We start from the raw sequence: 115,343 nt of genomic DNA on the forward strand, positions 1-115,343 counted from the left end.
GACAACACGGCAATCGCTGCACTTCGGCTCAAGCAACTGCTGGCGCAGGCCGAGCAGAGCCGCCGATCCGATAGCGATATTGACGCCGAACTTGCTGCGCTCGGCGAAAAGGTCGATTCGGACGATCTCGAACGAACTGTCGAGGAGGCACGTGAGGAGCCCTTCGAGCAGGTGTACGGATCGGATGGGTGAGGATCCTCGAACACGAATGTGAAGGTGTACGAATCGTTCGCCCAGTTGGGCCAACCGCACTCTCACTCCCTGAGGCCTCCATCGGACTCGGTCTCTGAAGATGAGCTGTCTTGCTACGACAGTCCTCTCGACATCGTGTGAGTAAATGGTACTGACGCTACATATTGAAAGCGACAGCGGTACTCGGTATCGGTATGGAGTGCCCAGCGTGTGGCGGCCTCGTCACGATGGAAGTAGGGCCGGACCAGTTGCTCTCAGCATCAGTGGCGGATGCACTGCTCGCCAGCGACGAAGGCAAGCAAATCATCGTCGCCCGAAATTGCTGGGCGTGTGGCTGGACTAAGGAGCGGTCAGTGGTCATCGACTCGATCGAGACAACCGAGGGTGATACCGACGCTGTCGAGCGAGCGCGCTTCTCGACGACATTATAGGTGAGGCAACGGCGATTGACGACCTCGCGACGCTCAAGGACGCTCTCGCGGAGATTCGCCGTCAGTGCCGTCTCGAAGGGGCGGCGTCTGACTCACTGACGGCTTCAACGGTGACTAGGTGTTCCTCGTGACCGATACCGACGCCCTCTACGATGTTCGAGAACGTACGGGGGATCCAGCACACGCATCGGTCGACGGCGTAATCGAACTCGTCCTTGAACGAGCCCGGGAGCCGCGTGAAGACCACCAAGACGCACATTTCGACGAGGGCATGGCTGCTATCCTTGATCGATATGGGGCAGACGCTGTCCGCACTGTTATCCACCGTGTGCTCGTCGAGCACTACCCGTTTCGGACAGCCACGGTCGACCTGGATATGCGCAACATCGATGGCGTCCGAATCGGAACGACGGCCGGATGGTTCTTGCGAGAGTTGAACGCGGAGCAAACCAGCTGAGACCTCACACCTGAAAGCCCTCGGCCGTTCGGCACCCCGCGACCATGGAAGACAGTCCTGCTCACTTCGTTGCACGGATTGCGACGTTCCTGCCTTCGTTCGCTGCGCTCACGAAGACTACGCTGCGCGCCTCGCTACACTCAGTGAAAGCGGGGTCGGAGAATGTTCACGGCGCGAAGTGCAGTGCGCATGGGAGAGCATGCTCTCCCGGTTACCGAGGCAGCCTGACCCTTTCTGAGCCCGTCAGGGATGCAGCCGATTGGTCGAGCGGCGACTCTAACTGACTGAGTAGTTCGTAGGGCCCTACGGCACGCGCTACCGCCGATGGCATCACAGACATTATCGTGATGATGTTGCAATCCCGCGAGCTACAGGTAGAAATTCTAACAGCGATGTTCAACTAAAGAGTTAAATATACGTCCAGCATCTATTCAACTGGATGGTTGAACGGCTGCCGGACGACCTCGATCTCGACCTTGATGCGGTCTTCCAAGCACTGGCCCACCCCATCCGTCGGGACATCCTTGAACAGGTAGCCGACGGACCAGCGAGCGTCAGCAACCTGGCCGAACCGCACGACGTCTCTCTCGCCGCTGTCTCGAAGCACCTTCACGTACTGGAAGATGCCGGCCTGATCGACATCGAGAGGGACGGCCGCGTTCGCCGCTGCCACCTCAACGCTGCGCCTCTGAGCGCCGCGTTTGGATGGCTCACCCGGTACCGCGTTTTCTGGGAGGACCGACTCGACGCGCTGGCCATCCATCTGGAGGATGAAAACCAATGACAACCAACGGTAACGACGACGGACAACAGACCGACAACCAGACCGGCGAGCGGAGCATTACGGTGAGCCGCGTTATCGAGACCTCTCCCGAGCGGGTCTACGAGGCCTTCGTTGATCCCGACGAGCTTGCCCAGTGGTTTCCGCCGACCGGCTTCTCCGCCGAGGTCCACCACCTCGAACCCGAAGTGGGCGGGACGTACCGTGCTACGTTCACGGGCGAGACGGAGGAGCTCGCGGACTACGACCACTCTTTTGGTGGCACGTATCAGGAACTTGAGCCGGGAGAGCGAATCGTCTACACCGATTCGTTCGAGACCGACGACCCGGCGATGGCCGGAGAGATGACGGTGACGGTCACCTTCGAGGAGGTTCCTGAGGGGGCCGAAGTCACCGTCCGTCAAGAGGGGATTCCCGAGGCTATCCCTCCGAGAGACGCCACCGAAGGGTGGACCGACTCGTTGTCGAACCTCGCGGAACTGGTGGAGGGGACGTCGTGACAGTCGAACTAGTCGCCCTAGAACTGGCTCGCTCGTAATCGACGTCCCAAGGGCTACTGTGCGACATGTGGCGAGCTCATCGACCGATTGATGGTTGTGCTGAGACAGTTCGTGGGGAATGATCACGGAGAAGCAGCGATCGGACCCACGTCTGTATCTTCACCGTATCGCCAGAAGCACGTAAACGACCAGCGCTCTCGATGGCGTCGAAGCGAATCCCAATTGGCTATCGGAATGGGCAGGTCTGTCGTTTAGCAGAGCGGCGAGAGACTCAGCCACGTATACCGAAGCGCTAGCCGAGCACAAAGAACGTGAGGCCTGTCTCGAGGAGTCGACCACGTACTCGATATCCTGTCCCGGGTGGACAGCGAGGTCTTGATCGCGAGCCTGTTTCAAGGCCGCCGCGTTCTGAGTATTCTGCGTATAGCCTTCCAACAGCTTGGAGACGCGATTCCGCTCGACGAGCTCCCCACTCCTACAGCGCCTGAGTGCAGTTCCGTTAGGAAGAGGACTCTGCGCTACCGCACTGATGTGTTCGAAAATACCGAGAAGGTGAATTTCATCAGTCTCACAGGGAATATCGACCTGACGACGGTCCAAGAGACGTGCATTCACCATAGTATCCGCATGTTCACCGAGCGAGGAAGCACTGCTTATCGGGACGAGGCCAGTAATGACTGCCTGGGTGGCAGCGAGGAGTACGCTGCTCCTTTAGGTGATTCTGGCGATACGGTGAAGATATAGACGAGGTTCTGTGCGTGTTTTCCGTACCGTGTCTTGTTCGAACAAGCTGAGTGACTGCTGGTACGGAGACAGGGCAGTATCCAGTCGGGCTGTTCCATCGGATACGTCTCCTCCATCGGGACCGTCGGCATCACGACTCGTTTTTTCGAGGCGCAGCAGTCCTGGCGTTCCCTGCGAAAGAGGACGTGCCAGCCGTGCAACGAACAGGGTCCAAACGGCTGTCCCCGATGGCACTGATGGCAAGCGACCGGACAGTTATAGTCACGCGCCCGGATCTAACGAGTATGGTTAGTCGGCGAACACGAGCACGTATCGCGTTCCTCACTGAACTGCTTTCTATTCCTCTTCAGGTGTATCAGTGGCGGCATGCTACCGAGACAACCAAGTCGATTGCAGTCGTTCCGCGGTGGTTGGTGGTGGGGGGACTGCTTCAGGCAATCCTTTGTTGGGCGTACGATCACGATCACGGGGGCTTTCGAACGAAGTGGTGGCGTCCTGTCTCACTCGCAATCGGTGTGGGTATTGGTGGTTTCCGAGTGCTCCCCCGAGCAGAGGCCGTATGGAGGAATCTCTCGATCGGAGGCAGTCTCGGCCGCATCGGCTACCGACTCTGGTATGGAGTGCTTCGGCCACTGCCTGATACTACGGAGTGATACCCTTTCTGAGTGGATCGAGACGCTCGCTCACGTGCACTTCAGTAACTCACGTCCTGAGTGGTTGATTCACATCGTCCCTCGTGGATACTGGTACTTGAAGACGAGCGTATACGTCCTCTCTTAGGTGACAGTGTTTCTTTGGCTCTATTGAGTCGTCAGACGCCTCAGGGTGAGGGATACGAGCAGTCGCACGTCGGACGCCCCCCTCCGATCCCTCTGGCAAGTCTCGAAAACTGCTGGCAGATGCTGTTGAGGCGAGCCAGCTGGGAGATTCCCCAGACGACTACTGTTCGTACTGGCCGATCTCGATGACCGCGAGCAATTTCGAGAATTGCTCGCGATCAGGATCGGAGCCGGAGTGTCCGAGATCTGCGTAGTGATCGACAGCCGCGGCATCAACATCGCGTTCGTTGGGTCACTCGCCGATCGCCGTACGTTGATGGCAATCTCTTGATAGTCGGTCGAGGCGAGAATATAAGTAGCAACGTCGGCCATCTGAGTACTCACTGCTGACAGGATGAGAGAACCGTGAGTACCACACAGGACAGCTGGATCAGGAGACACTCAGGGAAGGTGATGGGAATCCAGAGAAACTGCTTCCCACACGAGCGTCTGGACGGAGTAGAGTAGAGTAGAAGGTCAGAAATCAGTCCGACGCCACGCAGATACACATCGTCCCTGTACCCAGTAGCGGAGGGGTCATCATTATCACAGCCATGAAGACAGGCTGATTCGAGTCAAGAAGTCCCGTTCCCCGTTTGTGCGTTTTTCTTGAGAGTTTCATGAAATTGAGAGATATCGGTTGCTCGATTATCTTCGTGAGTCAGTCGATAGCGGAGAGTTGAGTGCGGTGGTGAGTGTTGAGTTACGTACGAATGGACGAACACACAATCAGGTCTGTTGCGGAGAGTACCGAGGAGAAATCCGTGTGCTCACCAACAGAGATTTCCTCGGCACACCCAATTCCATAAGTAAGTGAGTAATACCATTATGTTGTAATAATATGTCTCAAAATCGCCATACGGCGTAGCTGGTCAGGGGTTGGCAAATTTCACATTTTTATTCATATATTTATTATAGGAAACAATCATACGGCGGCAGGGGTCAGGGGTTCATCGCCAGACGGAATTGGATCTGGTCTAGGGTCCTCCCGAAAAACCAACTGATATAGAGGGGGGGCAACGCCGTTGGTTTTCGAGCGTGGATATTCCCCATAGAGTAATTAATACATTAGATATCTGACTGTGATCAGCAGGGTGGCTGAAGGATACCCACCAGGGGGGTGTGTCAGTATCAGCCGGCCACTGCCAGAGTGGCCGGCCAGCGATCGAGTGATGTGTCACTGGCGCTAGCGCGCCCTGCCAGCGAAGCATGCCGTATGCCGGGATGGATTTCCCAGTAGTGGTCAGGACTGAACCGCTAAGAGCATCGGGGCAATTGACGACGACGGTGGTGCTGGACAGCACCCACTGCTCACAGGACAACCCCAGTCAAGTCGGGCCTTGGGCCCGATCGTCTGACGAGAACACTAGCTCAACAGCGGATTGCTCTGGGACGACCACCAGTCCCTCTGTCCGATCGATCCCACGCCCAGTTTGGGTCTCAGTTGCGGGCCACGAGTGCCCGGACAGCCAGCCGGCACCGACGGCGGGATACCTCACCGAGTATCACACCGTGTTTCCGATGAAACCCGCATACCGGTACAGGTCCAACACTGCACCACAGTAGTGGGGTAGTGAAACCGTGCACTCCGCTGGGGTCCCTCGAACACACATCGGTTTGCATGAGAAAAACCGCAACGCTGCATGGGCGCCCATCAGCTGCAACTACCTGGGGGTGCCTAGCTGCGTCACTCCGGTGAGGGTGCCAGCCTGAGTGACGATCTTCTCGAGCACAATGACGACGATCGTCAGGGATGCCACTATATGCAATAGTTGAGGTGCGTCCGGCAAGCAACCCCATCTAACCCAGTGACGATGGCGCGCCCTGTAAATAGGACTGATGCAACTCTCCCAGCAGCACCAAGCGATAGCTGCCCGACTGTCCACCAGCTGCATCCCCCAGCTGACCGCTCTGTCTCCCATGGGACTGTCACTCTAGCGTCCAATTCCGCGACTGTCCGCCTGTTGGAAGTCCTCACTGTCCACCGCGTTCCAATCCTCATCAGACAGTGTCGACCGGCTCTCCGACTGTCCCAGCACCACCAAACACTAACCCAACCACTACCGTCCGAATCTTCGACTGTCAGGCCCAGATGGAGACGAGTACAGACACGAACAACAACGACAACGAGGGGCACCCAGGCCGGTTGCAATTCACCGGTTCACAGAGACTGACGATTGCTGGCCGCACCCCTGCCAATCGACAGACGTTCAAACGCGACAACCGCCCCTGAGCAGCACAATCGCCATCCAGCATTCAAGAACAGCAAAGAATGACTGCTCGGAGAGGGAACATTCGGATAAATACCAATTATCTATCGTATCTACCGCCCAAGAAGAAAATACTTGCTGTCGCTAGAAATGTCGATCGTCGATCGAAGATCCGATCAGACAAACAAATCCTCTGACGATCAGTCGACCCCATTGATTTCTCCACTGACGACCCGATTACGAACACCACTGGTGAAGCGAAGATGGAAGGGACAGCCCACCTCACGGGACAGAGGAGGCAGTTGTCGACCCCCAGTTAGTCAGGGGCTCAGGAAGGTCCATTGAACGGCGGCCACGTAATCAACAGATACAAAGCTGATACCCACACATATTCACATGGTTACAGACGAACCTGTGAATGTATAGAAACATATAATTCTTCTCAAACCACCGTTCTGAAACCCGATTTCGATACTCTCACACCATCGATTGATCGAATAATGAATCGATATTGCATGTTATCCATGGGAAAATCATGCAACATACAAATAGAATACAATCAGGACGGACCCTACAACGGGTAGCTGAATCTCGAGAAGACGAAATCCTTCCCTGTGAGACAAATCATCTGTCTCAAGGCCTACCAACTGAGAACACGCACGAGACCTCGTCTATATCTTCACCGTATCGCCAGAACGACTTAAAGGAGTAGCGCACCCCTCGCTGCCCAGTCGAACATTCAGTGAGTGACGAGCAGCGGACCCACGAATGGCCACGATCTCGACCGCCTTTGGGTGGGCAAAAGAGTCCGAGTAAACATCGCAGCGAATTGTGCACAATAATGCGCCTCACAGCACTCGTTGACGTTGAAACGCTGTATACACCAAGGTTTAGAGTGGTTTAAAATCTACCTGCAGACCCGTCGCAGAGCTATCGAGGTGAATAGCTACGTATTTAATATAACCACCAGCCACGTAATTATCACTCCACCCCGCGCTAACAGTGCCATAAGCCGTATCCGTGCCAACTGTATCATTCGACTCAGCTCCGTTCCCCTTCTGTATTTCATTACTGAGTTTGAGGGTGTAATTATACTTTTTACCGCTAGCCGAGACCTTAATCATCGATGCTCCCACCGTTTCTCGTGAAATTGTTAAGGACGAATCCCCTCCGTCCGGAGTTACTGTGAAGTGCCGAGGAGATTCGGGGAACCAGTAATTATCTTCGTAGCCTGGACTAATATTCCCCCGGACCCCTGGACCAGAAATCTCGTCATTATCATCAGCCTTAGCCCATTTTCTGGGATCCTCCTGTCGATTGGCCGCGTCTGTTGTAGAAATACGATAGAACCAACTATTATTACCCTCAGCGGATACAAGCAATTCACCGACAGGGTCTGCTGCTGCTACCGTTTCAGTAGCGGCTATTCCACTGACGGTTCCGATGACACCGGTGGCCATTGATCGTAAGAAGCGCCGTCGTCCAAGTATGTTCTTATCCATACTCATTACTTTCTTTTAGACTACTCTTTATAATTCTTTTGATACTATAATATTATAATATACATATAACTATATAATAAATAATCGCTTTAGTTGGCCGTTTCAGGCTGATTTAAGGCCATCAGAGAAATTCAAATCTACAAATTATTATAAACTATTCTAAATGTCATTATTTAATTGAGGAATCGTAGAATAATTATTGTTTACTATTATATCCCAGAAAGATATTGGCCTCAATCGTGGTCATTGATTCGCGGTTGCCCTCCTACCCGGTCTCTGTCTTGGTCTGTTGTCAACGAACACCATGTTGTCGACTGGCTCCACCACGCCCATCGATGGCGTACCCATTGGTGAGTTAGCGCTAATGAAAGAGGTCCTATTCGGCTATCGATACTCAACAATAGAGTGTAGTTGTTTCGCCCATTTGTCCTATTTTGTTCGCCCATACAATTATCTTAAAGTTACCCGCTTCTCTCCAGGCTGGCGAGAAACTATACCTTCTCGCCATGGTGCGATGTGACATTGACCATGACCGAGTCGTACTCGTTGCATCGACCGAGATAAATATCACCGAATCGATGGACAAAGTAGCTCTATGAGCCGATTTAATCGCCATCCGAGCGCGGAGTATCGAGCGTTTGTGGAGAGCGTCAGAGAATATGCCAACGCCGGTCAGAAGTCTAGCGAGAAGTAATGTTATCGACGATCTTGTACACGTCTGCAAGCTTCGAGTCTCTCCTGCATTTTATCATGAAAGTATAATATACAATATTTTACATAAAAATATTATGAGGGTATACTGTAACATGGGAAAGAAAGTTGTCTGCTCCAAATATGGTAACGAATTCGATCCAAAAGAGGCCAAAAACGAGAACACAAAATGCGCTGGCTGCCAGATGTTTGGCTGATCACGAGATGGGTTTTTACGTTTTATTCGGTCGAGTAAATAGTCCCGGTGGGCCTTGAGGAGCGTTTGTAGTTCAGGGAAATCCCACTTCTCGGCCAGTTGTTCGAGGCGACGACGGACACGTCGGCCGTCTTGAATCGCCATTTCGTAGCCCTCCTGGGTGTTTTCGCACCGATGGCCGAGAAGTCCAACATCTGCCATCTCCTCAGCTGAAAACTGTCCATCATGGACGCGCTCACGCGCTGCCATCCAGTCTTCCGACCGAGCAACAAATGATTCCACCGCTTTAGGAGGGTATCCGAACACAACGCCAAGCCTGCGTTCCCATGCCTGTGATCGCTCCGAACGGTTACTCGTTGGCAAGAGATCAAGCCGTCCATGAACAGGAGCAACGACCCAAAACAGCGTTGCGAGACGGGTTTCGAGCGCGAGATCGAACGTCTCACACAGATCTCGGACACCTTGGCGAGCTGCGAACGGATATTCAGGGAACGCTTCGTTGCGGGGATCAAATGCTATCGCTGGTTTCTCCCCAGCCAGCATGAGAACAAACAACAACGGTTGAGGATCGCCGAAGAGTTCGTTATCGACACAGTTCCCGAGATACTCCCGCAGCGCCTGACGTTCAGCGGTGGTAATCGTCGTGATAGGGGGATCAGGGGCTGTGGGTTCGAACATATATATTACCAATATAGTACTCGATATTTACGCTTGCGCCCCTGCCAAATAGACGAATTTGTATTTCTCAGTGCCACTATTGATCGATTTCTCACTCAGTACGAGGGGAGAGGTCGCGTCTTACCCAGAGTAGTGGTCGTCAGGCGGCTCGGTTCTTTGGTAAGATCCAGTCCTCTTCACCGACAGCTTCGGACAGTGTGGCGTGTTGGGTCTTCTCTCGATCGATGACACTACGATCCAGCGAGTCTTTGTCAACAGTACCTTGGTGGGAGCGTGTTGAACTCAGTGAGGCATTGATGTCAGACGACTAACTAGTGGATGAGTACTGAAGTGTCGATTCATGTCAGGAATTGCAGGGATATACGACATTGTTCTTCGAATCGCCTATTCTTGACTGCTCAAAGCGGTCAATTTTGGTATGCACTCAGTCTCGTTACAGCCCTGCCTATCGGCTTTGTGCGCAAGGTCAACATCGTTGAGATCCCTAGATGGCAGAAACTGTTCTCGAGACTATCCAGTAAGCAGCAGCCAGTTGTCGGAATACGACAGGATAGCTGATGAGCAGTCTGAATCGCATCTGCGATCTCGAAGGACGTGATTGTTATCCCTAAGGATATAAATTTTTCTAAAATTATTTTTGATTAATAGTTATAAAGTGACCGCAAATTATAATATGGTAGCTTAGTAAGTTCTTATTGCGATGAAGAAAAAAGGTGAAAAATTCCATTTGATGAGTCGTCGTCGAATGATGAAGTCGCTAGCAACCTTGGGTATTTCTGGCTCCGCGCTAGAGTATATGTCCCACGAGGCCCTAGCAAAGACCACGGATAACCCCGGAGATGAAATCCCTCGCCTTTATGGGGTTCGCACGACGAATCGTGAAGAATTTCTAAATGGTAATGCCTCTCTCAAGAGAGAGCCAAAATATTATACGATCCCTCGCGATCAGTGGATTCGAACCGAAACGGCCTTCGATGCAGCTAAGCGTATCAGGAAGAAATTTGAAGACATTGACGGGATCAGGGTAGGTGTTCAAGCAAATCAATCAAGGAGAGGCAATCCAGACCTGGAAGTTTCAGTTTCTCATAGAACGGTAGAAGGTCAATCAGAGACGAGAATCACGCCAGATATTGACTTCAACGAATTGGAAGACCGGATTCCCCCTAAAGCAAAGGGAGCCGTTGGCCAGGGTAAGCATAAAACCACAAGAGAGCAGATCCCTGTGGTCGCTAAGAAAAAAACACTGAAAGAACAGGCCCACTACGATAGCACATACAGACCAGTCCCAGGGGGTTGTGAGGTTGTAGCGGGTAACGCTTATGGAACAATTGGAACGCCTGCAGTTGATAGGACTCATAACCAACAGACTCTCGTCACTGCAGGACATGTCGTGAATGGTGGCTCGGTATCATCCGTATACCAACCCCAGGGTGGTAGCAAAATCGGAAGTGGTGGTCGCGGAATTGCTAACGGGACAAAAGATTGTGGGACCATTGATTTAGCATCTGGTACCTCTAACAGGTACAAATTAGCAGATTATTACGGTGATTACAAACCTGAAATAGTGGTAGGGACTCTTGGTCGCGATCGTATTAATGATATGGCATCTACGGCAGACTATTTGAATCTCCAAGGACGGACATCAGGTCCAGCAAGCTCATATATTACTGCAGTAGATTATTATGATATAGAAGTAAGCTATAACCTGGATGGCGGTGATTCTGGTGGTCCTTACTATGACTTTGACGGCGATTATATATATATCGCCGGTATTCATGCGTGGGGAGTTGGTAACAATTCAAGAGGTAATCGAATGAGTGTTGTTGAGAGTACCCTAGATGTAGGAGTTTGAAGACAAAGAACGATTAGTTTTTTATGGCCATGAGTTTAAGGTTATAATACCATCAGAAATGAGTGAGCAAAATAAATTGATATTAGTAGTAGTATTAGTTTCAGCGATAATTACGGCTGGTTGTTTTGCTAATACTCCCTCCACCTCTGAAGATCATAAAACAACGAGTTTAAATGACAGTCAACCGAACAACTCCATGAGTAACGACAGTGGACCCATTCAGGCGAAAGAAGTAGAATCACCCCCTTCAAGCGCAAAAGTCATCCCTTCAAACGATAATCGAATTGCTGATGTAAAGCCGATACAGAAAGTGGTCAGACGAGCAGTTGAGAAAGACGGTACACCTCGAAAAGTAGGTCAAAGACTTGAGGGAGAACAATATAGAAAAGTTTCACAGATATTGAAAAAGTTACCGAAGTATAACGAATCCCCGGCGGACAATGGGTATTATATAAAGTACAAAGGTAAGGTAATTCGTCTAAATATATTATTAGAAGAATAGATAATAATTTAAAATATATACAATAAAAATTTCAACTAACTGCTTGGAACGATCTCGTAGTCCTGGAACAGTTGATCGATATAGTCTCCGTCGAGAAGCGATTCGATTCTTGGTTCGGACAATTCGTGCTAAGAAAGTACCCTCCAGGCAATCTGGTTCTTTGACGGAGCGTGTCCGAGTGGGAATACAGACCACTCAATGATTCTCCAAGCACGCACCGAGTGAACAGTCACTCACCGAGATTAAATCAGCTACTCTGAACACTACCGTACTCTACCCGCAAAAGCTACTTGTGTCTGTATACAGTCTGTATACATATGAGTACGTCAATCCGCGTCTCCGACGGCACCAAGCGGATGCTTCAGACCCTCAAGAAGGAGGATGAAACGTTTGATGAACTCCTCGCCCGCCTCGCCCAGAGTGAACGGCCCATCGCCATCGGTGCGTGGAGTGAGGACGATGCCGACCGCGCGCGGGCAGCCGTGAAACGCTCCCGGGAGAGCTTCGAACGGTGACGTTTCTCGACAGTTCTGTCATTATCGATATGTTGGAGGGCCTCCCTGACACCGTTGAGACTGTTGAGGAACGCCCTCAACCGTACCTGACGTCCTCCTTGTGTGTGTTCGAGGTCGTGAATGGGGTGGTTGGAAGCGGGCAGACTGACGTTATGGAAGTGCGCCAGCAGTTCGGAGGCGTGCAAGCGCTGGACCTGAACGAGCAGATCGCGCTGGAAGCGGGACGGATGCAGGATATGTTGCTGGCTGATGGCGAACGGATGGCTCCCCGTGACCTGCTGATCGCGGCGACCGCACGGTCGACTGGAGATGAACTCATCGTCGCAGACGGCGATTTCGAAACTCGCCTCCTCACCGATATGATGGATATCACGAACCTTCGTACCGAACAATGACGCCCGGAGAGACGCATGGCACGGCTCCTCGACGCGCGTAGTTGCTCTCGAAGCGGCCTCCTTGGACTGTGATATGTCGTCTCCAGCACAGCCCTGGCTCCGACTACCCCGACGGTCCCTCTGTCCGATCGATCCTACGCCCAGTTTGGATCTCGGGGGGCCACGAGCGCCCGGACAGCCAGCCGGCACCGACGGCGGGATACCTCACCGAGTATCACACCGTGTTTCCGATGAAATCCGCATACCAGCATGGATCCAACACTGCACCATAGGGGTGTGGGGTGGGGTAGTGAAACTGGGCACTCCGCTGGGGCCTCGAACACACACCGGTTTGCATGAGAAAAACCGCGAGCCTGCCGGGGGGACTGACCGGCAACGACGAGCTCATGAACCCACCGTGTGTCCCCTAGGTGTCCATGCACCACGACCGGCTGAGGGGGTCCCGCTATGCACTGGTAAGGGTGCAGGGTGACAACTACGAGGCCGACCGATCGGTGTTTGGGGACCGGGACATCACCTGTGACCGACATCTCTGGCTGGCACACGGCAACCAGAGTACCACCGGACTCCAGTCTAGTACTCCGAGTCGCCGCCGAGCGGACACCACTGATAGCACCGGTAGCTCCTGAGCTACCGGTACCGGCCGCACCGTCGACGAGCTAAAGCACCAGCTACCCAAAGGCCAACTGCCGACTGCTCGGGACACAGGTCGTTCTGAGACAGCGACGGCCCCTTACGACAGTCAACAGCTCCCTCTCAGCTGAGTTACAGACGGACCCTAGTGAGATCGAAGCTTGGCGAACGTCATCAGGACTGTCACTCAGATGAGTCGCTCTCGTCTGCTGAGAGAGCCGCTGGGACGACTGGTCGAAGCGATCGCGGACCTGTTCGGTGTGCCACTCGGTTTCCGTCTCCTCATACGACGCGTCGCGCAGGTCCGCGCTGAACCGTTCGTTCCACGCGCGCCAGAACGTCGGTTGGGGCGGAAGCGTCTCGAAGCCGAGTCCACGACGAACATCCCGTGACTGAGTCATCATCGGTTCGGATTCCACCGAAGTCCTCGCGCTTAATCGACAGTTTCCCCTGTTTCAATTTCTTTGAACATCCAGCTCGATCCGACGCCGTCTAGTGATTCACTTGAGCCGAATCGACCCGATATTGTGTCACCAGTGCGTGTCAACCTCCGGTCGAAGGAACGCTTGAGCGAACTGGCCCAGTCTGTGGGCAATGCCATTGGACAGATACAGGGAGATGAGTACCAGTACGACTCCACCGATTGAGAAGAGCAGGGCGATCCCTGGCGTATGGACCTCTGTGGCACTCGCTCCAATTGATAGATCAATGAAGCTCCCGATGATTGCTCCTGCTGTCTCGGCGATCCAGACGTCACCCTCGATGGTAATGACTGTCCACCGTGCATACATGTCTGACGTACTGGTGACACCAAGGAGTGTCATCACTTCTGGGGCAAACAGGGGGGTGGCCACATACGCCAGTCCCTGTAGCAGCAGGTATCCCCCGGTTGCCAGCCAGAGAAACCCAGTGGTGGCGATCACCCACAGAAAGAGAACGCTTCGCCGTGGCTCGGAAGCGGTGAGCGGGCCCACGAGTCGGTCTCTGACGCTCGTCGCCGGGCTGGCGGACAGCGTATCAGGGGCTGCTGGCGTGAGGTCAATCCCGAGCAGCCGGGTCGTGAGCCATCGTTGGACGCACGCCAGTGGACCGAAAGCCGTGAGTATGACGAGCAAAGGTGGTACTCCGAGCAGGACGATCAGCAACTCATTCTCGACGATCCCGGTGTACGCATACGCAAGGACGGAGAGATAATACAGCCCAGGCGAGGATGCGACCACGAGATAAGCGAGGTTCCGGTAGGTCTGTTTACGAACGATGACGCTGACGAAGGATCTGCTCATACTCGTTACTCCCGAGACGGTCAGTGCGAGGAGCCACATCATGTAGCAACTCCATGAATGCTGGTCGATAGAGCGGTGTTTCTCATTGCTCTGGTCCACGGTAAAGGCGGCCGAGATCGAGCACTCCGGGATGATAATGAAGCCCGGGAGTGACCAGTCATCTGGATGGTGTCGTTATCGGTTCGCATTTGAGTGTCTTTCTTGTGGTTGTTCGTCATGCGGTTGTGTCTGGTCGTGATCGCCGTACAGTGCATACGTGATACACGCAAGTCCGGCGAATTCGAGCAGACGCTCGACGAGAAGTGTAATGAACGGATTCTGTCCCCCGATCGAGGCCAGCAGAACCGACCCGATGAACGGCACCGTCGTCAGCAGTACGATTCCACTGGCGATGTACAGCATCGGCTTGCTTCGATTGCGACGGTAGCCTCGAAATGCCTGGTAGCCAATGAGAAGACCGAACGCTGCGGCGAGAACCCCGCTCACAACCAGAATCAACACTTTCACCTGAGACATCTCTGGTGAGACAACTTGGAGGAGTAGCTGATCGAAGCCGGTGGTGGATGGATGTCTCATCTGAGATTCTCCACGTATTGAGTGAACCGGTCTGCGACATCAGGCTCCGTCCGGGTGACTTCGACAGTGAACGTCCCATCATCCAATCGGACGGTGACCGCATCGAGGCGAGCCATGTAGACCGCGTAGTGATTACCATCCGGGTCGACCTGAAGCCGCTCGGTGAGTAACTCGTGGCGTTTCAGGTCGTCAACACGGCGATAGATCGTTTGAGGTGACGCGTCGCAGGTTTCACTGAGGGTCGTCGCTGACATTGGTTCCATACTGGTCGCGGCGAGGATCTCCCGAGCGTACTCGTCATCGAGGATGGCGGCGATTGCCGCCGTGTCCGTCTCGGTTTCCTCGTCCACAGGGCAGTGTTCGCAGCCGCACTATATAAAACAAGAACAGCAGTTCCCAAGCCAGGAACTCCGCTACTAGAGTTATACTCCCTGTCAGCGTCCCTCGGGATGAACTGAACCATGTCTGAGACACCCTCTCACCGATCGTCAGATACGATATCCGATGGACACAATCTTGTCCGTCGATTGATTGACCGCTATCCGCTTGCGACGTTTACTGTACTGGTATATACCATTTCATGGTCATGCTGGGGACTACATGCTTGGACTGATGTGTTCATACTGACCACCATCGGCGGATTTGGTCCGTTCATCAGTGGAGCGCTACTGATCAAAACGAGTGGTCAGAGCCTCCGAACATGGCTGTCGGATATATTCCGAATCCGCGTCGCTGCGCGCTACTATCTCGCAGCCCTCCTGATTCCCATTATTGTGATTGTTCTTGCTGGAGCAGCTCATGTCTGGCTGTTTGATGGGACGGTAACTCTCTCTACCATCCCATCCGTGGTAGTATTTCCCTTCTACATCGGAATTGTTCTGTTGTTCAACGGGATAGCCGAGGAGCCAGGGTGGCGCGGATTTCTACTTCCGCATCTGCAGGCGACCCAAAGTGCACTCACCGCAAGTCTTCTGGTCGGTATTGTGTGGGGGGTGTGGCATCTGCCACTGTTGATACTTCCAGGCCACAGTTTAACCGGCGTTAATCCGTGGATCTATCTACCGGGTGTGATAGCTCTCTCGATCATTTTGACGTGGCTTACGAACGCTGTCAAAGGCAGTATTCTCCCAGCGATCTTCTTTCACGCTAGCTATAACGTGAGTACATCATACTACCTGGTCGGCGGGAGTGAGGGCGCAACAATGTCACTGACGGGTGGTAGTCTGCTGCTTGCCATCTTCGGCACCGTTGCACTTGTCTTACTCATCCACTACGGGCCTGCACAGCTGGCTCCTGTCTCCCAGTCAATTATAGATGGCTCCATTGCCGATCGAACAGAGCACGAGCGAGAGAGGTTCCAAAAATGATCACTCTTGATCGGCACACCGAACAGGGGGCCTCACCGTGATCATCTTAGAAGTCGGTCGGATTTGTCATGCACAGCCATCTGCGACATTTAGATGTCCGGTATAGATTTCGAGTCCAGTTGTGCATGAGTAGTCTACCCAGCCGATCTCAGACATGGAGAATATTGGCGGCGCGGATCCCGTAGAGGGAACGGACGTCGAATTTGATATCGAACAGGCCCCGAAAGGTCCGAGCGCGACGAACGTCGTCCGCGCCGGAGACACTACTAGTCACTGGACGGTGACGAGCATTTGATTCATTTTTATATTTCAGATATGCTTTTCCCTGAGCGACGTCCACATCTGGACGTACACGTATACTGAGGACAGGAGCTTAGAAACCCCATACGGCCTGCTGACGGTCACTACTGTCCTACGGAAAGGCGTGAGTGCTCCATCGAAAATCGTTCACCCATCATATTATGTATGTGGCTCCCCACCACTATTTCATGGCAACGATTGTCTATCAGGGTCCGGATGACATTGTCTCAGATGACGTTGATGATGAGGATCTGAACTATCGTGAGGATCACTGGCAGATTCATCATGGTGATGATGAGTACACCTATCTTCCCCGAGACCGCGTCTACACTGTGAAAATGACAGATCCACACACCTTGTTTGAGAGAGAGTAGTACCTCATCTGCGACATCAACTGTGCGGCAGATGTCCACGACACAATTGATGATAATGAATGGCTGGAAGACAGGGAAGTTCCAAGAAAGCAGCTATTATAATATTTATGAAATTATATGTATTGATATACTATACACTCAGCTAAAAGTGAGTGTATAATCTATCAGGAATGAGTTACTGAGGGCCGCCGCTCTGGCGTTTCTCATAGGACGGGTTCGCCGCTCGACGAGCGAATGGTGTTCCCATGTTCACATTCCCCAGTCAGGAGAGACATCCGATAGCTATCGGTCTTCTACGCATACACGCGCGTAAGCTATCACAGCGTTCTCGCTTTCATGGAGAGCTACAAAAAATGGTTCTGACCGAATTCCGCAAACATTATTTCATATTACATCAGGCAGAACGCGCGGATATATTGGGGGAGACCGGGGAAGAGAAACAAAGAGCCCCAGCGTTATCCGTTTCACTCTTCTACAGTCTATGATGGTCGATTCAACCGACGATCAAGACAAGCACGCTCGTGATGAAGAGGGCCACCAACGAGAGCGGAAAGGCACCGAGCCGCGTAAGCGTTCCGACGAAACCGAGCCGCCACATGACCAGGATGACCAGCTTGGTGATCTCGATGCGGCTCTCGACGACCACGACTATCCAACGACTGTAGACGAGTTGGTCACGGCGTATGGGGACCGCGAGGTCGAATCCAAGCGCGACTGGAAATCAATCGAAGAAGTATTTGCTCCGATCGACAACGAGACATACGACTCCGCTGATGAGGTTCGACAGCGGATACTGCGGCTGTTATATCGGGAATGAGGGTCGTCTCCATCCACCAGGGACAACCCTCTCATATCTGAGGTTGACTTATCGGGACACCTGCTCTCCTCACAGCGCGTGATAGAACATAGTAGAGCGCAAGCAACCGAGATCCCAACTAGCGAGGAATATTGACTGGTCCGAGTGGAAACAGGGCTGAGTAACCGGACACGCTATACAGCCCGCTCATCCCCGCGAGCAGCACATCATAGCGGGACATCTGCGCACTGCACTCGATGTCGCGACCGACACTGGGCCCACGACGCTCCGCTCGCGCGATCACGTCGAAATGGGCTCACACTGGAGGAAGGCGGGCGTTTATGCGGTTTCACGTCCACAGATATAGAGAGAGATTCGACCGCTTGATACAACAGAGATAGATTCAGTACGACGAATCGCTCGCAAGTCGTTAGCGGCGTCGTATGCTGTCCTTAGCGATGAGACGATCGAGACAGCTGTTGAGGAGTGGTATGCAGCGGACGCGTTCGACGAATACCTCGCGAGTGATGAAATGGTATTTCTTGTCGCGGCCGGCGAGGACGATGTTGCCGACTTTTCTCAGAGCCACATTGTCGAAACGGACGACAAAGGACGGATCCTGTGGCTACATGTTGCCCCGGGGACGGATCTGTCATGTGGTGGTTCGTCGTCGGGCGTCGCATCACCTGTCTATCGAAGACGAATGAATGCGATGTAACCGTCTTGGGGGACAGTGAGAGTGTAGTCACTCACATCAAAGTAGTTATCGTATCACCGTCTGAAAGTGGCTAATAATGAGCGAGACTCGTCCGGAGAGGATACATCACTTATTTCATCGATACTGTCGTACTTTCTGCCGATGGTCGAAACTCTTCTACTGGTAGGTATCATTGCGTCGATATTCGTTGGGTTCAATATCGGTGGTTCGTCGACGGGGATCACGTGGGGGCCGTCCGTCGGTGCCGGTATCGTAAAGAAGACGACTGCTGCGGCCGTCATGACCGTCTTCGTCTTTCTCGGCGGCATTACCGTCGGGCAAAACGTGATGGCGACGCTCAGTGAAGGCATTATTACAACCAATCTCACACTATCGGCGGGCGTTGCCGTCCTCTTTTTCATCGGATTGGGAATTCTCGTCGCCAATATCTTTGGCGTCCCCGTTCCGACATCGATGACGACCGTGGGTGCAATCGCTGGACTCGGGTTAGCGACCGACACCCTCAACTACGCGACGATTGCAGAGATCATTTCGTGGTGGATCGTCACCCCGATCATCGGCTTTTGGATCGGCGCTGTCATCGGGCGATACGTCTATCCGGAAGTCAATCGACGAGTGAAGATCGAGAAATCCGATGGGCCGTTGCTGACTCTCGATCGACAGGGAACGGTTTTGAAGCCTACGTTCGGTCCGAACACGAGTTGGCGGGAACTCGGTAGCACGACGTTCGTCCTCGCTATCGGCTGTTACATGGCGTTCAGCGCTGGCGCGAGTAACGTTCCGAACGCCGCTGCGCCGCTCGTCGGCGAAGCCGGACTGGAGGTTAATACCGCGGTCATCATCGCCACTTTCGCTATCGGTTTCGGTGGGTTCACCATTGCCCGCCGCACGATGGAGTCGGTCGGCGGCGAATTGAGCGATATCCCGCTGCTAGCGGCCCTATTCGTCATGGTGACCGCAGCCACGATCACGACTGCTCTCTCTTATATCGGAATCCCGATCAGCCTCGTGATGGCGACCGTGATGACGATCGTTGGCATCGGATGGGGTCGGGCAACCCGGCCGATCACTTTCCGTGAGGCTGTCACCCGCGCTCCTGAGGTGAAGGACCGCGAGATCCAACTGGGCGCCATCGTCGCCGAAGAAATAGAAGACGAGCCGACACCCCCAATCGGCGAGGAAGAGGCCGAAGAAGTGCTTCACGGCAGCGACCTCTTCAACCCTCGGGCAGTGATCAAGTACGTCTCGATGTGGATCATCGGCCCGTCGATGTCGACACTCCTGGCCTACGGGTTCTTTATTATTTTCCCGGGAGTCACCTGACGGAGGGGATACTTACGTCCCTGACTGCTGTATCTCAGTGCATGCTCTCGCGAATCCTCGTTCCGATGGACGACTCTGGTCAGGCACATCCCTGAGTACGCGCTCGATAACCATCCCGACGCCGAGGTCACGTCCTCCACGTCGTTGGTGTCCCATCGATGATGATGGACGATGCGGTGAGCCTTACGCTCGAGGACGACATCAACGAGGCGGCCGCCGAACGCGCCGAACCGGTTTTCGACCGTGCCCACACGAGGGCCGACGAGTGGGACCGCGAGATCGAGATGATCGTCGGCATCGGACACCCGGTTCGGAACATCATCGACCGTGTCGGCGACTACGACGTGACCGTGATCGGTATGGCGCAGATCGAGAGCATGCAGTGGGCCGGTTTCTAGCTGGGAGTCGCTGAGACGGTGTCGAAGCGAGTTCAGATACCGGTTCCGATCGTCCACTGATAGTAATCTTCAAAATCCTACTGGTCCGACTCGTTCTCGGTCGAGTCCTCGATGATCTCTTCAACTTCGTCTTCCCGAGGGCGACGATCAACGCGTTCATCGACGGCCTGGACCTGTTCCTGTACTTCTTTGATCTGCTTCTCGACCGTCTCATCGACAGCTTCTTCGACCGTTTCCTCGACCGCTTGTGTCATCCAGTCGGGATCGAAACGGGCCATCTTCCAGACTACGTGAAGGACGTACGCCGAGAAGACCCCCAGGCCGAAGGCGATCCCGATGCCGAACTCCAGCGTCGCGATCAAGACGATCGCGAGGACGATCAACGCACCGTAGGCAAGGTCGACGATTGCGTCGACGTGGATCGGCTTCAGCATCGACGAACCTCATCTACCCCGATCGGCCGGGAGCGTTCTCGGTAGCGACTGACGTGTCCGTCTCGAACGGATCGCTGAGTGGATTCAGTTCGCTGTTGCCCGCTTTGCCACACACGTTCCCGATCAAAACACATAATGTGCGTACATAGGGCACTCTCGATTGAAATTCTTTGGCAAGGATTGCACAGATAGCGGCCATGGGTGTATAGCGTCGTTTCGAGTATTTTGAGGAATATCGTGAAACTGCTTGCCGGGCGAGATGAAGTGCGTACTCGACGAACCGGAGTAACTGCGACTGTGGGCGGGTCTGCATCCACCCGCACTACTAACAACTGGAATCGAGAAGCTAATTTGCTCATGCAGGGCAAGCTCGAAATATACAACACAGTATATATTTCAGAGAGCTATAGACGAGTGGTTCGTACGATCTTCGATTCGGCCTTTCGTAGATGCTCGGCTGCCGTGCTCGGTGCACATCCAATCCGTGCCGCAATATCCTCATAGGTCCCCTGACGAGGGATATCATAGTACCCAATGTCTTTTGCAGCCTCAAGGGCATCGTACTGTCGCTCAGAGAATATCGGTTCCGACAAACCTGGTATCCCCCCTAATCCACTCACTTCATTGACCGTTACCTCGAATAGGGATGGAATCTTTGCGACAGTTGTCTGTACTTCGTCGGTCGGGCCGAACAACGAGATCGTTACCGAACTATCGCCGTAAGTGTACGGGGGAACCATAAGCAGACTTCCGCGAGTAAGGGTTGCGAAGAGCTGCTCTGATATCTTGTTTAATTCAGTCTGAAAGTATGTATAAAAGCTGTTGTCACCGGTTTTCATGATCTCAAAGTCCAGAACTTCTGGCTTCTGCTGTATCTGATTTTGAAAGGCGGTGACATCGCCCTCGATATAGATCAACAGCCCAAGCCGGTCATCCGAGGCATTCAAATGGAGACCGACGGCACGATCGAGATACGATGCACTAGAGAGTTCCTGGAACATCGAAGCGCTCTCATCGTGGTCGCCTCCTGTTTTGATCGTCAGCCGGAGGTGTTTCATGCTGTAGCATCTGCCCCGTCTCAGTTAAACCCCCCGTTGAACTCTTGCAACAGCCCTACTGCGCCACAACGACAAGCATCGATTACAATGCGAGTATTCATCGCAGGATCGACTGGAGTGCTTGGTCGACGACTCGTCTCCGAATTTAGTGAACACGGACACACCGTAATCGGACTCACACGAGATACAAACGGTGATGAGATCGTCGAAGCACGTGGTGGTGAACCTCGGCGCGGTGACCTATTCGATGAAGCTTCGGTAGTTCAAGCTGCGGAAGGAGCTGACACAATCATCCATGCTGCAACGGCGATACCGACCGACTCAGCCACTCCCGAAGCGTGGGAGCTCAATGATCGGGTTCGGACGGAAGGAGCCGAGGCCCTTACCAAAGCGGCGGTTGAGGTTGATGCTGACCAGTATCTCCAGCAAAGCATCGTTTATGTGGCTCGCCAACCCGATGGAAGTGCATACGATGAGAGTTCGGTACCCAATCCAGTATCTTGGACACAGTCTGCGCTCGACGCTGAAAAAATTGCAGTAGAAGCCGGTAAGAAGCATGGCTTCGACGTATCGGTTCTTCGATGCGGTAACTTCTACGGAGCCGATTCCTACTATACGCGCGCTGATGGAAAGGGTCTTATTCGTGATGAGCGACCGATTATCGAGGGAACACAGGAAACACTGGTCTCGTATCTTCATCTGGACGATGCGGCCAAGGCATTCATCGCCGCCGCTGAGGCCACGCAAAGTGATCTGTGGCACGTCGTTGATGATGAACCGATGAGCGATGCCGAGTACATCTCGATCCTTGCAGAGCAGCTTGACACATCCGTTCCCGGACTCATTTCGGAAGAAGCCGCTTGTGAGGCCATGGGTGACATTACAGTAGAGTTGTTTGCGAACGCGTGGCCGACATCGAACGAAAAGATTCGGGCAGATCTCGGCTGGAAACCTATGTATCCAACGTGCCAAGAGGGGCTTATGCAGGTCGTGGACGCCTGGAAATCGGACGGATTCCTCTTCGACACAGAATAACACCACGCCCATACAGTGTAAATTCAGGTATCAATCAGTGATAGGCTAGGTCAATTATGTACGTCTCGCTTCGAAATATAGACTACTGATATTGGATTCCAAGATCGATCGTGAATTAGAAATCCACCTAGCAGACGTCTAGTAGTCGAGCAAGTATGACCACATTACTAATCGGACGCCTCCAGCCACAAACGGGACACTGCCCCGATATCTCCGAGACTGATCCCAGCCAGTCCAACCACCTCGGTGCAGATGGCGGCCAACAGCGTTTTTCCCAGCTCAGCCAACTTGGCTGTCGTTTTCAATTGTAGTTTCGTTTTCAAGTAATGGGATGCTCTCGGCCGATGCGTCATGTGTGTCTGTGATTCTAACGTATGCACGTCTTGTATTTACACATGGGAAAGCCACATGAGCTTAATATGCATGCCCCATCTATAATCTGTCCAGTAGGTGTGGTAGTTTGAAGATGCTCTGTCATAGGAACGAGCGAGAGCCGTACTGGGAGAGTTATATGTCTACGCGACTGCGATCAAAAGTCGTCGACGCACAAACGAGGATAGATCAAGGCAGAGGAAGCGGACGCTCAGTCGTCCGCAGGTGTGGTTACGCGGCTGCCCGTGGTCACGTCACGCTGCACGTGGAGGAACTCCATTTCGGCATCTGGACACGTGCGCTTGATCAGAGTGAATGTTTCACGACACAATGCACGACCATCTGCCTCAGACATGCTTGGATTGCCTGGGACGATCAGCAGGACCTCATCGGTGGACTCGGTGACTTTAAATGCATCTGCATCCCGACTCACAGGGCCCAGAAGCGCAAGGATATCCTCGTCGGATTCCCAGAGCAGATCCCCCTGTGTAGCTGTCTCCGGTTCCTCGTGGAAGATGGGGAGCATCGTCTCGCCACCCTCTGCCCGACGGATCGTGATCGGGGCGCTGATGTCACCCGCATCGTGCATTCCCATGATCGCGCCCGATCGTGCTCCCACAATGTTGTACGCGTCGACAACGTTGTTGTTGCGATTAAAACCTCTCGCCTCAATTAGTTTGACGAGTTGTTCCCCAGCTGGTTCTTGATCGGGTCGTCCAAGCCGACGGAACAACTCCCGTGACCCGTCAACTACATCGGATTCTACCACCTCCGAGGCATCCCCGGTCAGCTGGTTGATTTCGTTGATTTCCGCATCCAATGCGTCTGTTTCTGCCTGAACGTCGAGATTCCGGATGTGACACCCCACGGGATCGATGCCCAGAGCACGAACATCGTCCGTGACGAATACTGTGTTGCTATCCATTACCACATACCTACCTTTATAACCGGAGTTGTTATAATTTTCTATAAATTACCTAATTGCTCAGTGGTTTTGAGATAGGAGCTGAGAAAAATTAAAGATTGATAAATTATCGGCACATTAATAGTTAGGTACGTCTCATCAAGGTCATAACTGATGATCTTGTCTTTTTGCCATCTGATCTGTCCGACACACTCCCTTTCAGAACGTATTCTGCGTCTATCCTCTCGTTCACATCTGCTATTATATCTAAAGGAACATGGGTTTACAGCCTGTAATCGTAAAACTCCTCTATGCCTTATTAAACCTATTGAATATGGTATATTCATATAGGAAGACACGAGAGAGATCGTCGTCAACGATGTCTGAGAGCAAAATCAGTCAGAGCTGATTCATCTATTGTCTTTTGCCATCGGTGTACGATTAGATACCGCTGTAATCTTTGGGGATCGCATTGCCTGCAGTAACGGTCTGCCCGTCGCTTCCAGGGATCGACAAGTGTGTCCGATTTTGTTCGATAGTGAAATGCAGATGGGGGCCCGTCGAGTTGCCCGTATCGCCCATCCCACCGATTTTCTGTCCCCTCGAAACGCTCTGGCCTTGAGAGACAGCAAAGCTGTTCAGATGACAGTACATCGTCTGATAGCCGTTTCCGTGCCCGAGTTTGAGGTAGTTGCCACAGCCTCCTGCTTCGAAGTTTCGAACGTCGACAACGCCATCACGCGCTGCATAGATCGGCGTTCCGATGATCCCATCGTTGCCGAAATCAACCGCGTTGTGACCAGGACGGGCCCCATACGGAGACGTGATGTATCCGTTAATCGGCCACGTGAAGTCCGTCTCGCCCCCACCACCATCGGAAGTGCTCTTCAAGTACGTGTCAACGGACCAGCCCCAGATGTCATCAGCCAACCAGTGGACGCCCCACCAGGTGTAACCGTTTTTGTCGGTCGGCCCGTTCATGATCTCGCCTTCAGTGCCGGGAGCCATCGTGGCGAGCACTTGCGAATCCGTCCCGGGCTGCTTGCGCGTGTTGAGGTTTGTCGTTGGAGTAACGCGATCACCATCGGTAAACGCGCTCACTTTCCCGCTCAATACAGTCGGTACCGCCAGTGCAGTAGCGGCTGTACCGAGTACTTTTCCGAACGTCCGTCGTGAAAGATCACGTGTCATTGGTAACTGTCGCTGTTGGTGTGTCGGATGGTTGTTTACCGTCCGCTACGCGTGTTTGAGATACTGTTCAACGGACCAGCCCCAGATGTCATCAGCCAACCAGTGGACACCCCACCAGGTGTAACCGTTTTTGTCGGTCGGCCCGTTCATGATCTCGCCTTCAGTGCCGGGAGCCATCGTGGCGAGCACCTGCGAACCCGTCCCGGGCTGCTTGCGCGTGTTGAGGTTTGCCGTTGGAGTAACGCGATCACCGTCGCTGAATCCACCACCGCCACCTCCGCCACCACCGTAGCGGTCGCGGTAGACGGCAGCGGTCTCTTTGACATGGTTGACGTAGTCCCAACTGTGGTTATAGGCGTACAGCGCATCGTTCCAGTTTCCGGGTGCACCTGAGGCGGTCAGGTAGTTGGCTGCGGCCGGGATCGCATCCTGGTAGTCGCAGATGTTCTTGTCGCCATCGCCATTGCCATCGACACCGTAGGCATCCCACGTCGCCGGCATGAACTGCATTGGGCCTTTCGCGCCCGCGCCGGATTCGGCACACCCCGTCGTGTACTGACCGTGTTGGGTTTCGACCCATCCGACACCCGCTAGATACGTCCAGTCGATTCCCCATTCACTTCCCGTCTGCCGATACTCGGTGAGATAGTTCGACGGAATATCGCCGGTAGGATTCGCTGCAGCGGTGCCCGACAGTACCGACGTGGCACCAACAGCGGCGACACTTGTACTTCCCAATGCTTGCAGCATCGACCGTCGTGTTAATTGGTCTGTCATTGATTGTCAATTGGTCGCTTTATGGCACTAGGGTTCAATTTCGTTTACCAGACTTATAGAGGCGTACACTCCCTCGTACGTATCATCGGTAACGCACCCGACGGTGCCGAACTGGTCGACTTTAAAGTGAGTCGGTGCTCCTTCTCAACTCGGTGATCCTCGGTCGATTCAAGCGGCCTGATTTCCCGTCTCATACTATTTGTTCCATCTCGTAGCAAGCAGGAGTACAAGCGGGGGGTAAATATAATTATTTGTTGATATTATTCACGAAGTGAGATCCTCTCAAGTCCTGAAATTCTCTCATTATATGAGATTTTCTCGGAAGATGTACAGATGTGAAACGTTATAAGCACCCCATTTGTTATAAAAACAACCATGACAGACCTTGATCAGTTCATCGACTTTATCAGATATTCACCTCTGATCGAAACGTTGCAGGGAGAAGCGCTGGAACGAAAAGAGTTAGAACAGCGACTGGAGATTTCGAGAGCGACTAGTCATCGGTACACGAACGCCCTCGGTGAGAGTGGACTGATAGAGAAATCGGACGGAGCGTTCACTCTCACGGAGCTCGGCGAGATGATTACAGAGACAGTGGTCGAGTTCAAGCAGGAGACACGGACGGCGTTGATACTCGCGCCTGCGCTTGAAGCTCTCCCTCCCACCGCCCCAGCGATTGACATCGCTGCCTTCACTGATGCGACCGTGACGACTGCCGGTCCCGGAAACCCCTACCGGGGCGTGAATCGGTTCATGTCATTGGTGGATGAGACCTCTACACTGCGGGGACTCGATCCAACCTCAATCAACCCGCAGCACATCGATGAACTCCACGCCCAAATCTGCGACGGTATGGAAACCCAGGTCGTCTTTCCGCCAGCGATCGCTGAGAAACTCCTTGTCTCGAACCCCGAGCGGGCGCAAACGATCTTCGAGAGCGGAAACCTCACCTTCTGGATTCATGACGATCTCCCGTTCGGGCTCACCCTCTGTGACGACCGCATCGGGATCGGCATCTACGACGACGAAACCGGCATGCTCAAGACCTATGTTGACACCGATGCAGCCGCAGCCTATGACTGGGCTGAGAGCCTCTACGAGTTCTATCGATCGGACGCTGATCCTCTCGACTGGGATGACAAAGAATCCGAAACGCTATCGCTGTAGCAACACACAGAAGTGCGCAATACGGACTGGGCGATGCACTAATCATCCCTAGATCGTGAAATTCCACACCTCAAATGTCTACACTCAGAGTACATCAACCATTAAAAGAAAATTCGCACGACAGTCGCGAGTAATCGGCCACTGTCTACGCTGTACATGGGTATTGTACGCGATGGAGCGCCCTCACCGGTTTGTCGAGGCGCTGTGATCTCATGGATAAACTTATATTTTTATAAATTATTACTGTAATAGGGTGACCATTGGTTGACAGCGACATCAAGAGCTACCGATATCCACACGAGAAGACGCGTCGTTGACGCTATCACCAACCTACCAACGAGTTCCCTGCTCTTGAATCCCGGTCACCGTCGTATCCTTATCTACGGGAAGCCCTTCGGCGAAGACCGTATCAACACCAAGATCGCCAGCGACGGCACGAACGACATCCTCGGAGCCATTGCTACCGGCGTCTCCTGTCTTCGGTTTCCATGAGATCCGAAGTGTACATTAGGTTTCCATATCTGATCTCGGAGCCAACTCAGGGGTGACCGAACCGTTTGAGGATTTCTGTGCATTGGCCGGGACATCCATGGAAAACCCATCCGAGAAGGTCACTGTTCTCGTCGAATCGGAAGCATTGTACGCGATGTAGGTTTTCTCCGTTCCGTCGTCGAAGACAGCGTACATCGGCACGTCGGCCACGACTGAGGGATCAACAGTCCCCATGGCGTCCATATTGTACACCCAATGATACGTAAACGCTGTCGAGGAACCGCTACCACTCGAATCGGCAAGCGGAAGCTCGGACTCCATTAACCCAACCGCATCGCCAGCGTCGTGCAGTGACCGGTAGCCCCAAGCGGCGGTTTTCCACCCATCCAGAAAGTCCGTGTCGGGTGCATCGACGTCCGGTTTACACGTCGTTTCCAGTCCGCGTGTGCGCGTCATATCATCCCAATTTTCCCTAGCGTAGGTTTGATCCCACCCGAGATACAGCGAATGGCCGTTGATGGGGAGCCAGTTGATCCCGAACACCTCGATCGTGTCGAGTGGTCCCCAGAAAACGTGGTGATCGTATCCGGTCGACCAGACGATGGAAGCGTAATCGAACTCCGGTGCTCCCCAGGGCGGCGTCGCATCGTCACAGGCCGTCCCTGAAGACACGTCGTCACCCCAGGACGTGGGGAACGAATCGTGGCTCGGATCGAACCAATACTCCCAGATTGCAGTCACTTCGTGGGTGTACGCGGCGATCGCGGCGTCTCGCATGGCCGTATTGCCGGTCAATTCGGCCCATTTAATCATTCCTGCGTAGGCGTTGACTGCCTCTGACGAGGATTCCTGGTTGTTTCCGTCAGCAGCGGCTGCGTCTCCGCCCGCAAACGAATGTCCACCGTACGGATCGAAGTTTCGCATGAACGGGAATGCGTCCTTTGGGGCGTCCTTGGGCAACGATCCAAACGGATCCGTTCCATCGGGACGCTCCCAGTTGGCGTAGTCGCGGATGAGCAGATTCACCATTCCTTCGTATTCGGAAACCCATTCATCGTCCATGCGCGCGATTTCCGCTGCCGCATTCACGAAATAGCCATAATGGAAGTGGTGATCGTTCAGGATCGATGCTGATCCGAATCCATCGGGGTATCCGATCAACGACCCGACTGCGTCGTGGTAGTAAAACAGCTCTTCTTCTTCGACCGTGTCGTAGCTCGTATCTTCAACCGTCAGCCAACCACTCAACTTGTCCGCGATCCCGTTCAGGAAGTGATCACGGGCTGTGGTGTTGCCGACTTGTTGAGCGATCGGGATCGCTTGCCAGTTGCGATTGTAATCTTTTCCAGCCCAGTAGGTATTCGTTTCACTTCCGCTTCCGTTCTGCCAGAGCGAATTCGATGCGAGACGGTCGAGATAAGCCGAAAGCGTTGCTGTGTCGTAGTTCCCTTCGTCACTCAAAAACGGTAGAATCCCTGGATAGGTCATGGTCGTATCGAACGACGACCCGGCAAACAGCTTGAGCGTCCCTCGTGGAGAAAAGTACGTGTAGTCGGTCAGCGGATCGCTGGAATGTTTCCACTGGTGGGGGAACAGACACGTGAGGACTTCGTTATCGCCGGCGGTGTTCTCCGCTTTGGCCTCGGTTCGAAACGAGAAGGTCGACCGAACCGATGAGATGGGCGTCCGGTCGGCATCCGTCTTCACGTAGTTCCATTCGACCGATGTATCGCGGATGACGTTGTAAGCGTACGTTTCGAAGAGGTCGAGTACATCCGATCCGGCATCAGGCAGCAACGCCACTGTGAGATAGCCATCTCCATCGAGTGATGAGGTCAACGTCGACGTTCCCGTACCCGTCCACGTCGCATCAGCTGGTGCGAAAATACCGTACTGTTTGGTGTAGTCGTCCGCCGTGATGCCGTCGACCGATACACCGAGGACGTTGCCGCGGTCGGCCCACACGGAGATGTTCGCGTCGTCCACCGGCACAACGTTCGATGGCGTGCTATCTTTGGTCTCGAAGGTCAACTCCGCGTCACCCCCGTTGTACTCGACGAAAAACAGCGGACAGCCACGCGCCATCGTCACGTCCATCGCTGTTGCCGTTCCGTCCCCCCACCTCGCTCGGACGTGCCAATCGCCCCAATCGTCGGCTGCCGATTCGGCGTAGTCAGTCGCGGCGTTACCGATCGTTAACTGCGGGGTGTTCAGATAGTCCATCTTGAGAAACCCTTGCTCTGCCGGGTCGCCGAACCAGTCGCTCGGATACTGGACTGTCAGTCCACGCGTATTCGCCTCGGCGTAGTACGGCAGACCGACGACCGCACCACGTCCGTGTGGATCGTCGTTGGTTCCGAGGATGATCGATGTCCACCAGTCGTTCGTCGGAATCGGACCGGATGCGTTCGCGGTGGTGTACACTTCTTCCGACGACGGCGGAGTTGCATAGTCGGCCGTGATATCACCGTCGTCAGGCAATGCCGTGGTGTAACTACCGCTGCCGACCGAAACCACGTCCGAACGTGGAATCGCTCCCTGAGCGGTGTCCGGGGAAACCCCCGCGAGTGCAGCCATACTGGCGAGTCCTTTCATGTATCTCCTTCGTGATACCCGTAACCGTTCCAAAATCGTGTTTTTTGCTGTCATGAATGACGCTCGGACACAGTTAAAGCCGGTCACGACACAGACCCGGTTGCTCTCCAGTCCGATCAGTACATCCGGATGCAAGACTGGCCGGACGATGAAACCGAGATCCCCTGCGCCGATCGTGCTTCTCACATGATTCTGTGCCCACTCAAAAAACATTCGACATGGTTAAAAATACTATCCAATAAGTTTGACATTATGTAGGTCTATGGGTCAATAGGGAAATAACTCTTCACGGTTGAATAGTATACATCAGGTATGAATCGGGATGCACTACGGAGGGCGCTGGAAAACGCTGATTTAACCGCGTACCAGGCGAAGGCGTACCTCACACTGATCGACAACGGTCGTCTTTCGGCGGTCGATGTCGCCGAAAAGGCCACCATTCCCACCTCACAGATCTACAAGACGCTGCGATCGCTCGAGGGGATGGGGTTCATCGAGATCATCGAACAGGACACGCTACACGCCGAACCTCGGGATCTCACGGCTGTCCAGTCCCAACTCCGAAAGCGAGGAGCACTGCTGAGTGACGCGGCAGACGAACTCGAAGAACGCTGGACGCGACCGACTGCCAACGAGCACCGGGTCAGCGTGGTCAAACACGCCGAAACGGTTATCGAACGCGTTCGTGATCGACTGTCCGAGGTGGCTGTCAGCGCTGAACTTTCGGTGACGATGGAGCAGTTGATAACACTCGGTCCCGATCTCATGGCAGCTGCAGAGCGTGGCGTCGTGGTTCACGTATCCGTGTACGATGATGACGACGTCACTCAGAGATGTCGAGATGCCGACCTCCTCGATTCTCCGATCGAAATCCGTGTTGCGTCGATCCCGGGACCGTTTCTCGCAATCCTCGATCGCCGATCGACGTATTTTACTCCGAACGATCGAGCGGACGAAACGTACGGCGTCCTCATCGAGGACGAAATCCTCTCGTTTATCAATCACTGGTACTTCCGGACGTGTCTCTGGGACGTGTCTCCGACCGTCGACGCGGTACCCAGCGGACGGATGACGTATCTCAGTTTAGAGGAGTTCCTCCGTGATATCGGACCGCTGTACCACCAAGGAGCGACGATTTCAGTTACCATCGTGGGGTGTACTGGGAAAAGTGATCGTACGAACACCGTACACGGGGAGATCTCCGGACTGTTCTATCCCGGTGTTCTGGAAGGGATCGAATCACCATCGTTAGGACAGCTCTCGACGTTTTCGACGGTCTTCATCGATACTGACGAAACGAGATATTCGGTCGGGAGCTGGGGTGCCGTGTTCGAAGACATCGAGGCGCTGACGATCAGGATCGATGACATCGTGTTTCCTTCCCAGCCGTCGACCGATGGGACCGAACGCTCCGAAATCGCGGGGACCCGTGCCGACGATTCGTAGCCCCGCCGGTCGAAACCGCGGATACGGTGGCGGTGCCCGTTTACCGAAAATAATCATATAAATATTATATGGCGTAGATGTGTATATATAGGAGTAGAAAACGACTGCCGAGCGCTCGCAGCCGCTATGCCCGGTGGTTATCGAACTATTCGGATTTTCTACTACATAACGTCTACTCTACACTACTTCGTATTGAATGTTTATTATCAATTGAGTCGAGGGATCGTTGACTATCAGGATTCCCGATCCAAGCGTTTCGAGTAAGGTCCCATCGGGCGGTGTCATAGCGGAACCGGTTTCTTCCACCGTCAGCTTCCGTTACACGGGTACGATTGTAATCGACACCGTTCGACGAATGAGACCAACTCACACGATGGGAATTGTGGCAATTGATTCTATATACTTCTGTTTCTATCGGTGGCAGTTGATGATCAGTAGAGTTGTATGATTTCTCGACTATACACAGTACCGCGTGTATACGTCTTAATATCCTATTTTACACTCTCAATTTTATTTTATCAGAATAGAAAATATATTTAAAATATTATGAGGGTGTTCTCCGAGATTCAGACGGAGATACAAACAGAAGTAATTAAATTATTGGGCTGTCCCTTCTCAGGAGGTTCCGCGATATCCAAGAGATGTCAGCTTCACTGTCGTGGGAACACATTAGCCGATGAGCGTCGTAGAGACTACACATGGATCTCGACAGTTATTTCGAGGATTTCACCCGTCGAGATTGGCAGATGCTCGATGAGGCGTCCGTTCGGATTGCCGTAATCGGTCTCGGTCGATTTGCTCGTGAGCGGGCGCTGCCGGCGATCCGAGACGCACAGTTCTGTGAGGCGACTGTTCTCGTCAGCGGCTCGCCCCAGAAAGTCGCCGATCTCCCGGGCACGGTCGCCATCGATCGAGTCATCGACTACGAAGCGTACCACGCTGGTGAAGCAGTAGAAGCATACGACGCCGTTTACATCGCTACACCGCCAGCGTTCCACCTCGAGTACGCAGAAACCGCTGCTGATCTGGGGAAGGACATCCTCTGTGAGAAACCACTGGCGGCGACACTCGAAGACGCCGAACGGATGGTCGATGTCGCGGCGGAGGTTGTCCTCATGACTGCCTACCGGCTACGGACGGAACCCGCAATCAGACGCCTGCGCGAGGCAATCAGAGACGGCGTCATCGGCACACCAATCCAGATTCACAGTGGCTTTTCCACACAGGTGCTTGATTATGCTGGCCCGGACTCGTGGCGACTCGATCCCGATATCGCAGGTGGTGGGGCGCTCATAGATCTTGGGGTGTATCCGTTGAACACGAGCCGGTTCCTGCTCGGCGTTGATCCTGTGGCAGTCAGCGCTGAAACCACTTCATCAGGCCCACCGTTCGACCGGATTGACGAGCACGTCGCAGTCCAGCTCATCTTTCCGGACGGAGCGACAGCTTCCTGTACCGCGAGCTTCAACGCCCACCCCGACAGTCGGCTCCACGTCCTTGGAACGGACGGACAGTTGTGGCTCCGATTTCCGTTCGGTGGCCACGTCTCACAGGAAATCGTCATTGAACGGGGAGAGACCCACGCACGCTACACCGGCCCGCCGGTCGATGAAGTCAGCGAAGAATTCGACTATTTCGCCCATTGCAGTCGCACCGAGACGAAGTGTGAGTGTGATGGTGAAGAGGGGCTAACTGACCTCCGGATCATCGAAGCCGCCTACACCGCTGCCGAAACAGGCACCCGGGTCGATCTATAGCATAGACCACCATATCCTGTTATAAACACCGATTACTGCAGGTGTGTTCGGAACGTCTCTTCCCGCTATCGTGTCGGATGCTTCTTTGTATTTACCTTCAATTCGATCCTCTCGGTCTCCTTGGCGGAAGTAGCAAACATATCTATTATATTGGCTGTCGATCATCTAGATCAGAGGTCTAAACCACATCTCAATAAATATGATTTCTAAAAGCGAAATAAATAGAACAGAATCCATTATATTGTGTTTGATCTAATAACGAAATATGAGTGTGTATTAACGCCCTGCAGCGATTGGACATTAACAAAACGTCACTTAGTGAGCCATAGTACGAGTAATGCGCTCGACTAAGTCGGATGTACGGCTCCGTTGAAGACACTACCACTACTGATACGTTAGTGAGGCCTATTACAGATAGTACACGAATGCTCACCGATAAAAGTTCATAAGTCAGATAGATTTCTTGGTCTACAGCGAAGGCTCATTCCGAATTATACAACTTTAACTTACTGAAGTGGCAATCATTCAATGATGAATAGGTCAAATCAAGACTGGTGGCCGAACCGGCTGAATTTGGATATTCTCGATCAGAACGCGCGACAGATCAGTCCGCGGGACGAGGAGTTCGATTACGCCGAGGAGTTCGAGAAACTCGACTTCGACGAGGTGAAAGCGGACATCGAGGAGGTACTGACGACGTCACAAGACTGGTGGCCGGCGGACTACGGCCACTACGGACCGTTGATGATCCGGATGGCATGGCACAGCGCTGGCACGTACCGTACTAGCGACGGTCGCGGCGGCGCATCCGGCGGTCGACAACGCCTTGCGCCGCTCAACAGCTGGCCTGACAACGCGAACCTCGATAAGGCGCGCCGACTACTCTGGCCGGTCAAACAGAAGTACGGCCGCAAGCTCTCGTGGGGCGACCTGATCGTCCTGGCCGGGAACGTCGCTTTGGAGTCGATGGGCTTCGAAACGTTCGGCTTTGCTGGTGGCCGCGAGGATGACTTCGCACCCGACGAGGCCGTCGATTGGGGTCCCGAAGACGAGATGGAAACGACCTCTCCCGAGCGCTTCGACGAGGATGGCGCTCTCAGGGATCCACTCGGCAACACCGTCATGGGGCTCATCTACGTGAATCCGGAGGGACCATACGGTGAACCGGACCTCGAAGGATCGGCGAAGAACATTCGAGAGGCGTTCGGCGGCATGGCGATGAACGACGAGGAAACGGTCGCGCTCATCGCTGGCGGACACACGTTCGGGAAAGTCCACGGTGCCGATGATCCTGACGACCACGTCGGACTCGAGCCCGAAGCAGCTCCCATCGAGAAGCAGGGCCTCGGGTGGGAGAGCGATTACGGTGAAGGAAAAGGGCCTGACACGATCACTGGTGGCATAGAAGGGCCGTGGAACAGCACGCCGACCAAGTGGGACATGGGGTATGTCCACAATCTGCTCGAATACGAGTGGGAGGCGCACAAGGGTCCCGGCGGTGCATGGCAGTGGAAGCCTAAGGATGGAGTAACGTACGACACCGTGCCGGACGCCCACGATCCGTCGGAAGAGGTAGATCCCATGATGCTGACGACGGACATCGCTCTGAAGCAGGATCCGGACTACCGAGAGGTTCTTGAACGCTTCCAAGAGAACCCAAAAGAGTTCCAGGAAGCCTTCGCGAAGGCGTGGTACAAACTGATCCACCGCGATATGGGTCCGCCAGAACGGTTCCTCGGTCCGGAGGTTCCTGACGAGGAGATGATCTGGCAGGATCCCATCCCCGACGCCGACTACGATCAGATCGGGGACGAGGAAATCGCCGGCCTCAAAACGGAGATTCTCGATTCGAAACTATCCATCTCCCAACTGGTCAAAACTGCGTGGGCGTCGGCGTCGACGTTCCGCGACAGCGACAAGCGCGGTGGAGCGAACGGAGCGCGCATCCGTCTCGAACCCCAGAAGAGCTGGGAAGTGAACGAGCCAGAAGAGTTGACGACTGTACTAGAGACCTTGGAGGGAATTCAAGAGGAGTTCAACAGCTCACAATCCGATGAGACGAAGGTCTCGCTCGCCGATCTGATCGTTCTGGGCGGCTGTGCGGCCGTCGAGCAGGCGGCGACGGATGCCGGATACGCTGTAGATGTGCCGTTCGAACCGGGACGGACGGACGCCACCCAAGAACAGACCGACATCGACTCGTTCGATGCGCTCAAGCCGAAAGCGGACGGGTTCCGTAACTACCGTGAGGATGGGATCGACAGACCAACGGAGGAGCTGTTGGTAGATAAGGCTGAACTGTTGAATCTGACACCGTCCGAGATGACAGTGCTAGTTGGTGGCATGCGGGCGCTGGATGCGAACTACCAGCAGTCCGACTTCGGTGTCTTTACCGACCAGCCGGAGACGTTGACTAATGATTTCTTCGTGAATCTGCTCGACATGGACACGGAGTGGGAACCGACTGCGGAATCCGAGAACGTGTTCGAGGGACGCGACCGCGACACAGGCGAACTCAAGTGGAAGGCTACCCGCGTTGATCTCATCTTTGGGTCGAATGCTCGGCTTCGGGCTATCTCGGAAGTGTATGGAAGTGACGACGCGGAGGAAAAATTCGTGCGTGACTTCGTGGATGCGTGGGGCAAGGTGATGAACCTCGACCGCTTCGACCTCGAGTAACGCGTCTCTGCGTACTCTCACACAGCGGTTTTCCTGAGTTATTCTTCAGTCTGCTGTAGAGCTACTACCGGACTGGTCCGGACTTCCTAGGATAGTATATAAACAACCCTAGTAATATTGAAGATAACTCAGGAAAATCGCTGTGCAACTAGGTACTGTCTCCGACTTTTGGTTGTACTAGTAGTAGTTAGTATTGCCTATACCAATAGATATAATACTATAACACGGGACTCTCATTCGATTTGAAACCATTCGCCTCCCATCACATGAATAACTCGGGAAAACCGCTGTGTGTGAGGACATACGAACCGATTCACCCCCTATTTCGCGTGAATAACTCAGGAAAACCGCTGTGTGAGTGGGAAAGAACTCAGGAAACTCAGGAAACTCGGGAAATTATAAGGCAACTCGATACGTCAGCGCCGATCAGTATGACTGATTTCGATTCGATCTTCGCGGATGAGGTTGATTTGATAGCGGACGCCACGGTTCTTGAAGAGGATTACACTCCAGATCAAATCCTCTGTCGCGATGAGGTGCTGTCCCAGTATACGAGTGTCTTCAAACCGATCTATAAAGGTCGACCACCCCAGAATGCATTTCTCTACGGTGATACGGGGGTAGGGAAGACTGCCGTAACGAAGTACCTCTGCCGGACGCTTGAACATGATATCGAACGAAAAAACGAGCAGCTCTCGGCTCGCGACCGGATCACTCTCACCGCTCTTTGGATCAACTGCGAGAACTTTACTTCGGGAGACCACACGACTTCGTCATACCAGGTCGCCGTCGGGATCGTCAATCGACTCCGGGAGCCAGGGAATCGAATCAATGCGACGGGGTATGCCCCCCAAGATGTTTACGATCTTCTCTATGAGGAGTTGGATTCGCTTGACGGGTCAATACTGATCATCCTCGATGAAATCGACAAGCTCGGGTCCGACGATACGCTCCTGTACGAACTGCCCCGGTCACGAGATATTGGCTATCTTGAATCCGTCCGGGTCGGTGTGATTGGAATCAGCAACGATTACACGTTTCGCAAGAATCTCTCGCCGAAGGTGAAAGACAGTCTCTGTGAGACCGAGATCAAATTCCCTGCCTACGATGCGGACGAACTCGCGGTGATCCTTCGTGCCCGAGCTGAGCAGGCGCTTTATGACAGTGCGTACAGCCAAGAGACGATCTCCCTGTGTTCGGCTCTTGCCTACAAGGAAGCCTCGGGGAGTGCTCGCCGTGCGATTCGCTTACTCCGTCGCTCTGCAGAAGTCGCTGAAGAAAATAGCTCCGAACACATCAACCCGCCCCACATTCGACAAGCGGACGAGGATTTGGAGTACGGGAACATCGTGGAATCGATCGTCGACCAGGATCAAGAGAAACTCTTCGTGTTGGCGGCGATCGCCCATCTCGATGGCGCGGACCTCACCCCAGCACGAACGCGAACGATCCACGCCACCTATTCCCGAGTGGTTCGCGCCTATAATACGGCAAGCGGGAAGGAACCACTTACCCAACGGGGCATGTTCAACCATCTTTCAAAGCTGGTGATGTTCGGTTTCGTACGGACCATCGATCGGAATAAAGGGGCTGGTGGTGGACAGTGGAACGAACACGAGTTTACTGACGACGTTGATCCGCAGAAAGTACGAGAAGCGTTTGCAGAACGCGATCGGGAGTGGCTATCGATCGATCTTCGTGGTGTCACTGGGTAAAAGTCTTGTTTGGATCCGAGAGATAACGATTCGCTCCAGAAAGTAACCCATCTCAAGACCCAAGTAGAACTTCTCGTCTCTTTCGATTCACGGGACGCCTCGTAACCGTTGTGAACGCGCTATCTCTGGCGACCTACCATCGGCTCATTATTGATCTCACCATGTTGATAAAGGGATAGCGCTTGATTCCGCGGCAGTGAAATATCGAACGCATTCCCCGATCGATCAATACTAGCGATTCAGCCATCAGTCAGACCCAGAATGGAATAGATGACGATAATGAGTGGAATGATCCACACGAGTAGAATGGCAATAGTCTCGATAACTACATTAAATACACCACCTCCTTCAGTACTCGTTTGTATAAAAATAATAACAACAAACCAGAGCGTTACCAATTGGATAATCGAATCGGTGTTCATAGTGGATTATTATCTATAGGAATATATAAATTTTTCATTACACGATAGTATGTCGATATACAGCTGATCCCAGTCCTGGGCGGTCTCGACTGGAGTGACCATCGCAAACTTGTAATACGTATAGAAGGCTAGAAATGCCGTGATGGGTTCGCCACGATCAACAGAGCACGCAACCGGAGGCGTCCTGAAAGTCCTTTTTCGCCACCAGCAGCGTGCTTATTGAATGGTCCCCTCGCTGGAATGGTCACGGCTGGTCGTTGGTAGTGAGTCGTCATCGGTGTAGACTATGAGAGATCTTCGAGTGAGGCTGTCGTCAGATCGAAATCTAGGACTGATGGACCTCCCGCATCTAGTTCGCGTAGCACGGCCGTCTTCCCCGTCCACATTGTACCGTCAGTGGCGATGTGGTGACCGCTAGGGTGGTTTCCTTACTCAACCTTCTCTGTTGTGAGGATGAGGACGCCCGCGAGTGTCCCGAGACCGATCGCACCGAGAAGCGGTCCCAATCGGAGCATGACCGCAGCAAGGGGCGGTGTTGGTACGGACCAAGTGATCCAAGTAAGATGGTACTGGCCTCCCTTATGGACATATATCCTGTGGCTCTGTGTGCTCTCTGAGACGAGTGTAGCCCACGAGTTGGGAGCCTCGTCTGTCGGTATGGAAACCGAACTGTGCTCGTTGTTATTTGACTTTTTGAATAGTTGCTGGGCGGATGTCGAGAGATTCTGATACTCCATTTTAGTTATATCCTCGTTTAATTCCTCTTGATCATCCACACTGTTAGACACAGCTATGTCTAGGTGTGGTTCGTACTCAGGGACGGGTGAGACGAGTCCAACGGTAAATAGTGGCACGGCGATGACCAACGCTATCACAGCGAGGTGACGACGGTTCATGCCAAATCACTCCGTTCGAACAGCAGATACGCAAGTCCGAGTGGAATGAGGAGCCACCCAGCCACGATTACGCCACCAAACCACGGTTCTAGATAAAATGGTGCTGTGTCGCCAAGTTCCAATGTATTCGAATCCATGTAGAAGAATTTCGGGTTTAATCGGATGATGAGGTGGAGCCAGTTTGGAGTCGCTGCATCGGGAGGAAGCATGAACGACTGAATAATACTGAAGACCGTATCCCATGCGAATGCGAACACGATCGCGAGCACGATCGCTCCCCACGTTGCCACTGTTGTAGAGCGGTTCGCTGCTGAAAACGCGAGAGCTACTGCGACGAACACCACGCCAGGGATCAGTAGCTTTCCAATTAGGAGAGCATACGCCATCAATGACGGTGAATCGGCCAACACGGCGTAGTGAACACCCACCACGGCGAAGCCGACGACCACTGTGACGACGACAACGGCTGCTCGACCGAGAAATTTCCCAACGACCACGTCGCGACGAGTGTGAGGTGCTCCGAGCAGGAACTTCAGACTTCCTGATTCGCGTTCTCCGACGATCGATTTGTAGCCTAGGAGGGTTCCAATCACGACGACGACGTTGGCCGTTGACTGATACAGATCAGCTGCAGTGGTTGTCGTCATCGGGGACATTGTAAATTGGTAGTAGGTGTAGAAGGCCAGAAACGCCGTGAACCCCCCCACAACAGCCACCAAGGTAAGTGACCGGATCGCATCCTGGAAGTCCTTTTTTGCGACCTGCAGCATACTCATTGGGTGAGCACCTTGGTGAGCTGATCGTGACCAGCTGAGGCTCCCGTCTCATCGTCCGTGTACGCGAGAAATAGATCTTCGAGTGTGGTCTTCGTGAGATCGAAATCTTCGACTGTCGCTCCTGCTGCCTCCAGCTCTCGGAGCACAGCCATTTTCGCATCATCAGCACACTGCACTGTCACGGTGGTTCCGGTCGCGCTCACCGAAGAGACATCGGCCAGTGCGCGGACGGCCGCGAGGGCTTCGTCAGGTGTCCGATCCACCGCTACTGTGAGCGTCGTTTCGGCCTCGATAGCAGTGCGGAGGCCGTCGATGGTGTCTTCGGCGACGAGTTTTCCTGCCTGCAGAATGCCCACCTCGTCACAGACGGCCTCAACCTGACTAAGGATGTGACTCGAAAAGAAGACCGTCGCGCCGCGATCGGCCTCTTCACGAACGATCTCGCGCATTTCGTGGGCCCCCTCTGGATCGAGTCCCGTCGATGGCTCATCGAGAACCAATAAATCCGGCTGGCCGATGAGTGCGGTCCCCAGTACGAGTCGTTGAGTCATTCCTCTCGAATAGCCGCCGACTCGTCTGTCGATCGCATCAGCGATGCCGACCCGATCGGCGATCGTCTCGGGATCATCGGCTGCGTCGTTCGAGTCAATGATGAACTCTAAATGCTGGCGACCAGTGAGCCGATCGTACAGATCAAATCCTTGTGGGAGTATCCCGGTACGTTTGCGTACTGCAAGTGTCTCTGCCTGTGCGTCGTGGCCGAGTACGGAGATCTGTCCTTCTGTCGGTCGAATATAATCGAGCAAACAATTAATGACGGTCGACTTGCCGGCACCGTTCGGGCCTAAAAAGCCGAATATGGTTCCTTCATCGACGACGAGATCGAGAGAATCCACAGCAGTCACGTCGCCGTACTGCTTCGTCAACCCATTCGTCTCTATCGCTCCCATCACACGATCTCTCAACCACATTTGTATTAAAAGTGGTGTGTTCGTTCCAGTAAAAACGATGACTGTTTCTCGATTCTGTACTCTATCACGACTTTTCGAAAAAGATGAGCGCATAACCCTTTTCGCCAGCGAGTGATCGAATGAAACGAGTCGGGAAACCGCCCAATCGACACCCATCGCATCGAGTTCGTCGGCTACTCGTGTTTCGAGTTCGAAGCCATCATCAGAAATCGAAGGACACTCCCTGATACTGAAACGATGAGCGAAACGATACGCTGGGGGAGGTCGTCCGTGGCGGACGTTCTGTGAGCGAACATGTACCAACGACAAATTTTTACAATCCACTTGGGTATTATTGTTCGTGACGATTACACGTTCAAAATCCATTGATCTATTATATCAAGAATGCAAGAGTTTTGATCTCGTGCTCGTCCCCGATGCCCCGATGGCAAGCGCACTGAACCGGCGGCTCGATCAGCCACATTTCGGGCCGTTCGCGATCACCCCCCGTCGTCTCGCTGCTCGGCGTCGAGAAGAAGCTGAAGATCGCCTTGCTTTTCTTGAGACGATTACGACGACAGATCTCGGTTGGAAGGAAGCCTCGCATGCGGTCGGAAACGTCCTTCAGTGTTGGGAACACCAAGGGGCTGCCGACGCCATTCTCAGGTACGAATCGTTCGCGACCGACGCAACACGTACTACCGTCGACTGCATTACCGAGATGGACACGACCTCCCGTCGGCTCTCTGAGTACACTATCGACGCCGAGACATCGGTCGCCGTTGTGGGAATCACGCAGTTCACCACGCTCGAACGCTCGATACTCCCATCAAACTACGAGACGATCGATCCGTTCACCGAGGAGCCGTTCGACCCGACGCCCTTCCGTGTGTTCGATTCCCCTGCCGCAGTCGTCGATGTCGTGATCGATACGGTCACACGAGAGAACGCCGACAACGTGGGTATCGTTCTCGATGGGGACAGTCAGTACTCATCGCCTATCAAATCCGCATTCGAAGCGGCAGACATTCCGTACTACGGCGGTCCCGGTTTCACCGACGATACCCATCACAGGATGTTCTTGGAATTCCTTCGAAGTGTACACGCGGGACGAGATACCCGAATTGGCGACGTCAGGCCGTTGCTTACCCAACTCGGTCTCTCTATCGACGTCAAGCACGACGAGAAGCGCCTCCACGACCTCGATCACCCGGAAGTCGACCGGCTCCGCGGATTCAGAGACGGGATTCGTACCGACACGTTCGAAGCAGCGATCGAGACCTACGAGGCAGTCACGGGCGTCTCTCTCGATGCGTTCCGGGACGAACTCTCGACGCTCAGCGTTCTTGATGACCCTGTTACTGAAGACGCCGTCGATCGTCTTGAATTCTACCTGCAGTCGTATGAGGTTCCCGTGGATCGCGAGAACGAGGGTGTGCTGTTAGCCGATCCGAAATCAGCCGCTCACGTCGATCGTCCCCTCGTGTTTTACCTCGGACTCGATGAAGGATGGTCACACTCATCGCCGCGGCGACCGTGGGTCGATCGGAACCAAGAGTTCGAGCGCAACCTCCGGCAGTTCCAACTGTTGCTTCAAAACGGTGTCGAGCGGTATTATCTCGTGCAGGAGACCGTCGGTGGGACACCTGTAACGCCATGCCTGTACTTCGAGGAACTGTTCGAGGAGGACTTCGAGCGTTTCAGCGGCCTCAACTCGGTACCACACGCACGAACGGCCCGACCGACTTTGGACGGATTCGAGAAAGAACCAGTCGACACTTCTGTCGAGGAGATCACTACGCTCAGCCAGTCGAGTCTAAACACGTACGTCAACTCGCCCCGAGATTACTTTTTCAGCCGACTTCTCGATACTCCTGACAAAGACTACATCAAGGAAGGCAACTTGTTCCACGACTTCGCTGAGTTCTACGCGGCTCATCCGGGTGTCATCACGGCAGAGACACTCGACGAGATTTCGCGGGTTATTCTCTCCGAAGTCGCCCCGTTTCTCCGGGATGTCGACCGGAACGTTCGACGGACGAAATACCGCCTCGGACTCCAGACCATCGTCGAATTCCTTGAGGCAAATCCGCCTCGAACTGATGAGCTGTTGACCGCGAACGGTGGCTGGGGACGGAACTTCTTCGCCGAGTACTACGACCGTCCCATCGACGCGACCCACACGGAACGGTGGTTCGAGAACGCGAAGCTCGGTCTGCAGGGGAAGATCGATCTCGTTCACGATCCGACCCACCTCCTCGACTACAAGAGCGGTTCGAAGAAGTCCGCTCACTCCGTCGTCAAGCACTCGGCGATCGATCCCCCGAGCGACCAGCCGAACTTTCAGGCTCTGTTGTATCTTGCCCACCAACGCACCGAACAGCCCGACGAGGAGCTGCGATTCACGTTCTTTCATTTCCTCGAAACACTCGACGACATCGTGACCGGAGGGGGTTCTCTTGGGGACTGTCTCACGACGGTGACGTACTATCCATGCCCCTTCAAAGAGCACATCGCGAAACCAGCTGTCTTCATCGAACTCCAAGAAGAGGCGGCAAACGACTGTACCAAGACGTTCTCGAAGACGGAGTATGATGTGTACCGGGCTCTGTTCGATGCGTACGAGTTTCCGGCGACACGCGACAGCGATGAGCTCATCAACTCCGAGTTCGGTCGGGCGCTGATAGATCGAATGAAAGCCGAAGTTGGAGACTACAAATACGTGACGAAGGGCTGTAAGCAGGCGCTCAGACATCTGATTCGGATTCAGAACCGGAACTATTTCTCTGGCGATGTCGACGCCTTCGAGCGGTTCGTTCGAGAGCGCCAAGTGGAATTGAATTCTCGCCGTGCCGGTAACGAGCGGTTTCCGGTCGAAGGACTCAGCGGCGACCCGAACTATCGGTACGTGGACAACCGTGACTGCATTCTGAAGGAGGGATCTCGATGACTGCACCGAATGACAATCAACGAACGCTTATCGAGAGCACGGACGGCATCCACATCGTCGACGCTGGGGCAGGGACTGGCAAGACGTTCACCGTCACTCGTCGGTACGCAAGGATCGTCGACCAGAACGGCGTTACACCCGAGGACGTCCTGTTGGTGACGTTCACGAACAACGCAGCCACCGAGATGAGAGATCGAATCGTCGCCCACTGCGAGTACGGAATGCGCGAACTTTCGGACGCTCCGATTCAGACGTTCCATAGCCTCTGCCACGATCTCCTCCTGAAACACGGCTTCGAGGCACCGACGCTCCTCGGCATCGATGATCGCATCACGGGGTCGACGCGCATTCTCGAAGACGAGAACGTCGAGAAGGCGCGGTTCCGTGAATTCATCCGCCGCTTCAGCGACGGCCATCCAGAATACGATGACTTCTTCCGGGCTGTCGAACATCCGATCGAACTCCTCGAACTCCTCAAGCAGCTCGCAGCGAAGGGCGTGTTCCCGACTGCCGATAGCTGGTATCGCAACGGTGAGCGACATCTAGACGGGGATTTCGAGGCGTTCCGTGAACGCTTCGAGGAGTTGAATCAGCCCCGGAACGGAGGCAGCAAGCAGTCACGACTTCGATCTAAGCTCCGTGATTATGGGAAGGGCACGTGCTATCTCCCCGCTGCCCCCGACAAAGCAACGATTCGTGGAGAACGTGGGGCAAAGCAGGTGCCCGCTGCTGCCGCACGGAAAGCGTTTCATGCGGACCGAACGGACCTCAAGGACTTCGTCCACGATGTCTATTATGAGTATCTCGAATTTGCGCTCAGTCGGAACTACCTTAACTTCGATTTTCTCCAGCTGTTTGCGTTCGTCCTGCTCTGTGAGGACCATCACCTCCGCGATGATGTCGCATACGAGCACGTGATGATCGACGAGTTTCAGGATTCGAGTGAGATCCAGTTCAAACTCGCGCTCTTGCTCGCGGACACCAACAATATCTGTGTCGTCGGAGACTGGAAGCAAAGCATCTATTCGTTCCAGTACGCTGCCGTCGAAAACATCACCGAGTTCGAATCTCGCCTAGACCGGTTCGTCGACGAACTCAACGCAGACCACCAACGGGTGGGGTGGGCAACGCGTCCGATTACAAACGTCGAGCTCGTCGAAAACTATCGCTCGACACAGGCTATCCTCGATTTCTCCGAGCACAGTCTCGTGACGCCAGCAACGGGTACGGACGAGATCGACGTTGCGGCAGTACGAGACCGTATCGTCTCGCTTTCTTCGAACGCCGTTCACGAGAACTCACAGATCGAAGCGATTCACCACGAAAACGAACACGAGGCTATCCTGACGAAGCTTCAGGAGATCGTGGGAAACGAGGCCTACCAGATTGAAGAGGACGGTGAGCTTCGGCTACCGGAGTACGGAGATATCGCCGTGCTCACCCGGACACGAGATTTCGGTCGAGAGCTCCTCTCGGTCGCAGAGGAATACGGGCTGCCGATGGCGTACGAGGGAGGGACCGAGCTGTTCCGATCCGATCCCGCGAAGCTTCTTTTGGCGTGGCTGCGGATCCTCGAATCCGACTCGGAGCGAGGCTGGGCCGTCGTACTTGAGGAAGCCTGTTACACGCTCGATGAGGTCAAGCACATCCTCGAAACCGAGAACTACCCCACCAACATGCAAGCGTTCAAAACAGAGCTGGCGGCACTGGAGACGGCCGGTGGAATCGCCCAACGGGTTCTCTCTCGGTACGACTACAACGGGGTGGACGCGGATGTGTTGTTGACGACGCTCCGATCGATCCACAGTGAGACGATGTTGACCCGCGGTGATCTCATCAGGTACATCGAGCGGGGCATCGAGAACGGCAGTACCCACGATGTGCACGCGAGTACAGGGGTGAACTCGGTGACAATCCAGACCATCCACGCAGCAAAGGGACTCGAACATCCCATCGTCATCCTTGCGAACATGAACGACCGGCGCTTCCCACCGTCGGGTGGGACTAGTGACGCGATCACGTTCGACGATCCCATCGGAGTACGGCAGCGCAAGCTCTATGCCGACGACTACGGCTACCCACACATCTACGACAACTGGCGGACTGACGTTCTCAGGAACTGCCTGCCACGTGGGTATGACGAGGAACGACGATTGCTTTATGTGGCGATGACTCGCGCCGAAAACCATCTCGTCTTTTCAGCAGGCGAGACTCCGAACACGTTCCTCGCACGACTGCCCATCGACATCAAGGAACTAGAACCCGATGTTCGACCAGAGCGAGAGAGTGAGACACCACAGTCGCACTTGCAGATTTCGGTCCCGGATCCTGACGGACCGATCGACCACTCGCCGCACACGCTGATGCGCGACGACGTGTTCGAGGATATCGAGGAGGGACGGGGAACCGCGTTCGGAACGCAGACACACGAGTTCGCCGAACGGTACGTATTGGAAGAGGACGTCAAGCCATCGAACGACGACGAACGTCACATCGGGATCTTCATCGACTCGCTCGACGGTGATCTCCGAGTCGAAGAAGACGTGTATCTTCCGCTCGCGGTCGACGGCGAGCAAGTCACCATCTCCGGCATCGTCGATCTCGTCCATATTCGTCCCGAGACCGTCGAGATCGTCGACTTCAAGACCGATCTCGGTCGGCATGCTGAGGACGAATACCGAAAGCAGATCAGCGTGTATTATCACGTTTTGAACAAGTGGTTCCCCGATCGAGATGTGACCGCCGGTATCTTCTACGCCGCCGAGGGCGCCCACGTTGGTATCGATCCGGTGTCGAAAGCAGAGCTGGCCGAGTTAGCAGCACAAAAACAGCATTCCGGGATCAGTATCACCGAGTCATAGGACGACTACACTGCAAGCACAAAGCAGAGATTCTCGATTTCGGGCGCGAGCGAGATCACCTGCGCTTTCCGATGAATGTCCGCTCGCCGACGCTCGATACGTTGCTCGAGTTTGTGTAATCGCTCGCGCTGGCCCCGAATCGCGATATCCATGTTCGTCCCCGTGGCTGCCTTCCGTTCGTATTCGTCGATAAACTGCTCGATGCGTTTTCGCTCCGACCGGGCATACTCCTTCAGATTATCAAGTTCGTGTCGTGTTTCATCCCGTCGACGCTCCTGAAGGTCGGCTCGAAGCGTTGCAATGCGTTGGCTGATGTATCGGTCGGACACGGTCTGCAACTGCTCTCGTTTCTGAAGCAGCGTCCGAACCTGTTCTGTATCCGGCGCCCCTTTTATCGAACTCCCTTCGACAATGCGCTGTCCGAGACGGTGCTGTGGGTCGGCGTGCGTTGCATCGACGAACACAGGGTGCATCTCCTCGTGGATCACTTCCCCCGTCCCATCCTCGAATCGGAGTCGGTAATTGTAGGTGATTCCAGGGGTGTCCACGAACGGAAGGAGCTTGAGGCCGACGCCGCCACGATCACCATCGAGTACCTCCTGCATCAGTCGCTGCACTACCTCGGTATCCGGCGAAACGTATTCGATCTCTTCGTGATCCATTGCGAACTCACGATCGAAGGTGAACGGTCCGTATTCCTCGTCACTAGATCCGGCTCGGAGCGACTGTGGAAGAGTAGCCCGGTAGAGATTACTCCCGGCCTTCTCGATGTCGCCATCTAGCGCAGAAACCCCCCGTTCGAAAAACGTCCGGATATCGGCTTCACTCCCATAGATGTCCTCGGACTCGTCTATGACGTCCTGAATCTTCCGCCGACTCTTTTCGTCGAACGTGCTGGTATCGATGAGGCTTCGATCGTACCACTCCTGAAGCGTGCGTTGGCGCTCATCGATCAGTTCCTCCAGCTCTTCTCTGGTAGCAGTTGGAGGGTCACCGTTCTGAATGGATGTCATGATGAGCGAATCGACGTCAATGTCGTCGAGCATTCCAAGCACATCGGCCGTGTTCCCGAGGGTGCCTCGAATGCTCTCGACCTTGTCCTGAAGCATCTCAAATATCTCTCCCTCCCGGGTATCTTCGAACGAGAAGTTCCACACCTTGACCTCCTTGTCCTGTCCATAGCGGTGAATTCGTCCGATGCGTTGTTCGAGTCGGTTGGGATTCCACGGCAGTTCGTAGTTCACCATGATGTGACAGCTATGCTGGAGATCGATGCCTTCACTCGCGGCGTCAGTTGCGAACAACAGCCGTGACTGGCCGTGATTGAACTCTTCTTCGATACGAGCGCGGTCGTCCTTGCTCACATCACCGTGAATCGTGAGGATCTCATCGGCCCACGGTTCGTCTGTCACCAAGTCGAGGAGATAATCAAGCGTGTCGCGGTATTCAGTGAACAGTAGGAGCTTCTCATCGGGCTGTTCCGCAAGCAGTTGTTGGATGTAGCGACGTACCCGCTGTGCCTTAGAGTCGACCGAAATTCCTTCGGCGAGCGAGACGAGGTCACGGAGTGTCAGGATCTCCTCTTCGAGTTGGGCATCGCTTTCCGTGATCGTGAGTGATGAAAGCTCCTCCTCGGCCTGCTGTTTGTCATCTTCATCCAGATCCTCGCCGTCAAGATATGCCACTGCTTTTTCTGAGAGATTGTTCGTTGACTGTTCGTCGACAAGATCTCCCAAACGACGGCTGAGCGTCGCTTTGATCGCGCCGATACTGCTGACGAGGCGCTTTTGCATGAGTGCCATTGCGAACCCAACAGCAGGTTCGTTGAGTTTCTCGGACCGATTGTAGACGTTCTGAACGTAGTCGGTGACGGCCTGGTAGAACTGCCGTTCTTCGTGAGTCATCTCGACTGGAACAGTGGAGACGTCCCTATCCGGGAATATGCGCTCACCGTCCTCGTCGTAGATCGACTGCTTGCCGCGACGGATCACCGCGCGGTCGACGGTCTCTTTCGACAGATCCTGATCTTCGGAGGCGACAAACGGATCGATATACTCGACCAGCGACCGGAATGCCTCTCCTTTGCCGTCGTGGGGGGTTGCGCTCAACAGGAGCAGTGAATCAGAGTTCCCAGCGACCCGTTCGACCATCTTCGAGGTCTGACTCGGTGACTCACCTCTCTTGGCAGCTTTGTGTGCCTCATCGACGATAACGACGTCCCAGAACGCCTCTGCAAGCGCGGACTGAAACTCGTCCTGTCGGAGAAACGCCATGCTACCGATCATCCGCTGGTGATCTTGCTCCCAGATGTTGGCCTCCTCTCCAAGCCGGCGGTGCTCGCCTTCGACCCACTGTCTCTCAGCTGGAGTGAGATCGATGTCGAAAAAGCGGTTCATATCCCGGATCCACTTCTTCTGGAGGTGCGCCGGTACGACGAACAGGACACGGTCGGCGCGGTTCCGTGCGGTGAGCTCCTTGAGGATGAGGCCAGCCTCGATCGTTTTTCCAAGCCCGACATCGTCGGCAATGAGTGCGCGCTGGCGTAGTTTCTGCATCACCCTGTTAACGGCGGCGAGCTGATAGGGTTCGAGTCGAACCAGCGAGTTCGAAATGCTCAACAGCTGTCCCTGTTCGTGAGCGATTTGAAGTTGAAGCGCTTGACAACGCAGATCGAACCACTCAGCCGAAACTATCTCGTGATCGGGATGGAGCTGGTCGGCTACTGGCAGCGTCAGTTCATCGAGTTGGTTGGTCTTTTCTTTGATTTCGACATCGTCGATACAGACGGTCTTCACACCTGTATTCTCGACGTACGCCCGGAGGTAATCGAGGTCGCCAATCGAGCACGTCTTGATGACCTCGGCAGGGGTATCGTTGAGGTAGATCGCGTCGCCGGACGCAAGCTGATGACAGTCGTTCATGGCAGTCATTCCTGTGTGATTGTGATGAAGTTCAATACGAACTCCTGAGGAAGAACCCCGCCATGATAGAAACGAGCGTTGGGGAGTCCCCGGTTGCGAAAGCGCTGAATCGGATCAGCGAGAACGCTGAGTTTCGTATCGTCATTGAGATACCCGAGGTGGGCGTTCTCATCGAGTAGAACCCCGGGTGCATTCTCATCGATGTTCTCGCCAGCGATCCACCGACGGGTGATCGTCTCGGCTGAATCAGGCGGATGGATGTCATCGATGTCGACGCGTTTCGGGAGGGAGATGAATCCGTGGTCGGAGAGGACGTATGCGCGGTCCCACTCACCTTGGTCGAGTTTCTCACAGATGATATCCGAAATCTTCCTGATGCGGTCGGTGAACAGTTCTTCGAAGTCGGTCAGTCCCTCTTCGCCTCCCTTGTCGATATCGTTCCAGTAGTAGGCGACGCGCGTGTTGCTCCAACCGGACGTATCGTCCTCGCTTTGCATGATGTAGCTCCAGCCGTCGTCTTTCAGCAACTTCTCACGCTGGTAGTTGGTAATCGTACGACCGTTGCGCTCGGGGACGAGCTTGCTGTCTTCCAGGCCGATGGCGAAACTGAACTTGCTTCCCGGCGTGAGCGCTGCCTTCCCAAACGCGGTATCCGATGGAAGCGCTCCGACCCAAGCGTTCTCATCGACTTCGAGACCTGGAAGCTCGCGACGGATAGACTCGGCCAGTTCGTGCGCGAGATCGAACCGCAACGCATCAACGATGAACAACGCGACGCTCTGACCGCTCCTGAGGTGTTCTTGCTCCGAAGCGAAGAACTGATGGGCGTGGTGCTCCCCAACGAATGGCGATCCTGCCTCGATCTGATCGGCGACGAGCTCCCCGAGGTCGCGGAGGTATTCGAGGTAGCGCGACTCCACTAGCGATGTGCGGAGATCGTCGAGCATCCCCGTCGCAGGATGTTCCTCGGGGAGATCCTTCTCAGGGGAGCCCGAGACGATCAGCTTGAACACCGCATCGTCGATCTGCCAGGTACCGTTCTCGACGTCACCGTAGAGATCGACGACGTCAGTGGTATCGCCGCGTTCGTCCCACGTGTCGAGTTCATGTGCGAGGTTGGCGACCTCCACGGCCTGCTCCCAAACATGCGTCCACGGAACGTCACCGTACGTCGTTTCGAGGCGCTGGTAGCGCTCGGTTGCGCGGCTCGCACACAGCTCGTACGCTCCGTTGTAAAAGGAGTGGGTCCACTGCTCGAACAGCTCGTGTTCCAGGGAGGCATCGACTGGACAGTCGGCCAGCTCCCATGGGTCGTCGTATGTACGCAGGATATCGTGCCAGAAGCGAGCGTCGGGGTTGAGGTAAACGTGCGCTAGCTCTCCCGCGCGCTCGGTCTTGCTCAACACCGACTGGAGTTCGGGTCGGGAGATCCCAAGGCCAGAACTTGGTTCGGGCTGATATTCGGGGTCGAGACGCGATTTGTCGAGCCCTTCTTCGACGAGCCACTCGGCGACTGCCCAGCGTCTCGTGCGGTCGACGATTTCCTGCTCGGCAGTGAGTCCTTCGACGGCCACAACGCCTTTTTCAACCAGCAAGTCACGGAGCTTCAGCAGGTCGTCAGTGTCGTCAGGGAGGTTCTCGACGCCGTGTTCGAGGACGAACTGCACGGGATCATCGTGTCCATCGAGAACGATCTTCGTCTGGAGACCCTGAAGCGTCGGCAAGCCGCCGTCGCCGTTGAGTTCTCGAAAGAGGGTCTGTGCGATGTGTTCGCGCTTGCCGGCCTCCGCATCCTCGTAGGCCGTCCGGACCGAGGTGGCCTGCAAGCGGTCGTTTCCGAAACAGCGCGTTGCGAGCTTCCCGATGTGCAGCTCGATAACGCCACCGGTGTTCTCGACGTCTCTGAACCAGTCGGTGTCGTCGCTTGCAGCGTGGGGCACGTACCAGACAGTTCGACCACGGGGCGGTTCAGTGCGTAGCTCCAACGGTGTCTGTTCGGCGGCGTGGAACTCACAACCCAGCGAATGGCTCACACGCTCGACGATATCACGAAGGTAGCCGCCATCATCCCACCAGAGAACGGTCGGATCGTCGTCAGTCGCTTCGTCGATGGCGGTTTCGATGGCGTCTTCAGCGCACTGTGGCAGGGTTTTGGTTGCGGGCATGGTTACAGTTACAGGACGTTGTTCTCGACAGTCTTGGAGACGATCTCGGCGTCGGCAAGCGGTGTGATGTTGATTTCGACGCCGTGTTTGCGGTTGGGCTGGTAGCCGGCAGTCGTGATCTCGGAAAGTGCGCGGTCGGACCACTCCGAGGAGATGTCGGCTGTGATCTCCTCACAGGCGGCCGCGATCTCCTCGGAAAGCTCTTGGTAGTCATCGAGATCGCTCGCCAGCTCGGAGAGGAGCCGCTGGCGTTCGGAGCCGCCGCCGTCGCCGATCTGTGTCTGTCCGGGGTCCTCAAACTTATCGAAGTAGTAGGTCATAAACAGAACGCCGTTGCTCGCGTAGTGTGCAGAGCCGATCAGATCGTGGTAGTACTCGAAGAGATCGTACAGGTGGGCCTCGATCGGTTCGGATCCATCCTCCGCGTAGGACTCGAAGGCGGTTTTCAAGTCGTCAAGGGCAGCCAGCCACTCGTCTCGATTTTCCTGTACGGTCTCGTAGAAGGTAGGACTGAACAGGTCTCCCATGTCTGTGTCGTCGAGCCCGGCGAGTGCTTCAAGTGCGTTCAGTCTGGTGGCCGTCCGTTCACGGAAGTCAGCAACCTGTTGGGCTGTTGTCGCAGCGAGTGTCCGGTTTTCCTCGGGCCAGTCTCGGGCAACAGGCTGTGCGAGGTCGGCCAGCCGGTCTTCGAACACGTCGATCTGTTCGAGTCCGCTCTCACAGCGGGTGTATTCTTCCGCAGCCGATGCCTGTTCGGAGGCTGAGAGGGAGTCGTCGCCCCGACGCCGGTTGGCTGCGCTCCGGCGTTCTCGGAGCTGCGCCTTTCGCGGCTCGAGGTAGCGGTTTTGGAGTCGATCGAAAACGTTCGCATCGAGCTGGTGGTAGTCGATGAGACAGCCAAAGCCCTCGCCTTCCGGATCGGAGACGAGGCGCTCGGTCGTCAACCGCCAGAGGATCGGCGTGCGGTCGAACGTCGAGACGTGGTAGTTGAAGAGGTCGCGTTCGAGCCACTCCCGAAGGTTCGGGTACGCCTCCTCGTCGGCTGATTTGCTTCCGAGAAGCTGATCGACTTCCGCGAGTCGGGCGTCGGCGTGGTCGCCGAATATTCGTTCGAATTCGCCTTCGATGCGGGTGAGAAGCGTGGCTTCCTCGTCGCTCTCAGTGAGCGGCACGATCCCGTCGTCGTCCTCGTGGACGATGCGGAGTGTCAAGTGGAGCAGGAGGTCCTTCACCATCGCCGGGAAGTCATCAGGGGGCTCGGTGATCGCTTCGGGATCGTATTCCTCGCGTTCTCGGGGATCTTCGATGGTACGGAGCGCGATCTCTTGGAGGATGGTCTCGCGTTGCTCCTCGGTGATGTCGAAGCAGTCGAACACCGCCTCGTCGATCGCGTCCGCACAGGACTGGAGTTCATCCTCGATGCGTTCGAGGTGTGTGGCTGCTGCAATACCGAGTTCTTCGAGAGTAGCTGATGGGTCGACGGTCTTCGGTGGACCATCTAGCGTGAGATCCTCTCGCAGTTCCCGGTGAGGATGGTCGTATTGAGGAAGGGAGTCATTGACACCGAGGACATCGAGGAGTACAGGACCGTCGTAGTGCGGTGAGACGAAATCGTACTGGCGTTTGGAGATGAGGTGACTGACTGCTTCTTTCGAAAGCGTTTCGAGTTCATCTGAGGCCCCAAGATTTGGGATCCATGATATTCGAGAGACTAATCCAACATACCAGTTCCGTTCGGATGTCTGAGATAACATTAAATATGTGAATAGATGGCTATTTAGGTACGATAGTGTGGCCCAAGTATGTTTGTTGGGAATATATACAGATCCCATATGACCAAATATCGAACTTTCGTGGAGGTAACCAAACCTTCGTCCGCTTCGTTTTGACATCGTCCAAGTCAGAGCTTCACTAAAGTAGTATCCTGTATTCTGAACTCGTGCACCGACTTGGCTTTTGAGATGACGGGGGTCCCAGTTTACAACTAGTTTTACTCTTGGCAGAATCCACGCATCCTCTCCTCCCTTAGCGAATGGAACCCAGTTACCATTATCGTCAGACTCCCAGAAATTTCGTAAGAAGCGTTCGTCATCTCCTGTGCATAGTCCTGACGCTGCTACACCAACGCTTTTGCCGTCTACCCCTCCGGTTTCTGCGTCTAAATGTGCTTCCGTCTCAAACAGAGATCGGAGATTCTGAGGCACCCAATAGGATAAGGGCGTTGCTGGGATTGATTGTAAATTTGATAAGTCAATCATATATTTCCGTTGAACACCGTTATCTACTGAATCCACAAATGCGGCACTGAGGAATGTCCGTTCTTTCTCGGCCTTCGACACATCTGGAAGCCGAATGAACGTTCCAGTTTGTCCACTCTCGATCTCCGACCGAACTACAGTGCCAACTGTACCGACGGTTGCGTTATCGAGAATATCGTACCCGAACTCCGAGAAGAAGTCGAATGCTCCACGACCCCCAACGAAGTCCTCACGGAAGTTCTGGAACGACTTGTTGAACATGAACGACCACGGGACGAGCATCCCGATCCGACCGTTCGCCCTCACCAATCGATCACAGGCCTCGAAGAAGTTGATGTAGTATTCCGTCGTATAGTCGTAGTGGTCTTCGACGTAGCCTTGCACGTTGTCAGGCATCCGACCACCAGACCCGTACGGCGGGTTCATCAGCGCGACATCGTAATCCTGCGTCAACACCACCAGCAGATGCAGAAAGCTCCGGAGGTTCTGTTCACCGAACGAGTCCGACGTGCGTTCTTCGACACGGTGTTCGAGCGTCCGGAGGAACTGGTTCAGCGTGTGTGGCCCTTCGCCGCCCCACTCCAGCACGTCCGTCTGTTCGTCCATGAACGCATCCGCGAGCGCGCCCTGCACGTCGAGTAGGCTCCCGAGCGCCTCTGTGGTCTGGAACTCCTCGATAACGCTGTCGAGCGCCTCACGTACGTCCGTCCCGTCGCCGGTGATCTCATCTAAGACATCGACGGCTGCCTCGACCTCGGCCACCCGAGCGTCGGCACAGACGACCCCCAGATTCGGCATCTCGAACGCATCGTTGCCCGCAGCTTCCGCCCGCGTGCGAGCCTTCAGATACAGGTTGAACGCCGACAGCTGACAGGAACGGAGGTCGATGTCGACGCCATACAGGTTGTGCTCCAGTACCTTCGCTGGGATCTCTCCTCGATCCAGATCGGTCTCGGCCCACCAGATGCGCTCGAGAATATCGAATGCATACAGCAGGAAGTGACCACTCCCACACGCCGGATCGATGACGCGCAATTCCCGTGGATGGTCGAACGATGGCGCTTGCTGTTCGTCCTCATCGGGAATAAGATACGTACAGAGCGACGGCACGTCAGGCGCATCCTCTGGCGTAACGAGGCGTTCTTTCCGTTCGTCCGGTGAGAGTTCTGCGGGCGCAGGAATGGAAGATTCCTTCCCGGTCGCTTCGAGATAGAGCTTCCCGAGCGAATTATCAGCGAGCATTCGCACCACCCAATGTGGCGTGTAAAACTGGTTCGCCGGACCGACGTCTCCCGGTTCGAGCGTGTTCTTTGCGTCGAGTGCCTCGACTACTGGACGGTTGTAGTATTCGTACACCCATCCGAGCACGTCGTCGGCCCGCCACACTTCATCGGGAATCTCATCGAGCAATCCACACAGTTCCTCGAACGTGTCATCGTCTGGATCAATCTGGCTGTACGCCGTCTCCCGGTCGAACAGGATCTCGATCTCCGCGGCTAACTCGTCACAGGCGTCGTGATACGCTTTGAGGATGGCTTCGTCTTCCAGCAAGAACTCCTCGTGAACGAGCGTCTCTGCGGCCGGCGTCAGGCCATTCTCCTTGAAAACGGTAACCTCCTCGTCGATGAACTCCCGAACCTCCATACAGCGCAGCGCAGCCAGTCGATTCACGATCGTGTAGCCGACGCCGGTGACGTACCCCTCGAACGCCTCGTTCCAGTCGTCTCCATCGACCGCCTCTATCTCGATCGCTTCGACGAGCTGGTGGGCTTCCGTATCGAGCGACTCGGGATCGTCGGGGGCGTCGTCGAGACTCAGTTGGGTGAGCTGGAACTCGACGTTGTCCTCGACGCGCTCGCGCATGTCGGTGACCACGGCTTCGAGATGTTCGCGTTCTTCTTTGTCCAGCTGAGCCGTCCGTTGAGAGAGAGAATCGCTTTCCATGGGGGGTAATCGTGTATGCTATGTCCGAACCGTACTACTGCCTTTAATGTTGCCGAATAGCGATGAGTTCAACTGAAAACTGCGAAAGCTTCACTTTTCGCGTTACTGAGGCGCGTCGCTCTTGAACACCACAGTATCTTACGTGTCGTGAGGCGAGCTGTCGGGGACAGGAAAGCTCCTATTTCCCCCGGCTCCGCGGTAGTTCACACGTCCACACGGCGTTTGACGAGCGAAGATCGTTGACAACTCGTGTCGGCAATCGGCTACGGATGAACACTGAATCGAAACACACCAACTGATCGGTGAGTCCCTTGAACACTACCGAGCCACAGGGGTACTCAGTCTTCGAGCAGTACGATACTGTTATCATCGAGAGCGTCAAGCCGCTCTTTCACCCCCCTGATTCGATCCAGGACCGCTTTCGACTCCGAGAGAAGCTCGGCCACCCGCTCTTCGCTCGGCCTGTCACCAGCGTCGACGACTGCGGTGACGTCGTCGGTGACGGCAGCGTTCGGAAGTTCCTGACGTAATTCTTCAGCAACAGCCTGTAGTCTGCGCCACGTCTCGTCGTCGGCGTCTGCTGGCTTCGGCGCTTTGGCCTCCTGAATGAGCTGACGCACTCGCCGTTCCGTCGGCGGACGTGAGGCGGAAACTGCTGTCATGACAGCCTCCGTCGTCGGCGACTCAGGGTGTTCCGCCCGGAGTCGCTGGTCTGCCTCCTGTAGCTTCGACCAGAGACTCACATCACCGTCGAGCAGCGCACGAACGTGGTCATACATCTTGGCCTGCTGAACGATGAGGGTATTGACGATGTCACTTTCCGCCAGATGTTCACCGTTCCAAACCGTCTCGAACAGCCTTTCGAGATCGTCAAGGGCGATATCATCGAACTTGACCGTGGCCGAATCGAGAATGCCTCGGACGACGTTTTCGTTCGACTGCACCCACGCCGTAAGCTCTTCACAGACACTAACAGGATCAGACGCGGTGATGGTGTCTCCCGTGACACGTCGGTACTGTGTTGAGACTACGTCGACGCGATGGCTCTCGGCATCTTGAATCCGAGCTTCGACGGTTGCAACGGTAGGTACGGTGTTACTATCCGCTGTCGCTCGCATACTGGCAGTAATCGACGCGTTCGGATAGCACGCCGTCATCGTGTCCAGCTTGTCGGTGAAGCGCCCCCAAAGTGACATCCCAGAGTCATCTACCCCGAAGAGTTCGCGGGCATCAGCGAACGTTTCGGCCGCTTCGAGCACCGCTTGGAGGTCGTTTTCGCCTCCCAAGTCGGACGTCGATAGCTCCTCGCCACTGAGCGCTGGCTCGATCGTGGTTTCGAACGCGTCGAGAGATACGTCGAACTCCCTAGTAGCTGCCTTCAACGTCCGTTTGACGGTTACGCTGTTCTCATCGATCCACTGTCCGAGTTCCGCCAGCCACTCGTCCGGTCCCTCTCCTGCCGGTTCGTCACCGAGCACCGCCGTGACGAGTGCAGTTACCGTCTTCGGGTCGATTATTTCGACGCCGAACCGAACTTGAAGCGACGTCAACCCGCCTTTGGTCCGCACCTGGCGGCCGATTGCAGCAGGGTCGGTTACGTACTCCGTATCCTGTTTGAGCGCAACCGGTTTATTGGACGTCGCAAGCGTGATAAGGAGAGCGGCGATCGATTCTTGGGGCGTGCCGCGATAGTCACCGCTCGCAGTCCGGGCTTGTCGGAGCAGCGTCTCGACGTCCACCGACAGCTGTGACTCGTACACCTCGATGAACTCGCGACACCAGCCGGTATCAGTGAGCTCTGCACTGGTGACGTCGATACCGAGCATGGCGGCGTCTGCATCCGACAGCGGCCACTCACCACTCCCCCGGAAGAATTTCGCTATCGCCTTCGCGTCGTCAACTTCGCGGAGAGAGCGCGAAAGCGTCCTCCGAGTTGCGCCGAACACCGCGTCGATTTGGTCCGTAACGACGTCGTCAAGCACGCTGGAGCGCACTCCCCGATGTTCGTGAACCGTATACACGGATGCATCTTCGAGGACCTCAGTCACCGACGATTCGAGACGGCGTTTGTCGGTTCGGTGCTCACGTTCGAGTTCCTTGTGGGACTCCGTCTCTTCCTCTAGAACCTGACCCATCCCGATGACGTTCTGAATCCGCTCAAGCATCGTCTCGGGCACGTCGATCGTGATGAGGATGTGTTCGCCACCATCACGGCCGTCGTTCACTTCCTGCCACGTCTGGATCTGCTCGGAGACGGTGGCGGAATCGTTGGCGAGGATTCGAACTCGAAGTGCGTCGTACTCCGGTGACGGCGCTCGGTCGACCGGCTCAAGGATCGAGTAGTCGTATCGGAGTGGAACGTGTCGTTCGTTGCCGACGTCGACCTCGTGACGGCTGCCGTCGCTCCGGAGGAACTCGTCGTTCTCGCGCACCCGTGTCTCTATCCATGCCGACAGTTGGTGTGGAGAGATCTTCGCCGCCTCATCCTGTGCCCGACTGAGAATGCTCTCTTGCTCTTCAGAGACGAGCGTGTACACCTCATCATCCTTATCGTTCGTCTCAGTGAGTACCTTCTGCTTTTTGACGAGGGTGTCCAGACCCGACTCGGTTCGCTCGACGACCTCCTCGACCGACGCAGCGACATCGTCGACCATCAGACGGCCGAGGTTCTCCGGAGTCGAGGGGACAGCAGGCGTCTGATTCAGTAGATACAGCGCTTTCGAGAGGCGTACCTCCCAAGCGTCTTCATCGTCGAAGGTCGGGATCAACGTGTTGTCGATCATCTCCTGTACCCATAGCGGCAGATACGTCGTCTCCTCGACCAGCAGATCGAATAGGACGTCCCACGTGACGAGTGATCCCTCGTCTTTCGAAGCCCACCCAAACGTGGTAAACAGCGACCGAACCAGAACAAGCAATGCTCGGCCCTGAATGTAGTCTCGGTCGGTCGTGCGCCCCTGCGTGATGAGTTCCTGCATCACTGCACGCAGTAGCGAGAGATCGTACTCACGGAACGGATAGGCCTCGACCGGATCGGGAGCCGCACTCATCACCGGTGCGTACGTATCGAGCGAGAGATCCGGCATCGATACCACCAGCGACTCGACGCGGTCTTGGCCTGCCGATGGCGACTTATGGAGCCATCGCTTCCGGACGATGATCTCGGTGTCAGCACCCTCGAGCAGAACTTGCTGTTCAGTCCAATGATCTTTCGGCGGCTCGCCGATGAGATTCTCTCGGGTGTCCGGGAGCGAGTACTGTCCGGTGGTAACGACGACGGGGTTGGGGCCGCGCTGAAGCGCCTCCATCGTCTCCTCGAACTCTCTGTATCGATACCGGCTATCACCGACGAACAGCGCAACCTCATCGAGACCCAGGAGTAACTCGGTTCGTTTGCTTCCACCGTTCAGGGCTCTGGTCGCTGTCTCAACGCGAGCGACTAGTTCGTCGGTAGAGAACGCCTTCGGCTTGACTTCGCTTTCTGCTGCCTCGATCGACGCTTTCACGCCCGAGCGGGTGTCGAGGTCCGTTCCCGACGTCTCTGCCATTGCTGGCAGTGCGTCGTAGAGCCAACTACGAAGCGGGGCACGTTCGTCAAGCACTTCATCGAACGTCTTCCCGTCGTGTTCGATCTTCTGGAGTGCATCCCAGACGCTGTCATACGCCATGTCGAGCGTCCAGGCCCATTCGAGCAGCCAGTTCGGATCTGTCGGGTATCCGAATTCACGACCGATCGCCTCATAGATCAGAAACGGCAACGGTGGTTCTTTCGATGCGTCTCGGTCGAGCAAGTTGAGGAAGACTGGTTTGAGGCGATCGACGTGAGAATCAGTGATACAACGTTGGAGCTCGTCGAACCCGGACCATTGCTCGGCGAGCCGATCACCGAGAAAGGCAACGTCAGATTCGTCGTCAGTGACGAGCCCGACCAGTTTCAGGAGGTGGGTCTTCCCCGAACCGAACGTCGCGTGGATGTAGAGAAACCGGACACCCTCAGTTGGATGGGTTTGAATGACGTCACCGAGTTTTTCGAGTATTTGCTTGGCGCTGTCCGTCTCATAGAACTCCCTGACGTCGGTCTCGGCACGCTCACGCGCATTGACCTTCTGTACTTCTTCGAGTTGCCGCGTGGGATCGCTGTGAAAGAGATTCCCGATAGTCATCGTTGGAGATGCACCTCCCGGATCTGGCCGTCAATCTGATGCGCTGGATAGTAGTGTCGCGATTTGCCACCGAAGAAGCTCAATTTCCCACCGACGACGTCACCGGGAAACGGAATACCGATGGTTGATTTGACGTTCCGTCGATCGAGTTCGTCGAGGAGCTCTGATGCGCGCGTGAACGGATAAAGACTGCCGAGATTGAGCAGTAACACGACGTGGCTCTGCGTTTCTAAACGTTTCTTACAGACCTCGTCTTCGATTAGCAACTGAACGAGTTCTTCTGCTAGTTGGTCCTGCATCGTTTCCTCGATCCGCTCACCAGCGGATACATCGTCATCGAGACCAGTCAACGGTGTTCCTAGATCGACGAGGAGTTTGTACACGTCGGTCATGGGAAGTAACTCGTCGAGCCAGATCGGTTGAACGGTCATATCATCTGGTGTTTCCGGTGACTCGATGAGACCATCAGCCCATGTTTCGAGCCGATCAGCGGTTTGGTGTTCGACCGTCGGATCGACAGCAGCGATGACGAACGGGTTGCGAATCCCGTGTTGTCCGTTAGCGAACGTACGGAGCTTCTCTTTGAATTCACGATACGGCGACGAACTCCCTTGACTCATCGAATAACCACCCCCTGATCAGCTTCTTTTATTTCGAGCTCTTTTTGCTCCACGAGGCGCTCCAAACGACGGTTCAGATTCTGACGATCCGCAGGGACAGCACCGATTTGATCGACATCGTCGGGCGTTCGATCGCCAACGATCGACGACAGTCGATCGAACCGAGATCTCAGCTCGTCTAGCTCATCGACAGCGTCGGATAGTGGTCTCCGCTGTGCCACGGCGTCTGTAATCTTGATAAGTTCCTCTGTATCTGCATCAGTGGCGAACATCACGACTGCGTCTTCGATCGTTTGGAACCATTGCTGAAGGCGGCGCAGCGGCGTGATATACTCACTTTCAAACGTACTGTGGACACCGGCCGGGAGCTCCGTTGCCGGAACGATCCATGGGTGTCGCTCGATTCGATCGATCAGAGTTCGCAGGTCCCGTTCGTTGACGAACGTCTCCCAGCACCGTTCGAGTTCGGAAGCCAGATCAGGGACGAGCTTTCCAGAAAACGTGTGCCACCCGTCGGTCGTCCACCATCTGCCGTCAAAGGACGAAACGTCGGTTGAGCGCGAACCGATCGCTTTCCGGGCTTTCTCGTCGATCCAGTCGAACTGGCTGTCTCCGAACGTCAGTAGTGCATCGAGGCGATAGAGCGTCGATATCCGCCGATTCCAGACGTCAGTGACGTCCTCGATCCATTCTTGGATCTCGTTCGTTTGGTCGATGACGTCTTCGATACCATCCCCTTGTGATTTCACGATGGCGAGTCGTTCGTCAGTGGCTTCGATCCGTTCGACGAGAGTATCGACGAACGCCTCAAGCAAGTCCGTGACCTCGCCCGTTCGAACGTCGGTATCCATGACTAACGTTACGTCTTCGTACAGTCCGGTTAGCTTCGAGTCGATACGCTGATTGGTCTCTTGGAGATTGATGAGTCCATCTGTGATCGTTTCGGTCGTCTCTTTGAATCCGCCCTCTTCCAGAAGCTTTCCCAGCGGTTTTCGCGGGAGCAGTTTCAACCGCGTCGTCGACAGGTCGTCGAGATCGAGCACGGCGTCGTCTTCCAGCGTGTTTCCCCCTTCGTCGATGGGTAGCAGCCGACCCGTTCGACAGAATCCCCAAAGTAGCGCGCACAGGGCGGGTCGTGTCTCCGCGTAGAACGGCTTTCGTTCAGTGATGCAGTCAAGGATGGTGTTCATGTTGAGCCCTTCGTCCTGATCTTTCAGCTGTCGACCGGTGAGCGACAGCACGTTTCGTTGGATCGTTTGTTGCCCCTGATTCGCGTCTTGGTTCGAGGAGGGGACCTGGATGGTCCGAGCCCATCCAGGTAGGGGCTGATCACTGTCGAGTTCACGTAGCTCTTGCAGTCGACTCTCATTGACTTGGAGCATCATCGGATGGAAGTCGTCGGGGTATGCGACTGCGACTGCGACTGCGACTGCTTTGGAAAGCCCACCGATCTCCGTGCGGTCTTTCACGGAGTGTGAACCACTCATCATCGCACTCGTCAGCTTACTACGAACGGCGTTCGCGCGCTGTTGGAGATCTCGTTCGACGGCTGGTGGCGTATCGTGTATCGCGATCGCGTCGCGTAGCGCCCACCATTCGATCAGGCGCGTGCGTAGATCCTGTAACCCCTCCGTATCGATCTCCCAATAGAGGGTGTTTTCATCAGTCTGGTCCGGGGATGCATCCGGGCGAACACCGTGTATGACGACATCGATGTCTAAACCGCCCTCAGTTTCGACAGTGCTCGCAAAGTCAGTTCCATCGAGTCCAAAGTGATATGTGATGGGGTACTCGTCGCCGTAGTCACCGTAGGGAACGGACTTTGGAAGCGACAAATCTTGAGTGATCCGGTCCCAGAGATGTTCATCTAATGTTTCGATGATGTCGTCCCAGTCTGGATTAGTTTCGTTCTTTTCGGTGTCATCGTAGATGAGGCGCTCTTCTTGTGTCGCAAACCGATAACGAGGGCCGCTCTCATCCCGTGTCGGACGGATGAACTTCTGAAGGCGATCTAACGATTCCTCGACGCGATTGGTCGTGCTGATCCACGACTGGCCGTTGAGGTCGGACATTACTGCGACCGCGATGTTACCTTCGTTCAGAGGGACGATCTCGTGGACGTGCTGGAGCAGTAGCACTGCCTTTGCAACATCGAGATCGAACGCCTGGATATCGCTCTCTGCAGCATCTACTTCGTCTGCGATGTCCGTCGTCTCGTCGTCTCCATCGACGACACGCACATCTTGGGGAAGAACCTCACGAAGCTCAGGCTCGATCAGTTCGTAGAAATCGACCAGTGAAATGATCTGGTCTTCCTTACCCTCATCGACCCAATCGTCGAGCAATCCATGCATGAGTGCGAGGATTGCTCGGGCCGTTCCGGAGAAGATGGATTTCGCTGGGTCACTTGCCTCCCGACGGAGGTTAAATAGGATTTCGAGGAACAGTGGGGCGTGATACGGAAGGAATGGGTAGAACGCCACGAGTTTCTTGTCGTCGATAACGTCGAGTCGTGGCTTCGTGTTCTGCTTGATCTCGTTGTAGACGAGCGATTCGGGCGGTTTTACGGCAGCGCCATCGAGAATCTGCCGGACCGCACGTTCACCAGAATCTGATTTCTGGAAGAGCCGTCGTTTGGCGATGTCACCGACGTGCTTGCTCGGGAGCGGATACCGGTGAGGGAACCGGTCTTTGACGATACTGAAGTCAGCGCCATGCGCTGCGAATTTCGGTTGTACGTCCTCGATTTTCGCCTGTGCAGTTGCGATCAGCTGAATGGCACCCCCTCCGATATCGTCGACGTTCTCTGCGAGGGTCTGGAGTTCGGTGAGCCGCTCGAAGTTAGTTCCGATGAAGAGACTCACTTCGTCAAGCAAGAGTACAAGTTTAACTGGCTGGTCCAGAGCCTCTTCACGGGCTTGCCGGAGTGATTCGAGTCTACTGATGACTGCCTCAGGATCGATGTCCGATGGCTTGAGATCCGTATATCCGTCCCGTGTCCCCGTCACTTCTTCGAACAACTCTGGAAGCACGACATCTGACAAAGCGCCGTACTGCTGGATATCGGTCCACAAGCTGTTTGTCTCCCAGTCATGTTTCGGTGCATTCGGTGTCACTTCTTCGACCACTGATGCAGCTCGTCGTTGTCGTTCGGACCATGCCTCGGTCGTTCGGTACCAATCTTCGAAGTACGCGACGTCAAGCTGGGAGGACAATCCGGTGGCGATGTCGTCGTCTACCCCCGTCAGAACCGGGTTCCCATGGGCGTGTCGGAGAACGATTTCACTAAAGCTACGTTGTTTCTGTCCCTGATATTTCAGGAGGTTCACCGAGACGGGAATGACGTGGTAGGCAGCATGCACTCGTTCCCATCGTTCATGGAGATCGCCAAGCTCGCTGTCCACCGACTCATCGGAGACGAGATCGTTCCAAACCTCAGGGTGCCGAGACTGGAGCCACGCCGAATCCATCAATCCGTCGAGAACGGTCAGTAAGTGGCTTTTTCCACTTCCGTAGTATCCGTAGAGCCAGTAGTTGGATCCCGTCCGCATATCCTCCGCTTCGTCAAGTAATCGATCAACGAAGTCATCGAGGAAACGCTGAGAATCAGCCGTCACGTGGTATGACTCGATTGCTTCCTTTCGGTGTTGGTTTCCGCCTTGTGAGCGTCGCTCCCGGTCGATACGCACGGACTCCTCGAAATCTTCTGGTAAGTCATCAAACCAGTTCGTATCGATCACGACTTAGCACCCCCAATGATCCACGAATACGTCCTCTCACACGGCCGCAGTTGATGACGTGCGTGTAGTTCGACCCATTCCCACGCGTTCGTGTCGGCTGCTCTATCGTACAGCTCCGCCCAGCGCTCGTTCGGTTGGAACAAGTAGAGCAGGCCGTTGGGAGAAGTGAACCAGTGTTCGCCGCCTTCTTCGTAGGAGTATCCCATCGCGACGAGAAGCGGACTATCTCCCACTGACGGTACTTCTCCAACGATGGCCTGCTGGTCTTCGAGAACCCCGATTTCACGCATAACCGATCTGAATCCCTCACACCAGCGTTCGATCGTCGAATCAGCGTAATCGAACGAGGTACCGTCAGCATACTCTAACTGATCGAGAATCGATGTGAGGGCTTCGTTCGAGAAATCGAGCGCGTTCGGTTTGCTCGCTGAAAATCGAGAGACGTATTCGTGGATGACATAACGAACGAGCGCATCATCGGCAGCCAAATACAGATAGAGTATCTGTGCCTTGTCACGCGCAGTCGTACAGGAATCAAACACTGTCGGGAGCGACCCGGGATTAGGAAGACTCGGTGGAGCGTTCTTGAGTCGCGACGTCAGAATTCGGTATATCTTCTGCGCACTCCCTCGTGTGCTACGGTTTGAAAGACGATTTTCGAACCAAACCTGCTTGACATCGTTCCAGTTCCCATACGTATCGTAGAGGCGAACGAGCTCTTCGGCTCGGGTAACGTGGAGTCCACACATGGTCAAATCCATATTCACGTCCTCCGATGAGAGCTGAGGAGCGAAAGTGGGACCGGGTGTTTTCCCACCATCGAATGCGATGTCCATACGACGATGAACTAAATCGACCCACTTTACTGTTCGTCATCGAGGAACACCCACCGTATCATGGAATCCGAACGGAAATCCATTCATCGAGCTCCATGGACGGGCATGTGCCTAGGCGAGCCGAGCGAGCAAGCGTTTACGCAGTATGAGCAAGCACGGAAGCACGGTCATACACGCGATGAACGCATAAACGATACTGAGTCCAGTCACGATACCGAACCGCTGTAGCGGTGGTGACAGCGCTAGTGCTAGCACGCCGAAGCCAGCAGCTGTCGTTACTGCACTGCCGAGCAATGCTCCGCCGGTTCCTGTGAGTGCCGTCGTCAGTGTGTCTGCGAGTGAGTCGTGTCGAGCGCGTTCGTCGACGAATCGTTCGCTGACGTGGATGCTGTAATCCACACCAAGCCCGATCGCCAGACTCGTGATAACGACAGTTTCGCTGTTGAACGGAACGTCGAGTACGGCCATCGTTCCGAGTAACCATGCGAGAGCGATGACCACGGGGACGAGCGTTAGGACACCCAGCCCTGGCGCACGGTACCGCCACCAGTACAGCCCGACGAGAAGAGCAAGGATGACACCAAGCGTGATAGCGAACCCTTCGATGAGGGTTTCGAACAGCCCACTCTGAACGACTGCGGTGATGACCGGGCCGCCCGTTGCGACCGCTGTTACCGGTGTGGTTTCTTCGATCGACGCTGCGACGTCCCGAACATCGCCTGCGACCGACTGCGCCGAAGCGTTGCCCTGCACGCCGACGATCAGGCGAGCGGATTCGTACGAACCATTGTCCGCCCTGTAGAGCACCGAAGAGGCTTGGTCGGGAGCGGTTTCGAACACGAGATCATAAACCGCCTCGACATCCCGATTCGGGAGACCATCACCGTTCGTGTCACGTGTTTCGATCGCGGTGGCGACCGTCTGATTTTCGGCAGCGACACTGCGAATGACGGACGCTGGACTCTCGATCGCGGCGCGTCCATCACTACCAACGACGATCGTCCCACTGCGGTCCGTGTTGTGGGTTACGTCATCTGTGGCGGTGAGCAACGTCGGTGCAGTCACGTCGCCGCGTATCAGTATCTGCCCCTCCGCGTTCTGTCCGCGTTGGCGGAAGTTGTCGCTCAGATAATCGAGGTTTTCACTCACCTCGTAATCACCGGGTGCGAACGGTCCCGGGAGGGAATTCATCCATTCCGGCGCATCCTGTGGGATGAAATCGGCTTGGTTGAACTCCGTATCGATGCCTGTTGCACCATAGACACCTGCGGAGGCAAGCACCACCGAAACCACGAGGACGACGATGGGTACACGCTGGACGAGCGTCGAGACGCCCGAAAGAATACGGTTTAATCGTCCCGAGCCAATGCCGACAGCGGGAGTATGCCGGTCACGGTTACAGCGCTCGAACAACTGTTCGAGTTCGAGCTTGATGGCTGGTATGAGTGCCCCAAAGACGAGGAATATGGCGACGATGCCGACACCACTCAGGATAGCGAAATCCTGAATCGATCCCAGTGGACTGATGTAGTTCGAGAAAAAGCCGACGGCCGTCGAGAACGCGGCAGTCACCAACGCAAGAACGACGCCAGCAATCCCGATATTCATTGCAGACGTGGGATCTCGCCGATCGATAGACTCATCATTGCCGTCGAGCACGCCTTCTCGTGCCTCCCGATAGCGCATGACGACGTGTAACGAATAGTCAATACTGAGACCGATGAGTAAGAACGGCACGGCGATGAGCGTCGAATTCGACGGTATTCCGAGCCACCCCTGTATGCCAGTGTACCAGACCATCACGACGCCAATTCCAAAGACGCTCACGAGCACGTCCATGAGATCACGGTAGGCGATGGTCAGAACGACGAGGAGGAGGACGATTGCAACAGGTGTGATGATGATGAACGTATCACCGATAGCCTGTGAGGATTCCGCATCGATGATACCCTGTCCGAACACGAACGCGTCGGTAAACTGCTTATCGACCAGCGAATCGATAGCAACCTGAGCGTCGTTCACCGTCTGGGTAGTGGCGTCCACCTCACTCGGATTCTGCTGAAAAACGAGCGTTGTTCTGGCTTCCGCAGTGGTCGTCCCCGATTTATACCCCGTTGACAGGAACTCGGTTGGATTGCTGCCTGAAACGGTCCCATTCGAGTCGAGGATGCGACTAAGATACGTCTCAACTTGCTCGTCGGAGCTGGATTCGAGGGCTGCGATCTGCTGATCGAGGGTCGGTGATGACTGCTGACCTGGCCTTGAAGCCGCTGTCGTAGAATCGTTTTCGGGGTCCGATGTGGGTGCTTGGTCGGCCTGTTCGTGAGCGTACGCGACGTTTGCAACCACGTTTTCGATGCCGATCATCCCCGTTTCGTTACGAAGCGTCGCGTTAATGGACTCGTTTTCACGGAGTTCCTGTTGCAGGCGGAGACTTCGTAGCAATGATTCACGCGTGAGGATGTCACTCCCTTCGTCTCTGACGACGACTTGTGCAACGACAGCATCGTCGGCACCGTACGTCGAATCGATCCGATCGAGTGCCGTCTGCTCTGGGGAATCGATACCGGCCTGTCCGATCTGTCCCTCCTCAGTCGTGCCAACGACAGAACCCACACCAACGACAGTAGTAACAACGAGCAACAGAGCGATTATCAGTCTGCTGTGTGATGTGAGTAGCTCCGCGTACCGAGACGTGAGCTTCTCACTCATCGATCACTGCCACCTCTGATTACGGCCGGTTACTGAGTTCGGTCGACTGATTGAGGGATCTCGCCAGTTCATACGCGCTCTCGGAGGACGACTAATAAAGAGTGATGGACGGTTCCCAGAATGTGGAACAACTGAATGTTGCTTGGGTGTTTCCGTTCACGTATTGGCGTTTGGTAGAATACACACGGTATCTAGGTCTCATAGAGCCCAACGATCATCACAACGAATCTGATTCGTGTCAACAATATTGTGCAGGGTACGTCGATTGAGATGGTGTAGAAATCATGTTTTGAAACACTCACCACCGCTGAATACACACTCCCTACTGACGGAAAAACTGCTCGGCTGCTTCGGCATCCCGACCGATGTCTACTCCCGTTTTGGGACCCTCAGATCACTTAGTACAGCGTAAACTCGGTCTGTCGTTGCTCCGCGCCGTAGTACGCCGCAACGATCTCCGTTTCTTTTTCATCTGCGTCCATCTTCGGGACGGTCCGTGTTGTTACTGACAGTGTGAGCGGAGCAGTATCAAACGGCGATGGTTCTACCTCCACCGTCGATGGGCCGATCGGTTCGACTGTCAACGAGAGGCGTCCGTCAGCAGTAGGTGTAGGTACTGGTCCAACCTCTGTACGGCCGAGTTCCGACGCTCCACAGAAGTACAATGAGAGCACGTCGAACGTTTGAAGCAGGAGATAATTCGTCCAGAGTCGGCTTTCCTCAGGGGTCGAGTTCGCCTCCTCAGCATCACCAGTCTCGTGCAGTCTCGAAAGAAACTCCTGTTCGTCTGGATCCGTGTATGAGCTGTAGCGACCGTCCTGCAGATCCGCAAGGAGATCGCGCTGGAACTGCTCTTGGTCGGCGACGAACGACTCATACGGTGGGCCATCCGAGAGATCGGGGATCGATGGGCGGGCCCCATAGCCGCCTCGACGTAAGCCTGTCGCGTGCATTGAGGTTAATAACCCTGCATAAGCGTCAACTTCAGCAACCGCCTCGATACCGTAAGTATAGAATTCCACCCACTCCTCACCAGGGACGTTGGTGAAATTCCTCGGTGTCCCGTCGTCGTCGATGTGAGGGCGCAGATCGTAGCTCCGCCAGCCGTGATCGTGGTGTTCGGCTGCAAGACAGACCGCCGAATGGGGAGCAGGCTGGTCGAACTCGTCGTTACCCCAGTGGGCTGCCAGCCGTCCAGAGAGAGTTGCATGATCCGGTTGCGTAACGAACTGATAGCCGTCACCAGCCTTTGTAATGATCATCACTACTTGTTTCTTGGAGAGTGAGTATAACTCTCCGGGTGCGAGCGTTGAGCTGGTGTGTCCCCGAGGATCTCTCAGAAGGATCGTGAAGTAACCCCCTGCGGATATGGGCTGCCTTATGAGACCAGATATCCGTTTTGCTGTCGTCGCAATCGAACGTATCCTCGTGGGTCTCGTGCACAAACAGAGCCCATCGATCATCGCGGACGTCCGAACATCCGATATAGCATCAGTTTTATTATGAGGGTTGTGAGTGACACCAGGAAATTGGCTAAGAGCAGCATTAGCTAGCGCTGCAACAAGGCATGTTTATGATTTGTCGAGGTGTGCGTACTTAACATAGTGGCCGATAGTAAAAGTGATGAACCGTATGAAAACTTTCGACTGTGGTACGCTCATCGATGGGATAGCTGATGAACCGATACGAGACGCAGTTGTTCTCGTCAAGGACGGGATCATTGAAGAGATTGGCCCTCAAGAGTCGGTCTCCGTACCGGACAACGCAGAGCAAATCGACCACTCCAATGAAATCGTTATCCCCGGCTTGATCGACGCGCACGTGCATCTCACCGGCAAGCAGTCGATGAATCCGTTTCAGGCACTGACGACTGGAAGGGTTGAAAGCGCTGCTCGTGCAACTGCCGACTGCCGAAAGCTCCTCGACGCGGGCTTCACCACTGTCCGTGATGTTGGCAGTGGAACAGCTCTTGGACTCAAAGCAGCAATCAATACAGGTGATATCCCCGGTCCACGCGTCTTCTCTAGCGGGCCGCCTATCAACCAGACCGGTGGTCACATAGACGCCCATTTCCTTCCTATCGAATGGCTTGATATCGACCAGAGTCCGCATACCCGGTCGAACTGGTTCAGCGATCGAATTCTTGCGGATGGTCCCGCCGAATGTCGAAAAGCAGCACGTCGAAACATCAGAGAAGGCGTCGACCTCTTGAAAATCGCGACGACCGGTGGAGTACTATCGGAAAAGGATCATCCTCAACAACAGCAGTATACGGACGATGAGATCGCAGTAATCACGGACGAGGCTCATCGTGTCGGGATCGATGTCGCCTCCCACGCCCAAGGGAGTGAGGGAGTTAAATCCGCCCTGCGCAACGGGGTCGACACGATCGAACACGGTTTCTATTTGGATGACAAGGCAATTGAGATGATGTTGGAGACCGACGCTACGTTCGTGCCGACACTCTCGGTGATGCACCAGATTGTTACTGAGGGATCAGACCATGGCATGCCGGAGTACGGGCTCCGAAAGGCTCGCGAAGCCTGGGAAGCGCACATTGAGTCCACTCAATCGGCGTATGAGGCCGGCGTGCCAATCGCCCTTGCGACGGACTTCCTCGGTAACGAATTCACGCCTTACGGGACGGAAAATTTGCTTGAGGCTGAATTGTTCGTTGAGGAAATCGGTATGACCGAAATGGACGTTGTCAAGGCCGCAACAAGCGTCGCAGCCCGTACGATTCCTGACGACCGTGTCGGTGGGATCAAACCCGGCAATCACGCTGATTTCGTAGCGATCGACACCGATCCTCTGTCGGACATCAGTGCGCTTCGCAAAACGAACACTGTCTACAAGGGGGGACTCCCGGGGGAGGCATCCGCACCGTCGTATCGAGAGAAGCAATAACACAATCCGGTTCCTCTCTTCCTTATCAACAGCAGTCGGGTAGGTGGACTTATCACGTACAGACACTTATGAAATCCAGATCGTCGGCGCGGTTCTGTTATATGGTACTGCGATGGGTTGGTCCCCGACGAGCCTCAATACTGTCGAGTGGATGCCCTCGTCGATCGTAGCACTGTACCAAGATCCAAGATGGCAGATACGTTCGGTTAGAGAAAACCGATGCCCGTTTCAAGATCAGTTGTCAGAGGGAGGTGGCCCTTCGCTGCTGCTGTCGCCGCTTGATCTGCATACGCTGTTGTAATCGGAAGGCGAGTTGTCGTATTTGCGACGCCTATGTGGCATTGGGTGAGAAGATAGATTTGCCGAACTAGCGTCTCGATATTTGTGGTACCGTGCTTACGTGCTACAGTAATCGGTCGAGGCGTCCCTGTCGTTCCTTTAGCAAGCGGTTCTGGATAGCCATAGGTCGCTACATACGCGAGATTTTGTTCATCGTTGATACAGGCAATTCCCTTGTCGGGATTTGCGAACCCCTCTTGATTCACGATTCGAGCAGGCGCTTGCTTACGGATTTCGACGACATCGTACGAGATTCCATCTCTCTCAAGGAGTTCAAGGGCTGGTTCGATTGGATCATTCATGAAGCCATCTCGGTGGATAATAATATGGTCTGGCGTGCCACGACAGTGCTCTTCGTACCCCAATAAGGATTGACGGGTGATTCGCCGAAGCGCCGATGCAGGGATACGTTCACCCGTTTGGGGACCAGTGTGTGCATATCCGAGCACAGCACCTTCGTTCGTAATCGCCGTTACAGAAGCCCCAACCCTGATGCCATCTTGTAGACCGTCGTCATCGTCGTCGAAATACTGGCCAACATCGAATGCAAGATAGAGATCGGCATCACCTGGAAGCGAGTCCTCTACAGTGAACGGGATACCACCAGCAGCGCTAACCAGCCCTAACGCGATGTTCTTGTGATATCCTGTTTCTTTCATCGACTTTCTGTCGATCATCTGCGAGTGTAGCCCTTTCTCAGCAAATACCTCTTTCAGTTCGTCGTAGGGCTGGTAGAATTTGGTGATCGCACTTTTCTCGGGAGGCAGAACCACGAGAGCAGCGTCGAAACCGTGATCGGTCGGAAGCTGACGTCCAACTTGAATATCAACGTCACCAGGGGCCTCGCTTTTGGGGGTCGGACTAAACGTAATAGCCTCTATAGAGTCTGGCTCGGCACCCATTGATCGGAGTTTTCGTGAGAACACGTTCCAAAACGAGTCGGCACGTTCACCTTCTAGCTGCTGGGGGTACACGTAGAGGACATTGAACGACGCGGGGGGTTCGTAGACGCCTTTACTCTCGACTTCCTTTGGATGCGAACCGGTACGTCCGTCCTCGAATGTGAGAACATCGTTCATCTCGTACAGCTGCTCAACACGGAGATGATCATCACCAGTAAACAACGGAGCATCAACAGAGAATGAGATCTCTGTTTTATCAAATGCGATGTCGCCGATCTGTTGGGCAAATTCAACAGCATTTTCGACGCGGGCAGATGCTGCGCGCCGCATACGTGGCTGGGCTTCAGACCAGAACTCCTCATCGAACTGCGAGAGATTCTCGGTATGACCCTGAAGAGCGAGTAGTTCCTGCGGAAATATCTGCTGATTCCCCGATCCCATCGGATAGGCGGAAATGACACGCCGGTTCATACGCTCGATCATCGCAACGGTATCGTCGTCAACTAACGGGTTCTTGTTACGATGGTAATCGACCACGCTTGTTTCAGCATCGATCACGGGATCAGTCGCATGTTCGGCCTGCACGCAGCCGAGTCTATACCCCCGACCGTTGTAGGTCGTAACGAGTCGAAGCCCTGGATAGAGACGCTGGTTATCGATCTTGTCAAGGGTATATTTCGTCTCAACCCGCGTTTTTGGATTGACGTGGAGATAAACTTGGCCAGATGCCATAACTGTAATCGCGCAGTCAAACCGCTCGTATAGATGAAAATTTCCTGTACCAGCCTGGATTGGTATCGGCTCACTCTTGAGAATCTTATTCATTGAATGAACAATGAACCCTTGTTCCACCACTTGCTGTTTAAACGCCTCCTCTACGAGACGACGGATTTGCTCTCGTTCGGCGCGATCCAAGAGATTCAGTGTTCGTTCTCCAGCTGATTTCAGCTCTCGAACGCCATCACTCTCAAGAGTTCCGTCGCCAGGAATCGGCTGAAGAGCTACGATTTCGAGATCTCCAGCATATGCCATCGGCGGTGCATGGTCGTCATACTTTTCGCGAATCTCACGCATCGCAGTGTATGCTCGCTGCCGCCGATCATCTTCTGACTGCGCTTGTTCGTCCATAGTGATGAGGACGTCATACACATACGTCGGAACGTCGTCAATCCGCTGGTTTGAAGGATAGACTGTTAATCCGTGGCCACTGGTCGATAGGTTACACGTGTCAGTGAGTGCATCCTCGATTGCTTCCTCATCGTACTTTGCTGAGGAATGACTGCTAGTATTGGTAGATTCCGCTTGCTCGGCTGCCGTCTGGCTCTCGGACGAATTCTCGTCCGTTCTCGTCGACGGATCCTGTTTTCCATCGTCGTTGTTTCCTGGTGGTTTGTACTCGACTGGAACACTGACATCGAACTCGGACTCGAACGCCTCGATACTTGCTGGAGTCAGTTCAATCGTCCATGCACTTATTTCGGGATTCCATCGACGGTGGGTCGTGTCCCACGGGAGACTCTTGATCCGGTTTTTGGTGTCCTCATCGTAGTCAAACTTGATCGTCAATTTTTCACCATATTCATCTGTGGTTTGATCATATTCGAACTTTGTCATGCTGTTACCTCCTCAGAGATGAGAACATCTTCACGGTCCGGGTCAATGTCTTGGGAAGAACGCTCTGAGTCCACTTTCACACGAAGATCGGCATCTTCAAAAAACGGATCATTCGTCTCAAGTGTGATAACATGGCCACTATATGTGTTGAGATTTATTACAAATCCGTCAGTTGCAATTAGCCGCCCACGGATTCCGAGAACACGCCCTTCTCGTGTTTCACCTGCGTTCATCATACAATCGGATGGAACCAACCCGCCCTCAAGAGAAGACGATTCGACTGATGGAAGTTCTACGACGGCGTCTCGGACCACCTCTTCACTAGCATCCTCCCAGAGAAAACAGGGGCGAAGTTGCTTAGGAATCAGATCTATTGCTGAGAGAGTGTCGTCTACCAATCGCTGAACACTATCGTCCATCGGTTGGTACCAGCGGTGATGACGGCGATGTGACCATTTTGTACTAAGAGCTGTTTCGATGATCCCAGCTGCCTTCCTGTTCGGTGCTCGAGCGATCGGTATCGCATGCGATGCACCTTGTTCAGCCCATCGCCTTCGAGCACGGGATTCCCGAGTAATACCGACCTTCACCCTATCGGTAGTCACAAAGTAAACAACATGCGTATGTGAACACGATCGTTGCTTGTAGTCCGGATACGGACAATTCATATAATCACAATGAATTGTAGGACACATCACGCACGACGTGTAGGGTGGTTCTCCGGCACAGTCTGGACATGGTGATGATTCTGTTTTCTTCCCGCACTCTGTACAGTATTTATTTTCAGAAATTACTACTTTGACGTTAGTATCAATAAATTCAGTCAGGGCTATATCTGGTCGCTGGTGGATTGCAACTCCTGGTTGAGCAAACTTGAGTAACGGTTCATCTCGATACCACGACACGTAGTCAACAATTCCGGTGATCGATGCGGTATTCGCCGAAACACATGGGGTACTGAACGAATCAGTTCGTTCCTTCTCATTCGTCATATACTAATTTCGATACAGGATAGGATACAAATGGCTTTCGATAACAAACAGTTCTATCCTATATAATCATAATTATTATGTTTAATCTGTAGGTGAAGTTCACTCTTATTCAGAATAATTGACATAAATAATACTGCAGACTATTCAATAATAGAACATGATTGAGGGTGTGTTGATGTTCAATTAACACTTCATCGCGACCGTGGCTCGTCGACAGTACTTGAGTAGATCATTTCATTTGCCATTCAGATGAGTCACAGTGCACGAATGCGGCGATGCCGCGGTGACTTGTCGCGCGTGAATACGGATTGTCGGCCGTGATGGTAGTGCCCGAAGCCACCCAGGGTATCGAGACGGGATAGCAGGTGCAGACCGACAGCATGTAGGGACCCGTCGAGATCATTGAAGACGACCGATGACCCATGAATTATCTTCGGGATCAAACGTGTACTCGTCGTCGATGGGCTTCGGAAAGTATACACCCAGGGTAGGCCACGATCGTAGCGCCGGACGACGTGTCCCTGCACGTAGAGCGTGGCGCAGTCGTTGGAATCTTCGGACCGAACGGGGCTTGCAAGTCGATGCTCGAAACGCTCACCACTGCGATCGACACCGAGTATGAGCACACTCATATCGCAGCCATAACAAAAAGGCCGATAATGATGGACAAGATACCACCGAGCCGATAGAGAACCACACCACTGCCACTTAATTGTGATTCCTTCGTAACTGAGATCGGATGTCGAAGTTTGAAGAGCAACTGCGGGGCGAATATCCCGAGAAATCCGAGTACAATGGCATACAACCCAATTAGTACACCAATTCCGTTCATTATATGAATATATAATATTCCTCAGATAAATATTTTCCCGCTGTGTAACTGTGTATCGAACACCGTGATTTTGATGACGGACGTCGAGCAAACCGGCCATTAATATAGAAATTATTATATAAACGAATGTTGTCTTTCCCAGTCACATTGTACACGCACCACTACATCCAACGTTTCCGACACCGATGAGCTATCAATGGACGACCAAAGGCTCCAACGATTTCGAGCAGTTCTATTGAATGGAGAGTACCCCAACGATGGAGTCCGGAGCCGTGATCCCGAACGCGAAGATTCTAACTCGCGTGCGTCACCGGGATACACGGGACATTTGAGCAGCCTGCTTACTCGGCGTCCTCGCGGAACTCATCAAATAGATTAACATCGATACCGATTGCATAGACGGAGGCCGGACTCCTCGCGGGTCGTTAGGTACGATACGGCGTTGCGGAAGTTTCGGCGCGCTGGAACGGATCTTCCAAGCGATGGGTCGCCCTCGCTCTCGTCTTGGTAAGCCGCGTCGATGACGATGAGACCACCCCGACGATACACCACCCCACCACAAGACACGAAACGAGAAGAACACGGTACATTCCTCGTTGAGGATACGATTCTCGTTCGACTACCGATAGACAATCTATCGCATACTATTTGTAATGATATTTGATGTGTGCGTATACAATACTACCAAAGAGTTAAAATATCATTTGCAAACTATGACTAAGTTATAATAAGCTATACCTATATATAGAAAAGGATTTATACTATAAACAATTCCTATAAATAAAATAATATCAATTGAGGCGATTACAGTATGGGTAGATGAACTGTATCATCGAAAAACTGTTCGATGATACACTAATCGCACAAAGACTTGACCGTGCCCTCTTAATCGAGTGGTAGTCTACAACCAAATAAACACTAATGGGACGCAATCATCCGACACGATCAGCAGAATCAACAGACGACCACCCTCATCAAAGTGATTCATTATTCGACCGTCGAGAGTTTATGAAAAAAGCTGCCGGCGCTGGTATTGTGAGTTTCGCAGGCATTGCAACTGTGACTGGAGAAGCGAGAGCATACACCTGGCCGACCTATTCACAGGGTGCTGAAGGACCTGATGTACTCACTATTCAGGGGCTGTTAGCAGAGTTCCATCATCATCTGGAGTATTACGATGGGATTTACGGTCCTGCAACTGAAGGTGCAGTAACTGATTTTCAGCGCGAGCAGAACCTAACCGTCGACGGTATCGTTGGACCATATACGTGGGAAGCGTTGGCTACGATCGTTCTTAGCCGTGGTGACGGAATGAACACTTCTCGTACCGGAGTCTCTGTTGCCCAACACCAACTCAATGCGGTATTCGGATACGATATTGCGGTCGACGGTCGGTTCGGTCCTGGTACGGAGGCTGCTGTCCGCAGTTTCCAAGACAGTCGACGCCTGCCTATCGACGGTGTTGTTGGGCCTAATACGTGGCGTGCATTGGTTTCGACGGGGTAGAAAACGACCAACGACATAGTTGAGAATAAGTGAATGCGCTCTGGTTCGCTTCATTGGCGTGAGGGTGCTACTGGAACCGATGGGCTCGTCCTGAGTGCATCCGACTGGACGAGTATCGATAAACGATCCCAGTTGACAACTCCAACGGTCGTCGCAATCGAGGACCCACCAGATAACGGTCCATCAAGTCGGGCCCCGTGACCGACTACGCGACACACGTAACAGTCTGTAGGGATTGCTAAGGCTGCAATCATGAAACGCGTCACCTGTTCGAAATCTACGCTGTCGATACGAGGAACTTCCGGCACTCCCGAGTGCTCAAACTCCGGTCGTATTGCTGCCATCTGTGTTCTGTGTCTGGTTGTCTATAGACTGTAACGACCTGTTTGAGATTCATTGCTGTTTAAATTATACTCTTCATAATATACTAATGTTCACATACGATTGATATCGGCTATCGTACCTGGTGGGTGGCTCCGACGGATAGGCTGGCCCCATCTCCAACTCCACGGAAGTCCACTGGATGGAGACGGTTACAGACGGCCACCGAGAGATTGACTACCCTGGACATCGAACTGCCAAAACAGGGATCATGACAACGACCGACCTCTTGCAGGATACGTACGTCGCAGCGCTGCAGCATGATCTCGTTGACGTTCCAACGGAGACCACGCTTGTGGGAGTAGTTCGACGGCCAACCCACTCGTTCAGAACGACGATCGACGAGAACTATCCTGCACTCGGTCCCCCACCAGAGCTCCTCACCGAGTTCAAACAGCGTCAGGAGGATTTCAAGATACAGGGATTGTGTGATGAAGGCGCACATAATGCTGCCTGGGACGAAGTCGGGTTCGAAGACCGGTACCGATCACATCTCACCGAAGCTACGGATGCGAAAGATGCAGTCGCTGAACTCGTGGATCGACTTCGTGCCGACGAACAGCTCACTGTAGTCTGTTTCGAGAACACCGACCAGAAACGGTGTCATCGAACGCTTCTCAAAAAACACCTGACTGCCCGACTGTAGGCCGTCACTCGGATGCATACTGCTGTTCATTCTCGATCTACGTAATGATCCCAGCGAGTTCGTCGCCTATACGTCGTCCGTTTGCGTCTCTTCGTCGATGCCTTCGTCCACCGTTTCCAGTAATCATGTTCCGATTCAGAGATCGTTACTCGGTTTTCGTGCTTCGATCGTCGCCGAGACGATGTACTCTTCGAGGTCGTGATCCGCGGACCACTCGCGGATGAACTCGTGACTGTCGTCCTTCGGGTCGATCGCCAGTTCCTCGAATCCCACCTCGGTAAGCATCCGTTCGAGGTCGCCGATCGACGCTGCACCAGCGACACAGCCCGAAACGCTCTCCGGATCTGTGCGGACCTTCTCGGGAATCTCTGCGGTCATGACGACATCGGAAATCGCAAGCCGCCCACCGGGACGGAGCACGCGATACGCCTCGGTGAAGACCTGTGGTTTGTCTGGCGAGAGGTTTATCACGCAGTTAGAAATGATCACATCAACCGATTCGTCCGTGATCGGGAGGTGCTCGATCTCACCGAGGCGGAACTCAACGTTTGCTACGTCATTCTTCTCGACGTTTTTCCGAGCTCGCTCAACCATCGCCGGCGTCATATCGACGCCGATAACGTGACCCTCTGCTCCGACCTCCCGCGCCGCGAGAAAGCAGTCGAAGCCGCCACCAGACCCGAGGTCAAGCACTGTATGTCCTGCCTCGAGGCTCGCGAGGGCAGTTGGATTCCCACACCCGAGTCCCAGATCAGCTCCCGAAGCAACGGTTTCTATGTCGTCCGTCGTGTAGCCGAGCCGTTCGGCGTCCGATGCAATCACGTCACCATCCTCACAGCTACTGGTGGCCGACGCCCCCGTTTGGGGTTCACAACCACATTCGCCGTCTGTTTGTGCGATCGCCGAGTATCGGGCCCGGACTGCCTCTCGCTGTTCGCGTGCGGAGAGGGCTGTATCCGTTCTCGAAGCGGATCGATTCTGAGATGAAGAGTCATCACTCATTATCGGTCACGCTCCTGTCAGCGTCGAACACGTCGATTACTTCCTCTGCGAGTGATGTCGTCCGGTAGTATCGCCAGCGCCCCTGCTTTCGGCGGTCGACTAACCCAGCGTCGAAGAGCCGCGAGAGGGCATGGCTGATCGCGCTCTGACTGACGTCCAGCGGTGGGGCGAGATCACAGACACAAACCTCCCCGTCAGCCGCGGCAAGGAGCCGGATCGCTCGATATCGCGTCGTGTTTGCCAGTGCTGTGAAAATCTCGATTTCGTCTTCAAGCCCCTCGATCGACAGCTCCGGAACGGTCGGGCAGCACGCTTGCGGTTGTGCTTGCGAAGACGACGTGTAGGAATCGGTCTGTTGCCCCATATGAACACTCTATCATATGAAGCGGAAATCATATAATAGTGCCGGTGTAGGGTGTTATGGTTTAGTAGCTGCTCAAGTAATAGATATAATATACACTATAATTTCGGGTATAGACGGGTAATTGAAAATAAATCGGAACAGTTACTTGATTATCTATTCAATCAATGGTCGATGGCACAATCGACGGAGCGACTTCAACGCTATCTCGCAGATGAACTCGGGGAGTGTCGCAACGAGGACGTCAAGCGCCGGCTCGATGAACTCAGTACGTTCGACGCGGAAGTCGGAACAGATCAGGTCGACGCCGAACTCGACGTGCTTGCCGCGCTTGCCAACGAGACGCGGTATACGCTCGTTCGAGTTCTAGTGGCAGCCCAGGAGGAACTGTGTGTCTGTGAGTTACACGCGATCGTCGACGTGAGCGAGAGCGGCCTTAGCCACGCTCTGTCGACGCTCGTCGACGCCGAACTCATCACCGGACGAAAAGACGGGCGCTGGAAGAAATACCGAGCAACCAACCGGGCGATCACACTCGTCACCGTTCTCAAAGGGAGTGTGAGCCATGAATAACGCCACCCACGAGCATGGGTCAGACTGCGATTGTGAGAGCTGTGGAGATCCGCGGTCGATGGGTTTCCTCGATAAGTATCTCACCGTCTGGATCTTTGGTGCGATGGCGATCGGCGTGGGACTGGGTTACGTCGCACCATCAGTAACGGAACCGATCCAGAATTTCCGTCTCGTGGAGATCGGTCTGGTGTTGATGATGTATCCCCCGCTAGCGAAGGCCGACTACTCACAGCTTCGAGCCGTCTTTAGCAACTGGCGGGTGCTCGGGCTGAGTCTCATCCAGAACTGGCTGCTCGGCCCGACGCTCATGTTCGGGCTGGCGGTTGTCTTTTTCAGTGGTCTCGTTCCAGGCCTGCCAGCGCGCCCCGAGTATTTTCTGGGACTCGTGTTCATCGGGATGGCCCGGTGTATCGCGATGGTGCTGGTTTGGAACGAGCTGGCGGAGGGCTCAACCGAGTACGTGACCGGACTGGTTGCGTTCAACAGCCTTTTCCAGATCCTTACCTACGGCGTGTACGTCTGGTTCTTCGGGCTGTTCCTCCCGCCACTGTTGGGCATGGATTCGCTTGTCGCCGGGATTACGAGCTTCAATATTACCCCGATTCAAGTCTTCGAGGCGATCGTCGTCTTCCTCGGGATCCCCTTCGCTGGCGGATTTCTCACTCGTTATATCGGGACCCGAGTTAAGAGTGAAGCGTGGTACGACGAAGAATTCATCTCGACAATCGATCCGCTAACACTGATCGCGCTGCTGTTTACCGTGATCGTGATGTTCGCCACACAGGGCGGGAACATCGTCGCCGCACCGGGAGATGTCCTGTTGATCGCTGTGCCGCTGACGATCTACTTCGTGGTGATGTTCTTGGTGAGTTTCGGGATGGGACGCGGGATCGGTGCGGACTACTCAACCACGACCGCGATCGGCTTCACGGCGGCTTCGAACAACTTCGAACTGGCGATCGCGGTTGCGGTTGCGGTGTTCGGCGTCGGCTCCGGCGTCGCCTTTGCAACCGTCATCGGCCCGCTCATCGAAGTGCCTGTCTTGCTCGCGCTGGTCAATGTTGCGCTGTACTTCCAGCGCAACGTCGACTGGAGTGATACTGAAACTGATAGTATAGCCACACCGACGCCCGAGACGACGACTGACGACGATTGATCCCACTCTGAGGTACGACAATGACGACGACAACCGACACAACTGCGCCGATTCGTATCGCCTTCGTGTGTGTCCAAAACGCCGGTCGCTCACAGATGGCGATCGCATTCGCTGAGCGTGAGCGAGACCGGCGCGATCTTGACGGTCGCGTCGATCTCTTGACTGGCGGCACACGACCGGCCGAGCACGTTCACGACGAAGTAATCGACGTGATGGACGACACCAGATGTGATCTCTCAGATCGAACTCCCCGTGAGATCATGACCGAGGAGCTTCGGTTGTGTGACTACGTCGTCACCATGGGCTGTTCAACGTTGGACATGGGCGAGGTCGGGAGTAATGTCGATGTGCGCGACTGGGCTCTAGACGATCCCCACAACCAGGATCGACAGCGAGTGCGCGAAATCCGTGATGAGATCGAACAGCGTGTCACAAGACTGTTCGATGAAATCGAGGAGGGAGTGTCGTAACGTGCTCGATGCGAACGCGAGCCAGAGAATGGGCGATCATCTCTTCACCGGACAGGTGCACGCGACCCTCCCAGGCTGTCGCCAGCCCACTGGGCCGCGGTGTCTGCTGGCGCATGGCCCGTCGGCTGGATCGCCGTTCTGAGCTATTGGGAACGACGCTCGTCTCTGCGCTGACGCAGGCCGTGCCGATGGTGCATAGAACGTTTGAACGCGTACACCTTTCAGTCAGCGAGCGACGCGTTGGTGTTGCTTACGAGGACAACGGCGCACTTGCGCCGCCACGGCAGATCGAAGTGACTGATTCAGATCTTCGTCAACACTGTATCACCGACCCCATGACCGAGTAACCACTCACATCCGGCACGCGCCGATTTGGTCATATTCGAGCTTGCACGACCTCACTGCTGTCTTTTATTGCTTCTACGTCGAGATAGATCGAGTGGCTCGTAGTCTCGCATATCACAGAGCGATTTGCTGGAGACAGGAGATTTCCGATTCCATAACCCGAAGCAGTTCACCAGAGACAGGCGAAACAGTAGTATGGGTGACAGAGCAACTACAAATTCAGTGAATGCAGTTTTGAAACGAACCGACGGAGCAGTCGGTCCAGAGATGTCTTTTTAGTACTGACGTGGATACGATCATTCGTGACGAAATCGTCTTTCTTGACCATGGTCTGTCCCGTTGGCATAATCATCCCTTCATCACGGTGGATTCGGACAACAAGCATATCAGAAGGAATGAGCTCATTCGTGTTTGCTTCTTGGAGTGTTCTCCCAGCGATCGGGGCTTGTTCTCTCACGAGAACTTCAACGACGTCAGCGTTGCCAGCTAATCCGGCAACGCCAGTGACCGGTGAGGCCAGATCGTCATCCCGAGGACGAATGGGGCAAGGAGCGGAAATACTTCCGGTGGATCAGGTCCTCGTCGTCGATTTCGATACCAAGCGACGTGAACTCCTGTGCGATTCGCTCGAACCCGAAGATTCGGAATCTCGAACCAACGGAAGACGCAACCGTCAACTTAGCTCACGACCGCGAACATTTCGAAGAACTCCCAGAACCGCCTGAAAGCCTCGTCTACTGGGTCCGGTGTGGTTAATACGTGAGACGGCAGCAGCGTAGACTGTTAACAATGGTAGTCCGAGACTGCTGATCGGCTGTGGATGTTACTTTACGGTCGATGTGACTACAGGCCATTTGCTGCTCTGATGTACTCGACGATCTGTGCTCGGGGATACACGAACTGTATCAGTGAAACCAGCTCTTACACTACGATTCAAAATACTATCAAATATATCTATCAATTATTTCGTGGACGCAAGAAACCACTGTATCGTTCCATTTATAGACGGTGGTGCAGAAGAACGTGATAGTCCGCCATAAAAACAATCTGCTATGACAGACACTCGCCAGAGCATTGTTGACTGTATTCGCTCCGAGCCTGGTATTCATTTCAATGCACTCGTCCGCCGACTAGATCTTGCTCCCGGACAGGTCCAGTACCATCTCCGGATAATCCTGAACGATGACGATCTGCTCCGCGAACATCTATACGGAAAGACACATTATTACCCCTCTAGCGTTGCTGCCTGGGAGCGGCGTGCACTCGCGTTGCTTCGACGTGAGACAGCTGCCGAAATCGTATCATATCTCCTTGAATATGGGCGAACTGATCCTGCGACGGTCGCTGATGAACTCGATATCGCTCGAAGCACACTGGAATGGCACCTCTCCCGTCTCACCGAACAGGAGCTCGTTACGAAAGAGTGGGATGGCCAACATCGTGTGACGCTTACGGTGGAGCGGCCGACCGAACTCGTCCGCTTATTGCGCGAGGTCGATCCAACGCTGTTCGAACGCATGGTCGATCGGTTCACCCGGCTCGTCGACGATCTTCTTGAGGAGTAGCGGTACAGTAACGAGGCGAGTACCGTAGGAGATGATACCGATACGGTTCTCATGACGGAGGCGTGTGCCAATGGTCTCCATCGATGAATCTTTGTGAGCGACTGCGATCTGTGCGTCTCCGACAGCACTGTTCGGCTGATCGATATTTACTTCGGGTCCTGATTCACTCGGCGGTCGTTCACTTGTCATCTCTGGTCGGTGCTGGTTGAGTTGGACCACTCCGAAACACGAGATACAGGACAGTAGCAGCGATAAGGCAATCTAGTCCGTGTTCAAGGACGTGATGGAGGGCCATTGGAACGACACCCAGCGCCGTGCCCCAGCCAACAACTGTACGAACGACGAGCGCACCGAGTGCAACCGTGAGTAGTAGATAGCGAATTGATCGACGACGGCGATACGTGCTCAAACCGAGATAAAACAGTGATGTGGTTCCGATTCCCGATAGAATCAACCCTACGAAGAGGAGTGGAGCGTACCTAGCTGTGACCCACTCGGCTGCTAGGTTCGTTATGAAAGACTGTGCCATCATCTTTAGATACAGGCTCATCTCAAATAGCGTTTCGTCTCTGATGTGATTCTAGCCCACGGTATCTGTCTCCTCATCACTCCAGTAGATCACCGAAATGTGGTCTCGGCTCAGATAGTATCCATCACCATCTCGGGGCGACCCGAGACGACACCACCATCCCCGATGACGAGAAAACTTTGTGCTCTCGAACTACTCGACTCCGAGGTGGGTTCACGAAGAGAAACGGGAGTTGGACCATTTCTACACCTGTATATGTGTGATTCACTAGGTTAGTATGATCATTGAATTTCGAGCAGTACCGTGGTCCAGTTCCTCTGTGGCTTCCGATTCCTGCTTGAACTTTCGCTTCTAACTATCAAACCCTATATTAGGATTTGTTTCCGATGTGTTCTGTGGTCTATGGGTATAGTAATGATTCAACACTCTGCTAGGCGTGAGACGCAAGCACCGTGGCAACGAGGTAGGTGCTCCCCGCCATCAGCGCGAAGTGGGGCATGAACGCCGCCACTGCTCGCCGTTTCGAATCGGCTAGCGTTGATGCAACCTGCCAGGTGATCACTGCGCTCCAAAGCACTGCGAGCCACAGCCATCCGGTGACGAAAAATCCTTCCCACGCCGAAACGAGTGCCGGACTCGCTCCTGTAGGGAGGGAAAACGGAATACCGAGTCCGTGTGCGACGACGTTCACCGTGTGTCCGCCATCCTCCAGCAGTCCTCCGATGACGTGTGCTCCGAGCGAAAACATGATACCGAGCGGAGTGTAGGCGAGTCCGAACTTCGTGAACGACATCTCCCAGTCGAGTCCGCCCCAGCTGCTCGCAAGCCCATTAATGGCAGTGAATCCGAGGATAGTCACCGTGATGCTTCCAAGGTAGGCCGTGGTCGGCGTGAGCACCCCTGGGAGGGCCTGAACGAGCGCTATCCCCTCGATGGCATCGCCGAGCACGTGATCGATCGGGAAGACGGCCCAGATGATGAGCGCGATAAGCGCCTCGTCGACGAGTGGGATTCGCTCGGTGACAACCTTCGCACCCGGCCAACGAAACCTGAGGTCCACGTCCTCCTCGGGCTGTTCGGTCGTACAGTTCATACAGGCAGTACACCGTCGATCTGTGCTCAGGTAGTCGCTTTTGTACTCGAGTGTAGCACATTTAACCCCCGTCTCCGTTTTCTGCGCGATTTCGAGCGGCGAGAACTTCGAGGTAACGCTCATCACCCCCGTGGCGGGACAGACGTACCGACAAAAGGCCTGCCGCTGGTAGACGAGGCTGACGCCGACGGCAACACCGAGAATCGTAATCCAGTAGTAAGGAATGAGCCGCGGCGTGTACGCGATCCCCACCTTATACATTGGCCACCGGGCCATGATGAAGGTGAGTGCCGTCATCGAGAGAACAGAGATCGGTAGGCCGAACACGACCCATTTTTTGTTCGTGTACATTGGGAAATGGCGTTCGGGACCGAACCGCTGGGTAAACCGAACGATGGCACCCAACGGACAGAAATAACACCAGATCCGTCCGAGAAACAGGAGGCTGAGAAGCATGATCGGGGACCACCAGAGACCGAAAAACACGACGTTCCCGAAGTTCGCTCCCGCGTCCATCGGACCCACCGCAGCGCGATAGATCGCGTAGAAAAACAACGCGACAGTGAACAGGTTAACAGCTGGCTGGACATATTTGTTTGTGAATAGAAACCTCACTACCCTATGCTGGGTAAGGGTAACGCGGCTCGACGTATGCTCTTCGGACATCATCGGACCGTTCACCCGGATGATTATCAGTAATCTGGTTCAATCACCGAAAAAGAGAGACAGACATTATTGATGGCCTGTTCACTCGGTACATTCAGACTGACGCCACTCCTGAAGAGATCCCGTCGAACGCGGATCTCCAGCTCGACATCACCAAAGATAGGGAATCGGTCACTCAAAGCCGCTGTCGCGAACGCGTTGGGCGGAATAGAGCGGTGGACAAGGACAGCATCCTGTACGAGACCGACGACCCCAGAATCGGTGGATCCAGCACATCGAACGCGCTATCGGAACTCGGTTCGACGACGACCGGTGAGGAATCTTCGTGATTGGGTTTCTGTTGTACATCGCAGTCCGGGAATACCGACGACAGTGTCTGTTTTAAACGAATCCAGCAAACGACGCCGCAGGGCAGCCTGGAGGCCCGGGGGAGTAGCCCAGCCGTCAGTCGTCCGTACTCTCCGGATTTTTACGTATGTCGGTCACGACTTCCGTCCGTGATTTGTCAATATCGACATCCTCCGTAGTGATCTCCTTAACGCGTTGTTCGAACTCCTCGGACTGCAGGAGTTCGTACTCGTTGTCGAGACCGAGGTAGAGCGTGTAACACATCACGATCAGAACGATTGCGAACGGGAAGCCGGTCGCGATAGCGGCGGTTTGTAACGCGTTGAGACCGCCACCGTACAGCAGTAATGCCGCTACGCCGCCCTCGACGGTTGCCCAGAAGATGCGCTGGATCTTTGGCACGTCGTGCTTACCACCCGATGTTAGGTGGTCAACGACTAGCGACCCGGAGTCAGAGGACGTGACGAAGAACGTGACTACGAGTAGGACGGCCAGCAATCCGGAGACAGCACCGATGGGGAACTGCTCAAGTAAGGCAAACATGGCGACAGTCTGGCCCGTCTGCTCGTAGGCCGCAAGCACCGCGCCGTTAGCCTGTAGCGAGTTGTACAATGCGCTCCCGCCGAACGTCGCCAGCCAGATGGTCGAGAACAGTGACGGGATGATGAGTACGCCGATGACGAACTCCCGAACCGTCCGCCCCTTCGAGATGCGCGCGATGAACGTTCCGACGAACGGCGACCAGGCGATCCACCATGCCCAGTAGAACACGGTCCAGGAGTTGACCGTCGATTGGCCGTCACCGAGTGCCCCTGTGAAGAACGCGAGCGTCGGTAGGTTGCCGAGATATGATCCGAGACCTTGCACCCAAGCACCGAAGACGTAGACGGTCGGCCCGACGACGAGGACGAATCCCAGCAGGGCGAACATTAGGTAGACGTTCAGCGTGCTCAGGCGCTTGACACCGCCTTCTAAACCGGCGGCGACAGACGCTGTTGCGATACCGGTGATGACGGCTATCAGGACGATCTGCGGGATCGTCCCGGTCGGGACGGTCGCAACACTCAGGACGTCCCCTAGAATGTAAGATAGCCCTTTGTTGATCTGTTTGACGCCAAGACCGAGCGACGTTGCGAGTCCAAACAGCGTCGCGAACACCGTCACCAGGTCAATGAGGTGGCCTGGCCAGCGATAGATGCGCTCGCCGAGCAACGGCCAGAAGATCGACCGGAAAGTCAGTGGGAGCCCGCGATTGAACGAGAAGAACGCGAGACTGAGACCGACCAGTCCGTAGATCGCCCACGGGTGAACACCCCAGTGGAAGAACGTCTGTGTCATCGCGGCGATGCCCGCTGCTCCGGTGCCTGCTTCGGCCTCATAGAATCCAGGAACGTTCGAGTAGTAAAATATCGGTTCCGAGACGCTGAAGAACATGAGGCCGATCCCCATCCCAGCACTGAACAGCATCGCCATCCACGAAAAGTCGCTGAATTCCGTCTCGGCTTCGACGCCACCGATCCGGACGTCCCCGTATTTGCTGAATGCAAAAAACAGGAGCCCGGCGATAAAGACGTTCACGGAAAGGAGGAAGAACCAGCCGAAGTTCCCTTCGAAGAAGCGCCGGACGTTCGAATAAACCGTGGCCGCTTGTTCGCCGAGAACGATGGTAGCGCCGACGAACAGGGCGATAACCATGAGTGAGACGGGAAAGACGATAGGATGGATATCAAATCCCCACTTCTGGATGTTGCCGTCGCCGGGTTCGCGCTCTGATTCCGGATGGAACAGATCCATCTGAAGCCCCTCCGTCAGTCCGCCCTGCTCATCACTGTCTGTCATTCGATACCTCGGTGCGGGGATGCTGTTGTTGGCCGGTTGACCTCATCGTAGTGCTCTCAGTTCTCTGGCGTCGCTTTGGATGGATACCGGTCGTCTTGTCGCGACCACCACTGCGTCGGTCGTGTCCTCGATACGACTGCGATGTCGAGTTCGTTGTCGGTGCGCGTGTACTGTCACGCAACATTGATCGTCGTCGGTTGGGTTCGAAACCGAATCACTGCTGTCTGTCCGGTTCGGACGGGAGAAGCAATACAGTCGGTCGTGGTGTGAGTTCCAGCCTGGCCTTCTTTCACGATCACCTGCTTGACACAGTTGAATGTGTCGTATGGTCAGTTCTACTGTGAGGATGGGGTTCGAGGCTGAAACCATACCCACTTCATGATATTTTTTATTTAAGTCTGTCAAACGTACAATTCACGTATCGAACAGGGTGCGATAGCGAGCTCTGGAGTGTTCCCGGTGACGCCGCATCGAAGGCGGCAAGCACCACCCATTCGTTGTCACGGCAGCGCTTCTGAAACCAACTTTGAACAATGTCGTGAACTCCGATCGGTCGAGATCTCGGGAGATCGTCTGATCTGAAAGCTCCTCCGTCGTCGAACCACCAAACAAATATTACCATATGTCCATTCTTAGTTTGGTATGCAACTCCGTCGCCTCATTGAAGAATACACCCCAGATGGGACGCTCGGTCGGCTGGGATTGGCTGTAGCTACCGGCTCAACTGGCGGATTCCTGTTGTGGGCAGCAGCAGTCGGATTATTCACAGGCACCGCTCTTTCGACCGTTTTGATTACTCCACCAGCAGCAATCGGCTTCTTTGTATGTGCAATCATAACAACACTTATGATTTGGCCGGTTTATCTCTCCGCTATTGGCCGTGTCGACTCTCCAGTCGACTATGCTAGTGAGCTACGCGACCAGCCGTCGATATCGCCGACAGAGCAGATTAAAGACGAATATCAGACTGGCAACCTCTCGGAGACCGATCTCGAACGGGAGCTTGAAGCGGTGCTCGAGAAATCAAATCGGTCCCAGTCGAAGGACCATACGCAACGATCTCAGAACGATCAGCAATTAGAAGAGCTAGAGAACGACTGATTCTACCCGGTAGCCCTCCGTCGCACAGGGACTGGAAACCGTGCGGACGCCATCAGAAACTTCTGTTAAAAAAGTGGAGGATCAGTTCTATAACGAAGTCGTGCTCTAGGATCCACGGAGGACTCCCCCATCACTCGAACCAACGGACGTTCTACTGTCTCACTCTGTGGTGCGGCGAGCAAGCCCTTGGAGGAGGAACTCAGCAGAGGAACGGGTCGTAGCGAGGGGCGTATCGTGAACGTCACAGATGCGTAACAGGGCAGAGATATCGGGTTCGTGGGGTTGAGCAGTGAGGGGGTCCCGGAGGAAAATCACCCCATCAAGACGGTTTTCGGCGGTTTCAGCACCAATCATTAGATCACCACCGACAGGCCCCGATTTTTTCCGTTCGACGGTCAGGCTGGTTTCGTCGGTGATCCGTTGTCCAGTCGTCCCTGTTCCCACGAGATCGAAGGTCGCGAGCAAATCCTCATACGTACGAACAAGGTCGATCATCTCCGGTTTTTCTTCGTCGTGGGCAATCAGCGCGAGACGTGTCATAACGGGTTTTCTTGATGGCAGCCTATTAAGAATACGGCTCCTGATATTGGATTACTGAAAACGTCTCACTAGCCGGCTGCTAAGCTGGCATCGCTGCTCGGGACCAGCTAAATGGATTATTAGAATATATTGTGGACTCACTATACAAATAAACTATAATTTATATTATGTTTGTAATCGTGTCTTCGAGCGTTCGTAGGCAGTATCATCGGGGCCCGAATCAAAATGTGCTACCGAGTTGAACGTTCCCACGATCGCTAGAGACGATGATAGATTCAAGATATCTCCGAGTCAAGCGGCGTCGACCGTCAGATCGACCGTCGTTGACACTGGCCGTCCGGCAAACTCCGCAGAGACAGCAAGCTCGTACTCGCCCGACCCGATTCCCTGAGGCGGGCGAACCATCCAGTCGACTTCGGCGTCGTTTTCGGGACCGGACGCCCCCTCGATCGACGGAGCAGCTGCGACGTCGTGGAACGTCGCCGTCGCAGGCTCGGATTCCCACCCGTCCGGTGCATCGAGCGTCACGCTAACCGTTTCGAGTGCGCTCGGTGCGTGGTTGGTGAACGTGACCGTCAGATCGCGCGCCTCGCCTGGAACGACCGTCGGTTCATCGGTATTGATCGATAGCAGGGCGGCGGGCACAGCGTCGTCCGACTGTCCGCGTTCGACGCGATACAACTTGTGACCGTGAGCAGGGACCGACGCACCGATCATTCCGGCGGTCGCGGTGACCGTGCCAGCCCAGAGATCACGCGCGATGTACGCCGACTCAACATCGAAACCGACCTCGCGGGCGCTGGTCAGTATCGGACGTGTCCGCTCACCACGGTTCAACAGTGCGACCGCACGATCGCCGTTCGCAAGCGGCTTCATCCAGACCTCTGTTCCGTCGGCTCCATCCGTGTTCTTGATACGCCGTCCCTGTTTGCCAGCCGGATCCTGATCGATCGCAATCACTGCCTCGTTGGTGAGGATCTCACGGGTTTGTTCGGACATGTTTCGAACGTCGTTACCCGCTATCAACGGCGCGGCCATCATCGCCCACAGCCCGAAGTGTGTCCTGTCTTCAGTCGCAGTCAGCCCGGGGTAACCGTCAATGTCGACGCCGACTTCGAGCATGTCGGGATCGTTCCAGTGGTCCGGACCAGCGTGGGCTGCCAGCGGTTCGTTCATATCCACGATGTCGATGACGCCATGGTACCACGTGTCTTCATCGACGGTCCAAAGTGGCTTGATATCGCCCGTCGTCCGCCAGAGCGAACCACCCACTTCGTGACCCCAGAGCCACGGATCGTTGTTGCCCCACTCACAGATGCTCAGAACGATCTCCCGGTCAGTTGCTTCGAGTGCCTCGTGCATCCGCGTGTATCGTTCGACCGCCGACAGCCCGTAGTGATCGCCGCAGTTATCGTACTTCAAGTAGTCGACACCCCAGTCAGCGAACGCTTGGGCGTCACGCTCTTCGTGACCGAGACTTCCGGGATATCCCCCACATGTTGTCGTACCAGCGGATTCGTAGATACCGAGCTTCAATCCTCGATCGTGAACGTAGTCGGCCACTGCATCGATTCCATTCGGAAACTTCTCGGGATCTGGCTGGAGATTGCCGTCTTCGTCGCGTTCCTCGGTCATCCAACAATCATCGATATTGACGTACTCATATCCTGCTGCTTTCATGCCGCTCTCGACGATCGCATCGGCCGTCTCTTTGATCAACGCTGCACTGACATCACAGGCGAACGTGTTCCAACTGTTCCATCCCATCGGAGGGGCTTCGGCCAGCGTGCTCTCCTCTTGCTGTCCCTCCTCGGCAGCAGAGACACTGCTAGTCGATACCAAGGAACCAGCTCCGAGTGCCGCTGCTCCCTTCATCAACAATCGCCTGGAAATTCCACCCGCGATCGAACTATCGTTCACCCTTGCCGTACTATCATCGTGACCGCTGTTATCTTCCATACAACACCTATTGTTTTATCTATGATAATATTTTTGGATTATAGAAAAAATAATTAATTTATATTATATCTCCATATTTATAGAAAGTTAATCACGTAGCAGTATGAGTAAGGCGTATTAGTTACTTACTCGAATAGGAGATAACAAGCCACAGAATGTATGGTTTCTGATGTCCAGTATCTGTTAACTCACTCACCCATCCATACCTTCTGGGAGAACAAAACGTTACCATTTGTCCGACTGCTAACACCCGCATCTTCTGGTAGTCGAATAGATATCCATCGGTGAACACTGTCCTAGACACATTAAAAATATTAAATGAATATAAGTATTATTAATAATTTATCAAAATTTATATTTATATAATTTATTTTATATTTTTAGGAACGGTGTTCATACTACCTTATTGATATCGGAAAATACGTCGCATACGGGCATCTTGGTACGAGTGATATGAAAATAGAGATATATTACCATAAAATTAAATCCTTAATAACAGATGTGGTCGGAAAGTCGGTTTGATGATCGATGATATTCTCACCGAGATTGTTGCCCAACTAAATTCGTTCATGGCGCATACGAACAAAGGGATCGTGCCATGAGCTAGGCCATCGTCGCAAAGAAGGATCTACAGGATGCCATCCGCTCGAAACTGCTGTGGATAGTGTCGGTTCTGTTTTGGCTCCTTCACACTCTGAGACGGTCGGAACAACTCGAATTCACTGCTGCAACAGAATCGCTAGCTTCGGATGACCGAATCACAAGGCCACTTCAAGAAGTGAGCGGATCACAGGGTTCGAGTCTATGAGGCTCGCACACCAGCCGCGATGTCATACGATCCAACGATAGTGGAACATTATTTGTTATAAAATCCAGCATTGGTAAAGAGATGGGAATAAATGACGACGTCCCCCGCAAACAGACACAGAATATCGGAACCATCATGATTTAGCACATATACGAGCGACGACGTCCGATATGGATTACAGACGTACGTCTGTAATTATAATCGTTCGAACGGCTTCGATCGGTACTGTAATTCCATTATTAGTGGAATTTGACGGGGTATCATGTGTTCGTCCTAGAGATCGGATAGCGTCGTTATCCACCCCCACCGAAACGACGCCCACCGTTGTAAGGTCTCGTTGCCCTTCGATTTGTTCGAGACCGTCTTCCAGTAGTAGGAGGGAACGCTACTGACTGCGTTCGTTTCCATTTGTTCGATATACTGGGAATCATTCGTGTTGGAGCGCAACGCTTGGTCATATATCACGGTGATTTATTATCACGTTTGTGCAATCGGTAGTCGTGGAACTAGATGAGATTCAGGCGGTGCTCGAATCGTTCTCACACCGCGACTGGCAGCAAGCAGATGAAGACGCGGGACCGATCCGATTCGCCATGGTCGGGTTGGGGTGGTGGACCCGTGATGAAGCATTACCCGCTGTCGAGGATTCGACGCTCTGTGAAACGACAGTCGTCGTCAGCGGCTCAACAGAGAAAACCGAAGCGGTCATAGACGAACACGAATCGGTACACACCGGGCTTACGTACGAGGAGTTCGGGGCGGGCGAAGCAGCCGACGCGTACGATGCAGTCTACGTCTGTACCCCGAACGCCCGCCACCTCGAATTCGTCGATATCGCCGCCGATCAAGGCAAGGCGGTCCTCTGTGAGAAACCCATGGAAGCAACCGTCGAGCGCGCAGAGGAGATCGTCGATAGCTGCCGGAATGCAGACGTAACCGCGATGATTGCCTATCGCATGCACACTGAACCGGCGATCAGGCGAGCGCGGGAACTGCTCCGAGCGGGCGTGATCGGTGATCCGATCCACGCCCACAGTGATATGTCCCAGGGGATCATCGGCTGGGGAGCTGATCAGTGGCGACTCGATCCCGACCGTGCTGGCTATGGAACGAGCGTGATGGATCTGGGCATCTACTCGGTCAACACCACGCGATTCGTCCTCGGTCGTGATCCGATCGCGGTACAGTCGATGATGCACAGTGACCACGAGTTCTTCTCGGCAGTCCCCGACGAAGTCGCGGCGTTCACCGTCGCCTTCGAGGACGATATTTATGCTACTTGTACCGCGAGCCAGAACGCCCATCTGAACAGTTATCTTCGGATCGTCGGAAGCGAGGGTGTGATCCGGATCGAACCGGCATTCCACGGCGAGAGCAGCCTTGACGTGACGAGTGGCGAGACGACGATCGACGTTGACACCGATCAGGTCAACCAGATGGAAGCGGAGTTCGACTACTTCGCGGACTGTTTCCTTTCGGATCGGGAGCCGTACGCAACGCCCGAACACGGTCTCCTCGACATGCGGACGCTCGCAGCTATCTACGAGAGTAACGAGAGTGCCGAGACGATCGAGATCTAACGTGTCGATTCGTCATCGACAGATTTCGCGTGGCGAGCCCTGATCCGCGGGTTGCTGATCCGATCGAGCGATTGCGAAAAGAGGATCAGCCCCATTGAAAGAAGAATGATGAACGCTACTGGAGCGACGATGAAGTGGACTTGTTCGAGCGTATACAGCGCCCCAGCCTCTTCTGCGTTGTTGAGAACTACGCCCCAGTTCTGGGAGCTGATCGGAAGGAATCCGAGGTAGTACAGCGCCACCGACGCGAAGATGATGTTTCGAGCGTTGTTCGCGAGATTGATCAGGATGTACGGCCAGATGTTCGGGAGAATGTCTTTAAGAATGATCGGCGGTGTTCCGATACCCATCGCACGAGACGATTCGACATACTCGTATCCCCGGACTTTGAGGACTTCAGAGCGGATTGAACGGCCGAGTCCGCCCCAGGCAGCGACCGAGAGGACGAGACCGATAACTGCTGGATGTCGCGGTTCAATGATCGCTGCGATAACGATGATGAGGGGCAGGCCGGGAATAGAGATAACGATGTCACAGATCGTCATCAGCACCCGGTCGATGGTTCCACCCTGGAATCCCGCGACCGTGCCGACGCTGACGCCCACGAATACTGTTGCGACCGCACCAGCGACGATCATGATCAAAACGGGCGTCGTCCCGTGAACCATCAGCGATAGGATATCTACCCCCGTGTTCGTCGTTCCAAGTGGGTGTGCAAGAGAGCCGTCAAGCGGAGAGATCCACGTTTCGAACGTCGTCGTAGGGCTGTACACGAATCGTGGGCCGATGAAACCGGTGGCGAAGAAAGCAAGAATGATAGCGAGTCCAGTGAATCCCCGCCAATCGCTGAGAACGATCTTCATCGGCGCATACACTGACCGGTCGAACTTCCGGTAGAGTGCTTCCTTTCGACCGACGTTGACCGCGGCTTCCTCATCCATGAACTCATAGCGAGTTGTTCCGTTGCCGCCCAACCTGCTAGTACCCGCCCGCCCGGTGAGTCGCCGTACGTATCGCTTGAGTTGTGCTCGAAGCGGTATGCCGGTCGAGTTTCCGTACTCCGTACTGTCTCCTTCGGCCTGAGCACGGGGATCGATCCGACTGTAGGTGATGTCCGCGATGATCATTGCGATCACCACCGTGATACAGATGACCATGAACCCGCCCACCATCAACGGGTAATCACGATTATTGACGCCTTCGAACATGTACCAGCCCATGCCGTGGTAGCTGAAGATGTCCTCAAGAATGATCGAGCCCCCGATCATGAACCCGACTGTCAACAACAACCCGGTGTACAGCGGTAACAGCGCGTTGCGCATGACGTATCGAAGCGCGATCCGGGATGGGGGAAGCCCCCGCAAGCGGGCCACTCGGATGTGATCAGCACCGAGGACGCTGATTGAATTACCACGCATGCTGAGCGACGCCGCGGCACCCGTAACGATCAGTGAGATTATCGGTAATGCTGCGTGGTGTAACGCTCCGAATACGAACTCGGGGCTGAGACCGATTTCGACCCCGCCTGGATAGCGTGCCCCGGTCGGAAACCACTCCAGTTGGTATGCAAAGACGAACGATAGGAGGAGTGCTGCGACGTAGTAGGGAGTAGAGGTTTCGAGAACGGCGATGCCGGTCATTACAGTATCGAATTTCGAACCCTCGTAGTACGCCATGATCGCACCGAGACAGATGCTCGTGACGAACGTGATGACCAGTGCGATGGACATGTAGAAGATAGTCCACGGAATGGCCTCTGCGAGGATCTGATTGACCGAGGCGTTCTGTGATATCGAATAACCGAGATCACCCTGAAGAAGCGACGACATGTAATCCACGTACTGGACGTGCAACGGCTTGTCTGGGCGGATATTCAAATGAAGTTCGACGACTCGGCGTGCAGTCGCTGGGTCTCCCGGATACTGTTCGAGCATCTGTGCCATCATTGCATCCAATGGGTTGCCGGGCATCACCCGGACCAGGACGAACGTCAGATGGAACACGACGACGACCGTCAGTACTGCCTGCCCCAATCTCTTTACCAGCCAATTTGTCATGTTTATTGCTACTGACTATCACACTCCACTTATTAATAATTTTCTGATTTTGTGGTATGGTAACTGACGTGGAACAGGAGAGGATGGGCACCATCGGTATCCAAACGAGAATCGTTGGTCGGGTGGTGAGCGAGATCAATACTGCCCTTCATCGAGCGAGCTATGCGTCGTCAAACATGGTTTCGCCGTCGACCAAATGGTCCGTGAGGACGTCGTGGTCGAGTTCGACGCCGAGTCCGGGAGCATCGGGAACCGTAATGCGTCCGTCTTGGATGAGGGGATCGGATTCAGTGACCAGATCGTCCCACCACTCGATATCACGTGCATGAAATTCAAGGGCAAGGAAGTTGGACGCTGCAGCTCCAACGTGGGCGCTAGCCATCGTGCCGAGCGGTGAGGCCACGTTGTGGAGTGCCAGCGGAATGGAGTACGCTTTAGCCATGTTGGCAGCCCTCTTCGTTTCAAGCATCCCACCGGTTTTCGGTACATCCGGATGGAAGATATCGATCCCTTGGTTCTCGATCAGCCGACGGGCACCTTCGACCCGATAGAGATTCTCTCCGGCGGCAATAGTGGTATCCGTGTTGTGCGTAACGTAGGTCTGTACCTCGTGGTTCTCGGGTGGAACAGCGTCTTCGAGCCACCAGACGTCGTACGGTTCGAGCGCGCTTGCCAGGCGGCGGCCAGTGTCACCGGACCAACTCCAGTGGCAATCGAACGCAACATCAGCACGGTCGCCGACGCGGTCGATCACCGTTTCTACGATCTCTCGACGGTGCTCGATCGCTCGTGCGTTCAGGTGCTTGTTTCGTCCGTCCTGTTCGTGTCGATCCGGTCCATCGAGATCGAACTTTAACGCGTCGAATCCATCAGCAACGACTGTTTCTGCAGCATCGGCGTACGCTTCTGGGGAATACGAATCGTCGTCCGTCTGATGGAGGTGTTCGCCCGCATGGCTGTCACAGTACACGCGAACCGTATCACGGTGTTTCCCGCCGATGAGCTGGTAGGCTGGAATGCCGAGGAGTTTTCCAGCGAGGTCATGGAGCGCGATATCGATCCCGGAGATCGCAGTGACGCCGACCCCGTTCATTCCGCCAAGAAAACACGACCCATCGAAAAGGTCCGTACAGCGCGCATCGATATCGACCGGATTCTTCCCGATGATCAACTCCTTTGCGTGTTCGATGTAGGCGTTGGCGTTCGGTCCGAGGACCGCCTCACCGACCCCAGTGACGCCGACATCGGTAGTGATTCGGATGAACGTCCAGTGAAACCCCGACTCCACTCGCGCTGTCTGAACGTCTGTTATCGCTACATCACGTGCATCGGTCTCTCTCATCACAGTCGTGATGTGTGTGAGATCAGTATAAAGTTCTTCGTCGAGGTGAACCGAACGCGGACCATCTCGATCGTGTTTTTACCGACGAGGCAAACGAATCAAACCTGATGCACCGACCAATTACTGTGGTTCGAGCCCATGCTCGAGGAAGTAATGCGTGATGCGGTTGGACGTCAACCAGGCATCCGATTCGAGATCGAAGTTCCACTCGCCAGCATTCACCCAGTAGTGTTCGCTCCATGGATGGATCATCGTCCCAGGGAGGAGGTGGTTGTGGGCCCACGCAAGTCGGGTTGCGTGCTGGACAACTTTGTCATCGTTCTGAGCGGTCGAGAGTGCGTTGAGGGTCTCCTCGAAGTTGACCGTGATCATGTCGCCATCGGGGTTCCCGATCTCGGGTACTTCGACCTCGTTCCCGAACAGCTCGCGCTCGGAAACAGCGCCCCTGGTCGGGCCGAACAGTTCTTCCTGGAGATCGGCGTGGGCGTGGTAGTCACGGGCCATTCCGTAGTTGAGGTGGACGCTGATGTCGTACTGGGAGCCGTCCTCGACTTCTGCCTGCCACGTCGGCATCTCCTCGATGTAGTAGTCGACACCGATGCCGAACTCATTGAGATTGTTGTAGATCATCTCGGACGGCTGTTGGAACCAGTCACCGACGGGGAAGTTCAGCTCCCAGTGATCACCATCGGGCGTGTACCAATCCCCATCCTCCTGAGTAAACCCAGCATCTTCGAGTAGTTCCGTCGCACGGTCTCGGTTCTCCGGAATGTAGTTCGTCATCGCCTCCAACACGCTGTCCTTGACGAAGAACTCGACGTAGCCAGCGTCGATACCACACGAGTACGTGTCTGCTGGGGTGTCGGGAGCGACCTCGGCAACGAGCGTCTTGAAGTCGACGACGTGTGAGAGAGCCTGTCGGACGCGGGGGTCGTTGCTAATGTACTCATCCTCCGGACCAAACAGCAACGCAAACGACTGACCGGAGTATGAGACTGGCGGCGTGTCATACTTTTCTGGGAGGTCCTGTAGGGTCGGATCGTTGTGCCGCCAGTCGACCTCACCCGCGCGTAACCCTGCCTCGTCTTTGGCCCGTCCGTATCGGAGGTAGAACTCCCAGTCTTGGGCAATGGGGTGTTCGGGGTTCGGGATCTGATCGGCGTACTCTTCGTTTGCCTCGATGAAGACGAACGGTCCCGAAAAGAGCGCTTGATCCCACTCCGGTTCGAACGAAACGACATCCTGTTGGATCTGTTCGACCTCGTCGTCCCCAGCGTCCTCGAATCGCTCGATAAACTGGCTGTAGTGGGTCTCCGAGACGTTCAATAACGTCTCGGCCCATTGGTTGATCCACAGCTCTCGTTCGATACTTTGATACTCCTCACGAGGCTGGAGTTCGAACGCGTACTCACCATCGGTGGTAATGTCGTTCGGATCGACGTACGTCTCGATCCCCTGATCGAGATACGCCGACAGTTTGAGGGCAGTCACGAAATCAGCCGACGTTATCTGACTCCCGTCAGACCAGCCATACTCGTCGCTGATTTCGATGCGTGTGGCGCCCGTCTGCTCGTCGATCTCCCAATTCTCTGCGATCCGAGGGATGAACTCCCCTTGCTCGGTGCTGTAGATGGCGAGGTATTCAAAGGACGTCTCCTGAACCTCGCCGGGGTTCCACGACGTGTGGTAGGGGTTGAAGATGTGTTCTCCGTTGTACGGATTGATCTCCCCCCCGGGAACTGCCTCGTTCATCTCCTCTTCGTAGTTCTCGTTGTAATCCACGTCGACGGTTTCCAGCCCCTGGTTGAGTAGGTCGCTGTCATCGTCGTCACCGCCAAGACAGCCTGCAATCGTCCCGATCCCCGCTATCCCCGTCAGTTCTAACATTCGTCGCCGCGAAATGGTTACTGATCGTTGGTACTTCTCTACCATCTTCTACAAGGGAGGAATAATACATAATAAATGTTTGGTACCGATGCGGGAACTGTACGGATAGTTCCGATTCGTCGGGACCGACCGAGCCGAGAGAACATGATCCGGACTGAGAGACACGGTTCCCTCAGAACAACATCTGCCGACCAGACAGTATTTATCAACAATATATAGAAGGTTATTTATAACATTAGTTACCATCCTATAGTGGATGATACACACACCAGAGTGGTGTTCCCGGTTTCGGACGTCCTGGTCCAGCAAGCAGTACAGAGGGTGATCAGACATGGGAAACGAATCGATTAACGTCTCACGAGCTGATTCTCGATCGGAGGGAGATCCGATTATTACGGTTCGGGAGACGAACGTCAGATACGAGATGGACCAGGGTGCATCTCACGTTCTCAAAGACATCGACCTCGACATTCACCGGGGGGAGATCCTCGGAATCGTTGGTGAAAGCGGAAGCGGCAAATCGATGTTCGCGGATTCACTTTTAGACGCCGTCGTCGAACCCGGACTCCTGAGCGGGGAGATCACGTATTATCCCGAAGACGGGATGCCGATCGACGTTCTCGGGCTTCAGCCGTGGGAGCTCCGCGAGTTTCGCTGGGAAACGGTTTCGATGGTGTTCCAGGGGGCAATGAGCGCGTTCAACCCGACGATGAGCATCAAAGAACATTTCGAGGAGACGCTCGACGCCCACGGCTGGGACAGAGACGACGGTCTCCAGCGCGCAGAACAACTGTTCGCCGACCTCCACCTCGATCCATACCGGATGCTCGGGTCGTTTCCTCACGAACTGAGCGGTGGACAGAAACAACGGGCACTCATCGCCCTCAGTTTGATTTTAGAGCCAGAGGTGCTCGTCATGGACGAGCCGACCGCCGCGCTCGATTTGCTCATGCAACGTTCGATCCTCAACCTGCTCTATGACATCAGGGACAAGTACAACCTCACAATGGTGTTCATCAGCCACGATCTACCGATCGTTTCCGGGTTTGCCGACCGGCTGGCGGTCATGTACGCGTTCGAATTCGTTGAGGTCGGGCAGGCGAACGATATCCTCGGAAACGCTTCCCACCCCTATACACGCGCATTGCTCAAATCGACACCCAACCTCCAGACACCGCTCAAGGAAATGCGACAGATCGACGGCGAGAGCCCCGATCCGATCAACCATCCATCAGGCTGTTCGTATCATCCCCGGTGTCCCTTAGGTGACGAACGGTGTACGGCAGACGACCCCCCGTTTTACGATGTCGATGATGGACACGAGGTGCGGTGTCACTACTGGGAGCACGCCGATGAAACGATCCCGCTCTCGTTCGGTGGTGACCGTCGATGAGTACTGACGAACCGTTGATCTCGATAAAGAACCTAAAGGTCCACTTCGAGGATTCATCGCTCGTGAACGCGATGATACCCGCTTGGATCAGTGACCGACTGGGTATCGAGGAGGAACCGACCGTTCGGGCGGTCGACGATATCTCCCTCGATATCGGCGAAAACGATGTCATTGCTCTAGTCGGTGAGAGTGGCTGTGGTAAAACGACCCTCGGAAAGGCAGCCGTCGGATTGCAACGTCCCACGGGCGGCTCAATCGAGTACCGTGGTCACGATATTTGGGACGTGCGAGCTGGCGAGTCGGACGCGGATATCACGTTCGAAGAGATCCGTCGATCTCTCCAGATCATTCATCAAGACCCTGGCGCGGCACTGAACCCGTACCGCTCAGTGCTCGATAATCTCGCGGTTCCGTTGAAACGTTGGAATCCCCATCTCAACCACGAAGAGCGGAGAAATCGGATCCTCAACATGCTCGAACGAACGGGGATAAGCCCCCCAGAGGACTACGCTGAGCGGTACGTTCACCAACTCTCGGGTGGTGAGCAACAACGGGTGGCACTCATCCGCGCGCTGCTGGTCGAACCCGACGTGATCCTCGCAGACGAGGCGGTCAGCGCCCTCGATGTTTCGCTTCGGATCGGCGTGATGGACCTATTCCTCGAAATGCAGGAGATCTTCGACACGTCGTTCGTATTTATCAGTCACGATCTCGCAAACGCAAGGTACCTAGCGGGAAAGTCGGGCGGAAAGATAGCCGTGATGTATCTCGGAGAGATCGTCGAGGTCGGGACCGCCGAGGAGATCACCACGAACCCACAGCATCCGTACACCAAGGTACTACAGTGGGCGACACCGATCCTTGATCCCGAGCAGGCCGAGGAAGCCATGCGCGAGTCACCGCCGGTCAGAAAGATCGACATTCCGAACGCGACGGAGCCGCCATCGGGATGTCGGTTCCATACGCGATGTCTCGAAGCACGTGAAGCCTGTCGCCGGGAACGTCCGGACCTCTATGAGGACGAAGAAACGTTCCACCGAACGAGGTGTTTCCGCCAACTCGACGACCACGACTACTGGGACAGTCCGGAGTACACTGACGAAGAACCTAGTTCTTCGGCAGACGACAAACAGCAGACACACGAGTGAGACGTGACGTCTACGTTTGGCACCCGAACTCAGAACGGAGCCCAATCGGAGGACAACGCTATCAACGTGCCGAGAGTGGTGACGATGACGATAGCTGCACTCACTTGACCGATCACGTACGACGGCGTTCCGGGTTCGAGATAGATGAATGACCAGCCGAGCAACAGTAACATCGCAACGCTGACAGCGAAAATAGACAACCACAGTTGGTGGCTAAGACTCGATGGACGGTGGGACATTGTACTCGAATAGCACCTGAATTTAATAAAGGTACTGGTTGTTCGTGCGACCAATAGTAGACGGATCGATGGCTGTCATCACTCTGGTGGGAAAAGCACATGATTGATATGAGTGGACACACATCATAGTCGTATGATAGACGCGTACATGAGCCGGTTCGAGCATCCCTACGTACTGGTTCTCGTACCGATCGCAGCGGTGTTACTGGGACTGTCCGCGGTCGCCCAGGCACTCGGAGCCAACCAGGTGGCGGGTTTTCTGGTCCTCTATTCGATGGCTGCACTGATCATCTGTAGTATCGGCTATGCTGCTCTGCTAACGCTCAAATACAGCACCCGTATACTCCAACAGTGGCGCATGCAACGGTCGGAAATGAACTGAACGACGCTCTCTGAGTGATCCGATGTTCAGTCGAAATCATCCCAACACGACCGAATCAGCGACACTTACATACGTATTCCCGATCATTTGACGACGGAATGTCGAACGATTCGAGCCTCAAAGAGGTAGCTACCGACCGTGGATTTCGGATCGGTGCCACACTGAACGCACAATCACTTCGAAACGATCCGAGCTACTGGAAGACAGTGAGAAACGAGTTCAACGCGATCACTCCCGAAAACGCCCTGAAGATGGGGCCGCTTCGACCCGCACGAAACACCTACGATTTCACTGATGCCGACGCGATCGTCGATTTCGGGCGGGCAAACGATATGTACGTTCGTGGGCACACACTCGTTTGGCACAACCAACTGCCCAACTGGTTCCAAGCATGGGAGTACACCGACGAACAACTCGAAACCTTTCTTCGGGATCACATCCATACCGTCGCGGGCCGATACCGGGCTACAGTCGACGCTTGGGATGTTGTAAACGAGGCAGTCGCCGACGATGGGACGCTCCGAGAGACAGTCTGGGCGGACGCGATGGGTGAGAAGTATCTCGATCGTGCGTTCCGCTGGGCCAGCGAAGTCACCGACGCGACGCTCTATTACAACGACTACGGTGCCGACGCTGTAAACGAAAAATCTGACAGCATCTACACCCTGCTTTCAAATCTCCTCGAACGCGATGTCCCGATCGACGGCATCGGGCTTCAGTGTCACTTCCTGGGCGACCGACCGGCTCCCGAATCCATCGCGGAGAACATCCGCCGATTTCAGGAGCTTGGGCTCGATGTACAGATCACCGAGATGGACGTCGCATTCACCGCTGGTGATGCTCCCGACGATCGATGCCAAGAACAGGCCGCGTACTATCGAGCGATCGCCGAAGCTTGTTTAGAAACCGGTTGTGATACACTCGTCCAATGGGGAGTGAACGACGCGAACTCCTGGCTACGGCAGTTCAAGGACTTCCCCGAACGATACACGGACGATCCACTGTTGTTCGACGATAACTGTGATCCCAAGCCCGCGTACCACGCCCTCACAGACACATTGATCGACGGCTGATTGCTCGCACACCGCGGCGTGCTCACTAAAGGGATCTGCCGGGATCACCTACTCGTACTCTGGCGATCCTGCGAGCACCTCTGACGCTTCCAGTTCCCACTCCGAAAGGTACGACGTCTCGGCCGCGACCAGTTCGGCGAACATGTCCCGGGAATCCTGTGGCGAGAGCGTACGAACTTGAGGATCGATGAGTACTCCTTTGAAGGCTTCATCGACATCACCAGTCCGCGAGGCGTCGATCACGGTCTCGATAGTGTCGACGTGGGTAGCGATTATCGACCGAATTTGACGCGGAAAACCGCCGGTCGAGAGCGGCCGGATCTCGTTAGCACGGACGAGCGCATTGGTTTCTACGATAGCACCCTGTTCGATATCGGAAACCTGTCCAGTGTTGATCATATTAACGTTCGTGGTGAAAGGATCTCCTCCTGCAAGCGCCTCTAGCACGTCCGCAAACACCTCGTGGGTGGGTTCGAGTTCGAACGCTTTCTCGCCGTCAAGCCATGCCTTGACATCGGTCGTCTGCTTGGAGTCTGTGGGAGTCCAGTGTTTGGCCCGGTAGTCACTCCCGGTCCGTTTGATACCCCAGCGGTTGAGTGTGTCTTCGCCTCCGTGAAGAAACCAGTTGGCGTACTCAACGAGATGGCGATCGCCCGCCGCGGGAAACAGACCGAAGCGCCGGAACAGTTCCCACGTAACCTGTTGGTTGTCGACGAACACACTTTCGTCTTCTAGATCCGTCGGCGTGAACACCCGATTTGCTTGCTCGCTGTCGAGGTATCCCTCTAGTAGTGGCCAGAGATCGATACCCTTGCAGTATGCCTCATCGACCCATGTGAAATGATTGATCCCCTTGACGTTGAGAGTGATGTCATCGTGGGTCGCGTCCACACCGAGGTGTTCTTCTGCGAGGTGCGCGAGGTAGAATCTGGTGCCCATCACCTCGTGGCAAAGGCCAACAGCATTGATCTCGGGATACTCGTCGTACAGCGCACGGGTGACGAAATGCACCGGATTGGTGAAGTTGAACACCCACGCGTCCGGACATTGCTCGCGGATCGTCGCTGCGAACGTTCGATAGAGAGGAATCGTCCGCATCGCCCGCATGATCCCGCCGGGACCGATCGTCGCCGAGACAGCGCCGTGGATGCCGTACGCCTGTGGAATGTCGAGGTCGTGGACGAACGTTTCAGCAGGATCGAACTGCGTCGAGGTGATAACGACATCTGCACCTGCTAACGCCGTCTCGAGATCCTCGACAGCTTCGTAGCTCCACGTTCCATTCGTCTCGCACTCTATCTCGACCCAATTCCCGAAACGAGCATTCAACTGTGCACTCTCATAGTTGACATCGTAGAGGCGAACCTCGCCATCGAGGGTCGAGAGCGCCATGTCCTGTACGAACTTCGGCACCCACTGGCGACTACCGCCGCCGATATACGTAATGATCATGTCGTCACCGTTGATCGCGGTACTTGACCGTCCCTGTTGATCTGGGAGGCTCATAGCTGGTGCATCAAGCGTACCATGATAAGTGTACGGGTAGGTATCGAAGACCACCAACAACGAATGATCTATTATTTAAATTCTATATAATTATGAATCAATGATAAGGACATACAATTTCACAGTTCAAATATCCATAATATTTATTAGGATGTATCTCTATTGTCGAACTGCAGGAGATGGATATGCATGCAAGACGACAATAAGTCACAACCATCCGACGATGGTATCGTGGAGAAAACACGAGCGGCAGACGGCCGAACAGATCGGCGTAGCTACATGAAAGCAGTCGCCACCACCGTGGCGACTGGTTTCGGGGTTGGTGCTATGGCCAGTCCGGCCGCTGCGGCCATCACTGAAAATCAGACCGGCAACGACGGCGGATACTTCTACTCGTTCTGGACCGACGCTCAAGGAACGGTGTCCATGACGTTGGGGAACGGAGGCAACTACAGCGTCGAGTGGAACGATACAGGAAACTTCGTCTGCGGCAAGGGCTGGAGCACCGGCAGCCGTAGGAACGTAAGCTACTCAGGTTCATTCAATCCGTCCGGCAACGCCTACCTGTGCCTCTATGGATGGACGACGGATCCACTGGTCGAGTACTACGTCCTCGACGACTACGGTACCTACCGGCCTGAACACGACTACAAGGGCACCGTCAACAGCGACGGTGGGACGTACGACATCTACGAATCAATGCGATACGATGCCCCCTCCATCATAGGCGAGGCGACCTTCCCGCAGTATTGGAGCGTCCGTCAGTCGAGACGGACGGGAGGTACTATCACTGCCGGCAACCACTTCGACGCGTGGGCCAGTAACGGCATGAATATAGGCAGCCACGACTACCAGATCTTAGCCACCGAGGGCTACCAGAGCAGCGGAAGTTCCAACATCACAGTTTGGTAAGTCAACAAACAGCACAGTCCGCCGGAGCCACCCATCCCCCCAGAGCCGGGGCTCTGTGATGGATCCGGTGACGACGGCGGATGAGGGAGTCCCGCCGACGAATACCTTACAACACCTCCTCAAAAGGGGTAAAAAACACGATTCAACAACCATGGCAAACAACGAATGCGACATCGAAGATACACACGATGTCGAAGATACAACGGAGAAATGCAACGACCACACCGCGATGGCAGAGAACTCAACAGATTGCGGGGCAGACGACAATCAACCGATCGAATCCGATGAAAGAGGCATGGACTCGATCGGTCGGAGAGATTACATAAAGGCAGTCTCGGCCGCTGTGGCGACTGGCCTCGGCGCCGGAGCCGTCGCAAGTCCGGCCGCTGCGGCCATCACCGAAAACCAGACCGGCAACGACGGTGGATACTTCTACTCGTTCTGGACCGACGCTCAAGGAACGGTGTCCATGACGTTGGGGAACGGAGGCAACTACAGCACCGAGTGGAGCGACACGGGGAACTTCGTCGCTGGTAAAGGCTGGGAAACCGGTGGACGCAGGAATGTGACCTACTCGGGCTCGTTCAACCCGTCCGGCAACGCCTACCTGTGCCTCTACGGATGGACGACGGATCCACTGGTCGAGTACTACATCGTCGACAACTGGGGCAGCTACCGACCCGATGGGGATTTCAAGGGTACTGTCAACAGCGACGGTGGGACGTACGACATCTATGAGACGTTGCGGGAAAATGCCCCCTCCATCATAGGCGAGGCGACCTTCCCGCAGTATTGGAGCGTCCGTCAGTCGAGACGGACCGGGGGTACTATCACCACCGGCAATCACTTCGATGCGTGGGCCAGTAACGGCATGGACATGGGCAGCCACGACTACCAGATCTTAGCCACCGAGGGCTACCAGAGCAGCGGAAGTTCCAATGTCACAGTCGGTGACTCCGGCGGGGACGGAGGCGGTGACGACGACAACGGCTCAAGTCCCATCGCGAACGGCACTTACCGTATTGCCAACGTCAACAGTGGGAAAGTACTCGACGTGGCAAACTCGTCTACCGAGGACGGTGCAAACGTCCAGCAGTACTCTTACGGTGGCGGCTCGAATCAGCAGTGGAACGTCGAAGACACCGGAAACGGCCAATATCGGATCGCCAACGTCAACAGTGGGAAGGTGCTCGACGTAGCGAACTCATCCACCGAGGACGGCACAAACATCCAGCAGTACTCCGACGGCGGTGGCGACAATCAGCGCTTCGAACTCCACGACCAGGGCGGCGGCGAATACCACGTCCAGCCGGTTCACAGTGATAAGGCCGTCGACGTGGCGAATTCGTCGACTTCGAACGGGACGAACATTCAGCAGTGGTCCTGGAACGGTGACGACAACCAACTCTGGACGTTCGAGTCGGTCTGATCGCTCTGGCGACGTGAACCTACGGTGATCGAACGGGAGTACGATTCCGGCCAGGTGTCGTATCCGAACGCCTCCCGCTCTGCACATCTCCGGCCGCCATCGAGAAATTGCACGAACAGCGTAGCGCCCGGCGCGGAGACCGTCGAATCGGAGGTGGATAACCAGATATATATCGTTTGCACGATCAACCCTCACTCATGGAGAAAGTTTCCATCGACGATGTTGAACCGGGCGCATTCGGACGAGATATCGACCGTCGCGGACTTACGGATCCACTCGGGACGAGCGATTTATCGATCAACTACTACCGACTCGAATCCGGCGAGGAATTCTCGAGTGGATTGCACACTCACATGGACCAAGAGGAGGTCTTCCTCATCGTTGAGGGTGAAGCAACGTTCGAAACGCGAGATGAGGAGATCATCGTCGGAGAAGGCGAAGTAGTGCGGTTCGCACCCGGTGAATACCAGACGGGCACGAACGAATCCGATGGCGAAGTCATTGCCTACGCGATGGGTGCACCACGCGACAGCGAGGATGTTCGTGTTCCGAGAGAATGTCCTAAATGCGGCTATGACAATCTCCGCTTGATTCCGAGCAACGATGGGTTCACCCTCGTCTGTCCGGAGTGCAACGCTGAAATCGAAGAAAACTGACAGTCCGTCCTATCCTTCCGTTGATCTCTCCGGGCGACAGTTCCTCACAGCCGATTCTCCTACCGACCGCGCTCAACCGCCCCGACGAACGAAACTGGCGTTCGTCGATTTACTGTTGGACGAGTTTCGAGCCGAGAAAAACGTCCATCTCAGTTGGTACCTAAGACGATACTGAAAAATGATTGTAGCACACGATCTAACGGGCTATTGTGACCCCGGTATGACACGCATCTACTTCGATCGTTATGATGTCGATGGCTGTCTCAACACCGGCAGATGAGCACAGTGACATTTGCATCGCTGGGTCAACAACTATGGTAGCTACCCACCTTTCTTTGAGTGGAGAAACGAACATCGATGTCAATAGAGAATATTAACGTCCTTTTCGTTGCCGGGTTCGGACCCGTTGTTAGGGGCGATGCAGCAAGCCGGGACTTGTACGCCGAACTACTGGGCATCCCCTTCAAAGACGAAAACGGATATCTACACACGACGGAGTTGCCGGGCGTCAAACAGTTCGCTCTTTGGCCGCTTTCGCAGGCCGCAGAGTCATGTTTTGGACGTGATAATTGGCAAGATGATATTCCCACACCACAAGGATGGATCGAGTTTGAGGTAGAGAATATTGAAGCAGCAACAGCCGCGCTAAAAGCAGAGGACTATCGTCTCCTTGTTTCTACCCAAGAAGAACCATGGGGACAGACTGTGACTCGTCTGATCGAACCGAACGGATTGTTGGTAGGAATAACGCACACACCTTGGATGAGAGAGACAGCATAACTTACATAATAAAATTAATATATAATAAGTAATTTAATGGTTATATATTGACTAATCGTATTGGAGTATTTTCGACACCGATATGGTAGGACAGTATTTGAAAATATATCGTCTAATAGTTGATGTATTATCTGACGCGCTGTTTAGTCATACCACGGTCGCTACCCGGTTTGATATTCCGACGCTCTAATTACTGTCACAGAGCGAACCAGAGGCATAAATCATTAATCTCAAAAATAGCATCTATAACCTTCTAAAGAATCAATGTACGTTCGATGATCGAAGTACAAAAACCACAAATAACCAATATATCGATCGGATAGTATGAGGTCAGTTGGAAGCAGTCGTCATAACTAGTGTTCGTCCTCGTCAGAATATTTCGGGAGAGCAAATATTGATGAAAGAGGCAAATAAAACAAAATATGTTCGCGTCCAAACGAACCGGGAGATGGTCTCGATGAGGATTCGTTCGGTGATGAAACGTTCTGTGCCACTCGATAGCTCCAGCTCACATTAATTCGGAAAAAGTCATTGACGAGGGTCTCGGGATATCTATCATACAACAGATCATAGATGGATATTCCCTGTTGTCGTGCCTGATTGCATCCCGGTTGAGGGTAGAACTCACGCGCGAAAAATGCATAGGTATCTGGATACTCAAAGATACCATCGAAAAACTCTTCGATCGATGTAGACGCGTTCGAATCACCTCGTATCGCATCATCGTTGATGGCATCGGTGAGCGGTTCGATCGCGTCCAATTCAGGAGCGACATCCTGTCGACGATCGTACGATGAGAAGTAATCAATACAGCAGTCCGGATATCCGTGCAAACGGCCTTGATACTGCTCAAAACCGTTTTGTTTGTCACTCATGATCGTCTCGATATTTCGTTGTATGATCTCCTCCGGATCCGGAGATGAGTCTTCCCGGAAGAAGTAGATACGTGCACCGTATCTGATTCTACCCTGCGTACGCAGCCATTCAGGAACGATGAAACAAGTGCCTGGAAAATTGTGTTTTAGATACTGGACTTCAGGCATCTGTTGTAGAATCTGTCGAAGCCTTCTCGAGGCCGTCTGAAGATTGTCTTCGGTGAACGATTCAATATCGACGTTGATATTATTTATCAAATCATATGACTGAGTGATTATTTCTCGTCGTTTCCGCAAGTCAACGCTGTCGATAGCATCTATCGCTTTCAACTGGCCGCGGAAATAGCTCTCGTCGATTTGTATACTTGCCCCCTGACGCTCTTGCTCAAGCACTGCGTAACAATCGAGTGCAGCAAACGTTGGAAGACCACCAACACGATCTCCTACTTGGGACGACATAGCTGTGTTACTATCTTGTTATAGGACCATAAATATCTATCGATTAGTTGTCATATGGCGAGAGCATATAAGACCATGGAGTTAGATGAAATGATATATAATATATATTATATTACTGTATTTAGATACGTAAGTGGAGATCGTAGAAGAGGCGTATTTTATCCCATAGCGTTCAATACCGTTATCGAACAGCGCCTAAACACCCCTACTAGACGATATCTTCACTGCTCTCTATCACTTCATATAAATTTAATATCATATATTTCATCGTTATATATCAAATATAAATAGGATATACAATTTCGTGTCCTCTCAGGCCGCACAGTTGTTCGCCCCAGTCTCAAGCATCGTGGCATCCCGACTGCTCTCAACGCTTTCTGTTCCGAGATTGATGCTGATAACCGTCTTATAGTTGTCTGGTTTCTCGGGGACGTTCTCGACCATCCACTCGACGAATTCCTCTTCATCAAGGGTAACGAGATCAAGTTGGTTGCGAACGTCGCCAAGTGACGCTCCGACCGGTTTGCCTGGCGATGCGTTCTCATAGGTGCCGTCGTTATTTACTGTGACGTGGCCGGGCAGAACAACCATTTCGTCTGGAAGTTCCAGTAGCGTCTCATGAAGGGTGTCGTACTGCATTCGTGCACCCTTCTCAGCTGCATCTTCGCCGAATTCGAGTTCCGTGCGTCCAACCGAATCGAGGAACAGGCTGTCACCAGTCAGAACGACGTCATCACCGATACGGTAGACGACCATCTCCGTGGTGTGGCCCGGTGCGGCCTGTACTTCCACGTTCGTCTCCCCGACGGTGATCGTCTCACCGTCTGCCAGTGGTTCGAATCCGTACTGAATATCGCGTTCAGTCGCTCGTTCACCAAGATGGTAGGGAACGTCGAGCGCCGCTGCGAGGTCCCGACCACCCGAGATATGATCAGCGTGAACGTGCGTATCGAGAACCCGTGTAATCGTCAGCCCCTCCATTGCAGCGGTAGTTACGTACTGGTCGGTGTGTCGTGTGGGATCGATGACAATAGCCTCATTTGCACGTTTTGACCCGATGAGATAACTCAGACAGCCCTTTGCGCGGCGCTGAAACTGAACGACGAGGAGATCGTCGTTCCCGGTGTTGATACGAGTCGTCTCATACAGTGCGTTCCAACCACGCATGCCTCGATTGACGACCGCGACGTCGTCGAATCCGTTGGCGTCTAACTCGGAAGCAAGTCTCGTCGATGTCGCCCCCTTCCCACAAATAGTGATTATCTCGGTACCGTTGGCTAGTTCCTCGATTTCCGCTCGTTGATCGTCATTCAGGGTCTCGGCGGGACCGAACGGAACGTTCGTGGCCTGTTCGATACGCCACGCTTCGTAACTATCTTCTGGACGGGTATCAATGAGCGTGTACTCGTCTCTGTTCGAGTCTTGGCGGTCCGCGAGTTCTCTAGCGGTGATCTTCTCGAACATATTTCTACTGTGTGTACGGTATTGGAGCAGTTAAACATTTCAGCAGTTGTCGGGGAAGAGCTTCCAGTTGCGTGTAAAGCGCCGATGGTGTTTATCCACGTCAAGCTGCTGTGAACCGTAGTCACCGTTCGATGTACAGCGAATAGATGATGATCCCAAAGCCGATCGCCGTCAAGAGACTGTTAATGAGAACGCCGGTCTGGAGGGCAACATCGAGAAGCTGGTGTGCAATCCCAGCGAGAAGTGCACCGATGGTAACGACGCCAAATCCAAGCGCAAGAGCACGGAGTGATGGTGCTCCAGTCCGCCGGTGGGCTTTGTAGGCGATGTACGTGATACCACTTCCCAAAAGCAGTATGATCGTTTTGATCGCAATAATTCCGAATGCTACCGTTTGACTCATAGTTCTTCACCCATTTCTGACCACATATCAGCGAGTCGTTCGTCTGCTGTCCGCTCCGGCCGGTTTATCCTCACATCGAACTGATCGTCGTCTGTTATGGAAACGTTCAAACTCGCTATATCTCGTTGGTAACGTGTGATTCGGCCGCGGTCGGGATGAACACTGTGGAGTTCTCGCACGAGTGTAGCCGTACTCAAGAGATCCAACTTGCGGTAAAGGGTTGAGGTGGATATCTCACAGCGTTCGCCGAGTTCTTTGGCAGTCATAGGTTGTTCGGTCTCTTCGAGAATGGCTCGACAGTCGGGGTCATCCAGCGCATCAAGGACGTCCTGTATCGCCGGCGAGTCTTCATTCTTCACTGGATCGGTCCCCATTGTCGACTTTTGATGCGCAGACGGAATAGGCTATCCGATCCCTCAATGTGCTGGGAAGGACCTGCGTGCCCATGATAGACATTACTCGTAGACCCCCCAGAGAAACGGATATTATGCTGTTTCCCAACAGCTGAGAATTCCCCGGCGGTTGACCTCGTGGTGGTTCCAACCTCCTCTATGTTGAAGCCGCCGGACAACCAGAACGTTCAGATGGAGTCAGTTCTCGTATTCCGAGAGCGACAGCCACTCGAACGCGGGCACAACGCTCCTCCCACGGTTAGTATTCGATATCCGCCGTGGCAGGTGACCTCCGATGGTTGATCCAGTCCTCGCAAGCCGATTGCAGTTCGCTATCACGGTTATCGTCCACATCATCTTCCCCGTGATGAGTATGGGTCTGGCGCCGTTTCTCATCTACTTTACGTGGAAGGAAATACGCTCTGGCGATGCTATCTACGAGCAGCTCCGGCGATTCTGGACGAATATTTTTGCCGTGAGCTTCGCTGTTGGCACCGTGACCGGACTTGTGCTTGAATTCGAATTCGGCACAAACTTCGCCGCCTTCTCGACGGTCGCCGGCGAACTGTTCGGTGGACCCCTCGCGCTCGAAGGCATGATGGCGTTCATGCTTGAAGCGACCTTTCTCGGGGTCTTCGTCTTTGGCCGCGATCGTGTCTCGGATCGGCTGTACTTCCTGTCGAGCGTTGCAGTCGGTCTCGGGACATGGCTGTCTGCCGTCTGGATTCTGATCGCCAACTCGTGGATGCAGACCCCCCGCGGGTTCGAGATGGTCACCGAGAACGGCCAACGCGTCGTGCATCTCACCGATGCGCTCGCAGCGTATTTCAACCCACGATTCCCGTGGATGTTCGTCCACATGCAGAACGCCGCGGTCGAATCGGTCGCGCTTTTTATGGCCGGTGTCGCCGCCTACTACGTCTTCCGCCATCACGTGTGGGGCTATCCTATCCAGCAGATCGACTTCTGGGAGACGACGCTCAAAATCGCACTCATAGCCCTCCTCATCACGGCTCCGCTACAAGCGATTCATGGCGACGCCTACGCACGGCACGTTTCCGAGACGCAACCACAGAAATTCGCTGCGATGGAAGCTGTTTGGGAGACCGAATCGTACGTCCCTGAATATATCGTCGCAATCCCGACGACCATCGATCAGTTGCTGAATCCATGGGCGAAAGATCTCTTCGGAATCGGTATCCCGGGCGGGGCATCGTGGCTTGCCAGCGGCGGGAATGCACAGGCAACGATCCGTGGACTGGACGCCTTTTCGACGCAAGCACCTCCCGTCGCGATCGTTTTCTGGGCCTTTCGGATCATGGTCGCACTCGGCTTTTGGTTCATCGTACTGGCGATTTGGGGAACGTATCGATGGTGGCGCGGGGAACTGTTCGAAGACGACCTGCTCCACAAGGCACTGATGGGCTCGTCGCTCCTGGGGTTCGTCACCGTCGAACTCGGATGGATCGTCACTGAAGTCGGACGGCAACCGTGGGTAATTCAGGGCATCATGAAAACCACAGACAGCGTCTCACCCGGTCTGACGGGTGCTGAAGCGACGTTCACACTCATCGGCTTCATCACCGGCTACACACTATTGTTGGGGCTGTACATCTACGTTGTCGCTCGTATCATCAAAAGCGGACCGCCGCCACGTGACGAACTCGATTCGATCGATCGATCGCTTCAGACGGATACGGAGGTGACCACCAATGACTAATGTTGAACAACTAGCGACCGAACCGTTGTTCGGATTGCCTCTCGCTGACCTCTGGTTTGTCCTTCTGTTTTTCATCCTCGGAATGTTCCTCTTTCTTGATGGCTTCGATTTCGGTATCGGTATACTGTTTGCAATTCACGACGACGATGAGGAAAAAGCACAGCTACTCGCGGCTATCACCCCGTTTTGGGACGCTAACGAGGTGTGGCTCGTCGTCTTTGGCGGTAGTCTGTTCGCTGCCTTTCCAGTCGTGTACGCGAATTTATTCAGTCGGTACTATCTATTGATGTTCGCGATTCTTGCTGCATTGGGCCTTCGAGGTCTGTCACCGGAGATGTACGAACAACGTGAGGACGAGCGATGGCGACTGTGGTGGGGGCGAGCGTTCGTCCTCGGTAGTCTTACAGCGCCGTTCTTGCTCGGAATGTTCATGGCGAACTGGCTGGTTGGAGCGACAACGATCATCACGCTTCCGGGCATCGTCGTCGGACTTGCCGTCGTCGCTCTCACCGTCGTCGACGGTGTCGCATTCCTGCGACTGAAGCTATGTGGGGATCTACGGGATCGAATTCGGATGGACGGTTACCACGCGCTTACAGCGTATCTCATTTTATTTGTATTAACAATTGGATATATCCAACTCACGGTCTCCGCGCTACGACCGGATCTACGTTCGCCCGTTATAGCCGGTCTTGTCGTTTTGACGTTCGTTCTCGCCGTGTTCTACGCCGGAGCAACGAGCCGCGATCAGTACGGTCTCGCTCTCGGGGCAACAGCGGGTCTCGTCTTCTCCCTCATGGGTATCGTTGCCAGTCTGATGTTTCCGATTGTCGATCCCGGTTTCGAACTCACAGTGGAGTCGGCCGCCGTCTCGATACTCCCACTCAACATCATGTCAATCGGTGCTGTCCTCTTGCTTCCCCTAATTTTCGTTTACTTTGGCGTCCTCTACTCGGCGTTCAGCGGTCCAGTAACAGCGGACGAATCCTACTAATGGGACCGATTCCGTCACATAAATGTCGAACGACAGACCTCCTTTCGATGCAGTTCTCTGTCCGTGTAATCCTGCCATCCCTGCCGTCCG

At 54.4% G+C, this 115,343-nt stretch carries 90 protein-coding genes and 6 pseudogenes (1 of these 96 cut by a window edge); 49 read left to right on the top strand and 47 right to left on the bottom strand.

Annotation, left to right across the window (positions count from 1 at the left end; genetic code table 11):
• The 6 genes and pseudogenes from MW046_RS19580 to MW046_RS14005 all read left to right on the top strand — a co-directional run.
• A pseudogene (locus MW046_RS19580) lies at nt 1-192 on the top strand (ribbon-helix-helix domain-containing protein) (it extends 141 nt beyond the left edge of the window).
• A 227-nt stretch (nt 193-419) separates the two neighbouring features.
• Nucleotides 420-754: pseudogene (locus MW046_RS19825) on the top strand (DUF8105 family protein).
• Complete coding sequence (locus MW046_RS13990) at nt 751-1,080, top strand: DUF8158 family protein (RefSeq protein ID WP_247995189.1); 330 nt, start codon at nt 751-753, stop codon at nt 1,078-1,080. The pseudogene MW046_RS19825 and the gene MW046_RS13990 overlap by 4 nt, the downstream one beginning before the upstream one ends.
• A gap of 439 nt (nt 1,081-1,519) precedes the next feature.
• Nucleotides 1,520-1,864, top strand: a complete 345-nt coding sequence (locus tag MW046_RS13995) for an ArsR/SmtB family transcription factor (RefSeq protein WP_247995190.1) — start codon at nt 1,520-1,522, stop codon at nt 1,862-1,864.
• Nucleotides 1,861-2,361 (top strand): SRPBCC domain-containing protein, encoded by a 501-nt coding sequence (locus tag MW046_RS14000; protein ID WP_247995191.1) that lies wholly within the window; start codon nt 1,861-1,863, stop codon nt 2,359-2,361. The genes MW046_RS13995 and MW046_RS14000 overlap by 4 nt, the downstream gene beginning before the upstream one ends.
• 1,028 nt (nt 2,362-3,389) lie before the next feature.
• Entirely contained in the window at nt 3,390-3,758 is a 369-nt protein-coding gene (locus MW046_RS14005) for a DUF8097 family protein (protein ID WP_247995192.1), read from the top strand.
• A gap of 1,493 nt (nt 3,759-5,251) precedes the next feature.
• On the opposite strand, the gene MW046_RS14010 is transcribed toward MW046_RS14005, so the two are convergent.
• Nucleotides 5,252-5,422 (bottom strand): hypothetical protein, encoded by a 171-nt coding sequence (locus MW046_RS14010; protein WP_247995193.1) that lies wholly within the window; start codon nt 5,420-5,422, stop codon nt 5,252-5,254.
• A 593-nt stretch (nt 5,423-6,015) separates the two neighbouring features.
• On the opposite strand from MW046_RS14010, the gene MW046_RS14015 reads away from it, so the two are divergent.
• Complete coding sequence (locus tag MW046_RS14015) at nt 6,016-6,156, top strand: hypothetical protein (RefSeq protein WP_247995194.1); 141 nt, start codon at nt 6,016-6,018, stop codon at nt 6,154-6,156.
• 867 nt (nt 6,157-7,023) lie between these two features.
• On the opposite strand, the gene MW046_RS14020 is transcribed toward MW046_RS14015, so the two are convergent.
• Both MW046_RS14020 and MW046_RS14025 read right to left on the bottom strand, forming a co-directional pair.
• A complete protein-coding gene (locus MW046_RS14020) occupies nt 7,024-7,635 on the bottom strand; it encodes a hypothetical protein (RefSeq protein ID WP_247995195.1) in 612 nt (203 codons plus the stop codon).
• Between the two features lie 748 nt (nt 7,636-8,383).
• The gene (locus tag MW046_RS14025; protein WP_247995196.1) at nt 8,384-9,220 is read right to left on the bottom strand and encodes a hypothetical protein; all 837 of its coding nucleotides are present in this window, start codon (nt 9,218-9,220) and stop codon (nt 8,384-8,386) included.
• A gap of 700 nt (nt 9,221-9,920) precedes the next feature.
• Here MW046_RS14025 and MW046_RS14030 point away from each other — a divergent pair.
• The 4 genes from MW046_RS14030 to MW046_RS14045 all read left to right on the top strand — a co-directional run bounded on the left by MW046_RS14030 (nt 9,921) and on the right by MW046_RS14045 (nt 12,484).
• Nucleotides 9,921-11,072 carry a trypsin-like serine protease gene (locus MW046_RS14030; RefSeq protein ID WP_247995197.1) on the top strand — a complete coding sequence of 384 codons (1,152 nt, stop codon included), beginning with the start codon at nt 9,921-9,923 and terminating at the stop codon, nt 11,070-11,072.
• A 58-nt stretch (nt 11,073-11,130) separates the two neighbouring features.
• Nucleotides 11,131-11,574 carry a hypothetical protein gene (locus MW046_RS14035; RefSeq protein ID WP_247995198.1) on the top strand — a complete coding sequence of 148 codons (444 nt, stop codon included), beginning with the start codon at nt 11,131-11,133 and terminating at the stop codon, nt 11,572-11,574.
• Between the two features lie 317 nt (nt 11,575-11,891).
• Nucleotides 11,892-12,089, top strand: coding sequence for a DUF7557 family protein (locus MW046_RS14040; RefSeq protein ID WP_247995199.1), 198 nt, complete (start codon nt 11,892-11,894; stop codon nt 12,087-12,089).
• Nucleotides 12,086-12,484, top strand: coding sequence for a PIN domain-containing protein (locus tag MW046_RS14045; protein ID WP_247995200.1), 399 nt, complete (start codon nt 12,086-12,088; stop codon nt 12,482-12,484). Before MW046_RS14040 ends, MW046_RS14045 begins: the two co-directional genes overlap by 4 nt.
• Before the next feature lie 671 nt (nt 12,485-13,155).
• Here MW046_RS14045 and MW046_RS14050 read toward each other — a convergent pair.
• The 4 genes from MW046_RS14050 to MW046_RS14065 form a co-directional block, all read right to left on the bottom strand.
• Nucleotides 13,156-13,518: a hypothetical protein gene (locus MW046_RS14050; RefSeq protein ID WP_247995241.1), complete on the bottom strand. Its 363-nt coding sequence runs from the start codon at nt 13,516-13,518 to the stop codon at nt 13,156-13,158.
• A 129-nt stretch (nt 13,519-13,647) separates the two neighbouring features.
• Entirely contained in the window at nt 13,648-14,400 is a 753-nt protein-coding gene (locus tag MW046_RS14055; RefSeq protein WP_247995201.1) for a sensor domain-containing protein, read from the bottom strand.
• A gap of 174 nt (nt 14,401-14,574) precedes the next feature.
• A complete protein-coding gene (locus MW046_RS14060; protein WP_247995202.1) occupies nt 14,575-14,976 on the bottom strand; it encodes a DUF7521 family protein in 402 nt (133 codons plus the stop codon).
• Nucleotides 14,973-15,326 carry a winged helix-turn-helix domain-containing protein gene (locus tag MW046_RS14065; protein WP_247995203.1) on the bottom strand — a complete coding sequence of 118 codons (354 nt, stop codon included), beginning with the start codon at nt 15,324-15,326 and terminating at the stop codon, nt 14,973-14,975. The genes MW046_RS14060 and MW046_RS14065 overlap by 4 nt, the downstream gene beginning before the upstream one ends.
• 264 nt (nt 15,327-15,590) lie before the next feature.
• Here MW046_RS14065 and MW046_RS14070 point away from each other — a divergent pair, with 264 nt between their 5' ends.
• From MW046_RS14070 to MW046_RS14095, 6 genes and pseudogenes are all read left to right on the top strand, one after another.
• Nucleotides 15,591-16,343: a CPBP family intramembrane glutamic endopeptidase gene (locus MW046_RS14070; RefSeq protein WP_247995204.1), complete on the top strand. Its 753-nt coding sequence runs from the start codon at nt 15,591-15,593 to the stop codon at nt 16,341-16,343.
• A 154-nt stretch (nt 16,344-16,497) separates the two neighbouring features.
• Nucleotides 16,498-16,638, top strand: a pseudogene (locus MW046_RS14075) (cold-shock protein); the annotation flags it as partial.
• A gap of 193 nt (nt 16,639-16,831) precedes the next feature.
• Nucleotides 16,832-17,017 carry a hypothetical protein gene (locus tag MW046_RS14080; RefSeq protein WP_247995205.1) on the top strand — a complete coding sequence of 62 codons (186 nt, stop codon included), beginning with the start codon at nt 16,832-16,834 and terminating at the stop codon, nt 17,015-17,017.
• A gap of 484 nt (nt 17,018-17,501) precedes the next feature.
• The gene (locus MW046_RS14085) at nt 17,502-17,834 is read left to right on the top strand and encodes a DUF5789 family protein (protein ID WP_438268203.1); all 333 of its coding nucleotides are present in this window, start codon (nt 17,502-17,504) and stop codon (nt 17,832-17,834) included.
• A gap of 838 nt (nt 17,835-18,672) precedes the next feature.
• Complete coding sequence (locus MW046_RS14090) at nt 18,673-19,854, top strand: inorganic phosphate transporter (RefSeq protein ID WP_247995207.1); 1,182 nt, start codon at nt 18,673-18,675, stop codon at nt 19,852-19,854.
• A 41-nt stretch (nt 19,855-19,895) separates the two neighbouring features.
• Nucleotides 19,896-20,312 (top strand): annotated as a pseudogene (locus MW046_RS14095) (universal stress protein).
• Nucleotides 20,313-20,329: 17 nt separating this feature from the next.
• On the opposite strand, the gene MW046_RS14100 reads toward MW046_RS14095, so the two are convergent.
• From MW046_RS14100 to MW046_RS14110, 3 genes and pseudogenes are all read right to left on the bottom strand, one after another.
• Nucleotides 20,330-20,686: a hypothetical protein gene (locus MW046_RS14100; protein ID WP_247995208.1), complete on the bottom strand. Its 357-nt coding sequence runs from the start codon at nt 20,684-20,686 to the stop codon at nt 20,330-20,332.
• Between the two features lie 202 nt (nt 20,687-20,888).
• A pseudogene (locus tag MW046_RS14105) lies at nt 20,889-20,999 on the bottom strand (IS5/IS1182 family transposase); the annotation flags it as partial.
• Between the two features lie 91 nt (nt 21,000-21,090).
• Entirely contained in the window at nt 21,091-21,744 is a 654-nt protein-coding gene (locus MW046_RS14110; RefSeq protein WP_247995209.1) for a helix-turn-helix domain-containing protein, read from the bottom strand.
• Between the two features lie 87 nt (nt 21,745-21,831).
• Here MW046_RS14110 and MW046_RS14115 point away from each other — a divergent pair, with 87 nt between their 5' ends.
• Entirely contained in the window at nt 21,832-22,779 is a 948-nt protein-coding gene (locus MW046_RS14115; RefSeq protein ID WP_247995210.1) for an NAD-dependent epimerase/dehydratase family protein, read from the top strand.
• 583 nt (nt 22,780-23,362) lie between these two features.
• Here the strand turns inward: MW046_RS14115 and MW046_RS14120 are convergent.
• The 3 genes from MW046_RS14120 to MW046_RS14130 form a co-directional block, all read right to left on the bottom strand.
• Nucleotides 23,363-24,076 carry a phenylalanine--tRNA ligase beta subunit-related protein gene (locus MW046_RS14120; RefSeq protein ID WP_247995211.1) on the bottom strand — a complete coding sequence of 238 codons (714 nt, stop codon included), beginning with the start codon at nt 24,074-24,076 and terminating at the stop codon, nt 23,363-23,365.
• A 420-nt stretch (nt 24,077-24,496) separates the two neighbouring features.
• Nucleotides 24,497-25,246, bottom strand: coding sequence for a M23 family metallopeptidase (locus tag MW046_RS14125; RefSeq protein ID WP_247995212.1), 750 nt, complete (start codon nt 25,244-25,246; stop codon nt 24,497-24,499).
• Between the two features lie 45 nt (nt 25,247-25,291).
• Nucleotides 25,292-26,023, bottom strand: coding sequence for a lytic transglycosylase domain-containing protein (locus MW046_RS14130; protein WP_247995213.1), 732 nt, complete (start codon nt 26,021-26,023; stop codon nt 25,292-25,294).
• Nucleotides 26,024-26,398: 375 nt separating this feature from the next.
• Between MW046_RS14130 and MW046_RS14135 the strand changes: the two genes are divergently transcribed.
• Nucleotides 26,399-27,190 (top strand): helix-turn-helix transcriptional regulator, encoded by a 792-nt coding sequence (locus MW046_RS14135; protein ID WP_247995214.1) that lies wholly within the window; start codon nt 26,399-26,401, stop codon nt 27,188-27,190.
• 264 nt (nt 27,191-27,454) lie between these two features.
• A complete protein-coding gene (locus tag MW046_RS19585) occupies nt 27,455-27,682 on the top strand; it encodes a hypothetical protein (protein WP_368411430.1) in 228 nt (75 codons plus the stop codon).
• 15 nt (nt 27,683-27,697) lie between these two features.
• Here MW046_RS19585 and MW046_RS14145 read toward each other — a convergent pair whose 3' ends face one another.
• Nucleotides 27,698-30,277 carry a glycosyl hydrolase gene (locus tag MW046_RS14145; protein ID WP_247995215.1) on the bottom strand — a complete coding sequence of 860 codons (2,580 nt, stop codon included), beginning with the start codon at nt 30,275-30,277 and terminating at the stop codon, nt 27,698-27,700.
• 312 nt (nt 30,278-30,589) lie between these two features.
• On the opposite strand from MW046_RS14145, the gene MW046_RS14150 reads away from it, so the two are divergent.
• The 4 genes from MW046_RS14150 to MW046_RS14165 all read left to right on the top strand — a co-directional run bounded on the left by MW046_RS14150 (nt 30,590) and on the right by MW046_RS14165 (nt 37,874).
• Nucleotides 30,590-31,723 (top strand): TrmB family transcriptional regulator, encoded by a 1,134-nt coding sequence (locus MW046_RS14150; protein ID WP_247995216.1) that lies wholly within the window; start codon nt 30,590-30,592, stop codon nt 31,721-31,723.
• 698 nt (nt 31,724-32,421) lie between these two features.
• A complete protein-coding gene (gfo6, locus tag MW046_RS14155) occupies nt 32,422-33,480 on the top strand; it encodes a D-xylose 1-dehydrogenase Gfo6 (RefSeq protein WP_247995217.1) in 1,059 nt (352 codons plus the stop codon).
• A gap of 531 nt (nt 33,481-34,011) precedes the next feature.
• Nucleotides 34,012-36,159 carry a catalase/peroxidase HPI gene (gene katG, locus MW046_RS14160; RefSeq protein WP_247995218.1) on the top strand — a complete coding sequence of 716 codons (2,148 nt, stop codon included), beginning with the start codon at nt 34,012-34,014 and terminating at the stop codon, nt 36,157-36,159.
• Between the two features lie 431 nt (nt 36,160-36,590).
• Nucleotides 36,591-37,874 (top strand): Cdc6/Cdc18 family protein, encoded by a 1,284-nt coding sequence (locus tag MW046_RS14165; protein ID WP_247994815.1) that lies wholly within the window; start codon nt 36,591-36,593, stop codon nt 37,872-37,874.
• Between the two features lie 850 nt (nt 37,875-38,724).
• Here the strand turns inward: MW046_RS14165 and MW046_RS14170 are convergent.
• From MW046_RS14170 to MW046_RS14180, 3 genes are read right to left on the bottom strand one after another with little or no spacing between them, the layout of a single operon-like run.
• Entirely contained in the window at nt 38,725-39,192 is a 468-nt protein-coding gene (locus MW046_RS14170; protein WP_247994816.1) for a hypothetical protein, read from the bottom strand.
• Entirely contained in the window at nt 39,189-39,968 is a 780-nt protein-coding gene (locus MW046_RS14175) for an ABC transporter permease subunit (protein ID WP_247994817.1), read from the bottom strand. Before MW046_RS14175 ends, MW046_RS14170 begins: the two co-directional genes overlap by 4 nt.
• Complete coding sequence (locus MW046_RS14180) at nt 39,965-40,918, bottom strand: ABC transporter ATP-binding protein (protein ID WP_247994818.1); 954 nt, start codon at nt 40,916-40,918, stop codon at nt 39,965-39,967. The genes MW046_RS14175 and MW046_RS14180 overlap by 4 nt, the downstream gene beginning before the upstream one ends.
• Nucleotides 40,919-41,279: 361 nt before the next feature.
• Between MW046_RS14180 and MW046_RS14185 the strand changes: the two genes are divergently transcribed.
• Together MW046_RS14185 and MW046_RS14190 are read left to right on the top strand one after the other, a co-directional pair.
• A complete protein-coding gene (locus MW046_RS14185) occupies nt 41,280-43,868 on the top strand; it encodes a PD-(D/E)XK nuclease family protein (RefSeq protein ID WP_247994819.1) in 2,589 nt (862 codons plus the stop codon).
• Nucleotides 43,865-46,729 (top strand): UvrD-helicase domain-containing protein, encoded by a 2,865-nt coding sequence (locus MW046_RS14190; RefSeq protein WP_247994820.1) that lies wholly within the window; start codon nt 43,865-43,867, stop codon nt 46,727-46,729. The genes MW046_RS14185 and MW046_RS14190 overlap by 4 nt, the downstream gene beginning before the upstream one ends.
• 5 nt (nt 46,730-46,734) lie before the next feature.
• Here the strand turns inward: MW046_RS14190 and MW046_RS14195 are convergent, their stop codons facing one another.
• The 9 genes from MW046_RS14195 to MW046_RS14235 all read right to left on the bottom strand — a co-directional run bounded on the left by MW046_RS14195 (nt 46,735) and on the right by MW046_RS14235 (nt 69,350).
• The gene (locus MW046_RS14195) at nt 46,735-49,650 is read right to left on the bottom strand and encodes a helicase-related protein (RefSeq protein WP_247994821.1); all 2,916 of its coding nucleotides are present in this window, start codon (nt 49,648-49,650) and stop codon (nt 46,735-46,737) included.
• A gap of 5 nt (nt 49,651-49,655) precedes the next feature.
• A complete protein-coding gene (gene pglZ, locus MW046_RS14200) occupies nt 49,656-51,815 on the bottom strand; it encodes a BREX-5 system phosphatase PglZ (protein WP_247994822.1) in 2,160 nt (719 codons plus the stop codon).
• Nucleotides 51,816-51,823: 8 nt separating this feature from the next.
• Nucleotides 51,824-56,017: a BREX-5 system adenine-specific DNA-methyltransferase PglX gene (gene pglX / locus MW046_RS14205; RefSeq protein WP_247994823.1), complete on the bottom strand. Its 4,194-nt coding sequence runs from the start codon at nt 56,015-56,017 to the stop codon at nt 51,824-51,826.
• A gap of 338 nt (nt 56,018-56,355) precedes the next feature.
• Nucleotides 56,356-60,180 carry a hypothetical protein gene (locus MW046_RS14210; RefSeq protein WP_247994824.1) on the bottom strand — a complete coding sequence of 1,275 codons (3,825 nt, stop codon included), beginning with the start codon at nt 60,178-60,180 and terminating at the stop codon, nt 56,356-56,358.
• Nucleotides 60,177-60,800: a BREX protein BrxB domain-containing protein gene (locus MW046_RS14215; RefSeq protein WP_247994825.1), complete on the bottom strand. Its 624-nt coding sequence runs from the start codon at nt 60,798-60,800 to the stop codon at nt 60,177-60,179. The genes MW046_RS14210 and MW046_RS14215 overlap by 4 nt, the downstream gene beginning before the upstream one ends.
• Nucleotides 60,797-64,540: a hypothetical protein gene (locus tag MW046_RS14220; RefSeq protein ID WP_247994826.1), complete on the bottom strand. Its 3,744-nt coding sequence runs from the start codon at nt 64,538-64,540 to the stop codon at nt 60,797-60,799. The genes MW046_RS14215 and MW046_RS14220 overlap by 4 nt, the downstream gene beginning before the upstream one ends.
• Nucleotides 64,537-65,301, bottom strand: coding sequence for a BrxA family protein (locus MW046_RS14225; protein WP_438268205.1), 765 nt, complete (start codon nt 65,299-65,301; stop codon nt 64,537-64,539). Before MW046_RS14225 ends, MW046_RS14220 begins: the two co-directional genes overlap by 4 nt.
• A gap of 186 nt (nt 65,302-65,487) precedes the next feature.
• A complete protein-coding gene (locus MW046_RS14230; RefSeq protein WP_247994828.1) occupies nt 65,488-68,088 on the bottom strand; it encodes an efflux RND transporter permease subunit in 2,601 nt (866 codons plus the stop codon).
• A gap of 398 nt (nt 68,089-68,486) precedes the next feature.
• Nucleotides 68,487-69,350 carry a DUF3891 family protein gene (locus tag MW046_RS14235; protein ID WP_247994829.1) on the bottom strand — a complete coding sequence of 288 codons (864 nt, stop codon included), beginning with the start codon at nt 69,348-69,350 and terminating at the stop codon, nt 68,487-68,489.
• Nucleotides 69,351-69,720: 370 nt separating this feature from the next.
• Between MW046_RS14235 and MW046_RS14240 the strand changes: the two genes are divergently transcribed.
• Complete coding sequence (locus MW046_RS14240; RefSeq protein WP_247994830.1) at nt 69,721-70,995, top strand: metal-dependent hydrolase family protein; 1,275 nt, start codon at nt 69,721-69,723, stop codon at nt 70,993-70,995.
• Between the two features lie 206 nt (nt 70,996-71,201).
• On the opposite strand, the gene MW046_RS14245 is transcribed toward MW046_RS14240, so the two are convergent.
• Nucleotides 71,202-73,310, bottom strand: coding sequence for a Piwi domain-containing protein (locus tag MW046_RS14245; RefSeq protein ID WP_247994831.1), 2,109 nt, complete (start codon nt 73,308-73,310; stop codon nt 71,202-71,204).
• A 536-nt stretch (nt 73,311-73,846) separates the two neighbouring features.
• Nucleotides 73,847-74,842 carry a DUF2797 domain-containing protein gene (locus MW046_RS14250; protein WP_247994832.1) on the bottom strand — a complete coding sequence of 332 codons (996 nt, stop codon included), beginning with the start codon at nt 74,840-74,842 and terminating at the stop codon, nt 73,847-73,849.
• 515 nt (nt 74,843-75,357) lie between these two features.
• Here MW046_RS14250 and MW046_RS14255 point away from each other — a divergent pair.
• A complete protein-coding gene (locus MW046_RS14255; protein WP_247994833.1) occupies nt 75,358-75,531 on the top strand; it encodes a P-loop NTPase family protein in 174 nt (57 codons plus the stop codon).
• Here MW046_RS14255 and MW046_RS19830 read toward each other — a convergent pair.
• Nucleotides 75,471-75,674 (bottom strand): DUF6199 family natural product biosynthesis protein, encoded by a 204-nt coding sequence (locus MW046_RS19830; RefSeq protein WP_497007301.1) that lies wholly within the window; start codon nt 75,672-75,674, stop codon nt 75,471-75,473. The genes MW046_RS14255 and MW046_RS19830 overlap by 61 nt on opposite strands.
• Before the next feature lie 921 nt (nt 75,675-76,595).
• Between MW046_RS19830 and MW046_RS14260 the strand changes: the two genes are divergently transcribed.
• A complete protein-coding gene (locus MW046_RS14260; protein WP_247994834.1) occupies nt 76,596-77,180 on the top strand; it encodes a peptidoglycan-binding domain-containing protein in 585 nt (194 codons plus the stop codon).
• A gap of 592 nt (nt 77,181-77,772) precedes the next feature.
• Nucleotides 77,773-78,207, top strand: a complete 435-nt coding sequence (locus MW046_RS14265; RefSeq protein WP_247995228.1) for a DUF488 domain-containing protein — start codon at nt 77,773-77,775, stop codon at nt 78,205-78,207.
• 135 nt (nt 78,208-78,342) lie between these two features.
• Here MW046_RS14265 and MW046_RS14270 read toward each other — a convergent pair whose 3' ends face one another.
• Both MW046_RS14270 and MW046_RS14275 read right to left on the bottom strand, forming a co-directional pair.
• Complete coding sequence (locus tag MW046_RS14270) at nt 78,343-79,209, bottom strand: arsenite methyltransferase (protein ID WP_247994835.1); 867 nt, start codon at nt 79,207-79,209, stop codon at nt 78,343-78,345.
• Nucleotides 79,202-79,573, bottom strand: a complete 372-nt coding sequence (locus MW046_RS14275; protein WP_247994836.1) for an ArsR/SmtB family transcription factor — start codon at nt 79,571-79,573, stop codon at nt 79,202-79,204. The genes MW046_RS14270 and MW046_RS14275 overlap by 8 nt, the downstream gene beginning before the upstream one ends.
• Before the next feature lie 171 nt (nt 79,574-79,744).
• On the opposite strand from MW046_RS14275, the gene MW046_RS14280 reads away from it, so the two are divergent.
• Genes MW046_RS14280 through MW046_RS14295 form a run of 4 tightly spaced genes read left to right on the top strand, consistent with a single transcriptional unit; the run spans nt 79,745 to nt 82,116 of the window.
• Entirely contained in the window at nt 79,745-80,143 is a 399-nt protein-coding gene (locus MW046_RS14280; RefSeq protein WP_247994837.1) for an ArsR/SmtB family transcription factor, read from the top strand.
• Nucleotides 80,136-81,299, top strand: coding sequence for an ACR3 family arsenite efflux transporter (arsB, locus tag MW046_RS14285; RefSeq protein ID WP_247994838.1), 1,164 nt, complete (start codon nt 80,136-80,138; stop codon nt 81,297-81,299). Before MW046_RS14280 ends, arsB begins: the two co-directional genes overlap by 8 nt.
• A 20-nt stretch (nt 81,300-81,319) precedes the next feature.
• On the top strand, nt 81,320-81,769 hold the full coding sequence (locus MW046_RS14290) for an arsenate-mycothiol transferase ArsC (protein ID WP_247994839.1): 450 nt from the start codon (nt 81,320-81,322) through the stop codon (nt 81,767-81,769).
• An 8-nt stretch (nt 81,770-81,777) separates the two neighbouring features.
• Nucleotides 81,778-82,116: a hypothetical protein gene (locus MW046_RS14295; protein WP_247994840.1), complete on the top strand. Its 339-nt coding sequence runs from the start codon at nt 81,778-81,780 to the stop codon at nt 82,114-82,116.
• A 209-nt stretch (nt 82,117-82,325) separates the two neighbouring features.
• Here MW046_RS14295 and MW046_RS19590 read toward each other — a convergent pair whose 3' ends face one another.
• Nucleotides 82,326-82,571 carry a TrkA C-terminal domain-containing protein gene (locus MW046_RS19590; protein WP_368411418.1) on the bottom strand — a complete coding sequence of 82 codons (246 nt, stop codon included), beginning with the start codon at nt 82,569-82,571 and terminating at the stop codon, nt 82,326-82,328.
• Nucleotides 82,572-82,624: 53 nt separating this feature from the next.
• On the opposite strand from MW046_RS19590, the gene MW046_RS19595 reads away from it, so the two are divergent.
• Nucleotides 82,625-82,870 carry a hypothetical protein gene (locus tag MW046_RS19595; protein WP_368411419.1) on the top strand — a complete coding sequence of 82 codons (246 nt, stop codon included), beginning with the start codon at nt 82,625-82,627 and terminating at the stop codon, nt 82,868-82,870.
• A gap of 296 nt (nt 82,871-83,166) precedes the next feature.
• Nucleotides 83,167-83,679 (top strand): winged helix-turn-helix transcriptional regulator, encoded by a 513-nt coding sequence (locus tag MW046_RS14305; protein WP_247994841.1) that lies wholly within the window; start codon nt 83,167-83,169, stop codon nt 83,677-83,679.
• Between the two features lie 178 nt (nt 83,680-83,857).
• On the opposite strand, the gene MW046_RS14310 is transcribed toward MW046_RS14305, so the two are convergent.
• From MW046_RS14310 to MW046_RS14320, 3 genes are all read right to left on the bottom strand, one after another.
• Nucleotides 83,858-84,208, bottom strand: coding sequence for a DUF7471 family protein (locus tag MW046_RS14310; RefSeq protein ID WP_438268194.1), 351 nt, complete (start codon nt 84,206-84,208; stop codon nt 83,858-83,860).
• A gap of 430 nt (nt 84,209-84,638) precedes the next feature.
• On the bottom strand, nt 84,639-85,817 hold the full coding sequence (locus MW046_RS14315) for a 4Fe-4S binding protein (protein ID WP_247994842.1): 1,179 nt from the start codon (nt 85,815-85,817) through the stop codon (nt 84,639-84,641).
• 594 nt (nt 85,818-86,411) lie between these two features.
• Nucleotides 86,412-88,154: a BCCT family transporter gene (locus MW046_RS14320; protein ID WP_247994843.1), complete on the bottom strand. Its 1,743-nt coding sequence runs from the start codon at nt 88,152-88,154 to the stop codon at nt 86,412-86,414.
• Nucleotides 88,155-88,796: 642 nt separating this feature from the next.
• On the opposite strand from MW046_RS14320, the gene MW046_RS14325 reads away from it, so the two are divergent.
• A complete protein-coding gene (locus MW046_RS14325; RefSeq protein WP_247994844.1) occupies nt 88,797-89,255 on the top strand; it encodes a hypothetical protein in 459 nt (152 codons plus the stop codon).
• Between the two features lie 159 nt (nt 89,256-89,414).
• On the opposite strand, the gene MW046_RS14330 is transcribed toward MW046_RS14325, so the two are convergent.
• Both MW046_RS14330 and MW046_RS14335 read right to left on the bottom strand, forming a co-directional pair.
• Entirely contained in the window at nt 89,415-89,795 is a 381-nt protein-coding gene (locus MW046_RS14330) for a methylglyoxal synthase (protein WP_247994845.1), read from the bottom strand.
• Between the two features lie 291 nt (nt 89,796-90,086).
• A complete protein-coding gene (locus MW046_RS14335) occupies nt 90,087-91,754 on the bottom strand; it encodes an NEW3 domain-containing protein (RefSeq protein WP_247994846.1) in 1,668 nt (555 codons plus the stop codon).
• Between the two features lie 610 nt (nt 91,755-92,364).
• Here MW046_RS14335 and MW046_RS19835 point away from each other — a divergent pair.
• Nucleotides 92,365-92,562: a hypothetical protein gene (locus tag MW046_RS19835; RefSeq protein WP_497007302.1), complete on the top strand. Its 198-nt coding sequence runs from the start codon at nt 92,365-92,367 to the stop codon at nt 92,560-92,562.
• A gap of 273 nt (nt 92,563-92,835) precedes the next feature.
• On the opposite strand, the gene MW046_RS19480 is transcribed toward MW046_RS19835, so the two are convergent.
• Nucleotides 92,836-92,970: a hypothetical protein gene (locus tag MW046_RS19480; protein WP_282190232.1), complete on the bottom strand. Its 135-nt coding sequence runs from the start codon at nt 92,968-92,970 to the stop codon at nt 92,836-92,838.
• Between the two features lie 92 nt (nt 92,971-93,062).
• On the opposite strand from MW046_RS19480, the gene gfo6 (MW046_RS14340) reads away from it, so the two are divergent.
• Nucleotides 93,063-94,142 carry a D-xylose 1-dehydrogenase Gfo6 gene (gene gfo6 / locus MW046_RS14340; RefSeq protein WP_247994847.1) on the top strand — a complete coding sequence of 360 codons (1,080 nt, stop codon included), beginning with the start codon at nt 93,063-93,065 and terminating at the stop codon, nt 94,140-94,142.
• Here gfo6 (MW046_RS14340) and MW046_RS14345 read toward each other — a convergent pair.
• From MW046_RS14345 to MW046_RS14355, 3 genes are all read right to left on the bottom strand, one after another.
• Nucleotides 94,139-96,199: an ABC transporter permease subunit gene (locus MW046_RS14345; RefSeq protein WP_247994848.1), complete on the bottom strand. Its 2,061-nt coding sequence runs from the start codon at nt 96,197-96,199 to the stop codon at nt 94,139-94,141. The two genes, gfo6 (MW046_RS14340) and MW046_RS14345, sit on opposite strands and share 4 nt — an antisense overlap.
• A 160-nt stretch (nt 96,200-96,359) precedes the next feature.
• Nucleotides 96,360-97,541, bottom strand: a complete 1,182-nt coding sequence (locus MW046_RS14350; RefSeq protein ID WP_247994849.1) for a mandelate racemase/muconate lactonizing enzyme family protein — start codon at nt 97,539-97,541, stop codon at nt 96,360-96,362.
• Nucleotides 97,542-97,661: 120 nt separating this feature from the next.
• Nucleotides 97,662-99,473, bottom strand: a complete 1,812-nt coding sequence (locus MW046_RS14355) for an ABC transporter substrate-binding protein (protein WP_247994850.1) — start codon at nt 99,471-99,473, stop codon at nt 97,662-97,664.
• A gap of 286 nt (nt 99,474-99,759) precedes the next feature.
• On the opposite strand from MW046_RS14355, the gene MW046_RS14360 reads away from it, so the two are divergent.
• Both MW046_RS14360 and MW046_RS14365 read left to right on the top strand, forming a co-directional pair.
• Nucleotides 99,760-100,821: an ABC transporter ATP-binding protein gene (locus tag MW046_RS14360; RefSeq protein WP_247994851.1), complete on the top strand. Its 1,062-nt coding sequence runs from the start codon at nt 99,760-99,762 to the stop codon at nt 100,819-100,821.
• Nucleotides 100,818-101,969 carry an ABC transporter ATP-binding protein gene (locus MW046_RS14365; protein ID WP_247994852.1) on the top strand — a complete coding sequence of 384 codons (1,152 nt, stop codon included), beginning with the start codon at nt 100,818-100,820 and terminating at the stop codon, nt 101,967-101,969. Before MW046_RS14360 ends, MW046_RS14365 begins: the two co-directional genes overlap by 4 nt.
• Before the next feature lie 29 nt (nt 101,970-101,998).
• On the opposite strand, the gene MW046_RS14370 is transcribed toward MW046_RS14365, so the two are convergent.
• Nucleotides 101,999-102,208 carry a hypothetical protein gene (locus MW046_RS14370; RefSeq protein WP_247994853.1) on the bottom strand — a complete coding sequence of 70 codons (210 nt, stop codon included), beginning with the start codon at nt 102,206-102,208 and terminating at the stop codon, nt 101,999-102,001.
• A gap of 148 nt (nt 102,209-102,356) precedes the next feature.
• Here MW046_RS14370 and MW046_RS14375 point away from each other — a divergent pair, with 148 nt between their 5' ends.
• Nucleotides 102,357-102,590 carry a hypothetical protein gene (locus MW046_RS14375; protein WP_247994854.1) on the top strand — a complete coding sequence of 78 codons (234 nt, stop codon included), beginning with the start codon at nt 102,357-102,359 and terminating at the stop codon, nt 102,588-102,590.
• A 98-nt stretch (nt 102,591-102,688) separates the two neighbouring features.
• Nucleotides 102,689-103,663: an endo-1,4-beta-xylanase gene (locus tag MW046_RS14380; RefSeq protein ID WP_247994855.1), complete on the top strand. Its 975-nt coding sequence runs from the start codon at nt 102,689-102,691 to the stop codon at nt 103,661-103,663.
• Nucleotides 103,664-103,711: 48 nt separating this feature from the next.
• Here the strand turns inward: MW046_RS14380 and MW046_RS14385 are convergent, their stop codons facing one another.
• Nucleotides 103,712-105,169: a family 4 glycosyl hydrolase gene (locus tag MW046_RS14385; protein ID WP_247994856.1), complete on the bottom strand. Its 1,458-nt coding sequence runs from the start codon at nt 105,167-105,169 to the stop codon at nt 103,712-103,714.
• A 279-nt stretch (nt 105,170-105,448) separates the two neighbouring features.
• Between MW046_RS14385 and MW046_RS14390 the strand changes: the two are divergent.
• The 4 genes and pseudogenes from MW046_RS14390 to MW046_RS14405 all read left to right on the top strand — a co-directional run.
• A pseudogene (locus MW046_RS14390) lies at nt 105,449-106,075 on the top strand (glycoside hydrolase family 11 protein); the annotation flags it as partial.
• A 235-nt stretch (nt 106,076-106,310) separates the two neighbouring features.
• Nucleotides 106,311-107,510, top strand: coding sequence for a glycoside hydrolase family 11 protein (locus MW046_RS14395; RefSeq protein WP_438268206.1), 1,200 nt, complete (start codon nt 106,311-106,313; stop codon nt 107,508-107,510).
• A 197-nt stretch (nt 107,511-107,707) separates the two neighbouring features.
• Nucleotides 107,708-108,166, top strand: a complete 459-nt coding sequence (locus tag MW046_RS14400; RefSeq protein WP_247994857.1) for a cupin domain-containing protein — start codon at nt 107,708-107,710, stop codon at nt 108,164-108,166.
• A 357-nt stretch (nt 108,167-108,523) separates the two neighbouring features.
• Complete coding sequence (locus MW046_RS14405) at nt 108,524-108,946, top strand: VOC family protein (protein WP_247994858.1); 423 nt, start codon at nt 108,524-108,526, stop codon at nt 108,944-108,946.
• A gap of 353 nt (nt 108,947-109,299) precedes the next feature.
• Here the strand turns inward: MW046_RS14405 and MW046_RS14410 are convergent, their stop codons facing one another.
• From MW046_RS14410 to MW046_RS14425, 4 genes are all read right to left on the bottom strand, one after another.
• On the bottom strand, nt 109,300-110,280 hold the full coding sequence (locus tag MW046_RS14410; protein WP_247994859.1) for a hypothetical protein: 981 nt from the start codon (nt 110,278-110,280) through the stop codon (nt 109,300-109,302).
• A gap of 312 nt (nt 110,281-110,592) precedes the next feature.
• Nucleotides 110,593-111,744: a rhodanese-like domain-containing protein gene (locus MW046_RS14415; RefSeq protein ID WP_247994860.1), complete on the bottom strand. Its 1,152-nt coding sequence runs from the start codon at nt 111,742-111,744 to the stop codon at nt 110,593-110,595.
• Between the two features lie 121 nt (nt 111,745-111,865).
• Nucleotides 111,866-112,147, bottom strand: a complete 282-nt coding sequence (locus tag MW046_RS14420; RefSeq protein WP_247994861.1) for a DUF7521 family protein — start codon at nt 112,145-112,147, stop codon at nt 111,866-111,868.
• Nucleotides 112,144-112,521, bottom strand: a complete 378-nt coding sequence (locus MW046_RS14425) for a winged helix-turn-helix domain-containing protein (RefSeq protein WP_247994862.1) — start codon at nt 112,519-112,521, stop codon at nt 112,144-112,146. The genes MW046_RS14420 and MW046_RS14425 overlap by 4 nt, the downstream gene beginning before the upstream one ends.
• A 313-nt stretch (nt 112,522-112,834) precedes the next feature.
• Between MW046_RS14425 and MW046_RS14430 the strand changes: the two genes are divergently transcribed.
• Both MW046_RS14430 and cydB read left to right on the top strand, forming a co-directional pair.
• Nucleotides 112,835-114,259, top strand: coding sequence for a cytochrome ubiquinol oxidase subunit I (locus MW046_RS14430; RefSeq protein WP_247994863.1), 1,425 nt, complete (start codon nt 112,835-112,837; stop codon nt 114,257-114,259).
• Entirely contained in the window at nt 114,252-115,253 is a 1,002-nt protein-coding gene (cydB, locus tag MW046_RS14435; protein ID WP_247994864.1) for a cytochrome d ubiquinol oxidase subunit II, read from the top strand. Before MW046_RS14430 ends, cydB begins: the two co-directional genes overlap by 8 nt.
• Nucleotides 115,254-115,343: the final 90 nt, after the last annotated feature.

Source organism: Halocatena salina (assembly GCF_023115355.1).
In the GTDB taxonomy this organism is placed as follows: domain Archaea; phylum Halobacteriota; class Halobacteria; order Halobacteriales; family Haloarculaceae; genus Halocatena; species Halocatena salina.

Bases quoted from the DNA above. Each gene is read 5' to 3' on its own strand.
- cydB (WP_247994864.1), top strand. From the start codon at position 114,252: ATGACTAATGTTGAACAACTAGCGACCGAACCGTTGTTCGGATTGCCT.
- MW046_RS14380 (WP_247994855.1), top strand. From the start codon at position 102,689: ATGTCGAACGATTCGAGCCTCAAAGAGGTAGCTACCGACCGTGGATTT.
- MW046_RS14130 (WP_247995213.1), bottom strand. From the start codon at position 26,023: ATGACAGACCAATTAACACGACGGTCGATGCTGCAAGCATTGGGAAGT.
- MW046_RS14035 (WP_247995198.1), top strand. From the start codon at position 11,131: ATGAGTGAGCAAAATAAATTGATATTAGTAGTAGTATTAGTTTCAGCG.
- MW046_RS14025 (WP_247995196.1), bottom strand. From the start codon at position 9,220: ATGTTCGAACCCACAGCCCCTGATCCCCCTATCACGACGATTACCACC.
- MW046_RS14290 (WP_247994839.1), top strand. From the start codon at position 81,320: ATGACGACGACAACCGACACAACTGCGCCGATTCGTATCGCCTTCGTG.
- MW046_RS14215 (WP_247994825.1), bottom strand. From the start codon at position 60,800: ATGAGTCAAGGGAGTTCGTCGCCGTATCGTGAATTCAAAGAGAAGCTC.
- MW046_RS14090 (WP_247995207.1), top strand. From the start codon at position 18,673: ATGGTCGAAACTCTTCTACTGGTAGGTATCATTGCGTCGATATTCGTT.
- katG (WP_247995218.1), top strand. From the start codon at position 34,012: ATGAATAGGTCAAATCAAGACTGGTGGCCGAACCGGCTGAATTTGGAT.
- MW046_RS14265 (WP_247995228.1), top strand. From the start codon at position 77,773: ATGACAACGACCGACCTCTTGCAGGATACGTACGTCGCAGCGCTGCAG.
- MW046_RS14350 (WP_247994849.1), bottom strand. From the start codon at position 97,541: ATGAGAGAGACCGATGCACGTGATGTAGCGATAACAGACGTTCAGACA.
- MW046_RS14335 (WP_247994846.1), bottom strand. From the start codon at position 91,754: ATGGAAGATAACAGCGGTCACGATGATAGTACGGCAAGGGTGAACGAT.
- MW046_RS14405 (WP_247994858.1), top strand. From the start codon at position 108,524: ATGTCAATAGAGAATATTAACGTCCTTTTCGTTGCCGGGTTCGGACCC.
- MW046_RS14245 (WP_247994831.1), bottom strand. From the start codon at position 73,310: ATGCGTGAGATTCGCGAAAAGTATGACGACCATGCACCGCCGATGGCA.
- MW046_RS14115 (WP_247995210.1), top strand. From the start codon at position 21,832: ATGCGAGTATTCATCGCAGGATCGACTGGAGTGCTTGGTCGACGACTC.
- MW046_RS14000 (WP_247995191.1), top strand. From the start codon at position 1,861: ATGACAACCAACGGTAACGACGACGGACAACAGACCGACAACCAGACC.
- MW046_RS14210 (WP_247994824.1), bottom strand. From the start codon at position 60,180: ATGACTATCGGGAATCTCTTTCACAGCGATCCCACGCGGCAACTCGAA.
- MW046_RS14420 (WP_247994861.1), bottom strand. From the start codon at position 112,147: ATGAGTCAAACGGTAGCATTCGGAATTATTGCGATCAAAACGATCATA.
- MW046_RS14100 (WP_247995208.1), bottom strand. From the start codon at position 20,686: ATGCTGAAGCCGATCCACGTCGACGCAATCGTCGACCTTGCCTACGGT.
- MW046_RS14170 (WP_247994816.1), bottom strand. From the start codon at position 39,192: ATGAACCGTCGTCACCTCGCTGTGATAGCGTTGGTCATCGCCGTGCCA.
- MW046_RS14060 (WP_247995202.1), bottom strand. From the start codon at position 14,976: ATGAGACATCCATCCACCACCGGCTTCGATCAGCTACTCCTCCAAGTT.
- MW046_RS14395 (WP_438268206.1), top strand. From the start codon at position 106,311: ATGGCAGAGAACTCAACAGATTGCGGGGCAGACGACAATCAACCGATC.
- MW046_RS14345 (WP_247994848.1), bottom strand. From the start codon at position 96,199: ATGACAAATTGGCTGGTAAAGAGATTGGGGCAGGCAGTACTGACGGTC.
- MW046_RS14295 (WP_247994840.1), top strand. From the start codon at position 81,778: ATGCGAACGCGAGCCAGAGAATGGGCGATCATCTCTTCACCGGACAGG.
- MW046_RS14280 (WP_247994837.1), top strand. From the start codon at position 79,745: ATGGCACAATCGACGGAGCGACTTCAACGCTATCTCGCAGATGAACTC.
- MW046_RS14240 (WP_247994830.1), top strand. From the start codon at position 69,721: ATGAAAACTTTCGACTGTGGTACGCTCATCGATGGGATAGCTGATGAA.
- MW046_RS14050 (WP_247995241.1), bottom strand. From the start codon at position 13,518: ATGACTCAGTCACGGGATGTTCGTCGTGGACTCGGCTTCGAGACGCTT.
- MW046_RS14250 (WP_247994832.1), bottom strand. From the start codon at position 74,842: ATGACGAATGAGAAGGAACGAACTGATTCGTTCAGTACCCCATGTGTT.
- MW046_RS14150 (WP_247995216.1), top strand. From the start codon at position 30,590: ATGAATCGGGATGCACTACGGAGGGCGCTGGAAAACGCTGATTTAACC.
- MW046_RS14055 (WP_247995201.1), bottom strand. From the start codon at position 14,400: ATGAGCAGATCCTTCGTCAGCGTCATCGTTCGTAAACAGACCTACCGG.
- MW046_RS14410 (WP_247994859.1), bottom strand. From the start codon at position 110,280: ATGTCGTCCCAAGTAGGAGATCGTGTTGGTGGTCTTCCAACGTTTGCT.
- MW046_RS14005 (WP_247995192.1), top strand. From the start codon at position 3,390: ATGGTTAGTCGGCGAACACGAGCACGTATCGCGTTCCTCACTGAACTG.
- MW046_RS14400 (WP_247994857.1), top strand. From the start codon at position 107,708: ATGGAGAAAGTTTCCATCGACGATGTTGAACCGGGCGCATTCGGACGA.
- MW046_RS14385 (WP_247994856.1), bottom strand. From the start codon at position 105,169: ATGAGCCTCCCAGATCAACAGGGACGGTCAAGTACCGCGATCAACGGT.
- MW046_RS14235 (WP_247994829.1), bottom strand. From the start codon at position 69,350: ATGATCATTACAAAGGCTGGTGACGGCTATCAGTTCGTTACGCAACCG.
- MW046_RS14180 (WP_247994818.1), bottom strand. From the start codon at position 40,918: ATGGGAGCGATAGAGACGAATGGGTTGACGAAGCAGTACGGCGACGTG.
- MW046_RS14260 (WP_247994834.1), top strand. From the start codon at position 76,596: ATGGGACGCAATCATCCGACACGATCAGCAGAATCAACAGACGACCAC.
- pglX (WP_247994823.1), bottom strand. From the start codon at position 56,017: ATGGAAAGCGATTCTCTCTCTCAACGGACGGCTCAGCTGGACAAAGAA.
- MW046_RS14030 (WP_247995197.1), top strand. From the start codon at position 9,921: ATGAAGAAAAAAGGTGAAAAATTCCATTTGATGAGTCGTCGTCGAATG.
- MW046_RS14040 (WP_247995199.1), top strand. From the start codon at position 11,892: ATGAGTACGTCAATCCGCGTCTCCGACGGCACCAAGCGGATGCTTCAG.
- MW046_RS14080 (WP_247995205.1), top strand. From the start codon at position 16,832: ATGGCAACGATTGTCTATCAGGGTCCGGATGACATTGTCTCAGATGAC.
- MW046_RS19480 (WP_282190232.1), bottom strand. From the start codon at position 92,970: ATGGAAACGAACGCAGTCAGTAGCGTTCCCTCCTACTACTGGAAGACG.
- MW046_RS14375 (WP_247994854.1), top strand. From the start codon at position 102,357: ATGAGCCGGTTCGAGCATCCCTACGTACTGGTTCTCGTACCGATCGCA.
- MW046_RS14370 (WP_247994853.1), bottom strand. From the start codon at position 102,208: ATGTCCCACCGTCCATCGAGTCTTAGCCACCAACTGTGGTTGTCTATT.
- MW046_RS14325 (WP_247994844.1), top strand. From the start codon at position 88,797: ATGCAACTCCGTCGCCTCATTGAAGAATACACCCCAGATGGGACGCTC.
- MW046_RS14310 (WP_438268194.1), bottom strand. From the start codon at position 84,208: ATGGCACAGTCTTTCATAACGAACCTAGCAGCCGAGTGGGTCACAGCT.
- MW046_RS14275 (WP_247994836.1), bottom strand. From the start codon at position 79,573: ATGGGGCAACAGACCGATTCCTACACGTCGTCTTCGCAAGCACAACCG.
- MW046_RS14225 (WP_438268205.1), bottom strand. From the start codon at position 65,301: ATGGATTTGACCATGTGTGGACTCCACGTTACCCGAGCCGAAGAGCTC.
- MW046_RS14020 (WP_247995195.1), bottom strand. From the start codon at position 7,635: ATGGATAAGAACATACTTGGACGACGGCGCTTCTTACGATCAATGGCC.
- MW046_RS14360 (WP_247994851.1), top strand. From the start codon at position 99,760: ATGGGAAACGAATCGATTAACGTCTCACGAGCTGATTCTCGATCGGAG.
- MW046_RS14135 (WP_247995214.1), top strand. From the start codon at position 26,399: ATGACAGACCTTGATCAGTTCATCGACTTTATCAGATATTCACCTCTG.
- MW046_RS14355 (WP_247994850.1), bottom strand. From the start codon at position 99,473: ATGGTAGAGAAGTACCAACGATCAGTAACCATTTCGCGGCGACGAATG.
- MW046_RS14305 (WP_247994841.1), top strand. From the start codon at position 83,167: ATGACAGACACTCGCCAGAGCATTGTTGACTGTATTCGCTCCGAGCCT.
- MW046_RS14195 (WP_247994821.1), bottom strand. From the start codon at position 49,650: ATGAACGACTGTCATCAGCTTGCGTCCGGCGACGCGATCTACCTCAAC.
- MW046_RS14230 (WP_247994828.1), bottom strand. From the start codon at position 68,088: ATGAGTGAGAAGCTCACGTCTCGGTACGCGGAGCTACTCACATCACAC.
- MW046_RS14270 (WP_247994835.1), bottom strand. From the start codon at position 79,209: ATGAGTGATGACTCTTCATCTCAGAATCGATCCGCTTCGAGAACGGAT.
- MW046_RS14175 (WP_247994817.1), bottom strand. From the start codon at position 39,968: ATGAGTATGCTGCAGGTCGCAAAAAAGGACTTCCAGGATGCGATCCGG.
- MW046_RS14110 (WP_247995209.1), bottom strand. From the start codon at position 21,744: ATGAAACACCTCCGGCTGACGATCAAAACAGGAGGCGACCACGATGAG.
- arsB (WP_247994838.1), top strand. From the start codon at position 80,136: ATGAATAACGCCACCCACGAGCATGGGTCAGACTGCGATTGTGAGAGC.
- MW046_RS14320 (WP_247994843.1), bottom strand. From the start codon at position 88,154: ATGACAGACAGTGATGAGCAGGGCGGACTGACGGAGGGGCTTCAGATG.
- MW046_RS14190 (WP_247994820.1), top strand. From the start codon at position 43,865: ATGACTGCACCGAATGACAATCAACGAACGCTTATCGAGAGCACGGAC.
- MW046_RS19830 (WP_497007301.1), bottom strand. From the start codon at position 75,674: ATGAACGGAATTGGTGTACTAATTGGGTTGTATGCCATTGTACTCGGA.
- MW046_RS14330 (WP_247994845.1), bottom strand. From the start codon at position 89,795: ATGACACGTCTCGCGCTGATTGCCCACGACGAAGAAAAACCGGAGATG.
- MW046_RS13995 (WP_247995190.1), top strand. From the start codon at position 1,520: ATGGTTGAACGGCTGCCGGACGACCTCGATCTCGACCTTGATGCGGTC.
- MW046_RS14145 (WP_247995215.1), bottom strand. From the start codon at position 30,277: ATGAAAGGACTCGCCAGTATGGCTGCACTCGCGGGGGTTTCCCCGGAC.
- MW046_RS14120 (WP_247995211.1), bottom strand. From the start codon at position 24,076: ATGGATAGCAACACAGTATTCGTCACGGACGATGTTCGTGCTCTGGGC.
- MW046_RS14165 (WP_247994815.1), top strand. From the start codon at position 36,591: ATGACTGATTTCGATTCGATCTTCGCGGATGAGGTTGATTTGATAGCG.
- MW046_RS14415 (WP_247994860.1), bottom strand. From the start codon at position 111,744: ATGTTCGAGAAGATCACCGCTAGAGAACTCGCGGACCGCCAAGACTCG.
- MW046_RS14125 (WP_247995212.1), bottom strand. From the start codon at position 25,246: ATGACACGTGATCTTTCACGACGGACGTTCGGAAAAGTACTCGGTACA.
- MW046_RS14425 (WP_247994862.1), bottom strand. From the start codon at position 112,521: ATGGGGACCGATCCAGTGAAGAATGAAGACTCGCCGGCGATACAGGAC.
- gfo6 (WP_247995217.1), top strand. From the start codon at position 32,422: ATGGATCTCGACAGTTATTTCGAGGATTTCACCCGTCGAGATTGGCAG.
- MW046_RS14365 (WP_247994852.1), top strand. From the start codon at position 100,818: ATGAGTACTGACGAACCGTTGATCTCGATAAAGAACCTAAAGGTCCAC.
- MW046_RS14315 (WP_247994842.1), bottom strand. From the start codon at position 85,817: ATGGACGCGGGAGCGAACTTCGGGAACGTCGTGTTTTTCGGTCTCTGG.
- MW046_RS14015 (WP_247995194.1), top strand. From the start codon at position 6,016: ATGGAGACGAGTACAGACACGAACAACAACGACAACGAGGGGCACCCA.
- MW046_RS14430 (WP_247994863.1), top strand. From the start codon at position 112,835: ATGGTTGATCCAGTCCTCGCAAGCCGATTGCAGTTCGCTATCACGGTT.
- MW046_RS14085 (WP_438268203.1), top strand. From the start codon at position 17,502: ATGGTCGATTCAACCGACGATCAAGACAAGCACGCTCGTGATGAAGAG.
- pglZ (WP_247994822.1), bottom strand. From the start codon at position 51,815: ATGCCCGCAACCAAAACCCTGCCACAGTGCGCTGAAGACGCCATCGAA.